The following is an 86,018-nucleotide window of genomic DNA, read 5'->3' as shown; positions in this document are numbered from 1 at the left end:
CTTCTGGAGTTGTTGCAACTATCGTTAAGTAGTAATAAAAACTAAATATAATAATGAATAGTGTTGATTATAATTAAAGTTACATAATTTAGTTATAATCACACTATTATTTTCGAAGGAGAATATATTTTGAATAGATTAAAGAAGATAATTTTAACTGTTCTTATGATTTTTACTTTATCATCTTGCACAGGAATAGGAATTGGAGTGGGAATTCCAATAGGTCCAGTTAGTGTGGGAGTTGGAACTACATTGAAAGCTCCAAAAAGTAAAAATAAAAATGCTGACAAACAGATAAAAGATGTAAATTACGATGAATTTAATTAAATATATTCTATTATATATAATATATATAATTAAAAATCATATAATAGAAAAAATATATAGAAAAATATAGAAAAAGTCTTTTATTTTTTGGAAAGTGTAGTATAATTAGAATGTAAAATATAACAAAAATTCTGGCAACTTTAAACAGATAAATTTAGTTTTTATTAAAAGACTTTACAAAAGTTTTATATTATGTTAGAATATACCTAGGTTGTTAGAATAAAAAATTTAAAACAAAGAAATTTTAGGAGGAAAAGTTATGAAAAAATTGTTAGGATTATTAGCATTAACAGTTGCTGTTTCTGGTATTGCTTCTGCTGATCAAGACTATTTGAAAAGCATTAACGCAACTACTGAAATAAGACAAGGATGGACAGACAAAACTGGAACTGGAGAAGGAAAAGCAAACGGAATTGGAAACGAAGGTTTCAAGAAAGACAACAGAGCAAGAACTAGATGGAGAAATGTTGTAAAAGGAGAATTAAAATTAGTAGATGAATGGAATTTAGATGCTAAATTTAAAGTTCAACATGACAATGACAATTATCGTGATGTTGTTGGTGGAACAGCTACAAATCCAGTTTACGGTTCAACAAAAAGAGCTGAAGGATGGGAAACTAACTTTGAATTAGCAAAACCTGTAAAAATCGGACCAGTTGAAACTACTACAGCTTTAGGATGGACTCATAAATCATCAAGAGCTAAAACAAATGGAACTCAAGGAAGCTACCATACAGTAGGACAATCAAATGAAATCTACTTCGGGCCAACTTTTGGAATAAGCGTATTAGGACAAAACATTTCTACTACATTACAAGCAGTTTATTTCAACTCTAATGGTGGAAAAGATGCAGATTATGCTTATTCAGGAAAAGAATTCGAAAGAAGAAAAACTGAAGGATACGGATTTAACGCTGATTTCTTAACTGATGGAAAAATCTTTGATAACAATGCTGGAAAATTAGGATACTATGTAGAATTATATAACCACTTAAGAGATGGTGAAGGAAAATTATCTGCAACTGGTAAAGAAGCTAAATCAAGTGTTTACTTAGATTACATTGTAGGAGCTACTTATACTACTCCTTCAGTAGCAGGATTCTATGGACAACTTAATGTTGAAAATGAATGGGAAAAACATACTGCAGTAACTGGTTACACAAATAACTTCTCATTGTGGACTAATGCAGGATACAAAGTAGGATTTGACACTCCAGTAGGAACTGTTACAGTAAATCCATTTGTAAAATACAGACCACTTCACAGAGAAACTGTTTACAACAAACATGATGATGACAAAAAAGTAACTTCTGAATTTAACGAAGTAAGAGCTGGATTAGGTGTTGGGTTAACAGTTAAATAGTTTAAATAAATTATTAAAAGAGAGAAAGAAATTTCTCTCTTTTTTTGTATTAAAAAAAACAAAAAAATTCTAGAAAAATAAGAAAATAAATTCACAAGTTTTCCTATACTTTGAAAAAAATTTTTAAAAACTTTGAAAATGACTTGACAAATTAAAAAAAATTTGGTAAAACTATATTATTAAAATATTATATGTTTTTGTATTTTTTAATAAGTTGTATATATGTATATATAAATGTTATAAATATAATAAAGATAAATTTTGGAGGTCATTATGAAAAGATTTTAGGATTATTAGCATTAATGGTTGCAGTTTCAGGAATTGCTTCAGCTGATCAGGATGTGCTGAAGGATATAAAATTCAGTACAGAAGTTAGACAATCATGGCAAGACAGAGATGGAAAAGATGCAAACGGAATTGGAAACGAAGGATTCAAAAAGAACAACAGAACAAGAACAAGAGTAAGAAGCTTTATTTCTGGAAACCTTTCATTAAATGATGAATGGGGATTAAATGCTTACTTCAACTTCAAAAATGATAACGATAAGCTATAAAATAAATTTAGTGGAAACAGCATCACTCATAATGGAACTTATGGTAAGAGAGATAACTGGTATACTACTTTGGAATTAAGTAAAAGTGTAAAACTTGGTTCATTTGAAGTAACTCCTACATTAGGATGGTATAATGAAACAAACAGAAGAAAATTAAATTCAGCAGGAAAAGAAGATCCGGCTGGTTCAATGAAAACAACTGGAATATCAAATGATATATATTTCGGGCCATCATTTGACTTTAAAGTGTTTGGACAAAATGTTTCAGCTACATTGCAGGCTGTATATACTGACATTAAAAAAGGTGGATCAGGAGATTATCACCTTTCAGGAAATGATTTTGTAAAAGGAAGAGCAGAAGGTTGGGGATTCAATGCAGACTTTAGCCATGACAAGGATATTTATAACGGAGCGGCAGGAAAAGTATCATACTCAATCGGATTAACTCACCATTTCAGAGATTTAAAAGGAAAAGTTGCAGAAACTGGAAAAGATGCAAAATCAAATGTATATATTGACTACTATACTGGAATAAGCTATACAACTCCTTCTTTCAAAGGATTCTATGGTAAAGTTTTAGTTGACAATGAATGGGAAAAATACACTGCTGTAACAGGATACTATAATACATTCTCTGTATGGACAGATTTAGGATATAAAGCTTCTTTTGATACTGCAGTAGGAAAAGTAACAGTAAATCCATATGTAAAATATAGACCAGTACAAAGAGCAAGTGAATACAACAAACATAATGAAAATAAGAGAGTGACTACAGAAGTTAACGAATTAAGAGCTGGATTATCAGTAAGTCTTGCTACAAAATAAAATTATAAAATGAAAATATATAAAACATGGCTTAGAATATAAGTCGTGTTTTTTAATGCTAATAAAAAATGGGAATTGTAAAATATTGACAAGTAGTATAAAAAATGATAAAATACATTGATTATTAATCACACTTTGTTTTATCTGGAAATAGGGTGTTATCTAAAAAAGAATAAAGATAATCTGTTTTCAGAGATAAGTGGGAGAAAAAAACCAAAAAAAATTAGGAGGAAAACAATGGCAGTAATCACAATGAAACAATTATTAGAAGTAGGAGCACATTTTGGGCATCAGGCAAAAAGATGGAACCCAAAAATGAAACCTTATATCTTTACAGAAAGAAATGGTATCCACATACTTGACCTACACCAAACATTAGCAGCAACAGAAAAGGCTTATGAATTTGTAAGAGAAATCTCTTCAGAAGGTGGAAAAGTATTATTCGTAGGAACTAAAAAACAAGCTCAGGATGCAGTTAAGGAAGAAGCTGAAAGAGCTGGAGGATTCTATGTAAACCACAGATGGCTTGGTGGGCTTTTAACTAACTTAAACACAATCAAAACAAGAGTAAAAAGATTAAAAGAACTTGAAGAAATGGAAGCTGACGGAACTTTAGATACAGCATATACTAAAAAAGAAGCAGGATTATTAAGAAAAGAAATGGCAAAATTGTCAAAAAATATCGGTGGAATTAAAGAAATGAAAAAATTACCTGCAGCATTATTTGTTGTAGATATTAAAAAAGAATTCCTTGCACTTGAAGAAGCTAAAAAATTAGGAATTCCTGTAATCGCTTTAATCGATACAAACGTTGATCCTGAATTAGTAACTTACAAAATACCTGCAAACGATGATGCAATCAGATCAATAAAATTATTCTCACAAGTTATTGCAAATGCAGTTATTGAAGGAAACGGTGGAGTAGAAGGATTTGTTTCTGAAGAAGTAGAAGCAGAAGTTTCTGAAGACGGAGAAGTTGTAGAAGAAGTAGTTATTGAAGAAGTTGCTGAAGAAACAACAGAAGCATAATAACAAATATAATAAAATAATAGGGGAATAAAGCCATTCCCCTGTTCTTGTAAAAATAGAAAAATAAATATGAATTAGGAGGGAAATAAAGTGGCAATTACTACAGCACTTATTAAAGAATTAAGAGAAAGAACAGGAGCAGGAATGCTTGACTGTAAAAAAGCTTTGGAAGAAAATGGCGGAGACATAGAAAAAGCAATTGACTGGCTAAGAGAAAAAGGAATTGCTAAAGCAGCTAAAAAATCTGGAAGAGTAGCAGCAGAAGGATTAGTATTTGCAGCGGTTTCAGCTGACAGAAAAAAAGGTGCAATATTAGAATTCAACTCTGAAACAGATTTCGTTGCTAAAAATGACGAATTTAAAACTTTCGGAGAAAAATTAGTTCAATTATCATTGGAACATGACCTGACAAGTGAAGATGAATTAAAGGCATTTGAATTAGAAGGTAAAAAAGTAGAAGATAACTTAACAGAATTAATAGCTAAAATAGGAGAAAATATGAACATCAGAAGATTGAAACTTGTTTCAACTGATGGATTTATAGAAACATATATTCACCTAGGTGGAAAAATAGGAGTATTATTGAATGTTTCAGGAGAAGCAACACCTGAAAACGTAGAAAAAGCAAAAGGAGTTGCAATGCATGTAGCAGCTATGGATCCTAAATATTTGAATTCAGAACAAGTTACAGCAGATGACCTTGAAAGAGAAAAAGAAATTGCAAGACATCAATTACAGCAGGAAGGAAAACCTGAAAATATAATTGAAAAAATTCTTGAAGGAAAAATGAGAAAATTCTATGAAGAAAACTGTCTTGTTAATCAGAAATATGTTAGAGATGACAGCGTGACTATTGAAAAATTCATAGCCCCTAGTTCAATAATATCATTCGACAGATTTAAAGTTGGAGAAGGAATAGAAAAAGAAGAAGCAGACTTCGCTGCAGAAGTTGCTGCAATGGCAGGAAATTAAAATAAGGGGGATATACCCCTTTATTTTTTAAAAATATTGAAGGAGAATACTTATGCTCAAATATAATAGAATATTATTGAAATTAAGTGGTGAAGCACTTGCAGGAAATAAAGAATTTGGATTTTCAAGTGATGTTTTACAAAGTTTTGCAAGACAGGTAAAGGAAGTTCATGATAAAGGTGTAGAAGTTGCCATAGTAATCGGTGGAGGAAATATCTTCCGTGGAGTCAGTGGAATGCAGGAAGGATTTGACAGGGTAACTGGTGATACAATGGGAATGCTTGCTACTATTATGAATGGACTTGCATTACAGGATGCAATAGAAAGACTTGATATTCCTACAAGAGTATTGACTGCCGTTCAGATGCCTCAGGTTGCAGAACCTTTTATAAGAAGAAGGGCTATAAGACATCTGGAAAAGAAAAGAGTAGTTATTTTTGCAGGTGGTACAGGAAATCCTTATTTCACAACTGATTCATGTGGAGCATTAAGGGCAGTGGAAATTCATGCTGATGTACTTGCAAAAGGAACAAAAGTAGACGGAATTTATGATAAGGATCCAATGAAATTTGATGATGCAGTAAGATATGACACTGTAACATTTGATGAAGCCATAAGTAAAAATCTTGGTGTAATGGACACGACAGCTTTATCATTATGCCGTGAAAATGATATGCCTATAATTGTTTTTAATGCCCTTGAAGAAGGAAATATATTAAAAATGGTTCAAGGTGAAAATATAGGAACAGTAGTTGTGAAAAAATAAAAAATATGATGTAAAAAATAAAAAAATTAAATTTTTAAAATAAAAAAGAATATAAAAATTAAGGTGGTGTAGAATGTTAGAAGCAATTTTAACGGAAGTACAAAATAGAATGGAAAAATCATTGGAAAGTACAAAAGAAAAATTTTCCCATGTTAGAGCAGGAAGAGCAAGTGTTTCTATGCTTGACGGTGTCACTGTAGAAGCATATGGTTCACCAACGCCTTTAAATCAGGTAGGGACAGTTTCTGCGCCTGAAGCCAGACTGCTTACAATTGATCCTTGGGATAAATCATTGATACCTGCAATTGAAAAATCTATATTACAGGCTAATTTAGGATTCAACCCTTCAAATGATGGTAAGGTAATAAGACTTGCAGTACCTGAATTGACAGAAGAACGTAGAAAAGAATATGTAAAGCTTGTAAAAAAAGAGGCTGAAGAAGGAAAAATCGCAATTAGAAATGTCAGAAAAGATATTAATAATAAGCTGAGAAAACTTGAAAAAGACAGTGAAATAACAGAAGATGAACTTAAATCAAGTGAAGAAAAAGTTCAAAAAATGACTGACAAATTTGTTGCGGCGGTAGATGAAGCTCTGGATAAGAAAGAAAAAGAACTTCTAAAAGTATAATTGCGTAAATAAAAGGAGAAAGCTATGTCAAGATTAACAAGATTTCTGAATTTTTTCAGGATAAATAAAAGTATTGCAATAGATCTGGGGACATCGAATGTTTTAATTTATGACAAACAGAAAAATAAAATAGTGTTAAACGAGCCATCAGTAATTGTAAAAAATAGAAAAACCGGTGAATTAGTTGCAGTTGGAAAAGAAGCTAAGGAAATGGAAGGAAAAACAGCAGAAAGTACTGTAGTTATAAGACCTTTGACTGAAGGAGTAATTTCTGATATTGATGCAACTAGGGAAATGCTTAGCGCCTTTATTAGACAGATATACGGAGGTTCTCCATTCAGACCGGAACTTATGGTATGTGTTCCAATTGAAATGACAAGTGTTGAGAAAAAGGCTATTTTTGATGCTGCCATAGGAGCAAAAAAGATTTATCTTCTTGAAGAAGGAAAGGCTGCAGTTGTCGGTTCAGGAGTAAATATTTCATTACCGGAAGGAAATACAGTTATTGATATCGGTGGAGGATCTACTGACATTGCAATTCTTTCAATGGATGAAATAATTTCAAGTAAATCTATAAGAGTCGCAAGTAACAAATTTGATACAGATATAATAAAATATGTAAAAAAGGAATTTAATCTTCTTATAGGGGATAAAACTGCAGAAGAAGTAAAAATTGAACTGGGAACAGCAATAAAAGTTCCTGAAACAGAAAATGAAATTTCAAGTATAAAAGGAAGAGACTTGGCAACTGGAATACCGAAGAATGTTGAAATAACATCAAATCAGGTTTACGAAGCTATAAAAGATTCTATAAATGAAATTTTATCAGCTTTAAAGGAAGTCCTTGAAAAATGTCCGCCGGAATTATCGGCAGATGTAATTGACAACGGTATTATCCTTACGGGTGGAGGTTCCCTAATAAAAAATCTTGATAAACTTATAGAAGATGAAGTTAAAATTACGATTAAGAGAGCAACTAATCCTCTGGAATCAGTAGTTATAGGTGGTGGAAAAGCATTTAATAACAAAAAACTGCTTAGGGCTCTGGAAATGAAGGAAATGTAAAAATTCGGAAATAGTAAAAATCAAAAAAGGGATATTTAAGTAGGAATCGATGAGAATATAATTTACAGCTGATAAATCAGAAAATTGAAATTATGTTTTACTTTTCTTATGAAAAGTACCCTTTTTTGATTTTTACCGGCAGATTAAAATACAGGAAATAAAAGGTAAGAAATCAAAAAAATATTGCAAAGATTAAAGAAAAGATATAAAATATACTGTGTTAAAATGACTGAACTAAAAAGAGGATTTTTATGGTAATAGGATTGACGGGAGGCATTGGAACAGGGAAAAGTACAGTCAGCAGAAAACTGAGGGAAAAAGGATATCCGGTAATAGATCTTGATATAATATCAAGGGAAGTTATAACATATCCTGAAGTAATTGATGAACTTGTCAGAAATTTTGGAAATGAAATTCTGGAAGAACAGAATGAAATTTCAGGGAAAAAGAGTATTTCAAGAAATAAATTACGGCAAACAGTATTCAAAGATGAAAAAAAGGTAGCTGTATTAAACTCTATTATGCATCCTCCCATTATTGAAGAAATGAGAAGGCAGATAAAGGAATTAAGGAAAGATTACAAGACTGTATTTGTGGAAGTTCAGCTTCTTTTTGAAGTAAAGCTGGAGAAGGAATTTGACATGACGGTGCTTGTCTATGCCGATAGGAAAACACAGATTGAAAGGGTTTTAAAAAGAGATGGAAGGAGTGAAGGGGAAGTTCAGGAAATAATAAATGCCCAGATGTCCATGGATGAAAAACGTAAACTTTCTAACTACATAATAGAAAATAACGGAAATTCTGAAATGCTGGATCTGGAAATTGAAAAATTTATAAAGAAGTTAGGAATTTAAGTAGCATCTGAAAATAACAGGAAAGAGAAATTTAGTAACAAAAAAGACAATAAAAGATAAATGGGGTGAAAAACATCCTTAAAAAAAGGAGAAAATCATGAAAACAATAAAAAATATTATATTACTTTTACTTTTTGCATTACTGGCATGGCTTAGTGTACCTTTTAATGTTCTTGTACTGGGAAGTGATGCAAGACCATGGCAGCAGATAAAAGGGTCAAGAAGTGACGCCATAATAGTTATTAAGGTTATACCGCTTCTTGCAAAAATAAAAATGATTTCAATACCTAGGGATACTTATACAGATGTTCCTTGCGAAAAAGGTGGAAAAGTGGATAAAATAAACCATTCGTATGCTTTTGGAGGAAAGGAATGTACAATAAAGGCAGTGGAAGAACTTCTTGATACAAAAATAAATTACAGTGTTGTATTCAGATTTGATGATGTTATTACGCTGACTGATATAATGGGTGGTGTCGACATAGTTGCAAATCATTCATTCACACAGGATAATGAAACATTTAAAGAGGGAGAAAAATATAATATAAAGGGTGCAAGAGCACTGGCATATACAAGACATAGAAAGACAGACAGCGCCTTCAAGCGTGATGAAAGACAGAGACAGGTAATGCAGAGTATAGCAAAGAAATTAGTATCTCCGGCAGGATGGGGATATGTTCCGGGAGTATATTCCTACATGCAGGAAAAAATGGATATATCATTTAATCCGATTAAAGGAATTTCAGCATTACCGGCTATTCTGATTAATAAGACTAATTTTGAACAGCACGAAATAAAAGGTGATGGAAAAATGATAAAGGGAATATGGTATTTTATACCTGAAGATGCTTCATTGAATGATGCAAGAAAAGAATTTAAAGTATGGTTTTAAAAAAATAAAAATAAAAGGAGATAAACTTGGAAATAAAAAAAGCGGAATTTGTAAAGTCGGCGGTTCTGGAAAAGGACTATCCTGAATTTAATGGAATTGAATTTTCCTTTATAGGAAGGTCAAATGTTGGGAAATCCTCACTTATAAACTCGCTGACAAATAGGAGAAGTTTGGCAAGAACTAGTAAAACTCCAGGAAGAACACAGCTTATAAACTATTTTATGATTGATAATGAAATTCATTTTGTGGATCTTCCGGGATATGGTTTTGCGAAGGTGCCTGACGCAGTTAAAAGAAACTGGGGGAAAACAATAGAAACATATTTAAAGTCAGACAGGGAAAAGGTGGTATTTTTACTGCTTGATTTACGTAGGGTTCCGACAAAGGATGACCTTGAAATGCTTCAATGGCTGGAACATTATGATGTTGAGTATTATATTGTTTTTACAAAGGCAGACAAGCTTTCAAACAATGAAAAATTTAAGCAACTTAAAGAAATAAAGAAAAAGTTGCAATTTGACAATGAAGATGTATTTTTCACATCAGCTTTAAAAAATTCGGGAAAAGAAGAATTAGTGGACTTTATTTTTGAAAGATGGGAAGAATATACAAAGGATTCAGAATAGGAATAAATTTATACATTAAATAAAAAAAGGAGATGTTATTATGTTTGTAATTATTTTAGGAATTTTAGCAGTTTTAGTTTTAATGGCAATAGGAATTTATAACAAATATGTGAAATTGAAAAATCTTAATGAAGAAGGATGGAGCGGAATAGAAGTTTATCTTCAGAAAAGACTGGATCTTATTCCTAACCTTGTAAATACTGTAAAAGGGTATGCAACACATGAAAAGGAAACATTGGAAAATGTAGTAAGACTTAGAAGCCAGATGATGTCAATAGATACAAAAGACATTGACAATATCGAAAAAATACAGAAAATAGAAAATGAAATGACAAAAACTTTAAGATCAATAATGATGCTTCAGGAAAATTATCCTGACCTTAAGGCAAATGAAAATTTCCTTAGCTTACAGTCACAGCTGTCTCAAATAGAAACAGAAATTCAAAGTTCAAGAAAATATTACAATGGTACAGCTAGAGATAGAAACACTTTTGTTGAAACTTTTCCAAATAATATAATAGGTGGATTTTTAGGATTTAAAAAGGCAGAATTTTTCAATGCTTCAGAAGGAGCAGAAAGAGCACCTGAAGTTAAGTTCTAGTGTCTAGAAAATTAAGAGGACAGTTTGAAGTTTTATAGTAAAACGGAAAGGACTGTATGAAGTATCATTTAAAAACAGAAGGAATAATAACATTGGCAGTTATGATGGGTGTACTGGTATTTTACAGTTACATTACATGGAAGTGGTATGGAAAAAGAAGGATTAAAGATATTGAGCCTGTGTCAGAAATTCCCAAAAATATTTCTCCAATGATGGCAGCCCTGGCAGATGGAATAAAGGATGCAACGGAAATAGTATATATTGGTATGCTTTCCCTAATTGAAAAAGGATTTATAAAAGTTGAAGATTCCGTATTTGACATAATTTTTTCTAATGAGCCTGGCTATAAAAAAGACGGAGACCAGTATGTTTTCAATATGGAAAAAATAGGAGATTATGGATACAGGGGAAGAGTACTTTCTAAAGAGGAAGATGAATTTCTCGAAATACTGATTGAATATAATGACGGTCAGCTATTTAAAGGAAGAGAATATACTTTTGAAAATAATACGGTAATTTTAGAGAAGTTAAAAAAAAGATATCAGGGAAAACGTGAAGAAGCTTTTTTTATACCAAATAAGGAATTTATTTTAATATTTATATTTATAATGATATTTTTTAACTGCCTGCTGTTTGGATTAGCAGGTTGGGAAGCAATTGTATCATTATCAATATTTTTGCTCAGCTTTTGGGTTATATTTTTAAACAATATAGCATATATTTGTTTCAGGAATAGAATGATGCCAATGAAATTTATATTTCTTAAGATAGTAATAATTGCTATAATGTTGGTTATGACTATAGCTATGTGTACTTTTCTAATATCAATGATAGCTGTTTTAGGATTTCCTTCAATATTTGTAGTATCAACTGTTATTTTATTTCTTTTTTATTTAAAGAATATAGGAAGATATACAAAAAAAGGAATTGAAGCCAAAAGACATCTGGAAGGGTTGAAAAAATACATAAAAAGTGGTGAATCAAAGAAATATGATGATATTGAAGAAATGATAGCATACTTTAAAGAAATAATACCATTTTCAGAAGCTCTGAGCATAAAAAAGGAAACTATCAGCATGATGGATAAAACTATAGAATTGTCAGGATTTGAAAAAGAAAAAGAATATATCGATAAAGAAATAGCAGGTTTGATATATAAAAATGATAAATTAAAAAAATTATTCGGAGAAAAAATATTTTACAAGTCTATCAGATAAAGGAGACTTTTTATGAAAAAACAAAGACAGAAGAAATTTTTAACGACATTATCTGTAATCTTTATGGCGTTTTTGTTAAATGCCGGTTCATTAATCGCTGAGGCAATAAAAAAATACGATGTTTCAATACAAATTAATAAAAATGGGACATTGACAGTAAATGAAGTAATAGATTATGAATTTGATAATGATCTTAAGCATGGAATTTATAGGGATATACCTCTGCGGTCACAAAAAAGTGGAACAGATGTTTATAAATCCCATGTGAAGATGAATTCTGTAAAAAGAAATGGTGAACCTGAAGAATACACTTCTGATACTTCCTATGAAGGAGTAAGTTACAGGGTAGGTTCTGCAGACAGATATGTGGATTCAGGTATAAATAAATATGAGTTTAACTACACAATATATAATGCTGTATTTGAAAAGGATGGAATTTATCAGGTATATTTCAATCCAATAGGGCAGTTCTGGAATGTTCCCATAGAAAGTGCAGATGTGAGCATAAGTTTTGAAAATAACCAGCCTATAGGAGAAAATGAAATTAAGCAGCTGGAAGTGTATACGGGGGAATATGGAGTAACAGGGCAAAATTATACCATACTTCAGAAAAGCGGTATTATAAAAATAGAGACTAATGGAGTTCTTGAACCACGTAATGGACTGAGTTTCAGGTTAAATTTAAAAACAGACAGAATAAGTCCTACATGGCTTGATAAACTGGAAGTTCTTTATTATGCTGATCCTCTTGTGGTAGCAGGGCCTATAATAATTTTAATGCTGGCTATATACGGATTTATAACATGGTTCCTGTTTGGAAGAGATCCGGCAGGAAAGGCTATTATTCCTGAGTTTAACATACCAAAGGATATTTCTCCTATGTATGCAGGATATATAAAGGGTGTGAGGGATCCGAAGGAAATGCTGACAATAGGAATGCTGTCACTTCTTTCAAAAGATTATGTAACTGCAGAAGATACAGAAGGAAACGGAAAGAATGTAAAGTACAGGCTTGCCAAGGATACTGAAAGAAATCCTGAACTTTCATCTGAAGAAAAGGCTCTGCTTTCAGTTCTTTCAGATAATGAAAAGAGTATATTTAAAAATGAACAGGGACTTTACACAGCCGCACAAAAAATTCTTAGTACATTGGAAACGAGATACAACAAAAAAATTTATATTGATAACAATTTATTTAAATTTCCATTTGCTATTGGGATAATAATGGTCTTAATAATAGGAATGGGAATGCATGATGTATTTGAAAATATATCAGGCAGTATGGAATATATCATACCGGTAATAATAATCTGTTTTGGTTCAATTACAGTTGTATTTTCAGTTTTAAAGAAGGTTTTTTTGGTAAATTCACTGTCTTCAACATTTATAATGTTTCTAGCGGCTATAGTTTTTGGGGCTTTAACAGGAATGGCAGGGCTAGTTATTATGCTGATAATTTGTATTATGTATAACATTTATTCAAGACTTATAGGAAAATATACAAATGAAGGTATGAGAAATAAAGAATATCTTGATGGAATGAAAATGTACATAAAAACAGCTGAAGCAAACCAGATTATGAAATTTAATGATGTAGATGAACTGGTAGCATATTTTAAAGGAATTTTACCTTATGCAGTGGCTCTCGGAGTGAAAAATGAAGCTATAAAACTGATGCAGAAGGCAATAAAACTGTATAATTATGATGAAAGTACATATTATGATATAAACAGAAGGGTTTACTATGATTCCTATAACAATCATTTTATGGCAAATGAAATTTCAAGAAGATATAATAATGCATATAATCAAATAATGGAAGATAGATTTAAAGACATGAAAAGTGCAAACGGAGGCTCAGGTGGCTTTGGTGGAGGTGGCTTTTCAAGTGGTGGAGGCTTCTCTGGCGGCGGTTCCGGTGGAGGAGGTGGAGGAAGCTGGTAGAAATACCGGCTTTTTTCAAAAAATAATACTTCTATTTTGTTGGGAGGCATAATGAAATATTTGAAAGCTAACAGAACTATAAATCATTTAAAAATATTCTTCATACTTTTTTTGATGTTTCAATTTAATTTTATATCAGCATATGCTGAAAAGATAAAAAATTATGAAGTTTCAATACAGATTAATAAAAATGGAACATTGACAGTAAATGAAGTAATTGATTATGAATTTGATGAAAAACTTAAACATGGAATTTACAGGGATATACCTTTAAATTATAAAAAATTAGGTTTTGAGATGAATAAAACCTTTATAAAAATGAATTCTATAAAAAGAAATGGGCAGCCTGAGGAATATACAAAAAAGAAATTTTTTGAAGGAATAAGATATAGGGTAGGTTCTGAAAGTACTTATGTCAATTCTGTAGAAAAAAACAGCAGATATGAATTTAACTATACTGTTTATAATGCTATCTCTAAAAATAAAGGTATACATCAGATTTATTATAATGCAATAGGTCAGTTCTGGACTGTGCCGATTGAAAATGCAGATGTAATAATTTCTTTTGAAAATAATCAGAAAATTGAAAAAAATGAGATTGAAAAAATAGAGGTAAGCACAGGAAGTTATGGAGAAAGCGAAAATAATTATGAAATGCATGATGACAATGGAAAAATAATTATTAAATCAACGGAGGAGTTTTCTCCGGATACAGGCTTGACTTTTCTTCTAAATTTAAAAACAGATAAGATAAAGCCATCTATTTTAGATAAAATAAAAATATTGTTTACAATAAATCCCTTTTTTATAACAGGGCCTCTAGTTTTACTATTTTTAATAATATATTCTTTTGTAACATGGCTATTTTATGGAAAAGATCCTGTTAAAAAGGCAATTATTCCGGAATTTAACACTCCAAAGGGGATATCTGCCATGTATGCGGCATATGTAAATGGAACAAGGGAACCTAGGGAAATACTTTCAGTCGGAGTAATGTCCCTCCTTTCAAAAGGCCATATAAAAGCTGAAGATGAAGAAGGAGACGGAAAAAATGTTAAATATACTAAAGTAGAAAATGAAAATGGTACATTAAAGGAAAAACTGGATGAAGAGGAAAAAATAGTGCTGGAGGCATTAAGTTCCGGACAGGATGGTATTTTTAGCGACAACAGGAGTCTATATAAATCAGGAAGCAAGGTACTTAATCTGTTAAGTGACAGATATAGTAAAGTTACATACAAAAAGAACTATATATTTCTAACACCTTTTTTTCTGGCAGTACCAATTTTGCTGTTTGTAACCTTCGCACCTACGAATAAATATTTTTTTCAATTTTTTGGTTATAGAATAATATTATTTTTTCTTCCAGTATTTTTTTCATTGGCAAATCTTATAATTATTTTGAATAAAAAAATATTGTGTTCCATAGCAATCATAATAACATTGATGCTTTCAATAAAATTAGGAGTAGAGATGTTTATACTTGCACTATGTTATATGATTTTATTTATAGTGTATTTTATGGTGATTGGAAAATATACGGATAAAGGGCTTAGGGAAAAGGAATATTTAAAAGGTATGAAAATGTATATTAAAACCGCTGAAGAAAATAAAATACAGAAGTTTAATGATGTTGATGAATTAGTGGAATATTTTAAAGGAATATTGCCATATGCGGTAGCACTTGGAGTTAAAAATGAAGCAATAAAATTAATGGAAAAATCAATAAGATTGAATAATTTTGAAGAATCAGGTAATTATGTAAGCAGCAGAGTGCATATGCCTTCGTATTATTATTCTGATTTAACAAGGTCATTGTCAAGGGAATACAATAAAGCATATGAAAAAATATCAGAGGAAAATTTCAAGGCTTCAAGAAGTCATAGTGGCGGTGGATTCTCAGGAGGAAGAAGCCGTTCCGGTGGCGGTTCCGGCGGAGGAGGCGGAGGAAGCTGGTAGGGATGTTGGCTTCTGGTGTATTTAAAGTCAATTGTAAAATAGTCTGTTTTAGTTTATAATACAGATAAGGGGTGGGATTATGTTAAAAAATATGAAAATAACAGTGAAAAAAGAAATGAAAATTGAGAAAGAAAAAGAGGTGATGGATTTGAGAGATAAAAGGCCTCTACCTATAGGTATATCAGATTTTAAGACAGTTATAGAAGAAAATTATTATTATGCTGATAAGACAGATATGATAGGTGATATTTTAGATGACAGAGCTATGGTAACATTATTTACAAGGCCACGAAGATTCGGAAAAACTCTTAATATGTCAATGATGAAGTATTTTTTTGGGATAGAAAATACAGAAGAAAATAAAAAATTATTTGATGGATTAGCTATTTCAAATAAAGAATATATGAAGGAGCAGGGGCAGTATCCTGTAATATTTATAAGTTTCAGGAATATAGAGGAAGAGAACTGGGAAGACTGCTATTTTGAAATAAAAAATATTATAAGCAGGACATATAATGAATTTGAATTTTTGAGGGAAACTTTAAATCAAAGTGAATTGGCAGAATTTGACAGCATATGGTTGAAAAAGGAAAAAGCAGACTGGAAGAGCTCACTTAAAAATTTAACAAGATATCTTTACAAATATTATGACAGAAAAAAAGTCGTGGTACTGATAGATGAATATGATACTCCAATAATACAGTCATATCAGGAAAAATATTATAAAAAGTTGATTTCTTTCTTCAAAAGATTTTATGGAGATGTTATGAAGGATAACGAATATCTTCAATTTGGAATTATGACAGGAATATTAAGAATTGCAAAGGAAGGAATATTTTCAGGATTGAATAATCTTAAAGTAAATACAATATTCAGTGAAAAATATTCAGAATATTATGGACTTACTGAAGAGGAAGTACTGGAAGCAGTAAAATATTATGATATGGAATATGAAATGCAAGATATAAGAAAATGGTATGACGGATATCAGTTTGGAAAAAGTGAAGTATACAACCCATGGTCAATTATAAATTTTCTAAATGAAAGAGAACTGAAAGCGTACTGGATCGGAGTTTCAGGAAACAGTATGATAAATGATTTGCTTTCTAAAGGTGATAGACATATTGTTGAAAATCTGGAAAAACTTTTTAATGAAGAGATTATTTATAAGGCAGTAAGAGATTATACGGAATATAAATTTGACTCAAGTGATATATGGGAACTGTTTTTGTATAGCGGATATCTTACAATAGCTGGAGAAAAACAGGGTGAAGAATATCCGTTGAGGTTGCCAAACAAAGAAATACAAAGTTTTTTCAGAAAAATATTTATAGAAAAATTTATAGGTAATTATGATAAATTTTTACATATTATTAGAAATCTTAAAGATGGGAAAATAGAAGAATTTGCAGAAGGACTGGAGGAAGAAATACTTTCCTCATTAAGTTATTTTGATACAGGCAGGGATGAAAAATATTATAAAATTTTTCTAATTGGAATATTTATAACACTTTCAAATGATTACATCAGACTTTCAGAAAGAGAAACAGGTACCGGAAGGGCAGACCTTATTTTGGAACCTAAAAATAAAGAAAATCCAGCATACATATTTGAATTTAAAGTTGCTGAGGATGAAAAGGAACTTGAAAATTATGCTGTTGAAGGTTTTTATCAGATAAAGGAAAAACAGTATGATGTAGAGTTAAAAAATAGGGGAATAAATGAAATTATATATGTTGGTCTGGCTTTTCACAGAAAAGAACTAAAAATGAAATATGAAAAAAGAAAATTTTGAGTTAGAAGGCAAACTAAAACAAAACTTATTAAAATTCTTGCTAAATTAAGCGAAAATGAGTATAATATATTTGGAAATAATATTTAATAATGGAAGGATGAAAAAGATGAAAAAAAGACCTGTAGTTTTAATCATTTTAGATGGTTGGGGAATGAATCATCACCCAGAACAAGTGGATGCAGTTAGAATGGCACATCCGGTAAATTTCGAAAGATATAGAAAAGAGTATCCATTTACAGAATTAAGAGCAGATGGAGAATTTGTAGGACTGCCTGAAGGACAGTTTGGTAACTCTGAAGTAGGACACTTAAATATTGGGGCTGGAAGAGTAGTGTATCAGCTGTTACCAAAAATAACAAAGGAAATAAGGGAAGGACTTATACTTGAAAATGGACCACTTTCTGATGTAATGAACAAAACAAAAGATAATGGTAAAGCACTTCATATAATGGGATTAATGTCTGATGGAGGAGTGCACTCACATATAAATCACATTATTGGTCTTGTTGACATGGCAAAGAAAAAAGGATTGACAGAAGTTTACGTTCATGCATTAATGGACGGAAGAGATACTCCACCTGAAAGCGGAGTAAACTATCTTGCTGAAATGGAAAAAGCTTTAGCTGATACAGGTGTAGGGAAATTGGCTTCAGTTATAGGAAGATATTATGGAATGGATAGGGACAATAACTGGGACAGAATAGAACTTGCTTATGATGCATTATTTTCAGGAGCAGGAGAAACTGCAGCTTCATCAGATGAAGCAATAAAAGCATCTTATGCGGCAGGAGTAACTGATGAATTTGTAAAACCTACAAAAGTAACTGAAGGTGGAAACCCAATTGGATTAATCAAGGACGGAGATGGAGTAATATTTGCAAACTTCAGACCTGACAGGGCAAGACAGCTTACAAGAGCAATAATTGAAGAAGATTTCAAAGGATTTAGCAGAAAAGTACATCCAAAAGTAAACTTTGTATGTATGGCACAGTATGATGCAACATTTGATGTACCGGTAGCTTATCCGCCACAAAAAATAGTAAACGGATTTGGAGAAGTTGTATCAAAGGCTGGATTGAAACAGGTAAGAACTGCAGAAACAGAAAAATATGCACACGTTACATTCTTCTTTAATGGAGGAGTTGAACAGCCTTATGAAGGTGAAATAAGACTGCTTTCAGACTCTCCTAAAGTGGCAACATATGATTTACAGCCTGAAATGAGTGCTTATAAAGTAAAAGACAGATTACTTGAAGAATTGGATAAAGGTGGAGTTGACACTGTAATATTGAACTTTGCAAACCCTGACATGGTTGGACATACTGGAGTTGTAGATGCGGTAATAGCTGCATGTCAAGCTGTTGACAACTGTACAGGACAGATTGTAAACAAAGTATTGGAAATGGACGGAGCAGTATTAATAACAGCTGACCACGGAAATGCTGACCTGCTTATAGATCCTGAAACAGGAGCACCTTACACTGCCCACACTGTAAACCCTGTACCATTTATATTTATAAGTAACGACATGAAGGATGCAAAATTAAGAACAGATGGAAAATTAGCAGATATAACACCTACAATGTTGGATTTATTAGGATTGGAAAAACCTGCTGAAATGGATGGAACAACATTAATAGTTAAATAATAATAAAATAATTATAGGAAACTGTTTTTTTGAGGATAATGTTTTGAAAAAACAGTTTTTCTTTAGGAAGGGAGAAAAATGAAAGTAAAATTTACTACAAATAAAGGAGTAATCAATATAAACCTGTTGCCGAAAAAATCACCGGTAACAGTAGCAAGTTTTGTAAACCTTGTAAAGCACGGATACTATGATGGATTGAAGTTTCATAGGGTAATTGAAGACTTCATGGCTCAGGGAGGAGATCCTACAGGTACAGGAATGGGAGGACCTGGATACAGATTTGAAGATGAAGTTAATAATGGGCTTAATTTTTCTGTTCCTGGAAAGCTTGCAATGGCAAATGCAGGGCCTGGAACAAATGGAAGCCAGTTTTTTATAACTACTGTTCCTACAGAATGGCTGAACGGTAATCATACAATTTTTGGTGAAGCTGTTTCTGATGCTGATATTGAAGTTGTAAAATTACTGTCAAATAATGATATTATGGAAAAAGTTGAAATTGAAGGAAATGTAAATGAAATTTTGGACACTTATAAAGATAGAGTAGCTGAATGGAATAAAGTTTTAGGATATTAAAACTGTAAAGCTTAATTTTACTGTAAATTTACAATAGAAAAAGGGTATACTGGAAAAAAGAAATGGATATATGTCTTAAACCCAATAAAAATAATGGTTAGGATAGATTCTTTTCTTTTTTTGGAAAACCCTTTTTTAATTTGCTTAAAAATTTGAAAAACAAAGAAAAATATGATATAATAATTAACGAAAAAAGTATAGAAAACTAAAGAAATAGGAGTGTAAATAATAAATGTTTCAGAAATTAGATGATGTTGTTTTAAAGCATGAAGAACTTACAAAATTACTTATGGATCCGGAGATAATCTCAGACCCTAAGAAAATAATGGAGTATAATAAGGCCTTAAACAGCATTGATGAAGTTGTTAAGAAGTATACATACTATAAAGCAAAAAAAGAAGAAGTTGAGACTTTAAAGGAGGATCTGAAGACAGAAAAAGACTCTGAAATGAAGGAGATGATGCTGGAGGAAATTCACACTATTGATGAAGAAATTCCGGTACTTGAAGAAGAACTGAAGATTCTGCTTTTACCAAAAGATCCTAACGACGATAAAAACGTTATTATGGAAATAAGAGCAGGAGCAGGTGGAGATGAAGCCGCGTTATTTGCTGCAGATGTATTCAGAATGTTCACAAGATACGCTGAAAGAAACAGATGGAAGACTGAAATAATAGACAAAAACGAAATAGGAGTCGGTGGACTTAAAGAAGTTACTTTCCTTATAAAAGGACATGGAGCTTATTCCAGACTGAAGTTTGAAAGTGGTGTGCATAGAGTACAGAGAGTTCCGGCGACAGAAGCGTCAGGAAGAATTCATACCTCTACAATAACTGTTGCAGTTTTACCGGAAATAGAAGATGTAAGTGAAGTAGAAATAAATCAAAGTGACTTGAAAATTGACACATACAGATCAAGTGGTGCAGGTGGACAGCACGTAAATACTACAGATTCTGCAGTCAGAATAACACACTTGCCTACTGGGATTGTAGTTACTTCACAGGATGGAAGATCACAGATAAAAAACAGGGAAGCGGCTATGAAAGTCCTTGCTTCCAAGTTATATGAGATGGAATATGAAAAACAGAGAAAAGAAGTTGAAAATGAAAGAAGATCACAGGTTGGAAGCGGTGACAGATCTGAAAAAATAAGAACATACAACTTCCCTCAGGGAAGAGTCACAGACCACAGAATCAAGCTGACATTACACAGACTTGATGCAGTCCTTGATGGAGATCTTGATGAAATGATAGATGCGCTGATTGCTTATGATCAGGCTGAATTGCTGAAAGCTGTTGGTGATAATGAATAATTTGCTCGATATATTGAATAAATCGGTTAATTATTTGGAAAAGAAAAAAATAGAAAATGCAAGAATAACAGCGGAAAAAGTTTTTTCAGAAGTATTGAATATGCAGAGGATAATGCTCTATGCAAACTTTGAGAGAATTCTTTCTGAGGAAGAAATGCAGAAAATAAGGAAAAAACTAAATGGTATTATACAGGGAGATAGCGAGAATACAGATTTCAATGTTTCTGAAAAGGAAAATGGAAATGACAATTTGAAATCGCTAATAGACAAAAGTATTGTTTATCTGGAAAAGAATAATATAAGTGAAGCAAAGTTAATAACGGAAATTATTTTTTCCCATGTACTGAATGTTGACAGGATGCTCCTTTTTACCTTGTATAAAACTGAAGTGGAAAAAGATAAATTGGATAAGATACGTAACTATATCCAGAAAATCGGGAAAGAAAAGTTTCCCCTCCAGTATCTGTTAAATGAACAGGAATTTTACGGAAGAAAGTTTTATGTGAATAAAGGTGTTCTGATTCCAAGACAGGATACGGAAGTACTTGTTGAGGAGGCAATAAGAATACTGAAAAAAGATAAAATTCAAAATCCTAAAATCCTTGACATTGGGACAGGAAGTGGAGTCATAGGTTTGACAATGGCTCTGGAAATCCCGGAATCAAAAGTTATGGGAACAGATATTTCTGAGAAAGCACTTGAGATATCTGAAAAAAATAAGGAGTTATTGAATGTAGGGAATGTTAAGTTTTTCAAATCTGATTTATTTGAAAATATAGAATACAGAAAATTTGATATGATAATATCTAATCCGCCGTATATATCCGATAATGAGATAGGAGTTATGTCAGAGGATACTTTATTGCATGAGCCTGATGAGGCATTATTTGCAGAAAATAACGGACTGTTTTTCTACTGTGAAATTTGTAGAAATGGAATGGATTATTTACAGGATAACGGATATTTACTATTTGAAATAGGCTACAGACAAGGTGAAACAGTAAAAGAAATAGTAAAAAAAGCCGGATTTAAAAATGTAAATATTATAAAAGATATGCAAAACAATGATAGAGTAATAGTAGGACAAAAACAAATAGTAAAAAATGAAGTGTAAGCTTTATTTTGAAATTTAAGGAGATAGCAGGAGAAAAAATATGAGTATAATAAAAGAAGCGAAAAAAATAGGAGTGTTGATGGCTTCCGCTTTAGTACTGTCATATGCAGGATATGCAAGCAGTACCGCGGGAAATAAAAACAGTGAAATAGAAAAGCTGATAAAACAGCAGTATAACAATCAGAATTATGATCTGATGAGTATGAAGGACAGTAATAAAGGAGTTGTATCAAGACCTTCAGAAAAGGAATTCAGTGCAAATAGAAAAACTCAGAAAATGTCATTTGAAATGGATAAAAATGAAAAAAATATGGGTAAAGATACTTTAGCATTGAATATGAGCAGGGAACAGCTAATGTCAATTGCTGACAGAATATTCCAAAATGAAACAGGTGGATCAAGGGATAAACTTGTTCACTGGAATGCGGGAGAAAGTTTTCCTTCTTTAGGAATAGGGCATTTCATCTGGTTTAAAGCAAGTGGTGGTGGAGTATTTGGAGAAAGTTTTCCAGATATGGTTTCCTTCTATAGGTCAAAAGGTGTTAAATTACCTAAAATACTTGAAGAAAATATACATTCACCATGGAGCAGCAGAGCAGAACTGATTGCAAAGAAAGAAAGAGGAGATAAGGATATTAACGAACTGATTAATTTCTTTGACAGTACAAGGGATCTTCAGGTAATGTTCATTTATGAAAGATTGCAGAAGTCACTGGATAAAATGTTGGAAGTGGCAAGTGACAAGGAAAACCTGAGAAATCAGTTTTATAGAATGGTAAAATCACCAAATGGACTTTATGCCCTAATAGATTATGTAAACTTTAAAGGTGAAGGGCTTAAAGGAGTAGCCTCATACAATAATCAGGCATGGGGATTGAAGCAGGTTCTTGAAAATATGAAGGGAACATCTATAGGCCATGATGCCTTAGTTGAATTTAGTAATTCAGCTAAATATGTACTGACAAGAAGAGTGCAGAATGCTCCTAGAGATGAGAGCCAGTGGCTGAAGGGATGGTACAACAGGGTTGATACCTATAAAACATTTGAAATTGCAAATGGTGGAACTGTTACAGCAGATATAAGCGGAAAATAAAAAAATTGAAAAAGAGGTAAGATGAATATTCAGGAATTTGATTTTGAATTACCCGAGGAGCTAATAGCACAACATGCTGTGAATCCTCGGGATCATTCAAAATTATTAGTTTTAAATAAAGAGAAAAAAGAAATCGAACATAAAAGATTTTATAATATAATAGATTATTTGAAAAAAGATGATGTCCTCGTATTAAACAGGACGAAAGTAATACCTGCCAGACTATATGGTCATAAGGAAAACGGAACAGTATTGGAATGTTTCCTGTTAAAAAGATATGATTTATATACATGGGAGGTTTTATTAAAACCGGCCAAAAGATTAAAAATGGGTCAGAAAATAATATTTTCTGAAGGATTGCTGGAAGCTGAGCTAGTTGAAATAAAAGAAGATGGAAATAGAGTTTTAAAATTCAGTTTTCAGGGAAATTTTGAGGAAATACTTGATAAACTGGGAGAAATGCCGGTTCCACCATATATATCAGAAAAACTGGAGGACAAAAGCAGATATCAGACAGTTTATGCAAAAGAAGGGGAATCAGTGGCCGCACCTACAGCAGGCCTTCATTTTACAGAAGAACTGCTTGAAAAAATAAAGGAAAAAGGTGTAATTATAGCTGAAGTATTTCTGGATGTGGGACTTGGAACCTTCAGACCGGTTCAGACTGAAAATATACTGGAACATAAAATGCACAGTGAAAAATATAAAGTGCCGGAAGAAACAGTTAAGATTGTAAATGATGCGAAGAAAAAAGGAAACAGAGTCATAGCAGTGGGAACTACTTCTGTAAGAACTCTTGAATCTTCTGTTGATGAAGATGGAAAGCTTATTTCAGGAGAAAGTGAAACTAGTATATTTATTTACGGTGATTATAAGTTTAAAGTAGTAGATGCGATAATTACCAACTTCCATTTACCAAAATCTACTTTAATAATGCTTATATCAGCATTTGGAGGAAAGGAAACAGTATTTAACGCTTATCATGAAGCAATAAGGGAAAAATATAGATTTTACAGCTTTGGAGATTCAATGTTTATATATTAAATTTTTAAGTAAAGGATATTTATGCTGAAAAAATATTTTAAACAGATTTTTATAATGATTTTTTTAATATTCAGTGTTGTTCTTACTGCAGAAGATAATTTTATGGCAGTTGGGAATATAAAAATAGTAAGACCGGAACCTCTTTTAATAAAAAGGGAGGATTTAAATATTACTATAGAAAAAGATAGCACTATAAAGGTTGAAAGTATGTATACTTTTTCAAATCTTGGAGAATATAATATAAAGTCAACATTTATGTTCTGGCTTGATCAGACTAGGGAAAATGACAACAATAATCCTAATAACAGTAATAAAAATAACAAGGGGAAATATATAAAAAATATAAAATTTTATTCAGATTATAAAAAATCTCAAAATTTGAGAGCTGTAATAAAATTTGATGAAAATATATATGAAAACCAGTCTGTAGGAAATATCCAGAGGGAATGGTTTGCAATTTCCAAAGTTATACCATCTAAGGAAGAAGGAAGACTGGGAGTATATTATGACTTACAGAATACAGGATTTAATAAAACAAAGAAGTTTGTGTACAGTTTTGACCTTGTAAGTAATTTTTCAGAAAAGAATAAGGCAGAAATACTTTATATAAATGTGTATAACAAATCTGGCAGAAAAATAGACAGTATAGTTTATAAGGATTATGAGTTTAAAAATTTAACAGGAAAGAAATCAGAAAAGGAACATTATGAATTACTGGTTGCAGATGTAAATTTAGATGAAAAACTTGTAATAAATTTTAAATAGCTGGAAAATAATTTATAGAATTAATTATATAAAAACTAGAAAATAAAAGGATTGAAATGAGAATAACTTCAGGAACATTAAAAAATAGAAAAATAAAATCAAGGGAAGGGAAGGAAACACGTCCTACACTTGAACGTATAAAAGAAGCAATCTTCAGTATAATTGGAGATAAAATAACAGATGCAAGATTTCTTGATTTATATTCAGGAACTGGAAATATGGCTATCGAAGCCTTAAGCAGGGGAGCTGGAAGAGCTGTCATGATAGAGCAGGATAAGGAGGCATTGAGAATTATCATCGAAAATGTAAATGATCTAAAATTAGACGGGAAATGCAGAGCATATAAAAATGATGTGTTTCGTGCCGTTGAAATATTAGGAAGAAAAAATGAAAAGTTTGATGTTATATTTCTAGATCCTCCATATAAGGAAAATATTACTGAAAAAACGCTTGAAAAAATATCAGAAAGTGAGATTCTGGCTGAGGACGGAATTATAATTTCTGAACACAGTGTATATGAAAAATCAAAAGATACAGTTGGAAATCTTGTAAAATATGATGAGAGGGACTACAATAAGAAAATAGTGACTTTTTATAAGTCATCATTATAGAAACAGTAGTGTAGCTATCAATATGATTTTAAATTGGAAAATATAAACAATAAAGGAAAAATGGAGGTTAAAAATGGCTGTAAAAAAACAGACTTATGAGGAAAACATTTCTGAAATTGATAAAATTTTAGAAAAATTTGAAAATGAAGAATTATCCCTTGATGATTCTATTGCTGAATATGAAAAAGCAATAAAGCTTATAAAGGATTCAGAAAAATTGTTGGAAGTAGGGGAAGGAAAAGTATTAAAAGTTCTTGAAAAAAATGGAAAACTTGAAACTGAAGAGGTAGAATAATGTTAAAAGCATATTTAGCTGAGAAAAAAGAACTTGTTGAAAGGAATCTTCAGAAAATACTGGAAAGGTATGAAAAGCCTGAACTGTATTCAGAAGCAATGAAATATGCAGTCATGAATGGTGGGAAGAGATTACGTCCTATACTGATGTATATGATGTGTGATTTGTTTGGGAAAAAATATGAAGCCATAGAAGATATTGCCTGCGCACTGGAATTTATTCATTGTTATTCCCTTGTACATGATGACCTTCCTGCCATGGATAATGACATGTATAGAAGGGGAAAACTTACAACTCATGTAAAATATGGAGAAGCTGAAGGAATTCTGGTGGGAGATGTACTTCTCACAGAGGCATTTAATATAGTTGCCAATTCTTCGGCTGTGTCTGATTCAAATAAAGTGAAGATTATAGCAAAGTTGTCAGAATATTCAGGTTTTTATGGTATGGCAGGTGGCCAGTTTGTAGATATGAAATCTGAGCATGTGAAGGTTTCATTTGAAACATTGAAATATATTCATGCACATAAGACAGGGAAGCTGTTAACAGCTGCTATTGAACTTCCGCTTATAGCACTTGATATTGAAGAGGATAAAAGGGAAAAATTAGTACAGTATTCAAAACTTATAGGAATTGCATATCAAATAAAGGATGATATTTTAGATATCGAAGGAGACTTTTCTGAAACAGGAAAAGAATCAAATGATGAAAAAAATGAAAAAACAACTTATCCCAGTCTGTTTGGACTGGAAAAATCAAAGGAAATATTAGAGGATTATATTACTCAGGCAAAAGAAATAATAATTGAAAATTTTGACAGTAACAGAATATTGATGGATTTAACAGATTATTTTGGAAAGCGGGGTGGCTGAATGTTTAAAGAAAAAGAGAATTATTTTTATATCGAAGAATTTGAAAATTACGGAATAAAAGCTATTTACAGTAAAAAAAATGCCGGAAATATGTCAGACTACTGTGGAATGGAAGGACAGAAGGAAGGGGCACAGGAAAAGAATAGAAATAGACTTCTGGAAAATTTGAATCTTAATAGAAAAATTCCTGTAATGTCGTTTCAGACACATACAAATAATGTTAAAGTTATATCTAAAAATACGGAAGAGTATGTATACAGGGAAATAGACGGTTTTGTAACAGACAGGAAGGATGTAGCGCTATTTACCTTTTATGCAGACTGTCTGCCTATATTTGTGTATGATAAGGAAAATAAGGCAATCGGTGTGTGGCATTCCGGATGGCCGGGAAGTTTTAAGGAAATAATGAAAAATGGTCTTGAAGTAATGAAGGAAGCATTTGGAACAGAACCTGAAAATGTTCTGATGGGCTTGGGAATAGGAATACAGCAGGAAAATTATGAAGTAGGAAATGATTTTTATGAAAATTTTGCTGAAAAATTTGGAAAAGAAAGTGAACTGGTAAAACAATCTTTTAAAATCAATGAAAAAACAGGAAAATACCATTTTGATAATACACTTTTTAACAGAATAATGGCATTAAAATTAGGAATAAAGGAAGAAAATTTGGTAGTTTCACAGGAAAATACGTGGAATGAAAAGTTTTATTCACATAGAAGGGAAGGAAAAAAATCAGGAAGGGCAACAGCTATGATCAGTTTTGATGATTTTTAAATTAAAAAGTGCAAAGGAGACAAGTTATGAAAAAAATAATATTTTTATTAAGCATGGTAATATGTGGAATTAATTTTTCAGCAGCATGTAAATGGATTTCTAACAAGCCTACCTATTATGAAAAGAAAATGATAGAACTGATAGAAAGTAAAAAATTAGGAAATAGGATTTACTGTGATTCAGAAAACGATAAGATGGTCTATCAAATGTTAAATAAGGATGGCCATTCTGAAAATATTGAAATCGGATTGGTTTATAATGAAAAAGAAAAGAAAACAATGACATATGAACTGCTGTTTGACTATATTGATAAATTTGAAAGGGATGTGAAAAAACTTTTACCACTTAACTTAAATGACAGGGATTATGATTTTGCTCCTAGAAATTATAATTATAGAATGTATATATATTTTCCTGATTCAAAAGATACATATATGGTCATGAAGAAAGTAGTTGATTTACGTGAACTGGAATTCTATTCTTTTTATAGTGAAGAATTCTTTTTAAAAGAAGACAGTCATGAAAATGAAATAAGAAAAATTTTTGAAGAAAATGAAACATATCCTACAAATGATATAATATATTAGGATTAATTTGTTTATCCAGTGAACTAAAAAATATTTAGTAACAATAAAATTTAATATAGAGAAGGAAGTGATTAGAGATGAAAAAATGGTTATGGGGTATATTTTTACTTTTAGCTTTTGCAATATTTGGAAAGGAAGTAAAAATAGTATTTTTAGAAACATCGGATATACATGGAAGGCTTTTTTCCTATGATTATGCAATAGGTGAACAAAAGGATAATAATGGGCTAACAAGGGTTGCCACTATTCTTAAGCAGCAGAGAAAAGAAAATAAAAATGTAATTGTAATAGACAATGGAGATTTATTGCAGGATAACAGTGCTGAATTATTTAATGATGAAGCTGTTCATCCTTTAATAAGAACATTGAATGATTTGAAATACGATGTCTTTGTATTGGGAAATCATGAATTTAATTTTGAAAAATCTTTCCTTGAAAGAAATATAAAAGGATTTAAAGGAACTGTCCTTGCATCAAACGTAATCAGGAAAAGTAATAATAAACCTTTTGTAAAGCCATATGTAATTAAAAAAATAGATGGTGTAAGAGTTGCCATTGTTGGATATCTTGTACCTCATATACCTATATGGGAAGCTTCAACTCCTGATCATTTTGAAGATCTTAAGTTTTTAGGTCCTGAAGAAGCATTGTCAGCTACTTTGAAAGAACTTGAAGGGAAATATGATGTTCTTATAGGGTCTTTCCACTTAGGAAGAGAAGATGAAAAAGGTGGAGTTGGAATAATGGAAGCAGCAAAAAAATTCCCTCAGTTTGATATAATTTTTGCTGGTCATGAACATGCTGTCTATAATACAGATGTAAACGGAGTAAAAACAATAGAACCTGGAGCTTACGGAGTTTATGTGGCAAAAGGAGTTGTAACTTATAATACAGAAACAAAGAAAAAAACTGTAACAACTGAAAATATTTCTACTAAAGATGTTCCTGAAGATAAGGAAATAGCTGAAAAATATGCTTATGTAGATAAAAAATCAAAAGAATATGCAAATGAAGTTGTTGGAGAAGTTACAGAAACATTTATTGAAAGACCTGATTTTGTGACAGGAGATTCAAAAATAACTTCAATGCCTACAGCTACATTAAAAGAAACACCAGTAATACAGCTTATAAATGCAGTACAGAAACATTATGCAAAAGCAGATGTCTCAGCAGCGGCATTGTTTAACTTTAATTCAAACCTTGTAAAAGGTCCTTTTAAAAGAAAAGATGTGGCATTTATCTATAAATTTACAAATACTTTAATAGGTGTAAATATTACAGGAGAAAATCTTCTTAAATATATGGAATGGTCTTACAGCTTCTATAATCAGTTACAGCCAGGAGATTTAACAATAAGCTTTAATGAAAACATAAGAGGATACAACTTTGATATGTTTGCCGGAGTTAACTATAAAGTAGATCCTACAAAACCTGCAGGACAAAGAATTATAAATCCTACAATAAATGGAAAGCCTATTGATCCTAAGGCAACATATAAATTAGCTGTAAATAACTACAGATTTGGTACATTATCTAATTTGAAACTGGTAACAGATGCTGATAAGTATTATGATTCTTATGATGAATTACAAGATGGCGGAAGAATGAGAGATCTGATTATAAAATATATTACTGAAGAAAAAGGTGGAAAAGTAACACCTGAGCTTGATAATAACTGGGAAGTAATAAAATATAACTTCAAAAATCCTTTATTATCAAAGCTTGCTGAAAAACTGAAAGATGGAAGCATTAAAATACCTATATCTTCAGACGGAAGAACTTTAAATGTAAGATCAATAAAAGAAAGCGAAGTTAAGTAGAGAATAAAAAATATCAAAATAAAAAAGGCTGTCTCAAAATGTAAATATAATAGAAAAAACTATATTTCTTCATTTACTAAAATTATACTTATATAAAACAGTCATTCATTAAGGAAAAGTCAAAAACTTGCCTAAAGGCTCGGACAGATGACTTTTCCTAAATTCATTTCCTGTTTTACATTGTAAAATTTTAAATAATTCAAAAATATAGTTTTTCACTTTACATTTCAATTTTTTTGAGATAACCTTTTTTTAAAAAATATTATCCACCTAAATAAGCTTTCTTAATTTCAGGGTTGGAAAGAAGTTCTTTTCCTGTTCCTTCAAGAATTATTTTTCCTGTTTCAAGGACATATCCTCTATCTGCTATTGATAAAGCCATATTTGCATTCTGTTCAACAAGAAGAACAGTTACATTTTCTTCCTTATTAATTCTTTCAATAATATTGAAAATTTCCTGAACAAGCAATGGAGCAAGTCCCATTGAAGGTTCATCAAGCAGAAGTAGTGAAGGGCTTGACATTAAAGCTCTCGCCATTGCAAGCATCTGCTGTTCTCCTCCACTCATTGTTCCAGCAAGCTGTTTTTTACGTTCAGCAAGTCTAGGAAACAGTGTAAACATATGATTAATATCTTCCTTTATCTGTTCAGTATCGTTTCTTGTATAGGCACCCATTTCCAGATTTTCAAGGACAGTCAGTTCAGTAAAAATTCTACGTCCTTCAGGAACGTGAGCCATTCCAAGGCTGACAAGTTTGTGTGCTTCAATATTGGTTACATTTTCTCCATTTAGAGAAATTTCTCCTGATTTTATAGGCACAAGACCGGAAATAGCATGTAATGTAGATGTTTTTCCGGCACCATTTGCACCGATAAGGGAAACTATTTCCCCTTTTTTTATATTAAATGAAATATTTTTTATGGCATGAATTCCACCATAGTAAACATTTAAATCATTTACATTTAAAATATCCACAAAATTCTCCTTTTTTATTTAATTTTTTATTCTCCAAGGTAAGCGGCTATAACTTCCTTGTTATTCTGAATTTCATCAGGAAGTCCTGAAGCGATAACCTTTCCAAAATTCAGTACATACAATCTTTCGCATATTCCCATAACCAGATCCATATCGTGCTCGATTAAAAGAATTGCTATGTTAAATTTATTTCTTATAAAACTTATTGTATTCATAAGTTCCTTTGTTTCATTTGGGTTCATTCCGGCCGCAGGCTCATCAAGTAGAAGCAGTTTAGGATTTGTAGCAAGTGCTCTTGCTATTTCAAGTTTTCTCTGCTGTCCGTAAGATAGATTTCCCGATATAACATTAGCCATTTCAGCCATATCAAAAATATCCAGTAAATCTAATGCTTTGTCTGTAATTTCCTTTTCTTCCTTCCAGAATCTTGGAAGTCTGAAAATTGCTTCAAAAGTATTGTACTTCATGCTGCTATTTAATGCCATTTTTACATTATCAAGTACAGATAAATTTTTAAACAGCCTTATATTCTGAAATGTTCTGGCAACTCCTAAAGCCACTATTTGAGGAGTATTTTTTTTATTTATACTAATACCGTTTAGGGAAATATCTCCATCTGTAGGTTTATAAACCCCTGTCAATAAGTTAAAGATTGTTGTTTTACCGGCACCGTTTGGTCCAATAAGACCAATAAGTTCGCCATCTTTAATTTCCATATTTACATCATCAACGGCTCGAAGTCCGCCAAAAGATATTCCTAAATTTGTCGTTTTTAATAATGACATATCAATCTCCTATTTTCCTTCATTTATATTTTACTTTAGCTTTTTTTGCTTTCAGTCTTGTTGTTTCTGTAATTCCGTATCCGGTTCAGCCGACGTTTAGTTCCTGCAAAAGTAAATTCCTTTGTACCAAAAATTCCTGTAGGTCTGAAAATCATCAGGGCAATTAGAATAATTGCATAAACTAAATATCTAAACTGTGAAACATCTCTTAAAACTTCATTTAATGAAGTTAGAAGTATAGCTGCAAGTATTGCTCCTGTAATACTTCCAAGTCCTCCAAGAACCACCATAACTAAAATTTCTATTGAGAACAGGAATCCAAATTTATCAGGTTTTAAAATACCAACATTATGTGCAAATAACGAACCTCCAACTCCTGCAAAAAATGCTGAAAATGCAAATCCATAAAGTTTTATTCTATTTAATCTCATTCCGATATTTTCAGCCGCAATTTCATTTTCCCTAATTGAGAGTATTTCTTTTCCTTTTCTTGAAGTCATTGCCATTGCAATTATAATAATTGAAATAACTACTATGAAATAAGAATTTGAGAAATCTATAATTCTAGGAATGTTATTCAGTCCAGTAGCTCCACCTAAGAAATCAAGGTTTTGTACAATATATTTTACAATTTCTCCAAATGCCAGAGTTATAATTGCAAGATAGTCCCCTCTTAATCTCAGTGTACTTGCACCAACTAAGAATCCGAATAAAGCTGCAACTACTCCACCAAATAAAGATACAAGAACTAACTGTACTACTGGCGGAAGATTATAGTTTACTAATATTTTTGAAATATATGCGGCTGAATATCCTCCAATTGCTATAAATCCAGCCTGTCCCAGATTCAGCTGTCCCATAAGTCCAACAGTTATATTAAGACTCACTGCAAATAATATATAAATTAGTATGTTTACATAAATTCCACTTGTGTAGCTGAAAAGATCGGTAGGATCAAATGTCAGGCTTAATACAATATATAGAGCAATTATTGACACAAAAGTAAGTATGTAATTTTTAATTTTGAATTTATTAAAATAATTTAGTTTCTGCCATTTATATTCAGTATTTTCTGTTTTTACAGTCTGATTACTGCTATTAGCGTTATTTTCCATATTTCCTCCTTTCCCTCCTTACACTTTTTCTTTAACATTTTTTCCAAATAATCCATTTGGTCTGAAAATTAATATTAAAATCAATACACCGAAAACAATTGGGTTTGCCCATGTTGTAAGGGAAGATCCTTTTACATATGCTTCAAGCAGACCTAACACGTATCCACCAACCATTGCACCAGGGATACTTCCTATTCCTCCAAATACTGCAGCTATAAATGCCTTAAGTCCTGGAAGCATTCCCATGTAAGGTTCAATCTGAGGATAAACGATGGCATATAAAGCTCCACCTAAAGCTCCAAGTCCTGAACCTATTGCAAAAGTGATGGCAATTGTTTTATTTACATTTATACCCATAAGCTGAGCGGCACCTGTATCCTGAGATACTGCCCTTGTAGCTTTTCCAAGCTTTGTATTTTTAATAAACAGATTTAATGCTATCATGCATATTAAAGTAACAACTATTACAAATATTGTAAGCATACTTATACTTAAAAATCCTATACTGATTTTATTATTATTTGACAGAAAAGCAGGTATATACTTCTGATCAATAACTCTTGGGTTTGCACCGAATATTATAAGTGCCAGACTTTCCAGAAGGAAGCTCATCCCAATAGCAGTTATCAATGCTGAAATCTTAGGTGCTTTTCTAATAGGCCTGTAAGCCAGAAAATCAATTACTACTCCCAAAAATGCACATAAAATCATTGATAAAACAATAGCAACAATTAGAGGCATTCCATGTGATACAGCTATAAGTGTGGCATAAGCTCCAACCATCAGTATATCACCGTGGGCAAAATTTATAAGTTTAACGATACCATAGACCATTGTATATCCCAATGCTATAAGGGCGTATATACTACCAGTCTGAAGTCCGTTAATCGTCTGTTCTATAAAACTCTTTAACATATTTAAAACTCCTCATATCACTTTATATTTATATGTTTAAATTCTAATTTATTTTTAAAAAGATAAAAAAGTTCAAAAGCTGCTAGAAGAATATTTCCCCTAACAGCTGTAATTTGAAATGATTTATTTTCTAGAATTTTTCTTTTAATGTAAGTTTTCCATCTTTTACTTCAATGAAAGTAACTTTCTTTTCAGGGTTTCTATTTTGGTCAAATTTCAATGAACCTGTAACAAGATTTTCACCACTGAAGTTTTTAATAGCATCTCTTATAGCTTCTTTTGAAGATAAGTCAGAAACACTTTTCAGTGCTGTTTCTAAAATAGTTCCTGTATCATATCCTAAAGCTGCAAAAATTATAGGATCTATTTTGTATTCTTTTTTATAAGCGGCTATGAATTTCTGAACAGTTTCAGAAGGATCATCCGGAGCAAACTGGCTGGCAAAAAGAGCACCATTTGCAACTTGTCCAAAGTCCTGCTGGATTCCGTCCCATCCGTCTCCACCTAAGAATTGAGCATTTATTCCTAATTCTTTAGCTTGTGTTAAAATTAATCCGATAGTGTTGTAATAATCAGGTACAAAAATTACTTCAGGGTTAGAACCTTTTATTTTAGTAAGAAGAGCTCTGAAGTCTTTATCATCAGCAGTATACTGTTCTTCCTTAACTTGAATTCCTTCTTTAGCGGCCTGTTCTTTGAAGGCATTTGCCAATCCAACAGAATAATCACTACCTGTATTAGTTAAAATTGTAACGTTTTTAAAGTTTTTAGATTTTGCATATTTTGCGGCAACTACTCCTTGGTAAGGATCTGTAAATGTTGTTCTGAATACGAAATCCTTATCCTTTGTAACATCAAATGCAGTACTAGTTGAAGTAATCATAGGTATTTTAGCCTGTTGAGCTAATGGTGCAATTGCAAGAGATGGTCCTGATGTAACTTCTCCTACGAAAATATCAATTTTATCCTGAGATACCATCTTTTTAAAAGCGTTAATTGCTTCCTGTACATCCCCTTTACTGTCTGCTTCTACAACTTCAATCTTTTTACCATTAATTCCTCCGGCTTCGTTTATTTCCTTAACTTTAAGTTTGAATCCGTTGATGGAACTTGTTCCGTATTGAGCAAGGTTTCCAGTTAATGGTCCAATAACCCCAACCTTTATAACATCCTTTTCTTTAGCACTTTTTCCGCCACCACAACTGACAACAAACATAGCCAGCATTGCGACACATAATAGAATTTTTTTCATCTTTTCATCCTTTCCTTTATTAAATAAAAATTTTTATAATGAGATTTTATAATTCTGAGTAAAATGATAGAAATTGAATATATTTTCATTTACAAGAATTATCGTGATACCAATTATAGCACATTTAAAAATTAAAATAAAATATGTATTATAAATACTAGAATAAATGTGGTATATATTTAAAATAGGAATGCCATAAAGACATTCCTTCAAAAAAATTATAAACTATTAGAATTAGTTGGTCGCTAAAATCAAAATCAAAATTTAAAATATATTCCTTATATTATTTACCTAAGTTGAAATTATAACCTACACCAAGACCAACTCTTCTGTAGTCTGCTTTATAATCTGTTGTTCCTACTTCATATTTACCTTTGTTTTCTTTATACATTACATCAACGTTAAAGTTGTCGCTTATGTTAAGTCCTGCACCTACACCATAGTATACTCCGTCTTTTGCTTTATCAGTATTGATTGAGTATCCAAGATCTCCTTTTACATAAGGTTTTACAGGAGCTGATGTATCAAAAGTATATTTTGCAGTTGCATAAACTGGTACAGAATCATACATATCTGCTTTATACTCTTTTAAATCTTTATGTGCCTGATACGCTACTCCTCCACCAAGTTCCAATCCTGGAGTAACTTCATATCTGTATTCAGCTCCAGCTTCCATCGCATTTGCCTTACCTTTGGCAGAAGATTTTTCAAAATGATATTTTCCTCCTAAATCGTAAGCTCCTTTTACTTCTATTTTATTGTTAGAGAATGAAGCCGCTCCTAATACTAAAAATAATCCTAATAATGTTTTTTTCATAATAACTCACCTATCCTTTTAAGTGTAACTTCCTTTTTTAAATTTATTTGAAATATGAAATTAACTTCTATTTCAAATATAACTAGATTTTACACTAAATGACTTATAAGTCATTTGGAATTATGTTTACGTTTACTTTGTTAAACTTAAGAAAAATAAGAAAAAGTTTAGTATTGACTTTGTTGAAAATATTTAAGATAATATACATAAAATAGGTAGTAAATATTAGATAGGAAGGAGGATGTATGGGAACATCTCAAAAAAGAAAAATGTTTTAAAGGAGATGAGCCACATATAATAAAGAAATGTATAAAGTTGTAGTAAGTGATCTTGATGGTACTCTACTTAACTCAGATCAGGAAGTGTCTGAATTATCAAAAAAAGTTATAAGGGAATTACATAATAGAGGAATAAAATTTTATATTGCTACAGGGAGGGCATATCCTGATGCAAAAAGAATTATGGAGTCGATAGGTATAAAAATACCTCTCATTTCAGCAAATGGAGGAGTTATAAACGATGTTGACGGAAATGAAATATATAGGGATGATTTAGATGAAGAATCAAAAAATATAGTTCTTGATATAGATTATATGGCAGTATCAGATTTAATACATATAAATGTATACAGTGACAACAGATGGTTTCTGACAACAGAGGAAAGAAAGGTTAATCCGTTTAAGGAAGAGCCACATTTCACATCTGAAATAAGACCTATTGAGGAACTGAGAAAAAAAAATATAACAAAAATTTACTATATAGGCCCAAGAAAAGAACTTCTGAAGCTTGAAAAAATTATACTTGAAAAAACAGAAGGAAAGGTAAACGTTGCATTTACACATCCTGAGTGCCTTGAAATATTTGATATGAATGTAAATAAAGCAATAGCCGTAAAAAAACTTTGCGATATGGAAGGATTTACTTTAGATGATGTCATTGCATTTGGAGACGGATTTAATGACTATGAAATGCTGAAGGAAGCTAAAAAAGGATGTATTATGAAAAATGCCCACTATACTTTAAAGGAGGCTCTGCCTGATCTGGAAATTGTAACAAGTAATTCGAGAAACGGTGTAGCCAAAAAGCTTATGGAAGTATACGGTATAGAAATTGATGAAGAGTAGTGGATTATAGAAGTGAGAAGATTTATAAAATAGTATAAAAGAAAATATGCAAATAGAAAATATGTAACATAGATTACAAATTTTTTTCCTGAAATACTGTATAATAAACTAAAATATAAATAATAAATAACAGGAGATGATATAGATGTTTGGTACAGTAAAAAATGAAGGTGGAATGCTTTTCAGCGGAAATAATTTTAAAGTTGTAAAAAAGGTATTGAAATCAGGTGAAGCTATTCCTTCACATAATCATGAAAATGAAGAAATTATATTTTCAGTTTTAAAGGGAAAAATGGAAATGTATCTTAATGATACTGAAAAACATGTTCTTGTACCAGGAGATATACTGAATTTTGATGGAGTGAATTTCATAAAAGGAACTGCTCTTGAGGATTCGGAAGTTAATGTGACTCTTGTAAAAAAATAGAAGCTTGAATATTTTAAATTGAAAAAAGATTAGATGACGAAAGTTATGTAGTCTTTTTTTATGAGAAGTTATAGTGCTTTCAAGAGAAATTAAGTGCATAAAACGTTAAAAAAAGGAGAAAATAATTTTTTTCTAAAAAAAAAACGATTTTTATGATATAATTAAAAAATAAATAAAAGTTGAAGGACAATAGAATTTGAAATAAAATCCGGAGGTTAATTTAATGGAGATAAAACATATTGAGGATAAAGGCTTTTTCATTAGTAATGAAAAGGAAGAAGTAATTGCTGAGCTGACTTACAGAAAAGAAGGAAATAAGCTATATTTTGACCATACATACGTATCACGGCTAATGAGAGGTCAGGGAATTGCTGAAAAGCTTCTTGATGCAGGTGTGGAATATGCTGAAAAAAATGGCTATAAAATAGTACCTGTATGCAGCTATATAGTGAAAAAATTTGAAAATGAGAAATATGACTTCATAAAGGCTGAATAACTATGAGTTTATTTGTTTTAAAAATTATAGGTATCCTGTCAATGTTTATTGACCACTATCATTATATAATAGGGGGACCTGAAATTTTAAATATTATAGGAAGAATGGCTTTTCCAATATTTTCCTTTTCGCTTGGGGAAGGATATTTCCATACGGGAAATTTTAAAAAATATTTTGGAAGATTATTTTTTTTTGCTGTAATTTCCCAAATTCCTGCATATATTTTTAAACTTAACTATCCGCTGAATATATTTTTTACATTACTTCTGGGACTTGTAGTAATGAAAATATTTTATTCAGGAAAGATTCCTTTTTTAATAAAGGTTATTTTAATTGGTGGACTTGTTTATGTGGCAAAAAAGTATGATTTTGATTATGGAGTGTACGGGATATTGACAATAGCCCTGTTCGGTATTTTAAGGAGAAAAAAATTTCTTATATTCTGTGCATTTCTGGCATTGAATATGCTACTTGTATTGTATCCCGGTATTTTTGACTTGGCAAAGGTTCAGATATATTCTATGTTCTCATTAATCCCTATATTTTCATATAATGGAAGAAAAGGGAAAAATATGAAGTATTTTTTTTATGTTTTTTATCCTGTCCACTTTTTAGTTCTGGAAGGGATGAAATATATAATTGATAAGTTTTAACAGGATTAATTTTTAAAGAAAAATTTTAGGAGAGAAAATGACGAAAAAGGAAAGATTTAATAAAATATTTCCAATACTTGAAAAGAAATTTGGTAAACCAAAGTGCGCCCTGGATTTCGAGACACCTTATCAACTGATGGTTGCAGTTATTTTGTCGGCACAGTGTACAGATGAAAGGGTCAACATTGTAACAAAGGAGCTGTTTAAAGTAGTCAGGGAACCACAGGATATCCGTAATATGGATATAAAAGTGCTGGAAAAATATATAAAATCAACAGGGTTTTATAAAAATAAGGCTAAAAATATAAAATTAAATGCAGAAGCAATGCTGGAAAAACATAATGATGTTATTCCTGATAAAATGGAAGAACTTGTGGAGCTTGCAGGAGTTGGACGGAAAACAGCAAATGTAGTTTTAGGAGAAATATGGGATATAAGGGAAGGAATTGTAGTGGATACTCATGTAAAGAGACTTTCCAACCATATTGGATTTGTGAAAAGTGAAAATCCTGAAATTATAGAAAGGGAACTGATGAAATTTGTTCCTAAAAAAAGCTGGTTTGAATATTCACATTATTTGATTTTACAGGGAAGGGATAAATGCAAGGCAAGAAAACCGCAATGTGAAGTGTGTGAAATAAAAGAATATTGCAAATATTATGAAAATTTATTAAAGGAAGCCAAAAAGAAGGAAAAAGAAACAGTAAAGGCTAAGAAAACTAAAAAAGCCAAAAAATAAATGTATAAGAAGAAGCTTATGAAGATAACAAGAATAAAATGAGGAATGGTGAAAATGATAAACAGGACAAAAAGTATAATGGTATTTATAATTTTTATAACAGTTCTGACTTTTGGAACAGGAGTTAAAAGCAGAAATTCACAAAATGAAACAGCACCTGAAAATCCGGGGATTATAAAGCCGAAAAATAAGGGTGGAAAACATGAAGATAATGAAGCAAATAGTGATAAAAAGAAGAAACATTCTTTAAAAAATAAAAAAAATATTGAAAAAGAACTGAAAAATAATAAAGGTCAGTCAACAGAAACAGATGCTGCAAATCTCAATAATGGAAATGAAAATCCTCAAAATGGAGATGTAAATAATTTAAATAATATAAAAAATGGGGAAAATGAAGTAAATCCCAGTGAAAAATTAGATAATAAAAATCATAAGAAAAAAAAGAAAAAGGATAAAAAAGATAAAGAAAAAGAAAAGAAAGTGATAGAAGCTGAAGACAAGGAAATTGAAGGAATTTCAAAATACAGTGGACCAATACATAAATTTATAGCAACAAGGGAAGGAAAGGTACTGAAGGCACAGGGGGAAAGAGAAAAACACCCTACAGCTTCACTGGCAAAGGTAATGAACATAATTGTTGCACTTGACGAAATAGATAAAGGAAATGCAAGTTTAGATGATGAAATATGCTTTACGCCTGATACTGCCTATCTTAAAGGAAGCTGGCTAAATGTAAAACATGGAGACTGTTTTACATTGGAAACTCTTCTGAAATCAGAAATAATATACTCTGCAAACAATGCAGCCTATCTTGTGGCAAAACATATAGGTAAGGGGGATATAGAAAAATTTGTAGCTCTTATGAATGAAAAGGCTCAGGAATTAGGAATGACAGATACTGTGTTTTATACTCCGGCAGGATTGCCTACTTCAATGACAGGCAAGCCTATGGATATTTCCACAGCTTATGATCTGTATCTTATGGGAAGAAAAGCTTCTGAAGACGACAGGATAAAAGAGTGGTCCAGTCAGTTACAGCTTGAATTACCTAACTCGAATGGAGATCAGGTAATATATAAAAATAGAAATGCTTTACTATACAGATATGGAATATATGGATTGAAGACAGGTTTCCATGCAGATGCAGGATATAATCTGATATTGACAAGTAAACTTGGAAATCTTGAAATTGTATCAGTTACACTGGGAAATAGAACAGATGTAGAAAGAAATGACGACCAGAAGGTTGAATTTACCAAAATAGAAGACAGACTTCAGGCTATTTATACAGTAGGTAAGGAAATGGGGAAATTTAAAGTATTAAATGGTAAAAAGAAAGAACTGAAGGGGGTCATCTCAGATAATGTCTACCAGATAGATAATTCAAACTATACTTTCAGAATAAACGACCTGAATGTAGATGCCGGGAAAAAAGGAATAGAAAAGGGAGAAAAAATAGCAATGCTTGAGGTACTTGATGATGGAAATGTCGTTTCGAAAATAGAGATAGTCGCAGGAGAAGATACTGAACCTCTTTCATGGTTTGGAAAAATTTTGAGACTAATAAGCTTCGGTCTTGTTTAAAAATATAATAACAATTTTTAATTATTATGAGAATACTGTAACTTATTTAGTTGGAAATAAATATATCGGTGATAAAATAAAGTAATATTGAAAGAAAAAGGAAAAATAACAAAAAGTAATATAAAATAAAAAAATAGAGTTATAAAGGCAACATGTATTTAAACTGTACTTTATAGCTCTATTTTATTTTATCCTAAATTTATTATTTCTTTTCAGGAATAACAGCCCATGCCCTTACAGGCAGTCCATTTGCAGAAATAATTCTAGGGGCAGCGACAAATATAACAGCTCCTACTGGAGGAAGTTTGTCAAGGTTTGCCATTGCTTCCACCTGAAACTTATCTTTTTGAAGAATGTATCTTTCCCCTACAAGATCTCCATTTTTTGCACAAGTTACAGCTGCATCCGTATCAAGAGTTTCATGTCCCACTCCTGCAGCATTTCTCTTATCAAACAGAAATTCAAGTGTAGGAATTGGCCATCCTGGTGTATGTGCATTTCCTTCACTATCAGCATTTGTAAGTGCTTTCATATCAGGCCATCTTTTGCTCCAGTCAGATCTGAAAACAACAAATGAATTTTCAGGTATAGTACCATGCTCTTTTTCAAACTCCAGAATATCATCTATAGTTATTTCATAGTCGTTATTTTCCTGAACTTTTTTACTTAAATCAATGACAACTAAAGGTAAAACAGTATCTTCAACTTTGAAACCTCCTGCCAGACGTGCATTTTGCACAAAGTGTCCAGGATAATCTATATGTGTACCAAACTGCCCTGGGAATTTGTGTGTCTGTATGTTAAGATTCATTTCAGGGTAATCAATAATTGTCTTATTAAGTTCCAGAACTCCGTCAGGCATTCCACCCCAGTAAGGACTGTCATTTGTAAGTTCATGAGTCAAATCAATCCATTTATTTTCTTTCAGAGTTTCCAGTAATTTCCATAAATTGTGTTCCACATTTACCACATCCTTTTTTTAATGTTATGGTTCTATAATATATCATTTGCAGGTAAAATAAAAATATAAATTATATATAGCAGATGTATATGGTATAGATATTTAAATTACAGATAAAATATCTGTTTCAATATAGTCGGATAAATGATATAATTATCTATAAAATTTACCTTTAAGGAGATGAGTTTATGAAAATACTTGGAGTAATTCCTGCAAGATATGCATCAACAAGGTTTGAAGGAAAACCTTTAAAAGATATAAATGGATATCCTATGATTGAATGGGTATATAAAAGGGCTGAAAATGCGGCTGTTGATAAACTTGTTGTGGCAACTGATGATCAGAGAATATACGATGCTGTGAAAAATTTTGGTGGAAATATTGTTATGACATCTAAAGAACATGAAAATGGAACTTCAAGAATAATAGAAGTAATAAATAACCCGGAATACAGTGATTTTGATTTTGTTATAAACATACAGGGGGATGAACCTCTTATAGATATAAAGTCTATTAATCTTCTGGCAAATAACTACAGGGAAGAAAAGTCTGAAATTGTAACCTTGAAGAAGGCATTCAGGAAGGATGAAGATGTGAGCAATCCTAATACAGTGAAAGTAATAACTGATTTCAACTGTAATGCCATCTATTTCAGCAGATCGGTAATTCCTTATGAAAGAAATCCGATTGGAGATTATAAGTATTACAAACATATTGGAATATATGGATACACTTCAAATTTCTTAAATGAGCTTAAAAATCTTAAAGAAGGGGTACTGGAAAAGATAGAATCGCTGGAACAGCTTAGATTTATAGAAAACGGCTATAAAATAAAAGTGCTGGAAACAGATTCTGAAGTAATAGGAGTAGATACGGAAGAAGATTTGGCAGAAGTTATAGAATATGTTAAGGAAAAAGGAATAACATTATAAAAATGTAAGTTATGAAAGGGGAAAATTATGGAAAATGGAGTAATGATTCAATATTTTGAGTGGAATCTTCCTGATGACGGTAAACATTGGGAAAGACTGAAAAATGATGCGAAACATTTAAGTGAAATAGGTGTTTCTGCAGTGTGGATTCCTCCTGCATATAAAGGTACTTCTTCAATGGATGTTGGATATGGTGCCTATGATTTATGGGATTTGGGGGAATTTGACCAGAAGGGTACAGTAAGGACAAAATATGGGACAAAACAGGAATTGATGGAGGCAATTGAAGAACTTCATAGATATGATATAGATGTTTATCTTGATGTGGTGCTCAATCACAAGGCAGGTGCAGATGAAACAGAGAGATTCCTGGCTATAGAAGTATCTTCCGGAAACAGAAATGAAGAAGTTAGCGATCCTTATGAAATTGAAGGGTGGACAAAGTTTACATTCCCTGGAAGAAATGATAAATATTCAGCTTTTAAATGGAACTACAATCTTTTTACGGGAGTAGATTTTAATAATGAAAATAAGAAAACTGCTATTTACAAAATAGTGGGAGAAAATAAAAACTGGTCTGAAGAAGTGGATTCTGAAATGGGAAACTATGACTATCTCATGAATGCAGACGTGAACTATGCCCATCCAGAAGTTAAAAAGGAAGTAATAAGCTGGGGAAAATGGGTAGTAAATGAACTGAAGCTGGATGGATTCAGAATGGATGCAGTAAAACATATAAGTGAAGGATTTATAAAGGAATTTCTTGATGAAGTCAGAGGTGTCTATGGGGAAGAATTTTATTCTGTTGGAGAATACTGGAAGGATGACCTTGGGACATTGAAGGAGTATCTGGAAAGTCTGGAGTATGCAACAGATTTATTTGATGTAGGTCTTCATTTTAATTTCCATGAAGCATCAGTAAGGGGGAAAGATTTTGATTTGAGAACAATTTTTGACAATACTATACTGATGTCAGATTCAATGCAGGCAGTTTCTTTTGTGGATAATCATGATTCACAGAAGGGAAGCGCACTTGAATCCCAGATAGAAAGCTGGTTCAAGCCACATGCCTACGCAATAATACTTCTTGCAGAAAGAGGTTACCCTTGTCTGTTCTATGGTGATTACTACGGTGTCGGTGGACAGGAAAGTGAACATAGATGGATAATAGATCAGCTGCTTCACGTGAGAAAACATTATGCCTATGGTGGAGAAATTGACTATTTTGATGACCCTGATATTGTAGGAATTTATAGAACAGGAAGGGAAAATGACCTGAATACCGGATGTGCAGCTATTCTTTCAAATAATGAAGATGGGGAAAAAGTGATAGAAGTAGGACAAAATCGTACAGGTCAGGTATGGAAGGAAGTTACAGGAAGCGGATTTGACAATGTTGTGATAGATGATAGTGGATTTGCGGCATTTAAAGTTAAGGCAGGAAAAATTTCTGTCTGGGTTCCTGAAGAAAAATAATAGAAAAAACAATTACAGAAAGCAAGTGATAATATGAAAAGACAGACAAACAGAAGAGAAGAAATATTGGAAAATATTCAAAAAATAGTAGTAAAGGTGGGAACATCAACGCTTACAAAGGAAGATGGAAACCTGAATATAGAAAAAATAAAGAAAATAGTTGCAGAACTGAGCAATTTATCTAATAAAGGTTATGATGTGGTACTGGTAACATCGGGAGCAGTAGGAGCCGGAATGGGAAAGCTTGGTTTAACGGAGCGTCCAAAGACGCTGTCTGAGAAACAGGCATTGGCATCAGTGGGACAGGTGGCACTGACTCATTTGTATCAGCTGCTTTTTCAGGAATATGGGAAAATAATTGGTCAGCTTCTGCTTACAAGAGGGGACTTTTCAGACAGGAGAAGATATCTTAATGCGAGAAATGTCTGTAATACTCTTCTGAAAAATAAAATAATACCTGTAATAAATGAAAATGATGCAATAGTTTCAAACGAGCTGAAGGTGGGAGATAACGACACTCTTTCAGCATTAGTTTCAGGCCTTATAGATGCAGATCTTCTGATTATATTATCTGATGTACAGGGATTATATAACAAAAATCCTCAGAAATATGAAGATGCAAATCTGATAGAAATTGTTGGTAAAATAGATGATGATATTAAAAAAACTGCAGGTGGAGAAGGGTCGAAATTTGGTACAGGTGGAATGATTACTAAAATAATTGCTGCGGAAATGGCAACTAAAATAGGTACAAATATGGTAATTGCAAGTGGAGAGGATCCGAAGAATATTACAAGGATAGTGGAAAAGGAAAATGTCGGAACATTGTTTACAAAGAAATATAAGAAAATAAGCTCCAAAAAATACTGGCTTGCATACGGAACAAATAAAAAGGGAGTAATTACAATAGATGAAGGTGCTGAAAAGGCATTATTTAAAGGGAAAAGTCTTCTTCCGGTGGGAATAAAATCATTTGAAGGTAACTTTGAGAAGGGAACGGTAGTAAAAATCATGAATATGAAAAATGAAAATATAGCAACAGGTATTTCAAACTACTCTTCAGATGAAATAGAACTTATTATGGGGCACAGAAGTGAAGATATAGAAAATATACTTGGCCATAAGTATGATGATGTTGTAGTGCACATAGACAATATGGTAATTACAAAGGGATAATACTTGTGGGATAGATTTCTTGGGAAATGGAAACAGTATGGTAAAGATGATATGCTAAAGAATGAAAGGAAGAAAAATGATTAGCGGATATATTGAAGAAATGGGAAAGAAGGCAAAGGAAGCGTCGAAAAAACTTCTTACTCTGGATACAAGGACAAAAAACAAAGTTCTTGTAATGATTGCTGAAGAGCTGATTAATAAAAAGGAAGAAATAAAGGAAGCAAATAGGCTGGATCTTGAAAATGGTAAGAAGGAAGGGCTTTCCTTTGCACTTCTGGATAGGCTGGAACTAACAGATAAAAGGATTGAAGCTATGTCACAGGGATTAATGGAAATAGCTGCCTTTACTGATCCTATCGGGGAAATACTTTCAGGCTGGAAACATAAAAATGGAATGACTATCGAGAAAAAAAGGGTACCATTAGGTGTACTTGGAATCATATACGAATCAAGGCCAAATGTGACAATAGATTCGGCAGGACTTGCAATAAAATCATCCAATGCGGTAATTTTAAGGGGATCGGCAAATGCAATAAATTCAAATATTTACTTGAGCAGACTTTTTAACGAAACGGGAGTTAAGGCAGGATTACCTGAAAATTCAGTTCAACTTATAGAAAATACTGACAGGGCACTTGTAAATGAAATGGTAAAAATGAATCAGTATATTGATGTCCTCATACCTAGAGGAGGAAAAGGACTGAAGAAGTTTATTATTGAAAATGCTACAATTCCTATAATTGAAACAGGTGCAGGAGTGTGCCATGTATTTGTGGATGAAAGTGCAAAAATAGGGAACATTCTGCCGATTATAAAAAATGCAAAAATCCAGAGGCCAAGTACGTGTAATTCAATAGAAACAGTACTGGTTCATAAAAATATTGCTGAAAAGATACTGCCTGAAGTGACAGATATGCTTATAAAAAGTGGTGTAGAACTTAGATATAGCAGGGAAGCACTTGATATTGTAAACAGAAATGATGTAAAGCTGGCAAATGAAGAAGATTTTGGAGCAGAATACCTTGATATGATAATGTCACTGAAACTTGTGGAAAATGTAGATGAGGCAATAGACTACATAAATGAACATAGCACACAGCATTCAGATTCAATAATAACAGAATCAATAGATAATGCTGAAAAATTTCTGAATGAAGTGGATTCGGCAGCAGTTTACCTGAATGCATCAACAAGATTTTCAGATGGTGGAGAATTTGGATATGGAGGGGAAATTGGAATTTCCACTCAGAAACTTCACGCCAGAGGGCCTATGGGAGTAAGGGAACTTACAACAACAAAGTATATTATCAGAGGAAATGGGCAAATTAGGGAATAAATGTAAAATTATAGATAAAATTAATATGAAGGTGAAAAATGAAAATAGGATTTATAGGTACTGGAAATATGGGAAGTGCCATGATAAAGGGACTGGTTACATCAGAGTATGTTTCAGGAAGCGATATAAATGTATTTGATGTAAATGTGGAAAAGTCAAGGGAACTTTCTGAAAGATATAATGTGAAACCTTTACAGAATGAAGTTGAAGTGGTGGATAACAGTGATGTTATAGTTCTGTCTGTAAAGCCAAACATTTACAATTCTGTTCTGGATAAAATAAAGGACAGGATAGATGAAAATAAGATAATAATTGCAATTGCTGCAGGAATTAGTATTGAAAGTGTTGAAAATATTGCAGGTAAAGATAAAAAAGTAGTAAGAATAATGCCTAATACACCGGCACAGGTACTTGAAGGAATGACGGCGGTTACTTTTAATGGAAATGTAAAAGAAGAAGAAAAGAAGGTTGTATTTGGAATTCTTGACAGTTTTGGAAAAAGTATCGAAATAGATGAAAAGCTTATGCATACCTTCACAGGAATAGCAGGGTCACTTCCGGCCTATGTCTATATGTTTATGGAAGCACTTGCAGACGGTGGAGTGCTGGAGGGAATGCCGAGGGACAAGGCATATGAAATAGTAGCCCAGACAGTAAAAGGTTCTGCAGAAATGCTGCTTAAAACAGGAAAGCATCCCGGAGTGCTGAAGGATGAGGTAACTTCTCCTGCAGGAACAACTATTGAAGCAGTTAATACCCTAGAAAATGGTAACTTTAGAGGAACTGTAATAAATGCAGTAAGGTCATGTGTTGAGAAATCAAAGAAGATGAGTAATTAAAATATATTGTCATTTCTAATTTCTAATGAGAAAGTAAAAAAAAAGCACTAATGTGCTGACCATAAAAAATTAAAGTTGTAAAAATAGCAATCTGTAAAAAATAAAGTATATCTTCAGAGAGCTATTTTTACTTTTATTTTTCTAATAAAAGAAAGTTTTAATTCTAATATTCTATTCTGTTTTATATTTCAATGATTCAAAAAGTTTTCCATTTTTATAAGATTCAAATTGGGAATCTTCTTCATTTACTTTATATTCAAATTTATCTTTAGCAGTTTCAAAAAATAAAGAGTTTTCATTTCTGTAAGCTGTAAAAACAATCTGTTCTTTGTCATTTCTTACAATGAGTTTCTTATTTTCAAGAGTAAAGGTGTAATCAATCTTATCAAAGTTATTATTTAGAGACCATATGAATTTACTGTCATTAACCTGTTTTACATAAAAAGCCATATTCATAGGAATAGTTATAAGAAAGCCTCTGTCAGTGACATAATTAGTTATTTTATAAGTATTAGGACTGATTAATTTTGTATCAGCTGATACGATTCCTAAAAAATCTTTTATTTCAGATCTGTCGCTTTTTACCATATCCTTATAATTAGCATAAAAATCAGATTTATTATAACGGTAGACTTTACTTTCATTTTTTATTTTTCCCTTTTTATTAGTTGTGTAAGTTTTAAAATCTTTTTTTAAAACATCAGAAAAAAATTCGTAATAATTTAGTCCAGCTAATCTTGTTGGTGAAAAAAACAGGTAATTTCCAACATTTAATTCAGCAGGATAATATTCTTTTCCTTTAGACTCGTTAACAACAATTTGAAATGGTAAGTTGGCATTTGAGAATCTTACATTAAATTTTTCAAAGTTATTGTAAGTATCAGCATTTTCAGCAGTTAAAATTACTGAAAATAATAAAAATTGTAAAATTAAAAAAAATTTCTTTTTCATCTTTCCCTCCATAAATTTGTTTTTCATATTATAACTTTATTTGAAAAAAATGTAAAATTTAAATTATTAAAGTTAATGCAGCAAGTTATGGTTGTATGTGAAAATATAACTGTAATTATTTATTTTGTTTTTAAAATCAAAAAGGACTTGACTTGCAGTCAACTCCATATGGTATACTTGTCTTAAAATAATTTAAAGATATGGAGGTATGAAAGAATGGCGTTAGAAAAAATAAATTCTCCTGAAGATATAAAGAGATTGTCAAAAGATGAGTTAAAAGTACTGGCAGGTGATGTGAGGGAGGCATTACTTAGCAGACTTACAAAAATTGGAGGACACGTAGGGCCTAACTTTGGGATGGTTGAAGTTATAATAGCTTTACACTATGTGTTTAATTCACCAAAGGATAAATTTGTATTTGATGTTTCCCACCAGTGTTATCCACATAAAATACTTACAGGAAGAAAGGAAGGATTTTTAAATCCTGATAAATTTTCAGAAATTTCAGGATATACAAATCAGGATGAAAGTGTACATGACTTTTTTAAAGTGGGGCATACATCAACTTCCATAAGTCTGGCTACAGGACTTGCAAAAGCAAGGGATCTGAAGGGAGACAATGAAAATATAGTTGCAATTATAGGAGACGGTTCACTGAGCGGAGGAGAAGCATATGAAGGGCTGAACAATATTTCTGAACAGGGAACAAATATGATTATTATTGTAAATGACAATGATATGTCAATTGCAGAAAATCATGGCGGACTATATAAGACATTGAAGGAATTGAGGGAAACAGAAGGAAAATCGCCAAATAACCTGTTTAAGGCACTAGGACTTGATTATATTTATGTGAAGGACGGTCATAATATAGATGAGCTTATAAAGGTATTTGAAAGTGTGAAGGATATTGATCATCCTATTGTTCTGCATATTCATACTATAAAAGGGAAAGGTCTTCCATTTGCAGAAGAAAATAAGGAACCTTGGCATTATAATGCACCTTTTGATCCGGCAACAGGGAAAATTAAAATTGATACACCTGATGATGAAGAAGCATATTCTGACCTCACAGGGGAATATCTGCTTGAAAAAATGAAGAAAGATCCTGCACTGGTTGCAATAAGCTCTGGAACTCCAACTGTAATGGGATTTAATGCCAAAAGAAGGGCAGAAGCAGGAAAACAGTTTGTAGATGTGGGAATAGCTGAAGAACATGCTGTTGCATTGGCATCAGGAATAGCGGCAAATGGTGGAAAGCCTGTATATGGAGTATACAGCACATTTGTTCAGAGAACTTACGACCAGCTTTCACAGGACTTATGTATAAATAATAATCCTGCAGTAATTCTTGTGTTTGTAGGTGGACTTACAGGAATGAATGATGTTACTCATCTTGGATATTTTGATGAACAGGTTATAGGAAATATACCTAATATGGTTTATCTTTCTCCTACAGGCAAGGAGGAATATTTTGCAATGCTGGACTGGGCAATAGAATATAAGGAGCATCCTGTAGCAATAAGAGTTCCATTAAATGGTGTAGTTTCAACTGGTGAGGAAATAAAACCTGATTTCAGCGAACTTAACAAATATGTAATAAAGGAAGCCGGAAGTGATGTTGCAATTATTGGGCTGGGAGACTTCTATCATTTAGGAAAGGAAGTAAAAGAACTTCTGAAGGAAAATGGTATAGATGCAACGTTAATCAATCCAAGATTTATTACAGGAATAGATGAAGAAGTGCTGGAAAAACTGAAAGAAAACCATGGACTTGTAATAACTCTTGAAAGTGCTGTACTTGATGGAGGATTTGGTGAAAAGGTAACGAGATTCTATGGAACATCGAATATGAAGGTAATGAATTTTGGAGCAAAAAAGGAATTTACTGACAGAGTTCCGGCTGAGGAAATTTTGAGAAGAAATAATCTTACAAAGGAACAGATAGCGGAAAAAGTATTGAAGGTTCTTGGGAAATAAATAAAAAAATGTACTGCACTTTTAATCTTGTATTCAAGATTTTGGGTGCAGTATACCTTTTTATTAATATGTAGAAAATTATAATTGTGCCGTTGGATAAAGTGTCATTTCATTTATACTTACTTCTTCAGGCAAGTCAATGGCAAATTTCACAGCTTCCGCAACAATTATCGGATCTGCTCCAATCGTATCATAGAGGAATTCAATTCTTTCTTTAATTGCCTTATTTGTAATACGTTCTGCAAGTTCTGTCTTAAATGCTCCAAGATAAAGAGTAGTTGTACGGATATTTCTTTTTTCGTTGGCACTTTCTTTTCTGAGAACTTCCATTAAAGCTTTAACACCATGTTTTGTTGCGCAATAGATACCTGCTCCCAAATATGTATTTAATCCTGCGACTGATGAAGTACTGATAACATGACCGGATTTCTGTTCTATAAAATGTGGAAGTACAGCCTCAATACCATTTACAACACCTTTTAAATTAACATCAATCATTTCATCCCATTCATCTGTCCTAAATTCAGATAAAGGTGAATTAGGCATTAATCCTGCATTATTAAATATAACATCAATTTTGCCGTATTTTGAAATAGTGAAATCAATTAATGATTTTACCTCTTCTCTTTTTGATACATCTGTTACTTTATAGACAGCTTCTCCATTTCTTTCTTTTATTTCATTTACCGCTTTCTCTAATTTTTCCTGATTTCTTGCGGCAAGTACAACTTTTGCACCACTTTCGGCAAGTAACAGAGCGGTAGCTTTTCCTATTCCTGAAGAAGCTCCTGTAATTATAACAACCTTATTTTTTATAGCCATTTTAAATCATCTCCTATTAAAAATTTTGTACTATATTATAACATATCTTTTTTAAAAGTCAATAACATCTATATATATCTATTAAAAAAATAAAAAGATAGATATATTAAAAATAAATTGTTATTATTAATATTTTAAGGTATAATATATAAAATTATTTATGAAAGGTATAAATATGAATAAATACAAAGAAGTTTATCAAAGTATAAAAGAACTTATAAAAAATGAAGAAATTAAGCCAGGAAATTATTTGAAAAAAGAAGCTGATTTAGCCAATGACTATTCCTGTTCGGTGCTTACTGTAAGAAAAGCCCTGTCAATGCTTGAAAATGAAGGATATATTCAAAAAATAAAAGGGAAAAGGTCGTTTGTTTTAGAGAAAGGGGATTTGAAAAATATTTCCCTGACATCAATACAGACTTTTCAGGAACTTAATAAAATTAAGAATATAGATGTTAAAACAAATCTGATAAGTCTATATATAGTTCAGGGAATGGAAGAACTCATGGAGAAATTTCATGTTTCAAAGGAAGCGGATTTTTATAAAGTTGTACGTACATATTCCTTAAATGGCAAGGTTGTACAGCTGGCAACTTCGTATTTTGATAGAAGAATAGTACCTTTTTTAAGTGAAGAAATTGCAAAAAAATCTATATATGAATATTTGGAAAAGGAATTAAAATTAAAAATATCCTATTCCCAAAGAGAAATAAAATTCAGAAAAAGTACAGATGAAGAGAAGAATTATATAAATCTTGAAAATATCGACAGAGTTGTTGTTATAGATACACATGCCTATTTATCTAATGGAAATCTTTTTCAATATGAAACAATAACTTATCATCCTGATGAATTTACTTTTACAGCAATTGCAAAAAGATAGGGGATGTTGTGGAAGAATGATATTTACAAGGGGGAAAAATTAGATATTAGAGGGATAGTTATGAGTATTATAAAAAATAAGAATAAATTGATTTACGGGTCAAAAACATTGTGGAGTAGATTATTAAAATCAGTTATGAGTTTTGTAGAAAATAAAAATAAATTATCTGTTGAATTAACTGATATAGAAGTAGATGTATCTGAAATGATTAATATTAAGGAAGCAAAAGTAGTCTATGTTAATGGTGCAGGGAAACTTGTTAATAATAGATCTGAATATGGGTGTTCAACGAATATAAGACTTAATGATATTCCTCTTGTTCAGATTAATTCGCCATATTGTCAGACTTGCAGTTCCGTATTGGCAAGTGGGTATGGAATAGAAAATGCGGATTGCGAAGAACTGAAAAAAATACAGAAGGAAATTAATTCTAACTTTATTTCACTTGAGGAATCCATAAAAACAATAGAACCTTTGCTTAAACTTTTTGAAACAGGTTTTTATCTGATTGCAGATGCAGAATGTTATCCAACAGATGGAGAAAAAAACTTTTATTGGGATATTTCCAACAAATTAAAAGATTATTCTGCAACAGCACTTGTATTTTCACATGAATACGGCGATGATTATTATGTATTTGGTCAGCCTGTCTATCTTTATCCGACACAGACAACAGATTGTTATAATAAAGAAAGAGTAGATTATTATATTGAAAAATTTAAAAACAGTGACAATGATGAACCAAGAGCAATTGTATATAATTTTGGTGAATTTATAAATTTTGTAATTGATGGTCATCATAAAGCATGTGCATCTGCTTTGCTCGGGAAACCTCTAAAATGTTTATTGATTATAAAAGGAGAAAGCTACAGAGATTATTATAAAAAGAATTATTTAAGATTTTTAGGAAGAGAAATTGAAGGAGATAAAATTTCTGATAAATATAGAAAATTGGCAAAAATTGAAAGAAACAATCCTGCTAAAAGTGTAGATATAGAAGAAGGCTGTGTGAATAAAAGAGAATGGGAAGAGGAGTATATCGAATCAGTAAAGAAATTTCCTGATTTAATAAAATATGCAACTATAGTAAATGACTTGGTTTATGAAAAAATGGAAATAACAGATGATTTAATGGAATATTATTTGAAAAAATTTGACAGGGAAAGTCAAAGAAAAGTACGGATAATTATACATAACTTAGAATTTTCAGATAAGAAAAAAGCTCAGGAATTTATAATTAAGTATGCCAGAGCTTCTTTAAAGCATAAAATATCTAATGCATTGAAAGTATTAATGTATGAGTTTTTAGTCAAGATAAAAGATAATCCTGAAATTGAACAAGTTTTTATTGATTATATAGTTCAAAATGAAGATATAAATGATCCTATTTTGAAAATTATAGATTCCTACTGGGAAAAATAGAAATATAAATGTTTTGATATTTACTGCAAATTTTGTTATTGGTGGAGCTTTAGCGGCTATTTGTTACAGTTGGTTATCATCAGGAAGTAATAAATAGTATTTAATTGAAATAAAAAATAACTAAAGCTATGCATTTTGGTTATAGTGGATTACGAAATTGATATTGTACTTTAGAAAAATTTTTTTGTAAAATATGTTCAAGAAGATTGGTAGTGTAACTGTAATTAAAAAATGACATATAAAAATTAGGAGGAAATATTATGAAATACGTAACTTTAAACAATGGAGTAAAAATGCCTATATTAGGATTCGGAGTATTTCAAATTGATGATATGAAAGAATGTGAGGAAGCGGTTTACAATGCGTTAAAAGCAGGATATAGATTAATTGATACAGCTGCGTCCTACAGAAATGAAGAAGCTGTGGGAAGAGCTATAAAAAGAAGCGGTATACCTAGAGAAGAAATTTTTGTTACAACAAAATGATGGGTAAGTGATGCAAATTATGAAAAGGCAAAATTGGCATTTGAAACTTCTTTAAAAAAATTGGATTTGGAATATATTGATTTATATCTGATACATCAGCCATTTAATGATGTATATGGAGCTTGGAGAGCGATGACAGAGCTGTATAAGGAAGGGAAAATAAAAGCAATTGGTGTAAGTAACTTCTATCCTGACAGACTGGTTGATTTTATTATGAATAATGAAGTAGTGCCAGCTGTAAATCAGGTGGAAACACATCCTTTCAATCAGCAGGTTAAAGCAAATGAAATAATGAAGGAATATGGGGTTCAAATAGAATCATGGGGACCTTTTGCAGAAGGGAAAAATGGAATATTTACAAATGAAATTTTGTCTGAAATTGGTAAAAAATACAATAAATCTGTGGCTCAGGTAATTTTAAGATGGCTAATTCAAAGAGATGTAGTTGTAATACCAAAATCAGTCAGAAAAGAAAGAATTGAAGAAAATTTTAATGTATTTGATTTTAAATTGAACAGTGAGGATATGGAGAAAATATCTGAACTTGATAAAAAGGAAAGTTTATTTTTAAACCATGATGATGTAGAAATAGTAAAATGGCTTAATGGAAGGAAATAATAAAAATACGAGGGAGATTTCTTCCCTCTTATTTTTTAAGAATTTTTACTAAAACTATCAAAAAGTTTCTCAATTTCATTTTTTATATTTTTCTTACAGACACAGTAGAAAGTCATTTTTGCTTCTTTATCAATAATCGGAATTGAAATATTATTTTTGAAATTGTCTTCACGTTCAAGTGTGAAATTTGAACGGAAATGTAGTAAATTTTGCATTTTAGCTAATTCCTGATAAATAATCCTGTCACTTTGGATAAGAAAGTTCATATTAGGCATTTTTTCTAAAACTACATCCTTCCATATTCCTATTGGATTGAATAAGAGCATTCTGTCATCTGTAATATCTGAAAAATGTATTTCCTTCTTTTTAGCCAGTGGATGCTGCAAAGGAACTGATAAAAATAATTGTTCAGTTTTGTATTTTATGCAGAAAAATTCAGAATTATCAACAGGTTCAGAAAGTATGATCATCTGATAACTGCCATTTTTAAGTTTTTCAAATAACTGAAGATTATTTTCTATTTTATGAAGAATATATTTTTCAGGATAAAATCTTCCAAATAATGAAATCATATCCCACAATGGAGCCGGAGCACATGAACCAATTGAAAAATTATTTTGAACCAGATTATTTTTATTAACTTTTTCTTCCATTTGATCTACAAGATTAAGTATTTTTTCTGCGTACTGGATAACAGTTTTTCCATTTTCATTTAATTCCATCTTATTTTTTTTCCTGTCAAAAAGTTCAACCCCCAAAGTTTTTTCCAGCTTTTGTATCGAACGGGAAAGGGCAGGCTGTGAAATATACAATTCTTCAGCAGCTTTTGATAATGTTCCATATGTTGCAAACGCAATAAGCTGTTTTAGTTGTTCCAATTCTATCATATTAATCACCTTATATAATTTTTATTTCTAGTATGCATTTTAATTATAGCACATTTTCTAAACGGTATTGTACTTTTATCTTAAATTTTAGTATTATAACTATATATAAAGATAAGGAAATAAAAATAAGAAAATGAAGGAGATTATATATGAAAAACTAAAAATTTAAATTCCTTACTGATTTATGATATAATTGTATTATTATAAAATCATGGAATGGAGTTTAACTATGAATAAAGAAAGATTGGCAGCTTTTATGGATGCTGTACTTGCAATTATTATGACAATTCTTATATTAGAACTGAAAAAACCTGAAACAGCAACTTTAAAAGCACTTTGGAATCTGAGAGTAGATTTTTTTGCATATACGCTTTCATTTTTCTGGCTTGGAACAATGTGGGTAAATCTGCATAATGAATGGCATAAAATAAAATATATTACACCATCAATTGTCTGGGTAAATGTAGTACTACTTTTCTTTTCCTCGTTTTTTCCATATGTAACTTCTTTTGTCACTTTATATTATAACAGTAGTGTAGCGCAAGGATTTTATGGGGTAATAGTTCTGGCTGTTACATTCTGCAATATAATTTCGTTGTATCTGATAGAAAAGGTAAATAAACATGATAAAGAATCGCAGGAATCATTAAAAACAATGATAAGATGGATAAAAGTTAATATAAGTATAAAAATAATTGGGTTAATAATATCGTGTATATTTTATCCGCCTGCAATGATGATAAGTGTTTATATTACTTTACTTGGAATTGTACTTCCCGCACAATATAAGGCGGCAAAAAGAAGAAAAGGAACTTTTAATTGATGAAATAGCCTATCTGGTTGGATATACGGAACTTTCATCGTTTTATCGTGCATTTAAAGGATGGATAGGGAAAACAGTATTGCAGTATAGAAAAGAAAAAGAATAAATATTAAAATACGTCATAAATTTGGCGTATTTTTTTCGTTGCAAAATGAAACGAAAAATGGAACGAAAAGTTTTTCGTTGCAAAAGTGATAAAAATGAAGTATAATTAATTTGTAAAAATATTGTTTTAAGTAGATTATATAAATGGAGGGTTTATATGAGAAAAGAGAGCAAAGAAATAGAATTTAAGGAAAAAATAAGTAAAAGTTATTTGAAAACAGTTTCTGCTTATTCTAATTATAAAGATGGAAAAATAATTTTTGGGATAAACGATAATGGAGAAATTATAGGGCTGGAAAAAGTGACAGAAAATAAACTTAATATAGAAAACACCATTAACGACAGTATAAAACCTAAGCCGGAATATACATTAGATATTGAAAAAATAGAAGGAAAAAGTTGTATTGTCTTAAATGTGAAAAAAGGGGATTTTCCGCCATATTATTACAATGGTAAAGCCTATAAAAGAAATGATACATCAACAGTTGAAGTAGACATAGTTGAATTGAACAGGATGATATTACAGGGAAGTAATCTAGATTATGAAGCAATTAAAATAGAAAACGAAAAATTAGAATTTAAGTTTTTAGAAAAAAAATTAAAAGAAATAGTAGGAATAAAAGAACTGAACCTGGATATATTAAAAACATTGAATTTATATGAAAATAAAAAATTTAATATAGCTGCTGAACTTTTTGCAGACAATAATAATAGAAAATTTTCTGGAATTGATATAGTAGTTTTAGGTGAAAATATAAATAAAATATTATTTAGGGAAAATATTGAAAGAAAATCCATACTTGAACAATATTCTGACGCAATCAGTACATTTGAAAGATATTATGAATATGAAGAAATAGTGGGAGCTGAGCGTGTAACAAAAGAAAAAATTTCAAAAGAAGCTTTCAGGGAATCTGTTGCAAATGCAATAGTTCATAGATTGTGGGATATAAATGCGAATATAAAAATAGTAATGTCAAATGATAAAATTGAAATTATATCACCAGGAAGTTTACCTTCAGGAATGTCTGAAGATGAATATATGAGAGGATATGTTTCAGTTTTAAGAAATCCCATAATAGCAAATATTTTTTATAGACTAGGAATAATTGAAAAATTTGGAACAGGAATAAAAAGAATAAAATATGAATACAGGGAAAATTTTGTAAAACCGTCTTTTGAGATATATGAAAATAGCATAAGAATAACTTTACCAATAATTGAAACAGTTCCAAGTAATTTAGTTAACGGTGAAGTAAAAGTTTTTGAAATTCTTAAAAAGCATGAAAAATTAAGTAGAAAAGAAATCGAAGAATTAAGTGAATATAGTAAATCAAAAGTTATAAGATCGATAAATGGTTTAATTGAGAAAAGTATTGTTGAGCAGGTAGGAAAAGGGCGTTCAGTAAAATATCAGTTGAAAAGATAAACTGAAAATTATTTTTTTTCCATATAGTGACACTTTATTTTACAACTTTTATTATAGATGAATTAAATTAAAAAACTTGATTTTTTTTATTAAATATTATAAAATTAAGCAAAATTATTTTAGGAGATGATATAATGAAAAAATTTATTTTTATGTTCTTTCTTTTATTTTCTATTTTGGGATTTTCTAATACTGTTTTGGACAAGTTATCCGGTATAAGATGGGTTTGCCATAATCTTAATGATGCACAGTTAATTAATCTTTTTATTTCAAAAAGTGCTCCGGATAAATACAGTGCCACATTTAATTCATTTAATAATATTACAAAAAACGGACCTGATGAAGTTGAACTTGGAGAATTTAGTCTTGCGATAAATGAAAAAGAACAATATTTCTATTTTACTAATTTAAATAAAAAATCACAAAAGTTTTCAAGTTACAGATTTAATTATAAAATTGGTAAAAAAAATAAAGTGAAATTTTCTTTATACGATACTTCTAAAAATAGAAATATTTGTGAATTTTATTCTGCTTAAATGAGTGAAAACTTCAGTTATCGCATTGAAATTAAAAAAGTGATAACTGATATTTTTATTTAAAATATTTATGTTATGAACAAAGAATCATAAAAAATTCAAAGGTCTTATTTACTAGATTTACTAGTACTCTTTCCTTGACTTAATTATTAAATGGTAATATAATTTATTAAATAGAAATTAATATGATGCAATTTGTTGGAAGGAGAGTAGAAATGTGGAAGAAAAAATAGAAAAAGAATTAAAATGGGCTGTTCTGGGAACAGGCGTAATTGCAAATGAAATGGCACAGGCACTTGAAAAAATGGGGAAGAAACTTTATGCAGTAGCAAACAGGACACATAGTAAGGCTGTGGAATTCGCCAAAAAATATGGTGTTGAAAAAGTTTATGATAAAATAGAAGATATGTTTACAGATGAAGAAACTGATATAATTTACATTACAACTCCTCATAATACACATATAAAATTTATGATAGAAGCACTTAAAAATGGGAAACACGTATTATGTGAAAAATCAATTACACTAAATAGCGAAGAACTTGAAGAAGCAGTAAAAATTGCAAAGGAAAAAAATCTTATTCTCGGAGAAGCAATGACAATTTTCAATATGCCCCTTTATACTGAACTTTCAGAAATTGTAAACTCAGGTAAACTGGGTGATGTAAGAATGATACAGGTTAATTTTGGAAGTTACAAGGAATATGATATGAATAACAGATTTTTCAACAGAAATCTGGCAGGAGGGGCATTGCTTGATATAGGAGTTTATGCTATTTCCATTACAAGACTGTTTATGACTTCAAAACCTGATAATGTGCTTTCACAGGTTAAGTATGCACCAACAGGAGTAGATGAACAGGCAAGTATAATTATGATGAACAAGGAACAGCAGATGTCAACAATAGCGCTTACACTTCATTCAAAACAGCCGAAAAGAGTTGTAATCGCATGTGAGAAGGCGTATATAGAAATTACCGAATATCCAAGGGCTGATAAGGCTAAAATAGTTTATACCGAAACTGGTGAAATTGAAGAAATTACAGCAGGAATGACAGAAAATGCACTTCAGTATGAACTTCAGAATATGGAGGAATCTGTAAAAACAGGAATTAACAAAATGAAGCTGGAATATACAATAGATGTTATGGATATTATGACAAAATTACGTAAGGAATGGGGAATGACCTATCCTGAAGAGGAATAGAAATGGAGCTGTCCTGTTATGAAAAAAATTATGTCATTTTTCATTGCAAAAAGTGAAATTATAATTGAAAATTTGTCAAAAATATTGTACAATAAATAGAGGTGATTAGTATGATAGCTACAAATTATTCAAATGTGAGAAACAATTTAAAAAAATATTGTGATAAGGCAACTGATGATTATGAAACAGTCATTATAACAAGAAAAAATGACAAAAACGTGGTACTGATGAGTGAAGAGGAATATAACAATTTGATGGAAAATCTTTATATTATGTCAAATAAGAAATATTATAATGAGCTGTTAAAAAGTAAAGCGGAAGCGGAAGCGGGGAATGTACAAATACATGATATAATTGAGGTGGAATAATGAATTTGACATGGACAGATATTGCATGGGGGCAATATGAAGAATGGCAGAAACAGGATAAAAAAATGGTCAAAAAAATAAATGAAATAATAAAAGACATCAAAAGGAATGGCAATGAAGGGATAGGGAAGCCAGAGCCTTTAAAGCATGAACTGAGTGGATACTGGAGCAGAAGAATTACAGATAAGCACAGGTTTATATATAAACTGACAGAAACAAGTATAGTAGTTATTGCCTGTGCAAATCATTATGAATACTAAAATACTAAAGTTATAAAACCTTCTTTAAATTTAAGAAAAAATCTTAATTAAAGAAGTTTTTTATTTATAATATTTTTGATGTAACTATTGACATCACATCAAAGATGTTATATTATAATTTTATAAGATATAACTATCATTATTACATCTTAAAAAGTTAGAAGTTTTATAGAATATTAGAGTTAATTTTGAAGTTTTAAAAATAGAAAAACCAATAGAAAATATAAAAAAAGGAGAATGAAATTATGCAGATATCAAGCAGATTTACGATAGCACTACATATTTTTGCATGTGTAGAGGTATTTGGAGATGAGTACAGAATTACAAGTGATTTTCTTGCTGGAAGTATAAATACGAATCCTGTTATTATAAGAAAAATTTTGACAAAATTAAAAAGTGCGGGATTGATAAAAGTTGCAAGAGGAACTGGAGGAATTGAAGTGACAAAACCTCTAAAGGAAATAACATTTTATGATGTATATGTGGCGATAGAACCATTGGAAAATAACGAACTGTTCAATTTTCATAAAAATCCAAATCCAGAATGTCCTGTGGGGAAAAATATTCATAAATTGCTTGATAATAAACTGGAAACAATACAGAAGGCTATGGAAAATGAGATGAGAAAATATACGCTGGAAGGTCTTGGAAGTGAAATTAGTGGAATTTTAGAAAAGAAGTATTAATAATAAAATTTGTAAACACAAAAAATCTTGTTTTTAAAAAAATATGGAATTCTTACAATATAAAAATTAATTTTATAATAAATATAATTATGCAATTACAGTTGTATAAAATAGAAAAGGATATGTGCAAATTTCATAAGGAGCAAGCAAGAGCGAAACCGAATCAGACGCAATTCTTGTGGCAATTGGAATAAAACCTAATAGAGGAGGGCTTAATTTGGAAGTGGCAGGAGTAAAAACTGACTTAAAAGATATGATATTTACCCATCCGACAATGAGTGAGGCTTTGAATGATTTATTTGGGAGCGTGAAATAATTGGAAGAATTGATTATGCTTATATTTTTAACTTTATTGATGTTTTATAGCTTATTTAGATTACTTTTTTGTTTTATAAAAGTTTTTCAGAAAAAAGAAATTAAGAAATTTTTATGGGGTGATTTAGTTTTTGGAATAGTATATTTGTTTTTGTGCATAGAAGTTTTGGGTAAGGATTTTTTTTCACAAAACCAAGGCTTACACGTAATAGTATGTATTTTGGTTGTTCTATTGTTTGTGATAATGAAAAGAAAGAATAACAAGTTCTTGTCTTATGTTGCTTTTTCTTTAGTTTTTATTGATTTATTAGGATTGATTTATCATGGAAATATGCAATTTTATGGAATTGTAATTTTACAAATACCGATTTTTATAATTGCAAATTTTGTAAAAGATGATAACAGATTAAATAAATATACATATTCAACATTGATAATGGCTAATTTATTCAATATACTTGAATTTTCACTTAAAACTTTTATATTGTTGGAAAAGACGGGAGTAATCTAAATAAGGAGAAAGGGAATGAATGATTTAATAATAGTCTGATACTAGTTATATTTTATGATTTATTTAAATTGATATACAATATATTTTTACTCCTAATATAACAGTCTTCTTTGAATAAATTTTCTTAGAATGCTGTTATTATTTTTATTAAGAATTTTCAATAAAAGTAATAAAAAAAGCAATTGTAACAATTGACATTACATCAAAAGTGTGGTAATATTGATTATTAGATGTAATAACAAAAGTTACAACAAATAAATTCAGAGAATTTATAAATAAAAAAATTTCTTGTTGAAAATATAAAATAAAATCATATTAATTATTTAGTTTTGGATTGAATTGAAGAAAGAAGGTAGAATTATGGAAAAGAATAAAGAACAGGAAAAAAGGCTTGATTATCTTTTAGAAGAACTTAAAGCTGATTCAGTTGAATATAAAGATATAGAAATTCCAGAAGATATAAATGGAAAACGTTGTATTTTAAGGTCCTTGATGAATGTCCGTATGCCTAAGAAAATGTCAGATTCAGTATTGAAGGTGCAAGATGAATATTTATCTGTCTGTACTGAAGAAAAAGGCATTGTGCGGCTTTCAGATATTCCTGTAACTAAAGGGAATATTTCTATATGGCAGGGAGATATTACAAGGCTTGAAGTGGATGCCATAGTAAATGCGGCAAATTCTCAAATGTTAGGATGTTTTATACCGATGCATATGTGCATTGATAATCAGATTCATACTTATGCAGGAGTACAGCTTAGGGAAGAATGTAGTCATAAAATGGAAGAATTAAGGGCTGAATATGGAAATGATTATGAACAGCCAACATCTATTCCTATGATTACAGCTGCTTATAATCTTCCTGCAAAAAATGTAATTCATGTAGTCGGTCCGATAGTAAGCAATAGACTTACACCAGAATTAGAACAGAAATTGGCAGATTGCTATACAAATGTTTTAAATATGTGTCTGGAAAAAAAATTGAAAAGTGTGGCATTTTGCTGCATTTCAACTGGAGTGTTCCGTTTTCCAAATAAAAGGGCGGCAGAAATAGCTGTAAAAACAGTTAAGGAATGGTCTTTGGAACATCCGGAGGCTATGGAAAGAATAATTTTCAATGTTTTTAAAGAGGAGGATAAAAAATATTATGAAGAAATCTTATAATAAAAATGGGTATATAGAAACAATTCAAAAGGGATTGAAGGCATTAGGAATGTTAGGTAGAAGCGTATCTTCAGGAAAAGGTTCAAGGGAAGAGCGTATAGAACTTCTAAAAAATGAAATTCAAAATGCAGATGCTGTTGTAATCGGTGCAGGGGCAGGACTATCAACTTCAGCAGGATTTACATATAGTGGAGAAAGATTTGAAAAATACTTTTTTGACTTTATAAAGGAATATGGAATTAGAGATATATATTCAGGTGGTTTTTATCCATTTCCAGATGACGAAATCCGTTGGGCCTGGTGGGCAAGGCACATATATTTTAACCGTTATGTGAAAGCTCCAAAACCTGTATATGATGAATTGTTTTCACTTTTAAAAGATAAGGATTATTTTGTTATTACAACAAATGTGGATCATCAATTTCAAAAGGCAGGATTTGATAAAAAGAGACTTTTTTACACACAGGGGGATTATGGTTTATTTCAAAGTGTCAATCCACAAATACAGAAAACCTATGATAATGAAGAATGGGTAATGAAAGCGATGGAAGCACAAGGATTTGTGAAGGATGAAAATGGGGTATTCAGTATCCCTGCAAGTAGAGAAATTCTTATGAGAATACCGACGGAATTAATTCCTAAATGTCCTGATGATGGCTCAGATATGACAACTAATCTTCGGGCTGACAGTTCATTTGTAGAAGATGAAGGATGGTATACAGCTGCCGAAAAATATTCAGAATTTCTTGAGAATCATAAAAATATGCATGTACTGTTTTTAGAATTAGGAGTTGGAGCAAACACACCTGTAATTATTAAGTATCCCTTCTGGTATATGGTAATGGAAAATAAGAAAGCTAGTTATGCATGTATAAATTACCAGGAAGCATTTTGCCCAAATGAACTTGAGGAAAGAAGTATCTGTTTAGATGGAGATATTGGGGAAGTTTTGAAGGAAATAAAAACATCTATAAAGTAAAAAATCTTCTTTCAAATAACAGGGATGAAAAATAAGTCAAAAAATGTTATAATTAACAACAAATCTTAAAAAATGAAAGGAAGTAATAAATGAGTTTACCAAAATGCCCAAAATGTGGTTCTGAATATACATATGAAGACGGAAGTATGTTAGTCTGCCCGGAATGTTTTTATGAGTGGACATTGGAAGACAATAGTGCAAATGAAGAAAATGTTGTAAAGGATGCAAATGGAAATATATTGCAAAATGGAGACAGTGTGACAATAATTAAGGATTTAAAAGTAAAAGGTGCATCAAATGATCTAAAAAGAGGTACAAAAGTAAAAAATATAAGATTAATAGATGACGGAATCCACAATATTGACTGTAAAATTGATGGATTTGGAGCGATGAAGTTAAAATCAGAATTTGTTAAGAAAAATTAATGTAAATATTATAAACGGGAATACCGCTATTATTGAAATATTGGGAAGAGGTTGTCTCAAAAAAGTGAAAAATAATGTAAAAACTATATTTATGAGTTATTTATAATTTTACAATACAAAATAGGAAATGAATTTAGGAAAAGTCATCTGTCTGAGCCTTTAGGCGAGTTTTTGACTTTTTCTTAATGAATAACTGTTTTGTATAAGTAAAATTTTAATAAATGAATAAATATGTTTTTCATATTTTCAAAATTTTTAGACGTCCTCTTCCTCAAGTTTCAGTTCAGTGATTTTCCCATTTATTATATGAATTAGTTTTTCAGTTTCAACTTCCATCTGTAAACCTCTTTTTCCTGCTGAAACTATTATTTTATCAAATTTTTCTGCTTCCATATCAAAGAATGTATCGTATAATTTTTTCATTCCGACAGGAGAACATCCGCCACGAACATATCCAGTTTCCTTTTCAAGTTCTGAAAGGGGAAGAAGGTCAATATTCTTTTCACCACATGCTTTTGCAACTTTTTTCAGGTCAAGATGAGCTTCTCCATGAATTACACAGACATATAGGGACTTGCTTTTTCCCTTTAATACAATAGTTTTAAAAATTCTTTCTGCAAGTTCAGGAAAATGTTCAGCAACTCCAAGTCCTCCACTTTTATTTTCACTCCATTCATAAGTATGAATAATATACGGAATCTTATTTTTATCCAACTGTCTAAGAGCATTTGTTTTATGTATTTTTTCTTTTTTATCTTTCATTTTTATCCCCCATTATTAAATAATTATATTTTTAGTATATCAGAATAAAATTTTACGGTCAACTGGACATTAGTAAAAAAAATTGACCTGAAATTAATTTTATGGGGTATAATAAAATGAAAGTAAAAATAATGAAGCTGGACTCAAATAAAGAATATATGAGAAAAAAGATAAGAAGTCAAGCTTTTGAGAAGGGAGAAATAATATGAAAAAGATTTTAACGTTATTAGTTGTAATTTTAGGAATTTTTGTAAGCTGTTCAAATGAAAAAACAGAAAAAACAGACTCTTCTGCCAAAGAAGGTTCAAAAAAAATATTGGTTGTATATTTTTCGGCAACTGGAAATACAAAAAGAATAGCACAGATTATTGCGTCAGATAAAAATGCAGATATTTTTGAAATTGTTCCGGAAAGTCCATATACGGCAGAAGATTTGAATTCTAAAAATCCTGACAGCAAGGCGGCTAAGGAAAAAGCGGATAAATCTATAAGACCGAAGATAAAAAATAGTGTAGAAAATTTTAACCAGTATGATGTTGTATTTCTTGGATATCCAATCTGGTGGGGAGAAGCTCCCAGAATAATGAACACTTTTGTTGAAAGCAATGATTTTAATGGAAAAACAGTTATTCCATTCGTTACTTCAGGAAGCAGTGAAATAGGAACAAGTCCTAATCCGTTGAAGGAAAAGACAAAAGGGGCAGCTTGGAAGGAAGGTAAAAGATTCAGTGGATCCAGTTCAGAAGCAGATGTAAAGAAATGGATAAAAGGATTGGGATTGTAATTTAGTGAGAAATAGTTGAGAAACTATTACAATAATTTTTTGGAAAATATTTATAATTTATATAGGAGGTTTTTCATGGAAGATGAAGTTATTATAAAAGGATTTATAGAACTTATAAGAAATACACCGGACATAGTTGAGAAATTTAAAAAATTAGATGCATCTTTCCCAAATATTCCATTAAAAACAATGGGCGGAAAAGTGTTTTGGTTAACTTTGAAAGAATTTAATGGTTGGAAATTACAAAGAAATTCATTTACACAGCATTATAGAATTTTAGATTCGAATGATATAAGGCAGGCATGGGGTAATAAAAAAGCCATGTTAAGATTATTTAGTGAATTTAATAACATAAAATAATTAGTATAATATAACAAAATAAAAAGATTGTCTTTAAAATACATATCATATCCTTAACAGATTAAGGGAGATATATTAGAGACAATCTTCTATTTTCATAAGTAATTATATTTTACATCAACAAAATGCAGATTTTTATTTGCAAGCCTCTACAAACTTATCAAAAATTTTCTTCATTCCTTCATTTCCTCTTACAGACATCATTTCCGGATGCCACTGAGTCGCATAGTAGAAAGGGTGATCTTTTTTCTGAAGGGCTTCAATAACTCCGTCAGAAGATTTTGCAATAGGAGTAAGACCTTCAGCTAAATCTTTTATCATCTGATGATGGAAGGAATTTACCCTTGTTTTTTCTCCAAAAATTTCATATAAAATATTATCTTTTCCAAGAATGTCAATATTGTGGGTAGGCAAATAAAGATGCCATTTCTGTCTATGCTGAATCTGTGTGTCCACATATTTTATATCCTGGTAAAGTGTACCACCAAAATATATGTTTGTAAGTTGTAACCCACGGCATATTGCTAAAATTGGTTTATTAGTTTTCAAATACTCTTCCAGCAGCATTATTTCAAATTTATCCCTTTCAGGTGAAATAACTCCAATTTCCTGTAAGCTATCTTCTCCATATAAAGCAGGGTCAGAATCAACTCCTCCTGATAGAAGAAGTCCATCCAGATGTGAAATCTGCTCCCTTACAACTTCAATATTATCGTGAACCGGCAAAACAACAGGAATACCTCCCGCTTCCATAATTGCACGGCTATAATCTATAGAAACGCTTGTTTTGTAAGCATTTTCTGATTCAGGGTTATGTTCATAGGAAGAAGTTATTCCTATAAGTGGTTTTCTCATAATTTATATCCTTTCATCTATATGTATTTTATTTTTTATAATTTATTTCAATTTATATAATTTTCTATTTTATACCATTTCTTATTCTTTCAAAGAAAGAAATAAAGTTCTTATATGATACCTTTTCAATATCTTCATCTGAATATCCACGTTTTTTCAAGGCGGCTGCTACATTTTTAGCTTCTGTAATATCATAAACGCCTTTTAAACCTTCGTCTTCGTCTACTCCGGGCACGTTGTAGTATTCAGCAAAATCAAATCCAAATCCAACTTTGTCAATTCCTATTTTTTCTGCAACATATTCCATATGGTTCAGCAATGTATCCAGATTTTTTTCATCTTCCTTGTCACTTACAAATCCATGATAGCTGTTCATTCCCACCATTCCATTTCTTTCGCCTATACAAAGTATCTGGTCATCAGTAAGGTTTCTCATTGCCGGGCAAAGAGTTCTGGAGTTGGAATGTGAAGCAAAAAAAGGTTTTTTAGCGTATTTTGCAACATCCCAGAAGGTTTTGTCATTTGCATGGGAAAGATCAAGAAGAATTCCCAGATTTTCAATAATTTCAACAGCTTTTACACCTAAATCAGTCAGTCCCCTGTCTTTATCCCCTCTCTGACCTGTTGCAAAAGCATTCTGTTCATTCCATGTGAGTCCTATGTGTCTTATTCCCATTCTTTCAAGAAGATAGATATAATCAAGGTTTGACCCAATTCCAGGAAGTCCTTCAATTCCTAAAAGTGTAGCAAATTTATTTTGAGATTTCGCTTTTTCAAAGTCTTCAGGATTTTTTATGACATGTACTAAATCCCTTGCATGATAAAGTTCCTCACTCATTGCACGAAGGCTTCTGAAGAAAGTTTCTTCAGGTTTCGGATCCTTAAAAGCATTTAAATATATTACAAAAATACCTCCAAAAACTCCTCCTTCTATAAATCTATCTTTATATTTTCTTCTTATAACGTCATTTTTTCCCTTTTCATATTCCCACAGATTATCTGTCCATAAATCTGCATGCATATCAAAAAACATTATTTTTTCCTCCCGTATCTGTAAATATTATTTTATCTAAAATAAATTCTACTTTTCAAAAAGTATTTCTTTGTTCTGAAGGTTTATGCTGCACTTTGCACCTAAAGGCAATGTAAACATATATGGCTTTTTGTGACCTGATTCCATTCCGTAAATAACAGGTTTATCATAGTCAGCAAAGAAATCCTTTAAAAGCTCCAATAGTTCATAATGCTGATTTTCTTTAGTATATGTATTTTTACATGCCACAAAATTTCCAAAAACAACAGCCTTACAGTCACTGAATTTTCCTGCATATTTCAAATGAGTAAGCATTCTGTTCAGAGATCCTATTTCTTCATCAACATCTTCCAGAAACAGTATTTTATCTTTAGTATCTATTTCGTATTGAGTTCCCAGAGTAGTGACTATAATTGCCATATTTCCTCCTGTAAGGACACCGCTTATGTTCTCTGAAGGTGAACTTCCTTCTGTAAGAATAGAAAGTGGCATATTTTCAGGTTCTTCATACTTTGTCTCATTCTTTTCCATAGCTTCAAAGAAAGAAGTCTTTGTATAGTCATTGAAATCATTTATCATATTTGATTTTACCATTGGTCCATGGTAAGTTCCAAGGTTACATTTCTGGTTGAAGACAATGTGAAGGTTTGTAACATCACTGTATCCTACAAAAACTTTAGGATTAGTTTTTATCAGCTCATAGTCGATTTTATCTAAAAGCTGTGAAGCTGAATAACCGCCCTTTACACAGAATATTCCTTTAATATCCTTCCGTGAAAAAGCTTCATGCAAATCTTCAATACGGATTTCAGCCTTTCCGGCCATATATCCTCCGTAGTTTTCGTATAAACTCTTTCCAATAACAGGATTGAATCCCAAATCTATTATAACTTTTTTACATTTTTCTATATCTTCTTCAGGAATTATAGGTGAAGAAGGACAAAATAAGAATACATTATCTCCTTTTTTCAATGGTTCGGGAAATATCATTTATCAGCACCCCTTTACAGTTGTATATTTTCATTATTATATAAAAGTACTTATATTTAGTTATTCTACTACTAATGAGCAATTTTTTCAATAGAGTTATTCTTCAGAATTATCAGATTTTTTTCTTTTAAAGAGATTTTTTAATGAAAGTACAGGTTTACTTCTGAAATTTTTTTACTTCCTTTCAGAATATTTATATTCTTATTTCTAAATATTCCGCTTAGGAAATTTATCTTTACATTCATTATCTGACTGGGTTTAAATTATTTATTTATTTACAATGATTATACCACACACATGAAAATTATTTTACAAAATATAAAAATAAAAAATAAAATATTTTAAAAAGAGCAATAAACTATACTCTTAAATCCAGTATTTTCAATGTGTAAAAAAAATAAAAAAAATTTTAAAAAAGTACTTGACATTAATGCAAAAATATAATATTATATATCTGTAATTAGCACTCCTTTGAAATGAGTGCTAACAAAAGGAAGGTGCGAATATGAATGAGAGAGAGAAATTAATATTAAAGGCAATCATAAAGCATTATCTCGAATTCGGTGAAAGTGTAGGCTCAAGAACTCTGGAAAAGAAATATAGTATTGGAGTTTCTTCAGCTACAATAAGAAATACAATGGCGGATCTTGAAGATAAAGGACTGATTGCTAAAACTCACACATCTTCCGGAAGAATTCCGACAAGTGAAGGATATAAATTATATGTGGAGGAACTTATTAAGATAAGGGATATATCTAAAGAGGCGAAAGCTAAAGTAGTTGAAGCATATAATAAAAAAATGAACCAAATAGATATGATATTTGAAGAAACGTCAAGATTACTATCAAAGATAAGTAAATATGCAGGAGTAGTTCTGGAGCCTGCCATAAGACAGGAAGGAATAAGAAAAGTTCAGCTTGTGCATATAAATGACACAAATATTATGGCTGTCATAATTATGGATTCATTTCTGACTAAAAATCTTAATATATTTCTTGAAAATCCTGTAGATGAAGAGGAAGTTCAAAATATAAATATGATTTTAAATGATGAAATAAACAGAAGTCCAAACTTTACTTTATCTGATTTAGAAAAGTTTCTTACAAATACTGATTTATTTGTACCGGAAGATTTCCAAAAGAATAAAATGTTAAATGAGGGGAAATTGTTTTTTGAAGGTGGTTCAAATTTAATTGAGAGTAACACTTCAGATGTTATGAAAATAATAGACAGAGTAAGATTTTTTAACAATCCTGAAGATATGAAACAGATATTTTTACAGTTTATTCAGACTGACCAGTTTAAAGACGGAGAAGTAAATGTCATTTTTGGTGAAGATCTGGATATTGCCGGACTGGAAGATTTTTCATTTGTATTTTCCGTTTATACAATGGGAGATGCCAAAGGAATTATGGGAGTAATCGGACCGAAAAGAATGAAGTATTCAGAAACGGTAGGACTTGTAGAATATGTTTCAGAGGAAGTTAAGCAATTATTGCAAAAAAATAAATAAATAGAAGGAGATGAGGGGTAAAAAATGGCAGAAAAAGAGTTTGATGAAAAGACAGAACTTGAAAATGAAAATGCTGAAACAGAAAACAAAACAAAAGAAGAGGTAAATGAGGCTTCTGACAATAAAGAAGAAACATGTGAAGAAAAGATTGCAAAGCTTGAACTTGAACTTCAGGAATGGAAAAATTCCTATACAAGAAAACTTGCAGAATTTCAAAACTTCACTAAAAGGAAGGAAGCGGAAGTTTCAGAAATGAAAAAATATGCTTCAGAAGGGATTATCTTAAAAGTATTGGATAATATTGACAACTTGGAAAGAGCCGAAAAGGCATCCCTTGAAACTAAAAACTTTGATGCTTTGGTTGAAGGGGTAAACATGATTTTGAGAAACTTAAAATACATGTTATCTGAAGAAGGCGTTGAAGAAATTGAAGCAGAAGAAGGAGTAGAATTTAACCCTTACGAACATCAGGCAATGATGACTGAAAGCAAGGAAGAGCTTAAGGATAACGACATTGTACAGGTGTTTCAAAAAGGATATAAATTAAAAGGGAAAATTATAAGACCGGCAATGGTAACAGTAAATAAAAAATAGTTTTTAACTTTATAAAAATATAAATAAAAAATTCAAAAATAAAACAGGAGTGATAAATATGAGTAAAATAATAGGAATAGATTTAGGAACAACAAACAGCTGCGTGGCAGTAATGGAAGGTGGAAACTTTTCAATAATACCAAACTCTGATGGAGGAAGAACTACACCGTCAGTTGTAAACATAAAGGATAACGGAGAAATAATAGTTGGGGAAATTGCTAAAAGACAGGCAATTACAAATCCTGATTCAACAGTAATTTCAATAAAAACACAAATGGGATCAGATTATAAAGTAAATATCCATGGAAAAGATTACACACCACAGGAAATTTCAGCAATGATACTGAAAAAATTAAAAAAGGATGCTGAAGCTTATCTTGGGGAAGCTGTAACAGAAGCAGTTATTACAGTACCGGCTTACTTTACTGATGCACAAAGACAGGCTACAAAAGATGCAGGAGAAATTGCAGGACTTACAGTAAAAAGAATTATAAATGAACCAACAGCGGCTGCATTGTCTTATGGATTAGATAAGAAAAAAGAAGAAAAAGTATTAGTATTTGACTTAGGTGGAGGAACATTTGACGTATCTGTACTTGAAATCGGTGAAGGAGTAGTAGAAGTTATATCAACTTCAGGAAATAACCACTTAGGAGGAGACAACTTTGACCAGAAAATTATTGACTGGTTGGCTGATGAATTCAAAAAAGAAACAGGAATAGATTTAAGAAATGATAAAATGGCAATCCAGAGATTGAAAGACGCTGCAGAAGATGCTAAGAAAAAATTATCAACAACATTGGAAACACAAATTTCATTACCATTCATCACAATGGATGCTACAGGACCTAAACACTTGGAGAAAAAACTTACAAGAGCTGCATTTGATGAATTAACAAAAGATTTAGTAGAAGCAACTAAAGGACCGGTTAAACAAGCGTTAGAAGATGCAAACTTAAGTCCTAGTGAAATAGATGAAGTATTATTAGTAGGAGGATCTACAAGAATACCTGCAGTTCAGGAATGGGTAAAATCTTACTTAGGAAAAGAACCTAACAAATCAATAAACCCTGATGAAGTTGTTGCTGCTGGAGCTGCAATTCAAGGTGGAGTATTGATGGGAGATGTAAAAGATGTACTGTTATTGGATGTAACTCCATTATCATTAGGAATTGAAACTTTAGGTGGAGTATTTACTAAAATAATAGAAAGAAATACAACAGTACCTGTTAAAAAATCACAAGTATTCTCAACAGCGGCTGATAACCAGCCTGCAGTATCAATAGTAGTATTACAGGGGGAAAGAGCAAAAGCTGCTGACAACCATAGACTTGGAGAATTTAATCTTGAAGGAATTCCTGCTGCACCAAGAGGAATACCTCAGATAGAAGTAACATTTGATATTGATGCAAACGGAATTGTACACGTTTCTGCAAAAGATTTAGGAACAGGAAAAGAAAATACAGTAACAATTTCAGGTTCATCTAACTTATCTAAAGATGAGATAGAAAAAATGAAAAAAGATGCAGAAGCTCATGAAGCTGAAGATGCTAAGTTTAAAGAACTTGTTGAAGCTAGAAATCAGGCTGACCAGTTAATAATAGCTACTGAAAAAACTATAAAGGAAAATGAAGATAAACTTCAGGGAACTGAAAAAGCTGATATTGAAAAGGCAATTGAAGAACTGAAAAAAGTAAAAGATGGAGATAATTTAGAAGAAATTAGAAAAGGTATTGAAGAATTATCTAAAGTATCTCAAGGATTTGCAACAAGATTGTATCAGGATGCACAAGCTCAGGCACAGGCTCAACAGGCACAAGGTGGAGAAACTGCTGGAGAAAGTAACAACTCTGGTGCTGATGATGTTGAAGATGCAGAAGTTGTAGATTAATAATTGGAAAAAGTTTTAAGGAATTAAAATACAAAGGAGGAGGAGTCATTTCTCCTTCTTTTGTAGAAAAGTAGAAATGATAAAAAAGTTAATAAAATCAAGTATTTTATTGCATGAAAAAAATTTCAGAATCTTCTTTTTTAGATATATAATAAAAATAAAAAAGGAGAAACTTATTTTGAAAAATATTTAGTAAAAGAGAATTAAATTTCACAATTAATATTGTAATTTATGATAATAAATGCTTTGAAACAAGGAGAGCTTAATTTCTTGTGAAAATAAGAAATTAGATTATTGAACACACCGAATAAAAAAGGTGATTATTATGACAAAACATATAGAAAAAAACAGGGTAAGCAATATTGAAAAACTCTTTTTAAACTACACTGATAAATATGAAAAGATTAACTTGAACTGGGATAATGAAGTTGGAAAAGAAATATGGTATAATGATGAAGAAAAAAAATAGTACAAAACTTTTTATATAAAGGACGTGTTATAATGGAAAATACACTAAATACTTTAAAATATGGAAATGTTGAAATAGGAGTACTTTCAAAGGGAGCAGAACTTTCAAGCTACAAAGTGGACGGAAAGGAATTTATGTGGGACAGCCAGCCAGAATTCTGGGCTGCCAGTTCACCTGTACTTTTTCCGTTTGTCGGGGTTATAAAAGATGGAAAGTATATTTTTGAAGGAAAGGACTATGAAATAACTACAAGACATGGGTTTGCAAGAAACAATGATTTTGATTTAGTTGAAAAGGGAGAAAATTTTCTGAAATTTAAATTTTCTTCAAATGAGGAAACATTGGAAAAATATCCTTTTGAATTTGATTTTTTTCTTATATACACAATAACTGATAACGGTCTTGAAATAAAGTACGAAGTATTGAATAAAACTAAAGGTGACATGTATTTTTCATTGGGAGCACATCCTGCATTTGCATTGGAGCTGAATGATGAAATAAAACTGGAAGATTACTATCTGGAATTTGAAAAAAATGAAAATGCACAGATTTATCAGCTTAGAAGCGATGCATTAATACTGGAAGAGAAAAAAGATTATTTAAAAAATGAGAAAATAATAAAATTAAGTGGCACTATATTTGATAATGATGCTATAATATTTGAAAATCTGAATTCTGCAAAGGTAACATTAAAATGCAGTAAAAGTACACGTGAACTGTCAATGGATTATAGCCAGTTTCCGTTTATTGCCTTCTGGAGTAAATCAAAAGCTCCATTTGTGTGTATCGAGCCATGGTTTGGAATTTCAGATTTTGCAAACTGTACAGGAAAACTGGAAGAAAAGAAGGGGATTTTGAAATTGAAGGAAAATGATGTTTTTACTGCAAAAATAATCATTAATGGCAAATTGTAACGTGGAATAAAAGGAAGGAAAGGAGAAATAGAACTGCTATAAATAAAAATGGTTCTATAAATAGAAATGGCAAAAAGAGATTATTATGAAGTACTTGGAGTGCCAAAAGATGCAAGTGAATCAGATATAAAAAAGGCATATAGAAAAGCCGCCATGAAATATCATCCTGATAAGTTTGCTAATTCATCAGAAGCTGAAAAAAAAGATGCTGAAGATAAATTTAAGGAAATTAACGAAGCTTATGAAATATTGTCTGATCCTCAGAAAAAAGCTGCATATGATCAGTATGGTCACGCCGCATTTGAGGCAGGAGGACCTGGAGGAGCAGGTGGCTTTGGCGGATTTGGACAAGGTGGAGGCTTTGGTGGCTTTGACTTCGGCGATGTTGATTTAGGAGATATATTTGGGGATTTCTTTGGTGGTGGAAGAAGCCGTCGTAGTCAAGAACCAAAAGTACATCAAGGTTCTGATTTAAGATATAATTTAGAACTTACACTTGAAGAAGTGGCATTCGGAGTAGAAAAGGAAATAAAGTATAAAAGAAATGGGAAATGTCATACATGTCACGGTTCAGGAGCTGAACCAGGTCACAGTATGAAAACATGTGATAAATGTAATGGTTCCGGACATATAAGAACACAGCAGAGATCAATTTTTGGAATACAGACTGTAATGCATGAATGTGATCAGTGTCATGGAACAGGAAAAATTCCTGAAAAGGCATGTAGCACATGTCGTGGAACAGGGGTAGAAAAGGAAGTAGTCACAAGAAAAATAAAAATACCGGCTGGTGTTGAAACAGGTCAGGGATTAATTGTAAGAGATGGCGGAGATGCCGGTAAAAATGATGGAGTATATGGAGATTTACGTGTATTCTTCATTGTCAAGGAACATGAAATATTTAAAAGAAATGGAAACGACATTTACTGTGAAGTTCCAATAGGAATGACAACAGCTGTTTTAGGTGGAGAAGTGGAAGTTCCTACAATTGACGGAAAATCAAAAATAAAAATACCTGAAGGTACACAAAACGGTAAAGTTTTCAGATTAAGGGAAAAAGGAATAAATCATTCAGGAAGAAGAGGTTCAGAAATAATAACTATAAAAGTGGAAACTCCTACAAATCTTACTGACAAACAGAAAAAAATACTTGAAGAATTTGATGAATCTTTAGGAAAGAAAAATTATAAGGAATCACATTCTTTTATGGAAAAAATTAAAAAATTTTTTAAAAAGTTTGATAATTAAAAATAGAAATATATAAGAAATTTATTGAAATAATAGGGCTGTTTTAAAAATTAAAAAATAAAGTTATTTTTAATTTTAGACACCCTATTTTTTTTGAAAATATGAAATTTTTTTTCAAAAATATATTGACAAAATCAAAAATCAAAGTATACTTAAAATAGATAATAACAAATAAAATTCAATATACTTTAAGATATAATATAATCAAGGAGGAACAGAGATGTCAAAAGTAGTATTAAAAGGAGTGGAAAAACAGTATCCAAATGGTTTCAAAGCAGTACACGGGATAGATCTTGATATAAAAGACGGGGAATTCATGGTATTTGTAGGACCTTCAGGATGTGCAAAGTCTACTACTTTAAGAATGATTGCAGGGCTGGAAGAAATAACAGGAGGAGAAGTTTATATAGGAGATAAGCTTGTAAATGATGTGCCACCAAAGGATAGAGGAATAGCAATGGTGTTCCAGAACTATGCCTTATATCCTCATATGACAGTTTATGAAAATATGGCATTTGGATTAAAACTTAAGAAAACTCCAAAAGATGAAATAGATAAAAGGGTAAGGGAAGCTGCAGAAAAGCTTGAAATTACAGAACTTCTGGATAGAAAGCCTAAAGAAATGTCAGGAGGACAAAGACAAAGGGTTGCTCTTGGAAGGGCAATAGTAAGAAAACCTGAAGTATTCCTTTTTGATGAACCTTTATCAAACCTTGATGCTAAACTTAGGGTATCAATGCGTGTAAGAATAACACAGCTGCATCAGGAACTGAAAACAACAATGATATATGTAACACATGACCAGGTTGAAGCAATGACAATGGGAGACAGAATTACAGTAATGAAATCAGGAAGAATAATGCAGGTTGATACACCGCTTAATCTTTACCACTATCCGGCAAATAAATTCGTGGCAGGATTTATAGGATCGCCTACAATGAACCTGATAGAAGGAACACTTGTTGAAAAGGAAGGAAAAGTATTCGTAGATATAAATGGAGCAGAAATAGAAATACTTGGAGAAAAAGGTGAAAAAGTAAAAGGACATGCCGGAAAGAAAGTAACATTTGGAATAAGACCTGAAAGCATAAGCGTAGTAGAAGCAGAAGACAATATTTCAAAAGTTGGTGAAGTAAGTGTAGTAGAACAAATGGGAAATGAGGAATATATATACTTCACACTAAATGGTCACCAGATGACATGCAGAATAAATGTAGAGGGAGTAAGTGATTCTGTAGGTAAGAAAGGACAAAGAGTATTCAGATTTGACACAAGCAAAGCTCACATATTTGATGTTGAAACAGAAGCAAATATAAGCTTGTAATTGGAAAAATAATAAATAAAATATTTTTGAAGAAAATCTTTTATAACTTTGAATATAATATTGAAGACTATATTTATAAATTATCTAAATTGTAAGATTTGGCTAATTAAATTAAATATAGTTTTTTATTTATAATATGTATCATAAGTTACACTATCATTGGAAAAAATGTGATAATATTTAGAAAATAAATTTTATAAATCAAATATTTTTATTCTAAAAGAATATTAGATTTGATAAAAAATAATATAAGGTGGTGTTTTTTATGGAAAAAGTAAATATGAAGGACTATTTAAACATAAATTTTGAACTGATTGACAAAATGACAGAAATAAAAAAAGATTACATAGAAGGAACGACAGATGTTGAAACAACAAGAAATCTTATAAGGGAAGCTTTTAAGGGGAAAAAGATAACTCCTGCAGAATTTGCATATTCGGAACAGAAAATAAAAGATCTGGGATTTGATGATGCTACAGTTCACGATAAAATGAATGATGTGCTGGATTTATTTGATGAGATTATAATAAGAGAAGAATCAGATTTACCTGAAGGACATCCAATAAAAACTTATTTGAAGGAAAATGAAGCAGGAAGAAAACTGATTGCAGAAATGAAGGAAGAAGTAAATAAGAAATTTATAAAAAATAAATGGCTTGAATATTATGACAAGCTTTATACATTTAATCTTACACACCTTGCAAGAAAGCAGCATCAGTTATTTTCAATACTTGAAAAAAAAGGTTTTGACAGACCATCAAGAATAATGTGGTCTTTTGATAATGCAGTTAGGGATAATATAAGTGAAGCAAGAAAACTTCTTCAGGAAGATAAAATAGATGAATTTCTGAAAAAACAGGAAATGGTATGGGAACTTACACTTGATATAATGCACAAGGAAGAAGAAATACTGTATCCGACTTCATTGAAAATGATTACAGATGAAGAATTTAGAAATATGAGAAGCGGTGATGATGAAATAGGGTATTTCCTAATAGAAAAACCAGAAGGATTTCTACCTGAAAAGAAAAATGCAGAAGTAGAAAAAATTGAAAACAATGATACAGCACAGGCAGGAAATTTTATGAATGATCTGGCAGGACTTCTTGCAAAATATAATGTGAACGGAAATTCAGAAAAATCTGATATACTGGATGTAAAACAAGGGAAACTTACTTTAGAACAGATAAACCTTATTTTTCAGCATATGCCGGTAGATCTTTCGTTTGTTGATGAAAATGAAATTGTTAAGTTTTATACTGATACAAAACATAGAATATTTCCTAGAAGTGCAGGAGTGATAGGAAGAGATGTGAAAAATTGTCATCCTAGGGAAAGCGTATCTTCTGTTCTTGAAATAATTGAAGCATTTAGAAGCGGGGAACAGGATGAAGTGGATTTCTGGCTTGAAATGAATGGAAAGTTTATTTATATATATTATGTGGCAGTAAGAGATGAAAATGGGAAATTCAAGGGTGTTCTTGAAATGATGCAGGATGCTACAAGAATAAGAAGTCTTGAAGGAAAAAGAACGCTGGTAACATGGGAAAGACCTAAAAAGTCAGATATAAAAGCAGAAGAAACTAAGAAAACAGAACAGAAGGATAATCCATATGGATTGACTGAAAATACAGTAATAGGAGAAATAGTTGATAAATATCCATACATAAAAGAATTTATGCCAACATTATCTCCTACATATAAAAAGCTAATGGATCCTATTCAATATATGATAATGTCAAAAGTAGCAACTCTTGATATGATTGCTATGCGTGGAGGATTCCCAGTTGAAGAAATAATAGAAAAAATTTCTGATAAAATTAAAGCTGAAGAAAATAAATAGTAGGTTGTAAGTATTGAAAATACAGATGTGTTTTATATATACCCCTAAAAAGAGCAGAACAAAGTAAATAAATATATTGGAAATACCTGTTAATTGTGCTATATTATAAGTAAGAATTTAAATATTCTCTATATTTATTGAGTCTGTTTCAAAATTATCAGGAGGAATATGTATGAAAAAATGTATTTTATTAATTTTAATATCAGGTATTTTATTTGGAAGTAAAGCCACAAATACCAATGTAGAAAAAATATCAAAGAATACAGAAGTTAAACATGTGACTACAGCTACGACAAAAAATAATAAGACTAAGAAATTAAATGAAACAAAAACAAAGGTAGCACAGAAAATATCAAATGCAAAAAATAATGCAGTTACAGCAGTAAAAAAAGTTGCTTCTACTGTAAAAAATGCCAAATCATCAGGAAAAACTGATACAGAAAAGAAAACTGAAGCAAAAGTGGCTGATGTGAAAAATACAGAAACTAAGGCAACTGCAGAAAAAACAGCTCCAGTTACAAGTACAAACGTGAAACAGGAAAATACTGCAACGGTAAAAGATACAAAAACAGCTGTAAATAATGAGGTGAAAACTTACTGCAGCACTCCTATAGGCAAACATCAGTTTTATCAGCTGAATGACAAGGGAGAATACAGAGCAAATATAAAATTTAAATATTGCATGATTAAAGGTGGAAAAAAGGAAAATCTTGAAATTGGAATTATAGTAACGGATCTTAATGCAACAAACGACTACATAAAGAAATATTCCTATCTGCATTTAAAAGATGAGGAAAAATTACATAAAAATGCTGATGGAGATAACTACTACTATTATGGAGCATGGTCATGGGATAATTCTTTAGAATCTCATGAAAATACCAATCAGGAAAAAAATAAGAAATAGAAAATAAATTAGAGGCTGTCTCAAAAAAATTAGAAAATATGGTTTTCTTAATTTTGAAACAGCTTTTTTTATTATAAATGATAAATAGAATTGACAATAAGCAAAAATTATATTAAAATAATACTATCATTAGTATATACAAAAGAAAAATATTTATAAAATGAAAGGAGAAAGCCATGTCAGAAAGAAAAGGTGTGGTAACATTTAAGGGAAATCCTATAACATTATTAGGAGAAGAAGTAAAAAAAGGAGATAAAGCTAAAGACTTTACAGTTTTAGGAACAGATCTTAGTGAAGTAAAACTAAGTGACTATGCAGGGAAAGTAGTTGTAATTTCTGTATTTCCATCAGTAGATACAGGAGTTTGTGCATTGCAGCTAACTAGATTTAACCAGGAAGCGGCAAATTTTGATAAGGATGTTCAGCTTTTAACAATTTCAGCAGATTTACCGTTTGCTTTAGGAAGATACTGTGCTGATAAAGGAATTGAAAATGCATTAACTGCTTCAGACCATAAAGAACTTGATTTTGGATTAAAATATGGATTTGTTATAAAGGAATTAAGATTATTAACAAGAGGAACAGTAATTGTTGATAAGGAAGGTACTGTACAATATGTTGAATATGTACCTGAAGTTGCTACAGAACCTGATTACAGTAAAGCACTGGAAGTAATAAAAGCATTAATATAAAAAAGGATATTTTCAGAAAATTGAAAAATAATGTAAAAACCATATTTATGAATTATTTATAATCTCACAATACAAAACAGAGAATGAATTTAGAAAAAGTCAACAACCTGAATTTTCAGGTGAATTTTGACTTTTTCTTTATGAAAGACTGTTTTGTATAAGTGAAATTTTGGTAATTGAATAAATATGGTTTTCATATTTTTCAAATTATAAGATAGCCTTTTTTAGTATATTTCACTTTATATTAATATTTATTGCTGACGAAGCATTTTAGGAGTTTCTTCCAACGTTACACGTATTTTTACAGTTTGAGAATTTCTTATCACACTTAATTCAACAGATTCTCCGACTTTTTTAGCGGCCAGTTCACCTATGAAGGCTCCTGCAGAATTAACAGCTTTTCCATTAACTGCAACAATAACATCATTTGCCTGAATTCCAGCTCTTGCAGCAGGACCGTCTGCAACAACTTTTGCAATAAGCACTCCATTTGTTGATTTAATATTAAGAGCCTTTATCTTTTCAGAATCCAGATTATTTAAATAAACTCCAATATACGGTTTTTCAAATTTTCCTGTTGCAATAATTGAATCCTTAACTACAGAAGCTAAGTTTGACGGTATTGCAAATCCAAGTCCGACACTTCCTCCGGATGTTGAAAGAATAGCAGTGTTAACTCCAATTACTTTACCATTAATATCAATTAAAGGTCCTCCACTATTTCCCTGATTTATAGCTGCATCTGTCTGAATAAAGTTTTCGATTTCTTCTATTCCAAGTGAACTTCTTCCTGATGCACTTATAACTCCTACTGTCATGGAATCGTTTAATCCCATGGGATTACCAAATGCAATGGACCATTGTCCAATTTCAATTTTATCAGAATCACTAAATTCAAGTGGTTTAAACTTCTCGTTAGCTTCAATTTTAAGAACAGCAATATCAACTTCAGGAGAAGTTCCTATCAGTTTTGTTTTATATTCCCTTCCATCTGAAAATTTTACAAAGATTTCATCTGCATTGCTTACAACGTGATTATTTGTAACAATATAACCATCTTCAGATACCACAAATCCTGAACCTAATGCCCCTGATTCACGTTTTTCCACTCCCCCGGAACGACCGAAAAGTAATTCTTCAAGCGGATTGTAGGTATTAACTGTAACAGTTTTTTTAGTTCTAATGTTAACTATTGAATCTTTAGTATTTTTATAAACCTGTACAAATGCATCCTGAGTTTCTACCGCATTTTTAGTATGTTTTTTTAATTCTTCCTGTGACATTTGCTGAGTCTGTTCCTTCTGTTCCTTTTGTTCCTCGCTTTTTTTTGCGTTTTCAACAGGTTTAGAACAGCTCATTGCAATAAATAATAATGACAATAAAGTGAATATTTTTTTCTTTTTCATAAATAAATCTCCCTTCAAAACAATGTTTCTATACTGAAATTTCAGTATAGAAGTAGTTTAAGAAATTAAAATTAAATAGCCTTATGAATTTGCTTTGTATTATCTTTAAACAAAAAAAATAAAATATTGTAAAATAATTTGGATATTTGTATTATCTTATGATATAATTATATAATCTATAATTAGGGAGTGTATATGATAAAATTAGTTTTACTAGATGTAGACGGAACATTAACTGATGGCGGAATATATAGAGGCAATAATGGAGAAGAGCTCAAAAGATTTAATGTTAAAGATGGATATGCCATTGTTAATGCACAGAAACTTGGTATAGAATTTGGAATAATTACAGGAAGAAAATCAGAACTTGTTGAAATAAGATCAAATGAGCTGAAAATAAAATATCTGTATCAGGGAATTTCTGAAAAAACTGTTATTTTAGAAGAAATAATTCAGAAAACTGGACTGAAAAAAGAAGAAATAGCCTATATGGGAGATGATCTGAATGATATTCTTATAATGAAACAGTCAGGATTGACAGGTGCTCCAAAGGATGCGGCAGATGAAGTGATTCAAATTGCAGATTTTGTTTCAGAAAAAAATGGTGGTTCAGGAGCAGTGAGGGAATTCGTTGAATATATACTGAAAAAAGACGGAAAATGGGAAACTTTTTTAAAAAATGTAAAATAAATTAAAAAGTAGCATGATTATTAGTATTTAGGAGGAATAATGGCGATAAAGTATTTGGATGCCAAGAGGCTAAGAGTATTATTTAGTAATGGAGGAAAATGGGTTATAAAACATGAGGATCTGTTAAATGAACTGAATGTTTATCCAGTTCCTGACGGTGATACAGGAAGTAACATGGCAATGACTTTAAATTCTATGATAACTGACATAGAAGGAAAAACTAATGAGAAAACTTCAATGAAAGATTTCATAGAAACGGTTGAAGAAGCTGTTTTAATGGGAGCAAGAGGAAATTCCGGAACAATCCTTTCCCAAGTAATTACAGGATTCCTAAAAGGTATAGGAGAGAAAACAAAACTTTTATCAGCTGATGTTGCGCAGGCACTTTCAAGTGCAAAAGAAACAGCGTATAATGCTGTAAGCGAACCAGTAGAAGGAACTATGCTTACAGTTATAAGAAGAGTATCTGAAAAGGCAGATGAATGTGCATCGAAAATAGATGATTTAGTTGTATTTCTAAAGGAACTGATGGAAGCAGCAAACAAAGCAGTGGAAGAGACGCCTGAACTGTTACCTAAGTTAAAGGAAGCAGGAGTTGTAGATGCAGGAGGAAAAGGTTTATTTTTCCTGTTTGAAGGATTTTATAAAATTGCAACAGAATTAAATTTAATAGCTGAATTACAAAAGTCACAAGTAAAGGAAAATGAATTTGATAAAACAATTGCAAATATAGATCATGATCCGGAAAGTATAAAATTCCAGTATTGTACTGAATATATCATTTTAAATGGTGATTTTGATACAGAAGAATATAAAAAGAGAGTTCTTGAATTAGGAGATTCAGCAGTATTTGCACAAACTTCAAAGAAATTTAAAACACACATACACACGAATCATCCTGGAAAAGCAATGGAAATAGCATTGGAATACGGTCCGCTGGAAAAAATGAAAGTTGAAAACATGAAACTTCAGCATGATAATCTGCAGATTTTCAGTGAAAAAGATGAAGCAAAATTATTCGTAAATAAAAATATTAATAAAACTGATTCTGGATATGTTATACTTGCTGATTCTGAAAATATAAAGGATGAATTCCTGAAGGAAGGGGCAGATGTTGTTATATTAGGTGGTCAAAGTAAAAACCCTAGTGTTCAGGAAATATGTTCAGCAATAGAGAAAGTTGACAAAAAGAATATATATATATTCCCTAACAATAAAAACGTAATAGCTACTGCAAAACTTGCAGCAGAAAAATCAGATAAAAATATAATAGTTTATGGTACAAAAACTATGCTTGAAGGGTATTACTGCTTAAAAAACAGGGAAGAAGATATAGAAGAATTAAAAAATACTGAAAAAAGAAATTATTCAATTGAAATAACAAAAGCTGTAAGAGATACAAAAGTTGATGATCTGGTAATTGCAAAAGATAACTATATAGGACTTGTAAATGGAAAAATAAAATATACTGCAGCAACTTTAAAAGAACTTGTTGAAGAAATGCTGAACAAACTTGTTACTGTTAATACAGTTACAGCAGTGGTTTCTGAAGGAAAAGACAAAAATGAAGAGGCTAAAAATCTAATAAAAGAAAAATTGAATAAAATAAAAACTACATATATAAATGGTGAGCAGGACAACTATAATTACTATATATATATTGAAAATAAAGATCCTAATATGCCGGAAATAGCATTACTGACAGATTCGGTATCAGACTTAATACCTGAAGACATAATAGGGTTACCGATAAAAATTGTTCCTTTAAAAATAGATTTAAATGGAGAGTTATTAAAAGATGGTATTGAAATGTCAAAAGATGAATTCTGGCAGAAAATGGTTAATTCAAGAGATGAAGAGGATTTAAAATTAAAGACTTCACAGCCATCTCCACAGGATTTTCTGAATGCCTATAATAAATTATTTGAAAAAGGATACAAAAAAATAATTTCAGTACATCCATCTTCTAAATTAAGTGGAACAGCACAGGCTGCAAGAGTAGGAAGATCGTTGACTAACAGGGAAGATGATATTGAATTGATAGACAGTATGGGGGGATCGCTATTACAGGGAATCTTAGTACTGGAAGCGGCAAAAAAAGCAGTAAAGAAAGAAAGTTTTGGAGAAATAATAAACTGGATAAATTCGTATAAAAACAAAGGTAAGCTTCTAATGATTATTCCAGATTTAAAATATCTAGAAAAAGGTGGAAGAATAGGTAAAGCAGGTTCAGCAATAGCTGGAATGATACAACTTAAACCGATTCTGACAGTAAGTCAGGGAGAAGTTACAATTGAAAAGAAAGTAATTGGAGAAAGAAACGCACAGAAGTATATAGAAAAGTATGTAAAAGATGAAAGTAGAAAACAAAGCCTTGTAGTGTGTACAGGTTGGGGTGGAGGACCTGAAGAACTGGAAAATATTTCAAAAATACATTCAGAAATAGGAGAGAGCTCAAAAATCACATTTGCAATATTAAACAGACAAATAGGAGCAGTAATAGGTTGTCATACTGGACCTGTATATGGTGTTTTCATGTTCCCAAAATTGAGTTAATATTGTAGTAGTTTATAAAATAATAAGTGAGGAAAAGCCTTGAAATTTATAAGTTTTAAAGAAATAGGTTCAACAAATGAATATGTAAGAAGAGACTTAAGAGTTAAAGAATTTGAAGCAGTCGTAGCTGAAAAGCAGACCAATGACAGAGTGAAAAGAGGGAATCTGTGGATTTCAGATAAAGGAGGGGCCCTCTTTTCATTTTGGACTGAAGATAAATATGAATTGCAGGATAAAATTGAGATATTCAGCTGTTATATAGTGTCTGAAGTACTAAAAGAATATATTAGACAAAGTTCTGAAGATGAAACTGAAAATCTTAAATTTAAATGGCCAAATGATATTTATTATAAAGATGAAAAAATAAGTAGTGTTTTTTGTGATAAAGTTAGAGATAGAATAATAGTAGGTATTAGAATAAATGTCAATAACAATGTAGATAAAATTGACGCAAAAGCAACTTCTTTATCAAAAATTTTCAATAAGGAATATCCAATTGAAGAAATAATTGAAAAAATCGTATTACTGTTTGAAAAGAAAGTTAAATTTCTTGTAAAGGAATGGGAAGAAATTTTATTGCTTTTGAATAACAACAATTATTTAAAAAATAAAAAAATAAAGATAGAAAAAAATGGAAAATATCTAGAAAAAGAATATAGATTTTCAAGAGTAAATAGAGCTGGAAAGCTCTTAATTGTTGGAAAAGGAGATACAGAAGAAACTAAATGTCAAACACTGAAATTCAAATTAATTGAAAATTAATGAAAAAACCTGTTGACAAAGGAAATAAAATTTGA

General features: G+C 31.0%; 86 protein-coding genes and 1 pseudogene. 72 read left to right on the top strand and 15 right to left on the bottom strand.

Annotated features, from left to right (window positions below; translation table 11 throughout):
- Positions 1–129 precede the first annotated feature (129 nt).
- From HMPREF1984_RS03410 to HMPREF1984_RS03270, 30 genes are all read left to right on the top strand, one after another.
- On the top strand, positions 130–327 hold the full coding sequence (locus HMPREF1984_RS03410) for a hypothetical protein (RefSeq protein WP_036099605.1): 198 nt from the start codon (positions 130–132) through the stop codon (positions 325–327).
- A 259-nt stretch (positions 328–586) separates the two neighbouring features.
- Positions 587–1,690, top strand: coding sequence for a hypothetical protein (locus HMPREF1984_RS03405; RefSeq protein ID WP_021766500.1), 1,104 nt, complete (start codon positions 587–589; stop codon positions 1,688–1,690).
- A 302-nt stretch (positions 1,691–1,992) separates the two neighbouring features.
- On the top strand, positions 1,993–2,244 hold the full coding sequence (locus HMPREF1984_RS11605) for a hypothetical protein (protein WP_051314446.1): 252 nt from the start codon (positions 1,993–1,995) through the stop codon (positions 2,242–2,244).
- A gap of 69 nt (positions 2,245–2,313) precedes the next feature.
- On the top strand, positions 2,314–3,069 hold the full coding sequence (locus HMPREF1984_RS03400; RefSeq protein ID WP_021766498.1) for a hypothetical protein: 756 nt from the start codon (positions 2,314–2,316) through the stop codon (positions 3,067–3,069).
- 237 nt (positions 3,070–3,306) lie between these two features.
- Positions 3,307–4,098 (top strand): 30S ribosomal protein S2, encoded by a 792-nt coding sequence (gene rpsB / locus HMPREF1984_RS03395; protein WP_036099603.1) that lies wholly within the window; start codon positions 3,307–3,309, stop codon positions 4,096–4,098.
- Positions 4,099–4,188: 90 nt separating this feature from the next.
- Positions 4,189–5,070 (top strand): translation elongation factor Ts, encoded by an 882-nt coding sequence (gene tsf, locus HMPREF1984_RS03390; protein ID WP_021766496.1) that lies wholly within the window; start codon positions 4,189–4,191, stop codon positions 5,068–5,070.
- A 52-nt stretch (positions 5,071–5,122) separates the two neighbouring features.
- The gene (pyrH, locus tag HMPREF1984_RS03385) at positions 5,123–5,836 is read left to right on the top strand and encodes a UMP kinase (RefSeq protein ID WP_021766495.1); all 714 of its coding nucleotides are present in this window, start codon (positions 5,123–5,125) and stop codon (positions 5,834–5,836) included.
- Between the two features lie 73 nt (positions 5,837–5,909).
- The gene (gene frr, locus HMPREF1984_RS03380) at positions 5,910–6,467 is read left to right on the top strand and encodes a ribosome recycling factor (protein ID WP_021766494.1); all 558 of its coding nucleotides are present in this window, start codon (positions 5,910–5,912) and stop codon (positions 6,465–6,467) included.
- Positions 6,468–6,491: 24 nt separating this feature from the next.
- Positions 6,492–7,532 (top strand): rod shape-determining protein, encoded by a 1,041-nt coding sequence (locus HMPREF1984_RS03375; protein ID WP_021766493.1) that lies wholly within the window; start codon positions 6,492–6,494, stop codon positions 7,530–7,532.
- Positions 7,533–7,783: 251 nt separating this feature from the next.
- The gene (gene coaE, locus HMPREF1984_RS03370) at positions 7,784–8,386 is read left to right on the top strand and encodes a dephospho-CoA kinase (protein ID WP_021766492.1); all 603 of its coding nucleotides are present in this window, start codon (positions 7,784–7,786) and stop codon (positions 8,384–8,386) included.
- A 97-nt stretch (positions 8,387–8,483) separates the two neighbouring features.
- Positions 8,484–9,278, top strand: a complete 795-nt coding sequence (locus HMPREF1984_RS03365) for an LCP family protein (RefSeq protein WP_021766491.1) — start codon at positions 8,484–8,486, stop codon at positions 9,276–9,278.
- A 26-nt stretch (positions 9,279–9,304) separates the two neighbouring features.
- Positions 9,305–9,904, top strand: coding sequence for a ribosome biogenesis GTP-binding protein YihA/YsxC (gene yihA, locus HMPREF1984_RS03360; protein ID WP_021766490.1), 600 nt, complete (start codon positions 9,305–9,307; stop codon positions 9,902–9,904).
- A gap of 40 nt (positions 9,905–9,944) precedes the next feature.
- On the top strand, positions 9,945–10,505 hold the full coding sequence (locus HMPREF1984_RS03355; protein ID WP_021766489.1) for a LemA family protein: 561 nt from the start codon (positions 9,945–9,947) through the stop codon (positions 10,503–10,505).
- Between the two features lie 56 nt (positions 10,506–10,561).
- A complete protein-coding gene (locus HMPREF1984_RS03350) occupies positions 10,562–11,722 on the top strand; it encodes a DUF2207 domain-containing protein (protein WP_021766488.1) in 1,161 nt (386 codons plus the stop codon).
- Positions 11,723–11,734: 12 nt separating this feature from the next.
- The gene (locus HMPREF1984_RS03345) at positions 11,735–13,666 is read left to right on the top strand and encodes a DUF2207 domain-containing protein (RefSeq protein ID WP_021766487.1); all 1,932 of its coding nucleotides are present in this window, start codon (positions 11,735–11,737) and stop codon (positions 13,664–13,666) included.
- A 51-nt stretch (positions 13,667–13,717) separates the two neighbouring features.
- Positions 13,718–15,625 carry a DUF2207 domain-containing protein gene (locus HMPREF1984_RS03340; protein ID WP_021766486.1) on the top strand — a complete coding sequence of 636 codons (1,908 nt, stop codon included), beginning with the start codon at positions 13,718–13,720 and terminating at the stop codon, positions 15,623–15,625.
- A gap of 79 nt (positions 15,626–15,704) precedes the next feature.
- On the top strand, positions 15,705–17,420 hold the full coding sequence (locus tag HMPREF1984_RS03335) for an AAA family ATPase (protein WP_021766485.1): 1,716 nt from the start codon (positions 15,705–15,707) through the stop codon (positions 17,418–17,420).
- A gap of 106 nt (positions 17,421–17,526) precedes the next feature.
- Positions 17,527–19,068 carry a 2,3-bisphosphoglycerate-independent phosphoglycerate mutase gene (gene gpmI / locus HMPREF1984_RS03330; protein WP_036099601.1) on the top strand — a complete coding sequence of 514 codons (1,542 nt, stop codon included), beginning with the start codon at positions 17,527–17,529 and terminating at the stop codon, positions 19,066–19,068.
- A 78-nt stretch (positions 19,069–19,146) separates the two neighbouring features.
- Entirely contained in the window at positions 19,147–19,644 is a 498-nt protein-coding gene (locus HMPREF1984_RS03325) for a peptidylprolyl isomerase (protein WP_021766483.1), read from the top strand.
- Positions 19,645–19,876: 232 nt separating this feature from the next.
- Positions 19,877–20,956 carry a peptide chain release factor 1 gene (gene prfA / locus HMPREF1984_RS03320; RefSeq protein ID WP_021766482.1) on the top strand — a complete coding sequence of 360 codons (1,080 nt, stop codon included), beginning with the start codon at positions 19,877–19,879 and terminating at the stop codon, positions 20,954–20,956.
- Complete coding sequence (gene prmC / locus HMPREF1984_RS03315) at positions 20,949–22,070, top strand: peptide chain release factor N(5)-glutamine methyltransferase (protein WP_021766481.1); 1,122 nt, start codon at positions 20,949–20,951, stop codon at positions 22,068–22,070. The genes prfA and prmC overlap by 8 nt, the downstream gene beginning before the upstream one ends.
- Positions 22,071–22,110: 40 nt before the next feature.
- On the top strand, positions 22,111–23,163 hold the full coding sequence (locus HMPREF1984_RS03310; protein ID WP_021766480.1) for a hypothetical protein: 1,053 nt from the start codon (positions 22,111–22,113) through the stop codon (positions 23,161–23,163).
- Positions 23,164–23,184: 21 nt separating this feature from the next.
- A complete protein-coding gene (queA, locus tag HMPREF1984_RS03305; protein WP_021766479.1) occupies positions 23,185–24,207 on the top strand; it encodes a tRNA preQ1(34) S-adenosylmethionine ribosyltransferase-isomerase QueA in 1,023 nt (340 codons plus the stop codon).
- A 54-nt stretch (positions 24,208–24,261) separates the two neighbouring features.
- Positions 24,262–24,972, top strand: coding sequence for a hypothetical protein (locus HMPREF1984_RS03300; protein ID WP_232219678.1), 711 nt, complete (start codon positions 24,262–24,264; stop codon positions 24,970–24,972).
- Between the two features lie 56 nt (positions 24,973–25,028).
- A complete protein-coding gene (rsmD, locus tag HMPREF1984_RS03295) occupies positions 25,029–25,583 on the top strand; it encodes a 16S rRNA (guanine(966)-N(2))-methyltransferase RsmD (RefSeq protein ID WP_021766477.1) in 555 nt (184 codons plus the stop codon).
- A 73-nt stretch (positions 25,584–25,656) separates the two neighbouring features.
- Positions 25,657–25,878 carry an exodeoxyribonuclease VII small subunit gene (gene xseB / locus HMPREF1984_RS03290; RefSeq protein WP_021766476.1) on the top strand — a complete coding sequence of 74 codons (222 nt, stop codon included), beginning with the start codon at positions 25,657–25,659 and terminating at the stop codon, positions 25,876–25,878.
- Positions 25,878–26,750, top strand: a complete 873-nt coding sequence (locus HMPREF1984_RS03285) for a polyprenyl synthetase family protein (protein WP_021766475.1) — start codon at positions 25,878–25,880, stop codon at positions 26,748–26,750. The genes xseB and HMPREF1984_RS03285 overlap by 1 nt, the downstream gene beginning before the upstream one ends.
- Positions 26,751–27,524 carry a peptidoglycan editing factor PgeF gene (pgeF, locus tag HMPREF1984_RS03280; protein ID WP_021766474.1) on the top strand — a complete coding sequence of 258 codons (774 nt, stop codon included), beginning with the start codon at positions 26,751–26,753 and terminating at the stop codon, positions 27,522–27,524.
- A gap of 26 nt (positions 27,525–27,550) precedes the next feature.
- Positions 27,551–28,111 carry a hypothetical protein gene (locus HMPREF1984_RS03275; RefSeq protein ID WP_036099597.1) on the top strand — a complete coding sequence of 187 codons (561 nt, stop codon included), beginning with the start codon at positions 27,551–27,553 and terminating at the stop codon, positions 28,109–28,111.
- Positions 28,112–28,188: 77 nt separating this feature from the next.
- Positions 28,189–29,931, top strand: a complete 1,743-nt coding sequence (locus tag HMPREF1984_RS03270; RefSeq protein WP_021766472.1) for a bifunctional UDP-sugar hydrolase/5'-nucleotidase — start codon at positions 28,189–28,191, stop codon at positions 29,929–29,931.
- 262 nt (positions 29,932–30,193) lie between these two features.
- On the opposite strand, the gene HMPREF1984_RS03265 is transcribed toward HMPREF1984_RS03270, so the two are convergent.
- The 6 genes from HMPREF1984_RS03265 to HMPREF1984_RS03240 form a co-directional block, all read right to left on the bottom strand.
- Positions 30,194–30,907, bottom strand: a complete 714-nt coding sequence (locus HMPREF1984_RS03265; RefSeq protein WP_021766471.1) for an ABC transporter ATP-binding protein — start codon at positions 30,905–30,907, stop codon at positions 30,194–30,196.
- Positions 30,908–30,933: 26 nt separating this feature from the next.
- On the bottom strand, positions 30,934–31,692 hold the full coding sequence (locus HMPREF1984_RS03260; RefSeq protein WP_021766470.1) for an ABC transporter ATP-binding protein: 759 nt from the start codon (positions 31,690–31,692) through the stop codon (positions 30,934–30,936).
- A gap of 35 nt (positions 31,693–31,727) precedes the next feature.
- Positions 31,728–32,807: a branched-chain amino acid ABC transporter permease gene (locus HMPREF1984_RS03255; protein ID WP_021766469.1), complete on the bottom strand. Its 1,080-nt coding sequence runs from the start codon at positions 32,805–32,807 to the stop codon at positions 31,728–31,730.
- A gap of 18 nt (positions 32,808–32,825) precedes the next feature.
- Positions 32,826–33,722, bottom strand: a complete 897-nt coding sequence (locus HMPREF1984_RS03250; RefSeq protein WP_021766468.1) for a branched-chain amino acid ABC transporter permease — start codon at positions 33,720–33,722, stop codon at positions 32,826–32,828.
- 130 nt (positions 33,723–33,852) lie between these two features.
- On the bottom strand, positions 33,853–34,974 hold the full coding sequence (locus HMPREF1984_RS03245; RefSeq protein ID WP_021766467.1) for an ABC transporter substrate-binding protein: 1,122 nt from the start codon (positions 34,972–34,974) through the stop codon (positions 33,853–33,855).
- A gap of 283 nt (positions 34,975–35,257) precedes the next feature.
- Positions 35,258–35,791, bottom strand: coding sequence for a porin family protein (locus HMPREF1984_RS03240; RefSeq protein WP_021766466.1), 534 nt, complete (start codon positions 35,789–35,791; stop codon positions 35,258–35,260).
- Between the two features lie 305 nt (positions 35,792–36,096).
- On the opposite strand from HMPREF1984_RS03240, the gene HMPREF1984_RS03235 reads away from it, so the two are divergent.
- The 6 genes from HMPREF1984_RS03235 (at position 36,097) to HMPREF1984_RS03210 (ending at position 40,814) form a co-directional block, all read left to right on the top strand.
- Positions 36,097–36,915 (top strand): Cof-type HAD-IIB family hydrolase, encoded by an 819-nt coding sequence (locus HMPREF1984_RS03235; RefSeq protein ID WP_021766465.1) that lies wholly within the window; start codon positions 36,097–36,099, stop codon positions 36,913–36,915.
- Positions 36,916–37,060: 145 nt separating this feature from the next.
- Entirely contained in the window at positions 37,061–37,342 is a 282-nt protein-coding gene (locus HMPREF1984_RS03230; RefSeq protein ID WP_021766464.1) for a cupin domain-containing protein, read from the top strand.
- Positions 37,343–37,565: 223 nt separating this feature from the next.
- Positions 37,566–37,838, top strand: coding sequence for a GNAT family N-acetyltransferase (locus tag HMPREF1984_RS03225; protein WP_021766463.1), 273 nt, complete (start codon positions 37,566–37,568; stop codon positions 37,836–37,838).
- 2 nt (positions 37,839–37,840) lie between these two features.
- The gene (locus HMPREF1984_RS03220; protein ID WP_021766462.1) at positions 37,841–38,491 is read left to right on the top strand and encodes a TraX family protein; all 651 of its coding nucleotides are present in this window, start codon (positions 37,841–37,843) and stop codon (positions 38,489–38,491) included.
- Between the two features lie 37 nt (positions 38,492–38,528).
- On the top strand, positions 38,529–39,230 hold the full coding sequence (gene nth, locus HMPREF1984_RS03215; RefSeq protein WP_021766461.1) for an endonuclease III: 702 nt from the start codon (positions 38,529–38,531) through the stop codon (positions 39,228–39,230).
- Between the two features lie 45 nt (positions 39,231–39,275).
- Positions 39,276–40,814: a D-alanyl-D-alanine carboxypeptidase family protein gene (locus HMPREF1984_RS03210; protein ID WP_021766460.1), complete on the top strand. Its 1,539-nt coding sequence runs from the start codon at positions 39,276–39,278 to the stop codon at positions 40,812–40,814.
- A gap of 202 nt (positions 40,815–41,016) precedes the next feature.
- Here HMPREF1984_RS03210 and HMPREF1984_RS03205 read toward each other — a convergent pair whose 3' ends face one another.
- Positions 41,017–41,775: a cyclase family protein gene (locus HMPREF1984_RS03205; protein WP_021766459.1), complete on the bottom strand. Its 759-nt coding sequence runs from the start codon at positions 41,773–41,775 to the stop codon at positions 41,017–41,019.
- A gap of 188 nt (positions 41,776–41,963) precedes the next feature.
- On the opposite strand from HMPREF1984_RS03205, the gene kdsB reads away from it, so the two are divergent.
- The 5 genes from kdsB (at position 41,964) to proC (ending at position 47,534) form a co-directional block, all read left to right on the top strand.
- A complete protein-coding gene (kdsB, locus tag HMPREF1984_RS03200; RefSeq protein ID WP_021766458.1) occupies positions 41,964–42,707 on the top strand; it encodes a 3-deoxy-manno-octulosonate cytidylyltransferase in 744 nt (247 codons plus the stop codon).
- A gap of 27 nt (positions 42,708–42,734) precedes the next feature.
- On the top strand, positions 42,735–44,183 hold the full coding sequence (locus tag HMPREF1984_RS03195; protein ID WP_021766457.1) for an alpha-amylase: 1,449 nt from the start codon (positions 42,735–42,737) through the stop codon (positions 44,181–44,183).
- A 33-nt stretch (positions 44,184–44,216) separates the two neighbouring features.
- On the top strand, positions 44,217–45,359 hold the full coding sequence (proB, locus tag HMPREF1984_RS03190) for a glutamate 5-kinase (RefSeq protein WP_021766456.1): 1,143 nt from the start codon (positions 44,217–44,219) through the stop codon (positions 45,357–45,359).
- 76 nt (positions 45,360–45,435) lie between these two features.
- Entirely contained in the window at positions 45,436–46,695 is a 1,260-nt protein-coding gene (locus HMPREF1984_RS03185) for a glutamate-5-semialdehyde dehydrogenase (protein WP_036099593.1), read from the top strand.
- A gap of 38 nt (positions 46,696–46,733) precedes the next feature.
- Positions 46,734–47,534, top strand: coding sequence for a pyrroline-5-carboxylate reductase (proC, locus tag HMPREF1984_RS03180; protein WP_021766454.1), 801 nt, complete (start codon positions 46,734–46,736; stop codon positions 47,532–47,534).
- Between the two features lie 171 nt (positions 47,535–47,705).
- Here proC and HMPREF1984_RS03175 read toward each other — a convergent pair whose 3' ends face one another.
- Positions 47,706–48,485, bottom strand: coding sequence for a hypothetical protein (locus tag HMPREF1984_RS03175; RefSeq protein ID WP_036099592.1), 780 nt, complete (start codon positions 48,483–48,485; stop codon positions 47,706–47,708).
- Between the two features lie 216 nt (positions 48,486–48,701).
- Between HMPREF1984_RS03175 and HMPREF1984_RS03170 the strand changes: the two genes are divergently transcribed.
- Positions 48,702–50,465, top strand: coding sequence for a 1-deoxy-D-xylulose-5-phosphate synthase (locus tag HMPREF1984_RS03170; protein ID WP_021766452.1), 1,764 nt, complete (start codon positions 48,702–48,704; stop codon positions 50,463–50,465).
- A 78-nt stretch (positions 50,466–50,543) separates the two neighbouring features.
- On the opposite strand, the gene HMPREF1984_RS03165 is transcribed toward HMPREF1984_RS03170, so the two are convergent.
- Positions 50,544–51,287: an SDR family oxidoreductase gene (locus HMPREF1984_RS03165; protein WP_021766451.1), complete on the bottom strand. Its 744-nt coding sequence runs from the start codon at positions 51,285–51,287 to the stop codon at positions 50,544–50,546.
- A gap of 175 nt (positions 51,288–51,462) precedes the next feature.
- On the opposite strand from HMPREF1984_RS03165, the gene HMPREF1984_RS03160 reads away from it, so the two are divergent.
- The 3 genes and pseudogenes from HMPREF1984_RS03160 (at position 51,463) to HMPREF1984_RS03150 (ending at position 54,695) form a co-directional block, all read left to right on the top strand.
- On the top strand, positions 51,463–52,170 hold the full coding sequence (locus HMPREF1984_RS03160) for a GntR family transcriptional regulator (RefSeq protein ID WP_036099591.1): 708 nt from the start codon (positions 51,463–51,465) through the stop codon (positions 52,168–52,170).
- 135 nt (positions 52,171–52,305) lie between these two features.
- Complete coding sequence (locus tag HMPREF1984_RS03155) at positions 52,306–53,592, top strand: hypothetical protein (RefSeq protein WP_036099609.1); 1,287 nt, start codon at positions 52,306–52,308, stop codon at positions 53,590–53,592.
- Between the two features lie 260 nt (positions 53,593–53,852).
- Positions 53,853–54,695, top strand: a pseudogene (locus HMPREF1984_RS03150) (aldo/keto reductase).
- 35 nt (positions 54,696–54,730) lie between these two features.
- On the opposite strand, the gene HMPREF1984_RS03145 reads toward HMPREF1984_RS03150, so the two are convergent.
- Positions 54,731–55,582 carry a LysR family transcriptional regulator gene (locus HMPREF1984_RS03145; RefSeq protein WP_021766446.1) on the bottom strand — a complete coding sequence of 284 codons (852 nt, stop codon included), beginning with the start codon at positions 55,580–55,582 and terminating at the stop codon, positions 54,731–54,733.
- Between the two features lie 229 nt (positions 55,583–55,811).
- Here HMPREF1984_RS03145 and HMPREF1984_RS03140 point away from each other — a divergent pair, with 229 nt between their 5' ends.
- From HMPREF1984_RS03140 to HMPREF1984_RS03090, 12 genes are all read left to right on the top strand, one after another.
- Positions 55,812–56,405, top strand: a complete 594-nt coding sequence (locus HMPREF1984_RS03140) for a TMEM175 family protein (RefSeq protein WP_036099590.1) — start codon at positions 55,812–55,814, stop codon at positions 56,403–56,405.
- A complete protein-coding gene (locus HMPREF1984_RS11120; RefSeq protein ID WP_156894235.1) occupies positions 56,326–56,511 on the top strand; it encodes a helix-turn-helix domain-containing protein in 186 nt (61 codons plus the stop codon). Before HMPREF1984_RS03140 ends, HMPREF1984_RS11120 begins: the two co-directional genes overlap by 80 nt.
- Positions 56,512–56,667: 156 nt before the next feature.
- A complete protein-coding gene (locus HMPREF1984_RS03135; protein ID WP_021766444.1) occupies positions 56,668–57,939 on the top strand; it encodes an RNA-binding domain-containing protein in 1,272 nt (423 codons plus the stop codon).
- Between the two features lie 134 nt (positions 57,940–58,073).
- Positions 58,074–58,475, top strand: coding sequence for a hypothetical protein (locus HMPREF1984_RS03130; protein WP_021766443.1), 402 nt, complete (start codon positions 58,074–58,076; stop codon positions 58,473–58,475).
- A 217-nt stretch (positions 58,476–58,692) separates the two neighbouring features.
- Complete coding sequence (locus tag HMPREF1984_RS03125) at positions 58,693–59,682, top strand: Gfo/Idh/MocA family protein (protein ID WP_021766442.1); 990 nt, start codon at positions 58,693–58,695, stop codon at positions 59,680–59,682.
- Positions 59,683–59,792: 110 nt separating this feature from the next.
- Positions 59,793–60,050, top strand: a complete 258-nt coding sequence (locus HMPREF1984_RS03120) for a type II toxin-antitoxin system Phd/YefM family antitoxin (protein ID WP_021766441.1) — start codon at positions 59,793–59,795, stop codon at positions 60,048–60,050.
- Positions 60,050–60,310, top strand: coding sequence for a Txe/YoeB family addiction module toxin (locus HMPREF1984_RS03115; RefSeq protein WP_021766440.1), 261 nt, complete (start codon positions 60,050–60,052; stop codon positions 60,308–60,310). The genes HMPREF1984_RS03120 and HMPREF1984_RS03115 overlap by 1 nt, the downstream gene beginning before the upstream one ends.
- A 245-nt stretch (positions 60,311–60,555) precedes the next feature.
- Positions 60,556–60,996 carry an Rrf2 family transcriptional regulator gene (locus HMPREF1984_RS03110; protein ID WP_021766439.1) on the top strand — a complete coding sequence of 147 codons (441 nt, stop codon included), beginning with the start codon at positions 60,556–60,558 and terminating at the stop codon, positions 60,994–60,996.
- A 621-nt stretch (positions 60,997–61,617) separates the two neighbouring features.
- Entirely contained in the window at positions 61,618–61,710 is a 93-nt protein-coding gene (locus HMPREF1984_RS11755; protein WP_156894236.1) for a pentapeptide repeat-containing protein, read from the top strand.
- 472 nt (positions 61,711–62,182) lie between these two features.
- Positions 62,183–62,986, top strand: a complete 804-nt coding sequence (locus tag HMPREF1984_RS03100; protein WP_021766436.1) for a protein-ADP-ribose hydrolase — start codon at positions 62,183–62,185, stop codon at positions 62,984–62,986.
- On the top strand, positions 62,970–63,965 hold the full coding sequence (locus tag HMPREF1984_RS03095) for a hypothetical protein (protein WP_232219677.1): 996 nt from the start codon (positions 62,970–62,972) through the stop codon (positions 63,963–63,965). The genes HMPREF1984_RS03100 and HMPREF1984_RS03095 overlap by 17 nt, the downstream gene beginning before the upstream one ends.
- A gap of 89 nt (positions 63,966–64,054) precedes the next feature.
- Entirely contained in the window at positions 64,055–64,390 is a 336-nt protein-coding gene (locus HMPREF1984_RS03090; RefSeq protein WP_021766434.1) for a zinc ribbon domain-containing protein YjdM, read from the top strand.
- Positions 64,391–64,645: 255 nt separating this feature from the next.
- Here HMPREF1984_RS03090 and ybaK read toward each other — a convergent pair whose 3' ends face one another.
- On the bottom strand, positions 64,646–65,152 hold the full coding sequence (gene ybaK / locus HMPREF1984_RS03085) for a Cys-tRNA(Pro) deacylase (RefSeq protein WP_021766432.1): 507 nt from the start codon (positions 65,150–65,152) through the stop codon (positions 64,646–64,648).
- A 205-nt stretch (positions 65,153–65,357) separates the two neighbouring features.
- On the opposite strand from ybaK, the gene HMPREF1984_RS03080 reads away from it, so the two are divergent.
- Together HMPREF1984_RS03080 and HMPREF1984_RS03075 are read left to right on the top strand one after the other, a co-directional pair.
- Positions 65,358–65,936, top strand: a complete 579-nt coding sequence (locus HMPREF1984_RS03080) for a flavodoxin (protein WP_021766431.1) — start codon at positions 65,358–65,360, stop codon at positions 65,934–65,936.
- A gap of 75 nt (positions 65,937–66,011) precedes the next feature.
- A complete protein-coding gene (locus HMPREF1984_RS03075) occupies positions 66,012–66,296 on the top strand; it encodes a hypothetical protein (protein WP_021766430.1) in 285 nt (94 codons plus the stop codon).
- A gap of 135 nt (positions 66,297–66,431) precedes the next feature.
- Here HMPREF1984_RS03075 and HMPREF1984_RS03070 read toward each other — a convergent pair whose 3' ends face one another.
- The 3 genes from HMPREF1984_RS03070 to HMPREF1984_RS03060 form a co-directional block, all read right to left on the bottom strand.
- Positions 66,432–67,151 (bottom strand): gamma-glutamyl-gamma-aminobutyrate hydrolase family protein, encoded by a 720-nt coding sequence (locus tag HMPREF1984_RS03070; protein WP_021766429.1) that lies wholly within the window; start codon positions 67,149–67,151, stop codon positions 66,432–66,434.
- 64 nt (positions 67,152–67,215) lie between these two features.
- Positions 67,216–68,184 carry a dipeptidase gene (locus HMPREF1984_RS03065; protein WP_021766428.1) on the bottom strand — a complete coding sequence of 323 codons (969 nt, stop codon included), beginning with the start codon at positions 68,182–68,184 and terminating at the stop codon, positions 67,216–67,218.
- Positions 68,185–68,232: 48 nt separating this feature from the next.
- Positions 68,233–69,174 (bottom strand): LD-carboxypeptidase, encoded by a 942-nt coding sequence (locus tag HMPREF1984_RS03060; RefSeq protein WP_021766427.1) that lies wholly within the window; start codon positions 69,172–69,174, stop codon positions 68,233–68,235.
- Positions 69,175–69,679: 505 nt separating this feature from the next.
- Here HMPREF1984_RS03060 and hrcA point away from each other — a divergent pair.
- From hrcA to tpx, 10 genes are all read left to right on the top strand, one after another.
- The gene (gene hrcA, locus HMPREF1984_RS03055; protein WP_021766426.1) at positions 69,680–70,687 is read left to right on the top strand and encodes a heat-inducible transcriptional repressor HrcA; all 1,008 of its coding nucleotides are present in this window, start codon (positions 69,680–69,682) and stop codon (positions 70,685–70,687) included.
- A gap of 24 nt (positions 70,688–70,711) precedes the next feature.
- The gene (gene grpE, locus HMPREF1984_RS03050; RefSeq protein ID WP_021766425.1) at positions 70,712–71,281 is read left to right on the top strand and encodes a nucleotide exchange factor GrpE; all 570 of its coding nucleotides are present in this window, start codon (positions 70,712–70,714) and stop codon (positions 71,279–71,281) included.
- A gap of 58 nt (positions 71,282–71,339) precedes the next feature.
- Positions 71,340–73,172 (top strand): molecular chaperone DnaK, encoded by a 1,833-nt coding sequence (gene dnaK / locus HMPREF1984_RS03045; protein WP_021766424.1) that lies wholly within the window; start codon positions 71,340–71,342, stop codon positions 73,170–73,172.
- Positions 73,173–73,497: 325 nt separating this feature from the next.
- Entirely contained in the window at positions 73,498–73,641 is a 144-nt protein-coding gene (locus HMPREF1984_RS11270; RefSeq protein ID WP_021766423.1) for a hypothetical protein, read from the top strand.
- Between the two features lie 32 nt (positions 73,642–73,673).
- Positions 73,674–74,555, top strand: a complete 882-nt coding sequence (locus HMPREF1984_RS03040; RefSeq protein ID WP_021766422.1) for an aldose 1-epimerase family protein — start codon at positions 73,674–73,676, stop codon at positions 74,553–74,555.
- A 66-nt stretch (positions 74,556–74,621) separates the two neighbouring features.
- Complete coding sequence (gene dnaJ, locus HMPREF1984_RS03035) at positions 74,622–75,803, top strand: molecular chaperone DnaJ (protein ID WP_021766421.1); 1,182 nt, start codon at positions 74,622–74,624, stop codon at positions 75,801–75,803.
- Between the two features lie 220 nt (positions 75,804–76,023).
- Positions 76,024–77,127, top strand: a complete 1,104-nt coding sequence (locus HMPREF1984_RS03030) for an ABC transporter ATP-binding protein (protein ID WP_021766420.1) — start codon at positions 76,024–76,026, stop codon at positions 77,125–77,127.
- A 265-nt stretch (positions 77,128–77,392) separates the two neighbouring features.
- The gene (locus HMPREF1984_RS03025) at positions 77,393–78,970 is read left to right on the top strand and encodes a PAS domain-containing protein (RefSeq protein WP_021766419.1); all 1,578 of its coding nucleotides are present in this window, start codon (positions 77,393–77,395) and stop codon (positions 78,968–78,970) included.
- A gap of 172 nt (positions 78,971–79,142) precedes the next feature.
- Positions 79,143–79,877 (top strand): hypothetical protein, encoded by a 735-nt coding sequence (locus HMPREF1984_RS03020; RefSeq protein WP_021766418.1) that lies wholly within the window; start codon positions 79,143–79,145, stop codon positions 79,875–79,877.
- A 176-nt stretch (positions 79,878–80,053) separates the two neighbouring features.
- Positions 80,054–80,569 (top strand): thiol peroxidase, encoded by a 516-nt coding sequence (gene tpx / locus HMPREF1984_RS03015; protein ID WP_021766417.1) that lies wholly within the window; start codon positions 80,054–80,056, stop codon positions 80,567–80,569.
- Between the two features lie 251 nt (positions 80,570–80,820).
- Here the strand turns inward: tpx and HMPREF1984_RS03010 are convergent, their stop codons facing one another.
- On the bottom strand, positions 80,821–81,975 hold the full coding sequence (locus tag HMPREF1984_RS03010; protein WP_021766416.1) for a S1C family serine protease: 1,155 nt from the start codon (positions 81,973–81,975) through the stop codon (positions 80,821–80,823).
- A gap of 195 nt (positions 81,976–82,170) precedes the next feature.
- Between HMPREF1984_RS03010 and HMPREF1984_RS03005 the strand changes: the two genes are divergently transcribed.
- From HMPREF1984_RS03005 to HMPREF1984_RS02995, 3 genes are read left to right on the top strand one after another with little or no spacing between them, the layout of a single operon-like run.
- Positions 82,171–82,665: an HAD family hydrolase gene (locus HMPREF1984_RS03005; protein WP_021766415.1), complete on the top strand. Its 495-nt coding sequence runs from the start codon at positions 82,171–82,173 to the stop codon at positions 82,663–82,665.
- A gap of 39 nt (positions 82,666–82,704) precedes the next feature.
- Positions 82,705–85,221: a DegV family protein gene (locus tag HMPREF1984_RS03000; RefSeq protein WP_021766414.1), complete on the top strand. Its 2,517-nt coding sequence runs from the start codon at positions 82,705–82,707 to the stop codon at positions 85,219–85,221.
- 39 nt (positions 85,222–85,260) lie between these two features.
- Positions 85,261–85,983 (top strand): biotin--[acetyl-CoA-carboxylase] ligase, encoded by a 723-nt coding sequence (locus HMPREF1984_RS02995; RefSeq protein WP_021766413.1) that lies wholly within the window; start codon positions 85,261–85,263, stop codon positions 85,981–85,983.
- Positions 85,984–86,018 lie beyond the last annotated feature (35 nt).

It is taken from the genome of Leptotrichia sp. oral taxon 215 str. W9775, assembly GCF_000469505.1.
GTDB lineage: Bacteria > Fusobacteriota > Fusobacteriia > Fusobacteriales > Leptotrichiaceae > Leptotrichia_A.
This window is presented reverse-complemented; position numbering and strand designations above follow the sequence as displayed.

What these genes read in the sequence shown, in the direction of transcription:
- HMPREF1984_RS03405 (WP_021766500.1), top strand. Translation starts at nt 587, where the DNA reads ATGAAAAAATTGTTAGGATTATTAGCATTAACAGTTGCTGTTTCTGGT.
- HMPREF1984_RS11605 (WP_051314446.1), top strand. Translation starts at nt 1,993, where the DNA reads ATGGTTGCAGTTTCAGGAATTGCTTCAGCTGATCAGGATGTGCTGAAG.
- rpsB (WP_036099603.1), top strand. Translation starts at nt 3,307, where the DNA reads ATGGCAGTAATCACAATGAAACAATTATTAGAAGTAGGAGCACATTTT.
- pyrH (WP_021766495.1), top strand. Translation starts at nt 5,123, where the DNA reads ATGCTCAAATATAATAGAATATTATTGAAATTAAGTGGTGAAGCACTT.
- frr (WP_021766494.1), top strand. Translation starts at nt 5,910, where the DNA reads ATGTTAGAAGCAATTTTAACGGAAGTACAAAATAGAATGGAAAAATCA.
- HMPREF1984_RS03375 (WP_021766493.1), top strand. Translation starts at nt 6,492, where the DNA reads ATGTCAAGATTAACAAGATTTCTGAATTTTTTCAGGATAAATAAAAGT.
- coaE (WP_021766492.1), top strand. Translation starts at nt 7,784, where the DNA reads ATGGTAATAGGATTGACGGGAGGCATTGGAACAGGGAAAAGTACAGTC.
- HMPREF1984_RS03365 (WP_021766491.1), top strand. Translation starts at nt 8,484, where the DNA reads ATGAAAACAATAAAAAATATTATATTACTTTTACTTTTTGCATTACTG.
- HMPREF1984_RS03355 (WP_021766489.1), top strand. Translation starts at nt 9,945, where the DNA reads ATGTTTGTAATTATTTTAGGAATTTTAGCAGTTTTAGTTTTAATGGCA.
- HMPREF1984_RS03350 (WP_021766488.1), top strand. Translation starts at nt 10,562, where the DNA reads ATGAAGTATCATTTAAAAACAGAAGGAATAATAACATTGGCAGTTATG.
- HMPREF1984_RS03345 (WP_021766487.1), top strand. Translation starts at nt 11,735, where the DNA reads ATGAAAAAACAAAGACAGAAGAAATTTTTAACGACATTATCTGTAATC.
- HMPREF1984_RS03340 (WP_021766486.1), top strand. Translation starts at nt 13,718, where the DNA reads ATGAAATATTTGAAAGCTAACAGAACTATAAATCATTTAAAAATATTC.
- HMPREF1984_RS03335 (WP_021766485.1), top strand. Translation starts at nt 15,705, where the DNA reads ATGTTAAAAAATATGAAAATAACAGTGAAAAAAGAAATGAAAATTGAG.
- gpmI (WP_036099601.1), top strand. Translation starts at nt 17,527, where the DNA reads ATGAAAAAAAGACCTGTAGTTTTAATCATTTTAGATGGTTGGGGAATG.
- HMPREF1984_RS03325 (WP_021766483.1), top strand. Translation starts at nt 19,147, where the DNA reads ATGAAAGTAAAATTTACTACAAATAAAGGAGTAATCAATATAAACCTG.
- prfA (WP_021766482.1), top strand. Translation starts at nt 19,877, where the DNA reads ATGTTTCAGAAATTAGATGATGTTGTTTTAAAGCATGAAGAACTTACA.
- prmC (WP_021766481.1), top strand. Translation starts at nt 20,949, where the DNA reads ATGAATAATTTGCTCGATATATTGAATAAATCGGTTAATTATTTGGAA.
- HMPREF1984_RS03310 (WP_021766480.1), top strand. Translation starts at nt 22,111, where the DNA reads ATGAGTATAATAAAAGAAGCGAAAAAAATAGGAGTGTTGATGGCTTCC.
- queA (WP_021766479.1), top strand. Translation starts at nt 23,185, where the DNA reads ATGAATATTCAGGAATTTGATTTTGAATTACCCGAGGAGCTAATAGCA.
- HMPREF1984_RS03300 (WP_232219678.1), top strand. Translation starts at nt 24,262, where the DNA reads ATGATTTTTTTAATATTCAGTGTTGTTCTTACTGCAGAAGATAATTTT.
- rsmD (WP_021766477.1), top strand. Translation starts at nt 25,029, where the DNA reads ATGAGAATAACTTCAGGAACATTAAAAAATAGAAAAATAAAATCAAGG.
- xseB (WP_021766476.1), top strand. Translation starts at nt 25,657, where the DNA reads ATGGCTGTAAAAAAACAGACTTATGAGGAAAACATTTCTGAAATTGAT.
- HMPREF1984_RS03285 (WP_021766475.1), top strand. Translation starts at nt 25,878, where the DNA reads ATGTTAAAAGCATATTTAGCTGAGAAAAAAGAACTTGTTGAAAGGAAT.
- pgeF (WP_021766474.1), top strand. Translation starts at nt 26,751, where the DNA reads ATGTTTAAAGAAAAAGAGAATTATTTTTATATCGAAGAATTTGAAAAT.
- HMPREF1984_RS03275 (WP_036099597.1), top strand. Translation starts at nt 27,551, where the DNA reads ATGAAAAAAATAATATTTTTATTAAGCATGGTAATATGTGGAATTAAT.
- HMPREF1984_RS03270 (WP_021766472.1), top strand. Translation starts at nt 28,189, where the DNA reads ATGAAAAAATGGTTATGGGGTATATTTTTACTTTTAGCTTTTGCAATA.
- HMPREF1984_RS03260 (WP_021766470.1), bottom strand. Translation starts at nt 31,692, where the DNA reads ATGTCATTATTAAAAACGACAAATTTAGGAATATCTTTTGGCGGACTT.
- HMPREF1984_RS03255 (WP_021766469.1), bottom strand. Translation starts at nt 32,807, where the DNA reads ATGGAAAATAACGCTAATAGCAGTAATCAGACTGTAAAAACAGAAAAT.
- HMPREF1984_RS03250 (WP_021766468.1), bottom strand. Translation starts at nt 33,722, where the DNA reads ATGTTAAAGAGTTTTATAGAACAGACGATTAACGGACTTCAGACTGGT.
- HMPREF1984_RS03245 (WP_021766467.1), bottom strand. Translation starts at nt 34,974, where the DNA reads ATGAAAAAAATTCTATTATGTGTCGCAATGCTGGCTATGTTTGTTGTC.
- HMPREF1984_RS03240 (WP_021766466.1), bottom strand. Translation starts at nt 35,791, where the DNA reads ATGAAAAAAACATTATTAGGATTATTTTTAGTATTAGGAGCGGCTTCA.
- HMPREF1984_RS03235 (WP_021766465.1), top strand. Translation starts at nt 36,097, where the DNA reads ATGTATAAAGTTGTAGTAAGTGATCTTGATGGTACTCTACTTAACTCA.
- HMPREF1984_RS03230 (WP_021766464.1), top strand. Translation starts at nt 37,061, where the DNA reads ATGTTTGGTACAGTAAAAAATGAAGGTGGAATGCTTTTCAGCGGAAAT.
- HMPREF1984_RS03225 (WP_021766463.1), top strand. Translation starts at nt 37,566, where the DNA reads ATGGAGATAAAACATATTGAGGATAAAGGCTTTTTCATTAGTAATGAA.
- HMPREF1984_RS03220 (WP_021766462.1), top strand. Translation starts at nt 37,841, where the DNA reads ATGAGTTTATTTGTTTTAAAAATTATAGGTATCCTGTCAATGTTTATT.
- nth (WP_021766461.1), top strand. Translation starts at nt 38,529, where the DNA reads ATGACGAAAAAGGAAAGATTTAATAAAATATTTCCAATACTTGAAAAG.
- HMPREF1984_RS03210 (WP_021766460.1), top strand. Translation starts at nt 39,276, where the DNA reads ATGGTGAAAATGATAAACAGGACAAAAAGTATAATGGTATTTATAATT.
- kdsB (WP_021766458.1), top strand. Translation starts at nt 41,964, where the DNA reads ATGAAAATACTTGGAGTAATTCCTGCAAGATATGCATCAACAAGGTTT.
- HMPREF1984_RS03195 (WP_021766457.1), top strand. Translation starts at nt 42,735, where the DNA reads ATGGAAAATGGAGTAATGATTCAATATTTTGAGTGGAATCTTCCTGAT.
- proB (WP_021766456.1), top strand. Translation starts at nt 44,217, where the DNA reads ATGAAAAGACAGACAAACAGAAGAGAAGAAATATTGGAAAATATTCAA.
- HMPREF1984_RS03185 (WP_036099593.1), top strand. Translation starts at nt 45,436, where the DNA reads ATGATTAGCGGATATATTGAAGAAATGGGAAAGAAGGCAAAGGAAGCG.
- proC (WP_021766454.1), top strand. Translation starts at nt 46,734, where the DNA reads ATGAAAATAGGATTTATAGGTACTGGAAATATGGGAAGTGCCATGATA.
- HMPREF1984_RS03175 (WP_036099592.1), bottom strand. Translation starts at nt 48,485, where the DNA reads ATGAAAAAGAAATTTTTTTTAATTTTACAATTTTTATTATTTTCAGTA.
- HMPREF1984_RS03170 (WP_021766452.1), top strand. Translation starts at nt 48,702, where the DNA reads ATGGCGTTAGAAAAAATAAATTCTCCTGAAGATATAAAGAGATTGTCA.
- HMPREF1984_RS03165 (WP_021766451.1), bottom strand. Translation starts at nt 51,287, where the DNA reads ATGGCTATAAAAAATAAGGTTGTTATAATTACAGGAGCTTCTTCAGGA.
- HMPREF1984_RS03160 (WP_036099591.1), top strand. Translation starts at nt 51,463, where the DNA reads ATGAATAAATACAAAGAAGTTTATCAAAGTATAAAAGAACTTATAAAA.
- HMPREF1984_RS03155 (WP_036099609.1), top strand. Translation starts at nt 52,306, where the DNA reads ATGAGTTTTGTAGAAAATAAAAATAAATTATCTGTTGAATTAACTGAT.
- HMPREF1984_RS03145 (WP_021766446.1), bottom strand. Translation starts at nt 55,582, where the DNA reads ATGATAGAATTGGAACAACTAAAACAGCTTATTGCGTTTGCAACATAT.
- HMPREF1984_RS03140 (WP_036099590.1), top strand. Translation starts at nt 55,812, where the DNA reads ATGAATAAAGAAAGATTGGCAGCTTTTATGGATGCTGTACTTGCAATT.
- HMPREF1984_RS03135 (WP_021766444.1), top strand. Translation starts at nt 56,668, where the DNA reads ATGAGAAAAGAGAGCAAAGAAATAGAATTTAAGGAAAAAATAAGTAAA.
- HMPREF1984_RS03130 (WP_021766443.1), top strand. Translation starts at nt 58,074, where the DNA reads ATGAAAAAATTTATTTTTATGTTCTTTCTTTTATTTTCTATTTTGGGA.
- HMPREF1984_RS03120 (WP_021766441.1), top strand. Translation starts at nt 59,793, where the DNA reads ATGATAGCTACAAATTATTCAAATGTGAGAAACAATTTAAAAAAATAT.
- HMPREF1984_RS03115 (WP_021766440.1), top strand. Translation starts at nt 60,050, where the DNA reads ATGAATTTGACATGGACAGATATTGCATGGGGGCAATATGAAGAATGG.
- HMPREF1984_RS03110 (WP_021766439.1), top strand. Translation starts at nt 60,556, where the DNA reads ATGCAGATATCAAGCAGATTTACGATAGCACTACATATTTTTGCATGT.
- HMPREF1984_RS03100 (WP_021766436.1), top strand. Translation starts at nt 62,183, where the DNA reads ATGGAAAAGAATAAAGAACAGGAAAAAAGGCTTGATTATCTTTTAGAA.
- HMPREF1984_RS03095 (WP_232219677.1), top strand. Translation starts at nt 62,970, where the DNA reads ATGAAGAAATCTTATAATAAAAATGGGTATATAGAAACAATTCAAAAG.
- HMPREF1984_RS03090 (WP_021766434.1), top strand. Translation starts at nt 64,055, where the DNA reads ATGAGTTTACCAAAATGCCCAAAATGTGGTTCTGAATATACATATGAA.
- ybaK (WP_021766432.1), bottom strand. Translation starts at nt 65,152, where the DNA reads ATGAAAGATAAAAAAGAAAAAATACATAAAACAAATGCTCTTAGACAG.
- HMPREF1984_RS03080 (WP_021766431.1), top strand. Translation starts at nt 65,358, where the DNA reads ATGAAAAAGATTTTAACGTTATTAGTTGTAATTTTAGGAATTTTTGTA.
- HMPREF1984_RS03075 (WP_021766430.1), top strand. Translation starts at nt 66,012, where the DNA reads ATGGAAGATGAAGTTATTATAAAAGGATTTATAGAACTTATAAGAAAT.
- HMPREF1984_RS03070 (WP_021766429.1), bottom strand. Translation starts at nt 67,151, where the DNA reads ATGAGAAAACCACTTATAGGAATAACTTCTTCCTATGAACATAACCCT.
- HMPREF1984_RS03065 (WP_021766428.1), bottom strand. Translation starts at nt 68,184, where the DNA reads ATGTTTTTTGATATGCATGCAGATTTATGGACAGATAATCTGTGGGAA.
- HMPREF1984_RS03060 (WP_021766427.1), bottom strand. Translation starts at nt 69,174, where the DNA reads ATGATATTTCCCGAACCATTGAAAAAAGGAGATAATGTATTCTTATTT.
- hrcA (WP_021766426.1), top strand. Translation starts at nt 69,680, where the DNA reads ATGAATGAGAGAGAGAAATTAATATTAAAGGCAATCATAAAGCATTAT.
- grpE (WP_021766425.1), top strand. Translation starts at nt 70,712, where the DNA reads ATGGCAGAAAAAGAGTTTGATGAAAAGACAGAACTTGAAAATGAAAAT.
- dnaK (WP_021766424.1), top strand. Translation starts at nt 71,340, where the DNA reads ATGAGTAAAATAATAGGAATAGATTTAGGAACAACAAACAGCTGCGTG.
- HMPREF1984_RS11270 (WP_021766423.1), top strand. Translation starts at nt 73,498, where the DNA reads ATGACAAAACATATAGAAAAAAACAGGGTAAGCAATATTGAAAAACTC.
- HMPREF1984_RS03040 (WP_021766422.1), top strand. Translation starts at nt 73,674, where the DNA reads ATGGAAAATACACTAAATACTTTAAAATATGGAAATGTTGAAATAGGA.
- dnaJ (WP_021766421.1), top strand. Translation starts at nt 74,622, where the DNA reads ATGGCAAAAAGAGATTATTATGAAGTACTTGGAGTGCCAAAAGATGCA.
- HMPREF1984_RS03030 (WP_021766420.1), top strand. Translation starts at nt 76,024, where the DNA reads ATGTCAAAAGTAGTATTAAAAGGAGTGGAAAAACAGTATCCAAATGGT.
- HMPREF1984_RS03025 (WP_021766419.1), top strand. Translation starts at nt 77,393, where the DNA reads ATGGAAAAAGTAAATATGAAGGACTATTTAAACATAAATTTTGAACTG.
- HMPREF1984_RS03020 (WP_021766418.1), top strand. Translation starts at nt 79,143, where the DNA reads ATGAAAAAATGTATTTTATTAATTTTAATATCAGGTATTTTATTTGGA.
- tpx (WP_021766417.1), top strand. Translation starts at nt 80,054, where the DNA reads ATGTCAGAAAGAAAAGGTGTGGTAACATTTAAGGGAAATCCTATAACA.
- HMPREF1984_RS03010 (WP_021766416.1), bottom strand. Translation starts at nt 81,975, where the DNA reads ATGAAAAAGAAAAAAATATTCACTTTATTGTCATTATTATTTATTGCA.
- HMPREF1984_RS03005 (WP_021766415.1), top strand. Translation starts at nt 82,171, where the DNA reads ATGATAAAATTAGTTTTACTAGATGTAGACGGAACATTAACTGATGGC.
- HMPREF1984_RS03000 (WP_021766414.1), top strand. Translation starts at nt 82,705, where the DNA reads ATGGCGATAAAGTATTTGGATGCCAAGAGGCTAAGAGTATTATTTAGT.